The sequence below is a fragment of the Campylobacter insulaenigrae NCTC 12927 genome (assembly GCF_000816185.1).
GTDB lineage: Bacteria > Campylobacterota > Campylobacteria > Campylobacterales > Campylobacteraceae > Campylobacter_D > Campylobacter_D insulaenigrae.
Genome location: NZ_CP007770.1, coordinates 403701 through 519043, shown reverse-complemented (window position 1 = coordinate 519043; position 115343 = coordinate 403701). Strand labels below are relative to the sequence as shown.

Here is a 115343-nt window from a genome sequence, read left to right as displayed (position 1 = left end):
CATTTTTTTAGCTTTTTCAAGATATTTAATATGTCCAAAATGCAAAATATCAAAGCAGCCATTGCTAAAGACAACTTTTTTATCTTTAATCAGACTACATAATTCTTCTTTAGTTTTAATTTTTTCAAAAAATGACGCTTTTTCTAAATTCTTGATTTCATCAAAACTAACACTAACACTGCCTATTTTTGATACCACAACTGCTGCTGCTTTATTGGCAAATTCGCATGCTTGAAAAATATCTATCTTCAAAGCAAGAGCAAAAGCAAGCATAGCAATCACACTATCTCCTGCTCCAGTGACATCATAAACCTCTAGAGCCTTAGCAGGAATAATTCTTAATCTATCATCAAATAAAGCTATTCCTTCTTCTGACAAAGTAATTATTGAATACATAAGATTAAAATCATCTTTTATTTTTTTTATTGCTAATTCTAAATTATTTTTATTTAAAGTATCAATTTTTAATACTTCTAAAGCTTCTTTTTTATTTGGCGTAAGCAAAGTAGCATTTTTATATTTACTAAAGTCATTACCTTTTGGATCTATTAATATAGGAATATTTAAATTATTTGCACATTTTATTAATTCTTGGCAAATATTTTGACTCAAATTTCCTTTAGCATAATCACTCAAAACAACTGCATCAAAATCTTGCACAATACTTTTAAATTCTTGAATTACTTGTACTTCTAATGCAGTATCAAAATCATCTTCATCATCAATTCTTAATACTTGTTGAGAATGCGATAAAATTCTTGTTTTTAGAGGAGTTTTTCTATTTTTTTCTACAAAAAATTTACCATTTAATTTTTCTTTTAAAATTTTGCCATTTTCATCATCACCTATTACTCCAAGAGCAAAAACTTTGGCCCCTAAGCTTTGTAAATTAGTATACACATTTCCAGCACCGCCAAGCCTTTTATCTTCTTTAATATTTTTCATAACTAATACTGGAGCTTCAGGAGAAATTTTGGTACAATCACACCATACATAATGATCTATCATAAAATCTCCGGCAACTAAAATTCTTGGGCTTTTAGAACTTAAATAATCAAGCATTCACTTCCTTCTCAAAAATTCTCTTAATTTCTGGTAAATAATCTTCAATTCCATCTTCTAAGTTAAACTGAGGTCTATAAGCAAAAATTTCACTAAGTTGCGCTTGAGTGTGAAACTGATATGCTTTAACATAAGGATTTTTAATATACTCACATGTTAAATTTGCACAAAGTTTATGCTGTAAAATATCAACTATATCTTGAAAAGTTCTTGGCACTGCAGTAGCAACATTATAAACACCACTTTTAGCATCTAAAGAACATAGATTGGCGTTTATAACATCTTTTATATAAACAAAATCGCGATATATTCTATCACTTCCTTCAAATAAACGAGGATTTTTATTTGATAAAATTTGCAAACCAAATTGCAAAATCATTGATGCAGTAGTATTCTTATAATATTCACCCTTGCCATAAACATTAAAATATCTAAGTCCCACTATATGCATTTTATCAAAATATTTTTGCGCAAGATTATCCATCATTAATTTTGAAAAAGCATAAGGATTTTTAGGAGCTTCTCCCTTTCCAACTACTTGCGGACTTGGAGTATCACCATAAACAGAAGCCGAACTAGCATAAATTAGTTTTGCATTTAAAGATAAAGATAGTTGTATAAATTGTTTAAAAGTATTAAGATTAGTTGCTAAAACTTTAGTTTGATCATAAACTGTAGTGTCAGAAATTGCGGCTTTATGAAAAATAGCATCGGGTTTAAAATCTCTAATTACTTCAAATGTTTGATGATCGTTAATATCTCCCACATAAAGCTCGCCTTTAAAATCTAATAAATTTTTAAAATGTCCAAAACTTTCTAAATTTCCATTTTCGAATTTAGCATTAGAACGCATCTTATCAATAATTAAAATTTCATGATTTTCTTCTTGAAGCTTTAAGGCAAGTGCTGAACCTATAAAACCTGCACCACCTGTGATTACTATTTTCATTTTATGTCCTTTATGTATTCTAATAAAGTTTTTAAGTTATTAAAAGTTTTAAATTTATCATTACTTGTATAGTTATTATTTATTAAAAAAAGATTTTTTACATTTGCACTCATACCAGCTTCCATATCGCTCAAATTATCTCCAATAAAAAAAGACTCATTCATATCAACATTAAATTCTTTTTTGGCCTTTAATAACATTGCTGGTTTTGGCTTACGACATTCACAATCATTCAAATGTGGGCAATGATAAATTTTTTCTATCGTTATACCTTTTTTTAAGAATTCATCTATCATATAAGCACTTAAAATTTCAAAATCTTTCTCTGTATAATATCCTCTTGCTATACCTGATTGGTTAGTTATTACACAAATTAAATAACCTCTTTGCAAAAAATATTCACAAAGATCAAAAATTCCATCACAAAATTCAAAATCTTCAATTTTATGAACATATTTTTTATCTATATTAATAACACCATCTCTATCTAAAAATAATACTTTCTTTTTCATCAAAAAATTATAATGTATTTTTATTAAGATTTTGATAATTTAAAGATTATTAAATGAAAAAAGTTTATAATTAAAAGTTATTTTATTCAAGGAGTCTTAAATGAAAAAATTAATCGTTTTATCAGCGTTAGCATGTCTTGGGGTTTCTACTTATGCAGCAGATGGCGCAGCATTATATAAAAAATGTGCAGTCTGTCATGGTGCAAAAGCAGAAAAAATGTATCTTAACAAAGTTCCTGCATTAAATTCTTTAACAAGTGCTGAAAGATTGCAATACATGAAAGAATATTCAGAAGGTAAAAGAAATGCATATGGTCAAGGTGCTATTATGAAAATCAACCTTAAAGGCTTAACAGAAGATGACTTCAAAGCTATCGAAGCATACATTGAAACTTTAAAATAATTAAACAGCCTTATGGCTGTTTTGATTTTCTCTATCTTTTAAAATATTTTTTTTTCTATTCTCTAGTATTATGGCATCATTTAATGCTTCTTCGCTATCATTTAAAATTGTAAATTTGTAATCATCATCGAATTGTTTATTTTTTATACCCCATAACAAAGCACAGATTGCTAAAAATAAAGCAAATAATGACACACCTATCATCATCATCAAAACATTATTCATTTTTAATCCTTAAAGCATTTAAAATTACCACTAAACTACTAAAAGACATTGATAATGCTGCTATAAGTGGGTTAATCAAACCTAAAAAAGCAAGTGGTATAGTACAAGCATTATAACATAATGAAAATGCTAAATTTTGCTTAATAATTTTATAAGTTTTTTTTGCAATCACCATACTTTTTTTCAAACTTTGCAAATCATTTTTAAGTAGAATAATATCACTATTTTCAAGAGCTAAAGCAGATCCTTCTTTTAACGCAACTCCAACAGCAGCATGAGAAAGTGCTAAAGTATCATTCACCCCATCCCCAACCATCAAAACTTTATTTTTTAAATTCATATCTAAAATATATTTTAATTTATCTTCAGGCATACATGAGTGTTGAAATTGTTGTATGTCTAAAATAGAAGCAACTTTTTTAGCAGCAAATTCATTATCTCCTGTCAACATATAAATTTGTAGATTTTGCTCCTTTAAAAATTTCATAAGCTCTTTAGCGTCATTTCTTATATTATTTTCAAGTTCGAAGGTAGCTAAAATATTACCATTTTTAGCAAAGATAAAATGCGTACAGTTAAATGGTTGAACTTTTATATCATTCTCTTGTAAAAATTTTTCATTTCCACCTATAAACTCATCTTGATTAAAATAAGCTTTGTATCCCTTTGCTTGGATATTTTGAACTTTTTCAAATTCAATTCTTTGATAATTATCATTTTTTAAGAAATCCAAAATACTTTTTGCTACAGGATGATTAGTTAAATAGAGAAAATTTATCAACTCATTTTTGTTTAATTTATCATCATAAAAAGAATTTATAACTTCCAATTTTGCTTTTGTCAAAACTCCAGTTTTATCAAAAACAGCAATATTACATTTGCTAAGATCTTCTACAACTCCAGCTTCTTTAAATAATATTTTCTCCTTTAAAGCAGTGCTTATGGCCACTAAAGAACTAACAGGAGTTGCAAGAGCCAAAGCACATGGACAAGCAATAATTAGCACCGAAACCATCCTTACCATAGCTTCTTCAAAACCAATATTTAATATAAAAAAGGTATATAAAAAACACACTAATGCAAAAGACAAAATAATTGGGGAAAAATATTTACTAATTTGTCCTACAATTTTTTCTATTTTGGCCTTTTTTGCACTAGAATTTTCAAGTAAAGATATAATTTTTGCTAACTTTGAATCCTTATATAAGGTTTTACATTCATACAAAATACTTCCACTTAAAACTAAAGAAGCAGAATATATTTCATCATCTTTACAAACATCTTTTGGTAGACTTTCTCCGCTTAAACTCGAAATATCTAAACTTGCATTACCGCTAATACAAACACCATCAATTAAGATTCTATCTCCTTCCTTAACTTCAATAATATCACCAATATTTACATTCTCAACATCACAATTTTGGAATTTATCATCTTTTAAAACTCTAATTTGTGTTGATAAAAAAGATCTTAAATGATCTAAAGCATCAAATGCTCTTTTTTTACTTAAAAGTTCCAAATATTTTCCAACAAATACAAAACACATTATCATAGCAACAGAATCAAAATATACTTGTGCACTCCTTGAAAACATAGCCCATACGGAATAAATATAAGCCAAACTTGCGCCACTAATTACTAAAGTATCCATATTGACATTTTTAAATTTCAACGCATAATAAGCATTTTTATAAAAAATTGATCCTGTATAAAAAATAACTGGAGTACAAAGTAAAAATTCAGCAAAATGCAATATATCTTTAGTTTCTTTTTCCATTCCACTAAAAAATCCTGCATATTTAGCAACAGATATCCACATAATATTCATTACACAAGCAACTGCAACAATTAATTTTGCATAAAATTCCCGCTTAGTTTGCATAGCCCTTTTTTCAAATTTAGTAGGAGAATAAATATTGGCTTTATAACCTATACATTCTATGTTTTGAATAATTTTAACCAAGGAAATAATATTTTCATCAAATACAATTCTAGCTTTATGTGTGATTGAATTTATATCAACTTCTACCACACCATCGCTTTTAATTAAAATTTTTTCATTTAGCCAAACACAAGCAGCGCAATGAATATCTTCTATGAGTAAAAAAATCTCGCTTAAACCATCTTTTGTCTTTGTGATATATTTTTGATAATCTTTATATTCATATTTAAATTCAACAGGATTTAAAGTTTGATTACCAAGCTTATCATAAAATTCTTCTAAACCACTATCATGTAAAATTTCATAGACACTTTGACATCCATTACAACAAAAATAATTACCATTTTTTTCTATCATTTGCTCTTGTTTGAAATTTAATTGGCAATGCTTACACTTCATTTATATCTTTCATAAAAAATATTTTAAAAATATTCTATCATTTTTTATAAGTATCAAACTTTTAAAATATATTTAAAAACATAATATATAATTTCAAAAATTTGACAAAAAAGTATTTTTTTTAATAAAATCTCAGCATTACTTTTTAAATACTACATTTTCTACATTTTACGAGGATACATGGAAAAAGAAAAAAAACAACATCAAAGAACCCACATTCCAGTTGAAGGTTACAAAATAGAGGATCTAAAATTACTTGATCTAGAAAATCTTATCAAAATAGCTAATGAAGCCGAAATAGAAAATCCTAGAGAATTTCGTAGACAAGACTTAATATTTGAAATTTTAAAAGCTCAAACAAAAAAAGGTGGCTTTATACTTTTTACGGGAATATTAGAAATTTCTCCAGAAGGCTATGGTTTTTTAAGGGGAATGGATTCAAATTTAAGCGATAGTGTAAATGATGCTTATGTATCAAACTCACAAATTAGAAAATTTGCTCTCCGTGTTGGAGATATTGTCACAGGTCAAGTAAGAGAACCAAAAGATCAAGAAAAATATTATGCTTTACTTAAAATAGAAGCAATTAATTATCTCCCTTTAAAAGAAGCAAGAGAAAGGCCATTATTTGACAATCTTACTCCTATTTTTCCTACTGAAAAAATAAAATTAGAATATGATCCGTTAAAATTAACCGGAAGAATGCTTGATTTATTTTCTCCAATTGGAAAAGGTCAAAGAGGTTTAATAGTTGCTCCTCCAAGGACAGGAAAAACAGAACTCATGAAAGAATTAGCAGCAGCTATTGCAAAAAATCATCCAGAAGCTCATCTTATAGTGTTATTAGTAGATGAACGACCTGAAGAAGTAACTGATATGCAAAGATGTGTCAAAGGAGAAGTTTTTAGCTCCACTTTTGATTTGCCTGCTTATAATCATGTACGCGTAGCTGAACTTGTTATTGAAAAAGCCAAAAGGATGGTAGAAACAGGAAAAGATGTAATTATCTTATTAGATTCTATTACAAGACTTGCAAGAGCTTATAATACTGCAACGCCTAGTAGTGGTAAAGTTTTAAGTGGTGGTGTAGATGCAAATGCGCTTCACAAACCTAAAAGATTTTTTGGTGCAGCTAGAAATATAGAAAATGGAGGTTCTTTAACTATCATAGCAACTGCTTTAATTGAAACAGGTTCAAGAATGGATGAAGTAATTTTTGAAGAATTTAAAGGCACAGGTAATAGTGAAATTGTTTTAGATAGAAATATTTCAGATAGAAGAATTTATCCTGCAATTAATATTATTAAATCGGGAACAAGAAAAGAAGAATTGCTTCAAGGTGTAGAAAAACTTCAAAAAATTTGGGCTATAAGATCGGCTATATCTCAAATGGATGATATAGAAGCATTGAAATTTTTATACTCAAAAATGTTAAAAACTAAAAGCAATGAAGAATTATTATCTATTATGAATGAGTAATTATGCTTCAAGCCTTAGCGATAAAATATAGACCAAAAAATTTTAATGAACTAGTAGGACAAGATACTGTTTCTATTAGTTTAAAATATGCTTTAGAAAATAATCGCTTAGCGCATGCTTATTTATTTTCAGGACTTAGAGGTAGCGGAAAAACCTCAAGTGCTAGAATTTTTTCTCGAGCTTTAGTTTGTGAAAAAGGTCCTAGTTCAACCTCTTGTGGAGAATGTTCTCAATGTATTTCTTCGCTAAATAATACCAACATAGATATTATCGAAATGGATGCAGCTAGTCATAGAAGTTTGGAAGATATCCAAGAACTCATTGAGCAAGTAAAATATGCTCCATCTTTAGCAAGATTTAAAATTTTTATCATTGATGAAGTACACATGCTTACACCACAAGCTGCTAACGCTTTACTTAAAACCTTGGAAGAACCACCAAGTTATGTAAAATTTATTCTTGCAACAACAGATCCATTAAAATTACCTGCAACAGTTTTATCAAGGACACAGCATTTTAGGTTTAAACAGATTTCCCAGCATGCAATTTTAAATCATTTAGAATGGATATTAAAACAAGAACAAGTTAATTATGAGCAAGAAGCTTTAAAATTGATTGCTAGAAGTGGAAATGGTTCATTAAGAGATACTTTAACTTTACTTGATCAAGCTATTGTATACTGTCAAAATAACATACAAACCAATCAAATCACTACAATGCTTGGTTTTTTAAATCCAAGTAAAATTGAAGAATTTTATCAAGCTATCTTAACTAATGATAAAGATAAAGTTTTTGAATTTTTAAAAGAATTTGAAGATTATGAAGCAAGTAATATTATCGATGAAATGATATTTTTTCTAAAAGAAGCTTTTTTTGCTAAAAATAATCTTTTTTCTATTTTAATATATGAAAGATTTTTTAGAATACTTTCTCGTGCTAAAACTATGTTAAATTCAAGTGATAACGATAGTTTTGTACTTTGCGTAATGACTTTTATGCTAATGGAGGCGACTCATTTAAAAAGCATAGATGAAGCTATAAATATCAAAGAAAATAAAACTTTAAATACTTCAAATTTAAATATTGAAAATAAATTCATATCCTTATCTACTAAAGAAGAAAAATTAAACGCTTATGAACAATTGCTTCAAAGCATTTACAAAAGAGATTATGAGCTTGGAGAAATTTTTAAGAAAACTACACAATTTATTTCTTTTAAAAACAATACACTTAGCATAAGTTCTAACGCTCAAAATGAAGATAGAATTGTTTTAAATAATGGTTTTAAACTCATAAAAACACTAATTCATGAACTTTTTGGACAAGATGCACAAATTAAAATTCAGAAAATAGATACCATACAAACTGAAAAATTACAAGATATATTTAAAACTCATACCCAAGAAGAAAACAAAACTAACACAAATTTCAACGAGCATTTTGAACACTTAAAAAAAGATGCAAAAAAATATGATCAAAAAGATGAAACCAAAGAAGCTCTTAACAAGCTCTTTGGTTCCCCACAAATTTTAGATTAAAAAGTTCCGTTGATAGAGATATAAAGTCTTCTTCCTTCTTCTATACGATTATAAGTATTTACATAGTTTGTGTTTGCACCACTCTGATATGTTTCATAAGCATTAGTAAAGCTTTTATCAAAAAGATTATAAATAGCAGCGTTGATATTCCATTGTTTATTGATATCATAACGCACACCCATAGAAGCTAAGAATATATCTTTATAATACTCTCTATCAATATTTGTATTACCCATATAACGATCAATTTGCCATTCACCTTTTACCCAAGGATAGAATTTGTTGAAAATATTATATCCAGCTTTTAGCATAATATTATGTTTTAAGCTATTTTCTTCAGGTTTACCTATAACATCTTTATCACCTTCTTTTATCTCACTATCAAGATAGGTATAAGCTAAATCCAAATTTAAATTTTCTATAGGACTAACACCTGTACCAAGTTCAATGCCTTTATATTCAACTTTTCCATGGTTAATGGATTGATAACATATATCGGCACTACAATTACCAACTCCAGGAATTGAATTACCTTTGCTAAATGATCTACTTGAAATTTTGTCTTTAAAATTAGTTAGAAACCCTGTTGCTGAAACATAAAACAAATCAGTATTATATATAGCAGCTAATTCATAATTTAACGAAGTTTCTTCTTTTAAATCAGGATTTCCATATAAAGGAATTTTTCCTTGACCTCCATAATTATAAGTTCCTGCTATTAATCTATTTGCATAAGGGGTTCTAAAGCCCGTTGATACCCCTCCTTTTAAAGTAAGATCTTCTGTAGGATTGTAAACTAAATACGCTCTTGGTGAGATATTATTTCCAAAAATTTCATGATGATTATAACGCGCTCCAAAAGTAAATCTCAAATCATCTCTAATGCTATACTCATCTTCTGCAAAAATTGCTAGTAAATATTGATCAAAATTAGTTGGATTAGCTATTTTATCTTGCATTTTTTCAAGTCTATACTCACCACCCACACTTAATATATGACTTTGTCCTAAAGGTATAACTGCTTTAGTATCAAAGATAATATCTTCTGCAATTATATCTCTATTTTCTCCCAAATAAGCTTGACCTTTTTTTCCTACAACTTCACGTCCATCATTACTTACACGGTTATATTGTATAGTAGAAGTAGTAGAAAAATTCTCATAAACTCCCTCATGACTTAAATAAGTCACAAGCTTATCTACTTCCATAGTTTTAGTATATCCACCGGTTAATCCAGTATTTGGTGTAGAATTTGGTTTTGTAAGAGTTCCCATTTGGCCTTTTCTATTATCATAATGATTTTTAGAAAAATCAATATCAAAAATCAAAGTATTATAATCATCTACTAAAAAACTTAATCTTGTTCCTAAATTAAAATTATTAGCCTTAGTAGGATTTTGCGACATAGAAGCAGGTACTAAGTTCCCACTTTTATCTTTACTTTTTACTTCAGATAAAGATCTATAAAATTCTCTAAAACGCAAAGTCAAACCTAAACGATCATCCATTAAAGGACCGCTTGAATAAATACTCGTTCCATAAGAATTACCCCAGTCATGATTGGTATTAAAAACACCATCAAAACTTACTGAAGTTTCCCATTCTTTACTTATTTTTTTAGTGATGATATTTATAACCCCACCTAAAGCTTCAGAACCGTATAATGTACTCATAGGACCTTTGATAACTTCTATCCTTTCGATACTTGAAATCGGAGGCAAAAGAGAATTTGCTATTTCATTAAAACCATTAGGTCCTACTTCTCCTCCTATCCCTTGTCTACGTCCATCAATCAATACTAGAGTATATCCAGTAATCCCTCTCATAGTTATATTATATGATCCAGTTTTCCCTTTACTAGCATATAAATCAACACCTGGAACATCAGCTATAGCCTCTGCTATATCTCTATAAGGTTTACTTTGTAATTGCTTTTTATCAATTACATTAATAGTTGCTGGTGCTTCTTTGATATCTTGAGAAAACCCAGAAGCACTGACAATAGAGCTATCTAATAAAACGTTTTGGGAAAAAACATTGGAAATTGAAAGACCAGCAACACAAACTGATAATATTGTTTTTTTCATTATCTTCCTTCATCAACACAATATATAAAGAGGCGAATATTATAATAATGATTATTAATTTAATATTAAATTATATAAATAATTATGATAATTAATATTAATAATAATTTAATTTTTTATATGCTAAAATACCCAAAAAATTATCGCAAAAAATGTAAAAAAGAGTGATTGTATGGAATTTTTAAAAACTTATATTGACTTAATCATAGTGATTATTTTGGGTTTAATGGCTTTTATCGCGTTATGGTGCACCATTGAACGCATATTATTTTTTATGAAAATAAATTTATCACATTATAAAAATCAAGAAAACTTTGATAATGCAATAACAGAAAATCTAACCACAATTTATATTATATATACTAATGCCCCTTATGTGGGATTGTTAGGAACTGTCATAGGAATTATGATTACATTTTACGACATGGGACTTAGTGGCAATATCGATGTAAAATCCATAGTCGTTGGCTTATCTTTAGCTTTAAAAGCAACTGCATTAGGAATTTTAGTGGCAATACCATCTTTAATGGCATATAATGGCTTGCTTAGAAAAGTATCCCTTCTAAGTAATTCTTATCGTACTTTCAAGGAAAATAATGCTTAAACTTCCTAAAAATGAAGGGTTAAATATAGTACCTTTTATTGATATTATACTAGTTTTGTTAGCTATAGTATTAAGCATTTCTACTTTCATAGCACATGGAGAAATTAAAATCGAGCTCCCAAAAAGCCAAAATTCACAAGAATTAAGCAAAAACGAAAACAAATTAACAGTTTTAATTGACAAAGAAAATAATTTTTATATAGATGAGAAATTAACTTCTTTAAATGATTTAACCATGAAAATTAATTCAATTAATTCTAAAACATTAGTAGAATTAAAAAGTGATAAAGAAGCAAAATTTGAAAGTTTCATTCAAATCATTGATATTTTGAAAAATAAAAATCACGAAAACTTCCAAATTATAACAGAACAAAAGCAATGATGCCTTTCATAACAAATCATAAAAATCAATCATTTCTAATCACGTTATTTTTGTTTATTCCTATATTTTATATACTTATTTATTCCAAAAATTTTATAAATATCCAGCATAAAGATCTTAACAAAGAAGATAAAATTAATTTAGCAATAAAACATTTTATACAACAAACTCAAACGCCAATTAATAAACAAACTCCAAAAAATATACTAGAACAAAAAATTCCAACACCTAATAAAGTTATCAATAATCCAATTAAAAAACCTATTCCTAAAGCCAATCAACCCGTAAAATCTAAACCATTACCTAAACCCCAACAAACAATTCCTTTATCTCAACCTACTGTAAGTAACTCCACTATATCTTCTACCACCATAAGTAACAATGATTTTCTAAAAGAAATAAAATTAGCTATAGATAATACATTAGTATATCCAAGGCAAGCTCAAAAAATGAGAATGAGTGGTGAAGTTTTGGTAGAATTTACTTGGACAAATCAGCAAATATTAAAAAATTTAAAAGTAATTACGCCTTCTAAATACAAACTTTTAAATGAAAGCGCTTTACAAACTATACACTTAGCTTCTAAGTATTTTCCTAAATATGATCAAACATTTAATATAAGAATTCCTATAATATATAAAATAAACTAGTCTTCATAAAATAATCATTATAAAATTATGGTCAATTACTGCTTTTAACACACCTATATTTCAAGAAGAACTAATAGAATTAAACATAAAACTTAAAATAGAAGATTTAACACATCTTTATAAAACTATTGTAAAAAAAATATAATAAATAAATTTATACTATTCTAAGTTACTAATAAATCATAGCTTTTATACTCTAAAAACAAAAACCCACTTATATAAAAACAATTTCAATATATCTTGCTAATAAACTAATCTTAAAAAATACCTAGAATATAAACTTATAAATCATAAAAAAGCTTTACTCAATAAGAGATTAAATTCATTTCTTATTATAATATCATTTTGCTTTAATAAAAATATCAATAAGCTAAAATAAGTAGTAGAAGAATTAACAAGTCCGCAATGAGCTACTTTCCCCCTGCCAGTAAGGCGTAGTATCATCACCCACGATGTGCTTAGCTTCTTGGTTCGGGATGGGACAAGGCGTCTCCACATCTGTATAATCACGGACATTGTTATTTAAATATTCTAAACTAAGAATACTTAAAAAACAATGTTAAGAGCAAGTTTAAAAAAACATTTTCTTTTAAGATTATAAAAAACCTTAACAAGGAAGTGATGCTTTATAAGATAAGCCAAACGCTCTATTAGTACTGGTCAGCTAAAAGACTTTCATCCATTACACACCCAGCCTATCAAACTAGTAGTCTTCTAGAGAGCTTAGAGAAGATTCATCTTAGAGTTGGCTTCACGCTTAGATGCTTTCAGCGTTTATCCGTTCCAAACTTAGCTACGCTGCGATGCTCTTGGCAGAACAACAGCTACACCAGTGGTTTGTTCAACCCGGTCCTCTCGTACTAGGGTCAAATCTCTTCAATCTTCTTACGCCCACGGCAGATAGGGACCGAACTGTCTCACGACGTTCTGAACCCAGCTCGCGTACCGCTTTAAATGGCGAACAGCCATACCCTTGGGACCTGCTCCAGCCCCAGGATGCGATGAGCCGACATCGAGGTGCCAAACCTCCCCGTCGATGTGAGCTCTTGGGGGAGATCAGCCTGTTATCCCCGGGGTACCTTTTATCCTTTGAGCGATGGCCCTTCCACACAGAACCACCGGATCACTAAGACCGACTTTCGTCTCTGCTTGACTTGTATGTCTTGCAGTTAAGCTGGCTTATACCTTTATACTCTACGAACGATTTCCAACCGTTCTGAGCCAACCTTTGTAAGCCTCCGTTATTATTTGGGAGGCGACCGCCCCAGTCAAACTACCCACCAGACATTGTCCCACTTGAGGATAACTCAAGCTGGTTAGCTACCCAAATAAGAAAGAGTGGTATCTCAACAACGGCTCATAATAAACTGGCGTCTATTAATCAAAGCCTCCCACCTATCCTGCACATTCTTATCCAAATAGCAGTGTCAAGCTGTAGTAAAGGTCCACGGGGTCTTTCCGTCTTGCCGCGGGTAGGAGGAATTTTCACCTCCACTACAATTTCACTGGATCCCTCTTTGAGACAGCTCCCATCTCGTTACGCCATTCATGCAGGTCGGTATTTAACCGACAAGGAATTTCGCTACCTTAGGACCGTTATAGTTACGGCCGCCGTTTACTCGGGCTTCGATCAAGAGCTTCGCTAATGCTAACCCCATCAATTAACCTTCGAGCACCGGGCAGGCGTCACACCCTATACATCCTCTTGCGAGTTAGCAGAGTGCTGTGTTTTTGGTAAACAGTCGGGAGGGACTCTTTGTTGTAAGTTTCTTCGCTTTCGGAGTAAATCCTAGTACGAAGCGAACCACACCTTATACCGAAGATACGGTGCTATTTTGCAGAGTTCCTTAAAGAGAGTTCTTCCACGCGCCTTAGAATACTCATCCCACCCACCTGTGTCGGTTTACGGTACGGGCAACATTAGCTAAACTTAGAAACTTTTCTTGGCTCGACAGCATCAGCAATTCTCCTCGCTATCCGAAGATTTTGAAGAGCCTTTCAGTTCTCGGAGTATTCTTATACGGATTTGCCTATATAAGCTCCTACAACCTTAGACTAGCACTTCCATCCGCTAGCTTGCTTAGCTCTAAGCGTCCTTCCATCGCACACTAATGTTGGTATTGGAATATTAACCAATTTGCCATCGTCTACCCCTTTCGGACTTGACTTAGGACCCGACTAACCCTACGATGACGAGCATCGCGTAGGAAACCTTGGGTTTACGGCGTTAATGATTCTCACATTAATTATCGCTACTCATGCCTGCATGCTCACTTCTATTCGCTCCAGCACTCCTTACCGGTATACCTTCGACGCAAATAGAACGCTCTCCTACCACTTAGTAAAACTAAGTCTACAGCTTCGGTACTTACTTTAGCCCCGTTATATTTTCCGCGCAAAATCACTAGACCAGTGAGCTATTACGCTTTCTTTAAAGGATGGCTGCTTCTAAGCCAACCTCCTGGTTGTTTAAGTAACTTCACATCGTTTTCCACTTAAGTAAGATTTAGGGACCTTAGCTGGTAGTCTGGGTTGTTTCCCTCTTGACGACGGATTTTATCACTCGCCGCCTGACTGCTGTGATTACACATAAGGTATTCGGAGTTTGATAGGGTTTGGTACATTGGTGTATGCCCTAGCCCATTCAGTGCTCTACCCCCTTATGTTACGACACAACGCTATACCTAAATATATTTCGGAGAGAACCAGCTATCACGAAGTTTGATTGGCCTTTCACCCCTATCCACAAGTCATCCCGGGGCTTTTCAACGCCTATGGGTTCAGTCCTCCACTAGCTCTTACACTAGCTTCAACTTGCTCATGGATAGATCACTTCGTTTCGGGTCTGCAGCATCTGACTTAATCGCCCTATTCAGACTCGCTTTCGCTACGGCTTCGCGTGTGCTTAACCTTGCCAGACACCACAACTCGCAGGCTCATTATGCAAAAGGCAGTCCATCACACTGTATTGCTACATAGTGCTCTGAATGATTGTAAGCAAATGGTTTCAGGTTCTATTTCACTCTGATCACCTCAGTTCTTTTCACCTTTCCCTCACGGTACTTGTGCACTATCGGTCTGGTAGTAGTATTTAGGGTTGGATCGTGGTCGACCCAGATTCAGACAGGATTCCTCGTGTCCCGCCCTACTCAGGATACTGCTAGCTAAAGTTTGGTTTTCGTATACGGGACTATCACCCTCTATGGCTACACTTTCCAGAGTGTTCTACTAACCTCACTTATTGCACATTGCAGTCCTACAACCCCCAGTGCAAGCACTGGGTTTGCCCTCTTGCGCTTTCGCTCGCCGCTACTGACGCAATCTCTATTGATTTCTTTTCCTGTAGGTACTAAGATGTTTCAATTCCCTACGTTCGCTCCATTTATGGTAATATATATCTCTATATATTAGGTTGCCCCATTCGGAAATCTACGGATCAAAGCTTCTTGACAGCTCCCCGTAGCTTATCGCAGTCTAGTACGTCCTTCATCGCCTTTACCAGCCAAGGCATCCACCATTCGCTCTTAATAGCTTACCTTTTATTAGATTCATTCTAAAACGCATCACTTCCTTGTTAAAGCTTTTACAATAAAACTTTACTATCTTAAGACGGAAAGCATTTAAACACTTATAAATAAATATAAGTCGTGAGTTTAAAACTTATCTTTAATAATTTAAAGAAAAGATAGTTCAGCATTATTCTTTAACAAGTCCTGTAAAATTGTTTTTATTAAAACTTGCTTGTGACTCTTAACAATAATAATTTAAATAACGTTAAATAAAAACTCTATTGAATAAGTATTTATTTATTTTAGGTCTTAAAACCTAAAATAAGTGTATATTAGAATTAAAAATAATATTTAAATAATTAAACTTAATTTTTATAGGACAACTATTAAATAAAATTCAATATCTTAACTAGATAAATATATACTTATTTTAAGTTTTAAAACTTTTATCATCATTGATAAACAAATCTTTTTATGGTGGGCCTAACAAGACTTGAACTTGTGACCTCACCCTTATCAGGGGTGCACTCTAACCAGCTGAGCTATAGGCCCTTATCATGGTGGAGAATAGCGGGATCGAACCGCTGACCTCCTGCGTGCAAAGCAGGCGCTCTCCCAGCTGAGCTAATTCCCCAAAATTAGCTTTTCATCAATCTTTGAAATCTAAACAAGGATGATTGAGTTTATATGAACTGATAGTTGTGAGACTTATCAGTTTGTACTCTAGAAAGGAGGTGATCCAACCGCAGGTTCTCCTACGGTTACCTTGTTACGACTTCACCCCAGTCGCTGATTCCACTGTGGACGGTAACTAGTTTAGTATTCCGGCTTCGAGTGAAATCAACTCCCATGGTGTGACGGGCGGTGAGTACAAGACCCGGGAACGTATTCACCGTAGCATGGCTGATCTACGATTACTAGCGATTCCGGCTTCATGCTCTCGAGTTGCAGAGAACAATCCGAACTGGGACATATTTTATAGATTTGCTCCACCTTGCGATATTGCGTCTCATTGTATATGCCATTGTAGCACGTGTGTCGCCCTGGGCATAAGGGCCATGATGACTTGACGTCGTCCACACCTTCCTCCTCCTTACGAAGGCAGTCTATTTAGAGTGCTCGGCCTAACCGTTAGCAACTAAATACGTGGGTTGCGCTCGTTGCGGGACTTAACCCAACATCTCACGACACGAGCTGACGACAGCCGTGCAGCACCTGTCTCTAAGTTCTAGCAAGCTAGCACCCTCATATCTCTATAAGGTTCTTAGGATATCAAGCCCAGGTAAGGTTCTTCGCGTATCTTCGAATTAAACCACATGCTCCACCGCTTGTGCGGGTCCCCGTCTATTCCTTTGAGTTTTAATCTTGCGACCGTACTCCCCAGGCGGTACACTTAATGCGTTAGCTGCATTACTGAGATGACTAGCATCCCAACAACTAGTGTACATCGTTTAGGGCGTGGACTACCAGGGTATCTAATCCTGTTTGCTCCCCACGCTTTCGCGCCTTAGCGTCAGTTAAGTTCCAGCAGATCGCCTTCGCAATGGGTATTCTTGGTGATATCTACGGATTTTACCCCTACACCACCAATTCCATCTGCCTCTCCCTCACTCTAGATTATCAGTTTCCCAAGCAGTTTAATGGTTGAGCCATTAGATTTCACAAGAGACTTGATAATCCGCCTACGCGCCCTTTACGCCCAGTGATTCCGAGTAACGCTTGCACCCTCCGTATTACCGCGGCTGCTGGCACGGAGTTAGCCGGTGCTTATTCCTTAGGTACCGTCAGAATTCTTCCCTAAGAAAAGGAGTTTACGCTCCGAAAAGTGTCATCCTCCACGCGGCGTTGCTGCGTCAGGGTTTCCCCCATTGCGCAATATTCCCTACTGCTGCCTCCCGTAGGAGTCTGGACCGTGTCTCAGTTCCAGTGTGACTGATCATCCTCTCAGACCAGTTAAGCGTCATAGCCTTGGTGAGCCATTACCTCACCAACTAGCTGATACTATATAGTCTCATCCTACACCGAAAAACTTTCCCTACTCAACTTATGTTAAATAGGAGTATAGAGTATTAGCAGTCGTTTCCAACTGTTGTCCTCTTGTGTAGGGCAGATTAACTATACTTTACTCACCCGTGCGCCACTAATCCACAACTAGCAAGCTAGTTGCTTCATCGTTCGACTTGCATGTATTAGGCACGCCGCCAGCGTTCACTCTGAGCCAGGATCAAACTCTCCATAAAAATATAGATAAGTTTAATCTTTTTCTTCAAAGAAAAAGTAAAATTTAAAAATTACAAAATAATGAATATTCATGTAATTTATAATTTTAATTATTAGTGATAGATTTAATCTATCTCTGGCTCAATCGATCACTTATTTAGATTTCAAAGATTGACTATAAGATTTGATTAACAATAATTAATAATTTAAAGAACAAATATAAAAATTATGATGATTTTAAATCGTAATTTTTAGAACCCTTTTTTCAAAAAAGGAAATGAAATTATAGCTATAAAAGCTTAAAGTTTAATTAACTATGTGATAGATTAATTAAGTGATAAAAATAATATAATAAAGAAATTTGACATTATGGTGTAGTTAAAAAAGAAATGGGGGGGGGAGATAAATTTATCCAAGTTATTTTATTAAATCAATTTATTGTTTTTTTTGTTTTATAGTTTGATTTTACTTCAAAGAAGTAAGTGAATAATTAATATAAGGTATACTTAGATTTTATTTTAATTTTATAGTTTGTTTGGATAAATAATTTGTATCGTTAAGTTAAATGATTAATGTGATTAATTCGTTGAATGAGAATTGGAGAGATTTTTAAGGAACACAAATTGGTTGCGAAGGGGAGATTTGAACTCCCGACCTTCGGGTTATGAGCCCGACGAGCTAACCACTGCTCTACTTCGCGACAATATATGGATGGGGTAAAGGGATTCGAACCCCTGGATGACAGGACCAAAACCTGTTGCCTTACCGCTTGGCGATACCCCAACATCAAAAATGAAGCGACATTATATATCATTTTACATTATTTGTCAAGAAAAAGTGATATAATCTCTCATTATAATAAATAATTTTTTAAGGAAAAATAATATGAATTTTATAAGTATAAAACAAGCTATCAAAGAATTACAAGATGGTAAAATGCTTGTAGTAGTTGATGCAGAAGACAGAGAAAACGAAGGAGATTTAATTTTTCCTGCACAATTTAGCACTCAAGAAAAAATAAATTTTACTATTACACATGCTAAAGGTGTACTTTGTGTGGCTTTAAGTGAAAAACTTGCCAATAAATTTAATTTACCTCTAATGGTTCCTCATAATACTTCCAATCACGAAACTGCTTTTACAATCACAGTAGATGCAAAAGATGCAACTACTGGAGTAAGTGCTTTTGAAAGAAATATGACTGTACAAATTTTTGCAAAAGATGATGCAACAGCTGAGGATTTTGTTCGCCCTGGTCATATCAATCCCTTAATTGCCAAAAAAGGTGGAGTTTTAGAGAGAACAGGACATACAGAAGGCACTGTAGATTTATGTCGTTTAGCGGGATTAAAAGAAGCATGCGTAATTTGTGAGATAGTAAAAGATGATGGAAATATGGCTAGAAGATCTGATCTGGAGGAATTTTGTAAAAAACATAATATTAATATGATTACTATTGCTGATTTAATTGAATATCGCTTAAAAAATGAAAGTCTTATCACACTCATAAAAGAAGAACAAAGTTCATTAGCTGGATTTGACACAAAAAAATTAATTTTTAAAGATCATAGAGATAATGAACATATAGTTTTTGTATTTGGAAAATTAAAAGAATGTGAAAATGTAAAATTTTACCTTAGCGGGAGTGATTTTGAACTTTTAACTTCCAATAAATTTAACGAGCTCTTAAAGCAAATTGAATTTTTAAATCAAAAAAATGGAATTATTATTTTTATGAATAATGAAAAAAAAGAAAGTTATCAATTTAAAAACTATGGAATTGGAGCACAAATTTTAAGATATTTAAATATATCAAAAATAAAATTATTGAGCGAGAATAATGACAAAGAATTTATAGCTTTAAAAGGTTTTGGGTTAGACATCATTAATAATGATTTTAAAGCTTAAACTCTAAAAATTTAAATTTATCGCCAAAGTTAAAAATTAAATTTTGACTTTGGCTAATAAAATTTCTGTAAATATTTTCATTACGTTGTTTAGCTAAATTTAGAATTTCTTCTAATCCAAAATCAATTAAAGCTTTATTTTGATTCTTAAATTCTAATATGACAAACCCTTCCTCTTTTAAAACTTTAATAAGATGTTCAAAATTTACATTGTAAGTAATATCACTTTTACCAAAAAAATCTTGTAAATTTTCTTCTAAAACATTATAAACTTGCTGATTTTTATATATTCTAGCACTAATTTTTTCTTCTTTTTTTGCATAATCAAAACAATTAAAAACAATATTTTTACAAACGTTCTTGAGTTTTTGTAAAAAATAATGATATTCTATACATAATTCAGAATTTGTAATATTATATCGATTGCATTGTTCTAATATATTTTTATCAGCTTTTTTAAAACAAATTTTATAGTTTTCATCTACATAAGCCATAGTGTCTTCTATAATAAGCTCACAAGCAAAGCAATCAAATAATTCGTTGGCATAAAAAAAAGCATTATTAAAACAACAAGTGTCAAAACTTTTATGTATTTTAATATCAAGATTATATTTAGAAAATAGTAATTTTTGATTAGTTCGTAAGTTTTCATGAGGTTCTATAATATGAAATTGAATTTTGTTTAATATTGTGGGTCTTAATGTATATAAAGCCTGTAAAAAGTCAAACGCCAAATAGCCTTTATTGGCACCAATTTCAACAATATCAACAGGTAAAGATATAACTTTGCCATCAACAAGTTTTAAAAAATGGTTTGCAAGTAAAACACCAAATAAATTTCCTACACTTACTGCTGTATAAAAATCTCCTCGTTTTCCAATCTCTACAGATTGAGCATAATAAGTCTCACTCCAATTTTTAAAAAACTGACTAAAAGTAATCATTAAAGTTTATTAAATTTAATAATAAAATCAAGCGGATCAACCTGAATACCATTTACCACAACACCAAAATGCAAATGCGGGCCAGTCACTCGACCACTTGCCCCACTCAAACCTATAATTTCTCCTTTATTAATTTTCTGACCTTCTCGCACAAAAAGCTCAGATAAGTGGTAATATTGCGAATAAATGCCATAACCATGATCAACTACAACAGACCAACCAGCATAATATCTATTTGATGCAATTTTAACTATGCCACTGTTACTTGCTTGAATTTGAGTCCCAATATTTGCTCTAAAATCAGTCCCACTATGATAACTTTTTAAAGTATTATTAAAGATTCTTGCTTTACCAAAATCACTAGTAATTTTACTCGTTAAAGGATAAATAAATTTGCCATCAAAAAAAAATTTATCTGTATAAAAATTATAAATTTTCGTCGCTTCTTGATATTCTCTTTCTATACGATTTAATACCTCTTTTGGTGGATTCACTTTAGAAGCGTTAACTTTTAATGTTTCTTTTTTATAAAATCCATCAGTAGCTTTGATATAGAATTTCTCTTTATGATTATCTTTAAACTCTACTAATACTTCCATATCTTTTTGGTTTTTATAAGGCATAGCAATACTAACTACAACCTTATCATCGTAAACAAAATGCGAAATTGATTTATTTTTAGAATAAAATTTAAAAAAATCGCTCTTATTAAAATCTAAAAACAAAACTTGTCCTTTAACAAGCTCAATTTCTTTTGCATCAAGAACATAAATTAAAAAAAATAAAAATAAAAAAACTTTTTTCATAAACTAATTTCTTTTATGTCCGCTATATTAAGAAATTCTTTATATATTGCATATACCATAGCTTGACGATTTATTTTAATTTCGTCATTTTTATCATTAATCATAACATTATCAAAAAATGCGTCAATTTGAGGTTTTAAGGCAAAAAGACTTTTTAAATATATTTCAATTTCATTTTGATTTTGCTTGCAAAGAGTAAATGCTCGATAAAGATTTTTTTCTTCTTGAGTATTAAATAATTTCTCTTTTACTTCGGTATTGCTGATAATAACAATATTTGCAAGACGCTTAAAAGTAGAAAAATTCTTATCAAAATCACCACTATCAACAATATTCATCAAAGCCTTTACAGAAGAATCAATATGCAAAATGTCATAATTTTTAGAATTTAATACTGCTTTAATAAAAGATGCATTAATGTCATAAAATGTGTACAAACGCTCCAAAATAAATTCGAGTAAAATTTTACAATCAAAATTTTTATATTTAAAAGTAATATCTTTTAAAAATTCTTCAATATTAAATCTTTTTCCCAAATTTAAAATAATTTTTAACACACCATTTGCAGCCCTCCGCAAAGCATAAGGATCTTTATTCCCATTAGGAATTTTTCCCATGGCAAATAATCCTACCAATGTATCAAATTTATTTGCCAACGCAACTATAGATGAAAATTCATTACTTGGAAGATTAGAATTATCTCCATTAGGTAAATATTGTTCTTTAATAGCAAGGCAAACCTCATCGCTCATTCCCATCGCCTTTGCATAATATGAACCCATAATTCCTTGAAGATTGGTAAATTCATACACCATTTGAGTACTAAGATCTGCTTTAGAATATTCTATTGCTTGCATAATTTTATCTTTATTAGAATTACCTAGCATCTGGCATAACTTTATCGCTATATCTTTCTCACGCTCAATTTTATCTTTTAATGTTCCAAGACCATCTAAATATAGCATCTGACTAATTTTTTCATTATGTAATCCGTGAGTTAAGTCATTTTTCCAAAAAAACATTGCATCACTTAATCTAGCTTTTAAAACTTTTTCATTTCCATGAATAATTTTAGAATAGCTATCACAAACAGCATTTGACACTACAACAAAATTATTACTTAAAATCTTGTTTTTCAATACTGCAAAGTAGCGCTGATTTTCTCTCATTGAAGTAACAATTACTTCGCTTGGAATTTCTAAATATTCCTTGTCAAAATGTCCCAACAATGCTTTTGGATATTCTGTTATAGCAACAACTTCAGCTAACAATTCTTCATCTTCTACGATGCTTATATTATTTTCTTTCTCAAGATTTTGCAATTGCTCTATGATATTTTGTCTTCTTATATTTTGATCTAAAATCACATAATTTTTTTCTAAAGTCGTAAAATATTCATCAATATTGTTAAATGGAACTAAGTTATAAGTAATACTCCTATGAACAAAAGTGCTTTTATCACTTTTGACACCATACGCTTCAAAACTCACTAACCTATCATCTAAAATACAACACAATGAACGAATTGCTCTAATGAATTCAAATTCACCATTACCCCATCTCATAGTTTTACCAAAATTTAAACTCTTAAGAAATTCCTCTATCATCTTAGGTAAGACTTCTTCACTATTTAAACCTTGTACTTTTTTTTGACAATATAAAACCTCTTTGCCTTTTATTTCTTTAATTTCTATTTCGTTTTCTTTCAAATCTGATTTTTTTAAAAAACTTAATCCTGCCTGTGTCAATTTACCATCTTTGTAGGCTATGTGTTTTGGAGCGCCGATGAATTCTACAAAAAAATCATCTTGTTTTGCGTGAAAATATTCATGCAAAAAAACTAATCTTCTTGGAGTATAATAAAATTTAAAATTTGAATTTAAATGATATTTATCAAGGATAGTTTGCCATTTACTTTGAATACATGGCAACTCTTTCAACAAAGGTATTGCAGGTAGCTCTTCAACACCTATTTCAATTAACATTTTCATTATTTACTCTTTGATTTATAATTTTTGTAATTATTCTACCGATTTTTTCTGAATTTTTCTTTCTTTTTATTTTTTTCTTCTCTCATTTTTGATTTTTCTTGCATTTGTCTGTTAAAACCAAATACAAGAAAAATCATAAAAAACACAAAAAGAGTAATTATAATATAATCAATCATTAATCCCAACACTCTGCATTTTTAATTCCAAGCTTTGATGCACTAAAAACAGGATCTTTTCCTTGTTTTTTTTGCGTACTAAAATCTTCTAAAACTTTCTTTACTATCTTACCAAGTAATAAAATTGATACAATATTAATTGTTGCCATAAACGCCATAGTTGCATCAGCTAAATTCCAAGCAAATTGTAAGTCCATATTTGCTCCAATAAATATCATAAGAACTGCACTAAACTTAAATATATTAATTATAATAGGATTTTGAGTAAGATATTTAATATTTGCTTGTGCATAATAATAATTACCAATCAACGAAGTAACAGCAAATAAAACTATACTTATAGTAGTAAAATGCACTCCTAAATTTCCATAATATTCTCTCATAGTTTCTTGCACTAAAGGCAAAGCAGTTAAGATAGGCTTACCGTCAAGACCAATATTATTAGCATAAGCCAAGGAAAATAAAACCAAAAATCCTGAACTAGTACAAATAATTACATCGATTAAAACAGAAAAAGCCTGAATAGCACCTTGTTTTGCTGGATGTGTTGTAAATGCTGCTGCTGCTGCATTTGGAGCAGAACCCATACCAGCCTCATTTGAAAACAACCCTCTTTTTATACCAATAACCAAAGCTGAACCTGCAAAGCCACCAAAAATTGCCTCAAAATCAAATGCACTTTTGAAAATCATAGATATTACTTCAGGAATTTTCTCATAATGCATAATCATAGCAATAATAGCCAATCCTATATAAATCATAGCCATAACAGGTACTATAATTGAACTGGCTTTACCGATTTTTGTATGATCTCCAAAGAACATAAAAGCAGCAAATAAAGCTAAAATTCCGCCAATAATAATAGGCCACCAACTTTGTGCAAAACTTATTTCTGTGCTATTAATCATTGCTTTGTAATAAAATTCAAAAGCAGAAGTCATAGTTTGGCTTTGAAGTCCGTTAAAACCATAAGCATAAGTAATGATTAAAATCACTGCAAAAATTGCACCGAGCCATTTTAAATTTAAAGCTTTACTAATATAATATGCCGGACCTCCTTTAAAACCTTTTCCATCACGACTTTTATAAACTTGCGCTAAAGTACTTTCAGCAAAAGCAGACGCTCCGCCGAAAAATGCCATAACCCACATCCAAAACAAAGCTCCAGGACCACCTAAAACTATAGCCACAGCAATACCTGCTATATTTCCTATACCAACTCTTGAAGCTGTTGATATCATTAAAGCTTGAAAAGGGGAAATATGATGTTTTTCTCTTTCTTCTTGTTTTTCAGTTAAAAGATCAAATACATAAGGCAACATACGAAATTGCACAAAACCTGTTATATAACTATAATAAAATCCGGTAACAACAAGCAACAAAACCAAAATAGAATAATATCTATCATTAATAAGATCAACAATTAAGGATACAAAATCCATACTTTTCCTTTTTATAAATTACAACATAAATAAATTTAGCATAAAAAAATGAATTTCTTATAAAAAAATATAATTTTATTTTATTTTTATTTTTATTTTTATAGCTTTATAAATTTTTAATTGAAAATTTTACATATCATATTTTTTTAAGAAAAAAGAAAACTTTATTTGTATAAACTTGTAATTTTTTAAATTTTTAATACAAAAAAGAGGGTTGCAAATTGAAGCAAAATACAGCAAAACTATTTGTATTTTTCAGTATAGTTATATTTTGGGCTTATTTTTCTTTTCCTATTGAAATCTTACAAATTAAAGATCACAATGGTATTCCCACTGGAGAATTAGCTTATACAATAGAGGCAAAAGCTTATGTAAAAAGTTATTTTGTAACCTTAGGTTTGACATTAGGTGGAATTGTCATAGGCATAATACTTGGATTTTTTATAGCTTTTTTGAGATTTTTGGAAATTGAAAGTTTAAATTTTATTATAGATGAATATATAGATATCATACGTGGTACACCTATACTTTTACAACTACTTATATTTTCCGTAGTTATATTTGCAACATGGAGTGATAATTTTTACGTCGCCATTATAGCGCTTGGTCTAAACAGCTCTGCTTATGTTGCTGAAATCGTAAGAAGTGGAATTCAAAGTATTGACAAAGGCCAAATGGAAGCGGCAAGATCTATGGGACTTAGCTATTCAACTTCTATGAGAATGATAATTTTTCCACAAGCTATAAAAAATATTTTACCTTCTTTAATGAACGAATTTATTTCCCTATTTAAAGAAACTTCCATAGTAGGATACATAAGTGTTATGGATGTTACCATGCAAAGTAAAAGTCTACAAGCAGTTTATTATAATCCCAAACCCATTATTTTTACAGGCCTTGTATATTATATAAGCGTAAAAATTTTTACGCTTTTTGCAAGAATTATAGAAGAAAGACTTAATAAACATGATTAAAATAGAAAATTTAGTTAAAAAATATGGGAGTTTAGAGGTATTAAAAAATATAAGTACCACAGTAAATAAAGGAGACATTATAGCTATCATAGGACCAAGTGGTAGCGGTAAGAGCACCTTTTTACGCTGCTTAAATAAATTAGAAACTCCTGATAGCGGTAATATTTATATTAACAATATCAATATACTAGATAAAAAAGTAGATATTAATAAAATTCGTCAAAAAGTTAGCATGGTATTTCAACACTTTAATCTTTTTAATAATAAAAATATTTTAGAAAATCTATGTTTAGCTCCTATACAAACAAAGATATTAGATAAAGAAGAAGCGGTTACAAAAGCTAAAATTCTATTAAATAAAGTAGGATTAAGTGACAAAGAGAGTTATTTTCCTCATAATCTCTCAGGTGGCCAAAAACAACGCATTGCCATAGCGAGATCTTTAATGATGAATCCTGATATTATTTTATTTGATGAACCAACTTCAGCATTGGATCCTGAAATGATTGGTGAAGTTCTCAACATTATGAAAGAAGTGGCCAAAGAAGGTTTAACTATGCTTGTAGTAACACACGAAATGGGTTTTGCAAAAAATGTAGCTAATAGATTATTCTTTATGGATAAGGGCGTTATAGCAACGGATGAAAATCCCAAAATAGCATTTGAAAATCCAAAAAACGAGCGTTTAAAAGAATTTTTAAATAAAGTTTTAAATCATTGATTATTTTTTAAAAGAATTAAAATTCTGTCTTAAAGCCTCATAAGCGATAATACCTACACTTGTAGCCAAATTCAGACTTCTACCACAATCTTTCATAGGTATATTAATAGTATTTTGCCATTTTGTTTGCATAAGTTCCACTGGTAATCCAAAACTTTCACTGCCAAAAAATAGAAAGTCTCCTTTTTGAAATTTTACATCAAAATAAGCTTGGTTCGTTTTAGTAGTAGCAAAAAAAAATCTATCCTGAAATTTTTGATTTTCTTGCAAAAAACTATTCAAATTATGCCACAATATAGGATTTAGTTTTTTCCAATAATCAAGTCCTGCTCTTTTAACAGCCTTCTCATCTATATCAAATAGAGGATTAATAATGTGCAAACTAAATCCCGCGTTATAACACATTCTACCTATACTACCTGTATTTTGAGGAATACGAGGTTCAACTAAAACTATATGAAACATATTTTTCCTTAAATATGGTGTCCCTAGCAAGATTTGAACTTGCGGCCTCAGAATTAGGAATTCTGCGCTCTATCCAGCTGAGCTATAAGGACAAAAAGGAAAATTATATTTAGTTAAACTAAAATTTATCTTATTAATTTAAGCATTAAGCTCAATATAAAAACATTTAGGATTATCTTCAAATCCTAACACACCATTGTGTGCCTCTATAATTTGTTTAGATAAAGAAAGCCCTAATCCGTTACCTTTTAATTTTGTGGTTTTAAACGCCTCAAAAACCATTTTCTTATCTTTTATAGCTATACCATTATCATATACTTTTATAAAAATTTTATCTTCTCTTTTGATACAAATAATTTTAATTTCACCATTTTCTTCTTCAATTTCTTCAATCGCATCAATAGCATTATAGATTAAATTTTGCAAAACTAAAGCTAACAAAGCCTTATCAGCATAAATTACAAAATCAATAAAATCAAATATAAAATTAATATTTATCAAATAATTATAAGAATTAATAGCTTGCTCACATTCTTCTTGAAGTTCTTTAATGTTAAAGTGACTTAAATTAACATGGACTCCTTTAGTAAAAAGCAGTGTTGAATTAACGATACGCTCTACTCTAGAAATAGCCTTTTGAATTTCTAAAACAATATGTTTATTTTTAAGCTCACTTCTATCAAATAAAGTAGAACTTAAAAGAGAGATCGAGCCTATAGGATTTCTAATTTCATGTGCTAAATGCGCTGCAACTATCCCCATACTAGCAAGTCTTTCATTTCTTTTTTCATCACTAATATCTGTGGCACTAATTATAAGCTTATCAGCATGTGAAGTAACTTTAACAAGATAAAATTTATGTTCAAATTCTAATTCGTAATGTGATTTTTGAAAATCGATACATTCTAAAAGCTCAGGTTGTTGCTTTGCTAAATTATTTTGCAATGTAATATTTTTATTAGTGTCTAGAACCCATAAGGCCATAGGTAAAACTTCTATAATTTCGTTTATAGTATGTATAAGCGCACTATAATTTTCATTTAGTTGATTGTATGCATTTTCCACTACATAAGTTTGTTCGATTAAAAGCTTAAGTCCTCGTTGCAAATCTTCTTTTTCATTAGAGTCTAAGCTTTTTAAAATATTTTCGTCCATTATTAATCCTCAATTAAAAAAACAAAATCTTCTAATGTGTATAAAAGCAAATTACGCTCCTTATTTAAAATAATTTCTTTACTAAAGCCAATTTTTGAAAAAAGTACAAATAAGTTAGGATTAACATTCATTTTTTTTGCTTTATTCTTTAAAATATTTAAAACATTTTTGCAAATTTTTCTATCTTTAAATTTAGCTTCACCTATAACACAAAAATTGTTATCATTATAATAAATATCTATTTCGCAATAATAATTCCAAAAACTAAAAATTTGATTTAATTTTAATTTTTTTGCTAGAAATTCTTTACATAAAAGTTCAAAAGTAAAACTTTGATATTTTTCTAAATTTAACTTAATAATATCCATAAGTTCTTCATGTTTATTATTAGCTATGAGGTTTAAGTTAGGATAAATAAAATAAAAGAAAAATCTTACCCCTTGATTTTTAAAAAACACTTTGTCCTGAATACTATATCCTCTAAGTTCTTTTTTGATTTTTTGCCTTTTACTTTTAACTAATGGTTTTTCTTGACTTTTTTCTAAGATTAAGATCTTTTTGTCTAGAAGATTATTGACTATACCTAAAGCCTTAAAGTGAGGTATGAATTTATTTATAGAATACCTTTTTCTATCATTTCGACTTAATATATGAAGAGCTTTTAAAGAATTATCATTCAATCTTAGATTTTTTAAGAAACAATCACTTTTTTTGATATAAATTTCTAAAATATTACAGTATAAATCTTTTTCACAATCAAAGTCAACTTCATCAAAAACGCTATAAAAATCAAATTTTTGTTCAATATTAAAATGACAACATTTTTTTGCAAAATCATTAAATTTTATTATCATATCCTTAAGTTTTAAGTTATTACTATGTTATAATTTTAACAAATTTTTAGAGGAAAATTATTGGATATTGAAAAATTAAAAAAAGATATTATTTTAAAAAAAAATACATACTATTTTGATTTTACTGCAAGTGCATTAGCTTTAAAAAGTATAGAAAAGGAAATCAAAAAATATCTTAAAACCTATGCCAATACACATTCAGATAGTTCTTTAAATTCTTTCATTACACAGCAACATTATGAAAATGCAAGAGAAAATCTAAAAAAATACCTATTACTTGATGAAAGTTTTGCATTAATTAGTTGCGGTAGCGGTTCTTCAGCGGCTATAAAAAAATTTCAAGAATTATTAGGGCTATATATACCTCCTCGTGTAAAAGAAATCTATTTTCAAAATATAAATAAAAACACCTTACCCTTGGTTATAGTAGGTCCTTATGAGCATCATTCAAATGAATTATCTTTTAGGGAAGCCTTATGTGAATGCATTCGTGTTCCTCTAACCTCTAATGGAGAAATCGATTTTGTTTTTTTAGAAAATTTACTTAAAACTTCTAAAGGAAGGCAAATAATAGCAAGTTTCAATGCAGCTTCTAATGTGACTGGTGTTATTAGTGATTATAAAAAAATTTATACTTTAATAAAACACTATAAGGGAATTGTGGCATTTGATGTTTCAACTCTAGCTCCATATGCGAATTTAGATCCTAAATTTTATGATGCAATTTTCATTAGTGGACATAAGCTACTTGGGGGAGTTGGATCTTGTGGATTATTAGTGATTAAAAAAAATCTATGTGGACAGACGCCAAGTTTTGCTGCAGGTGGGACAGTTGGTTATGTTTCTAGAAGCTCACAAGAATATCTTTGTAAAATTGAAAATTTAGAAGAAGGTGGAACTCCTGGAATTATACAATTAATTAGAGCAAGCCTTGCATTTAAAGTGCGTCAAGACATTGGAATTGATTTTATCAAACAAAAAGAGAAACAACTATGTAATTATTTTTTTGAAAAAACAAAAGATTTTCCAGATATGATTTTATATGCTAAAAATCTTACAAATAGATTACCAATTTTTGCTTTTAATATTCAAGAAATTTCTCCATTTGATTTAGCTTATAAACTAAGCAAAACTTACAAGATAGAAACAAGAGCTGGTTGTGCATGCGCCGGACCTTATGGCCACGACCTACTAAATTTAAAAGATAATCAAGTATTAAAATATAAACCAGGTTGGTTAAGAGTTGGATTTCATTATGTACACGACAAGGAAGACATAGACTATTTTATCAAAGCCTTGAAACTAAGTATCAAGGCTTTAAAATAATTATTGCAAATCGTATTTTTCTACAATTTTTTGATAAGTACCATCAGATTTAATTTTTTCTAAAGCTGTGTTAATTTTTTGAATAAGTTCAGCATTTTGACCTTTATCAAAAGCTATACAAAATCCTGAACTTCCATCATCTTCTTCTAAAAAAGCCTCAAGTTCATCATTAGTTTTTAGATATCCTTTACCTATATCCTTATCTGTCAAAACTGCATCAACTTTTCCAGCCTTTAAAGCCAATATAGCAGCCAACATCTCTTCACTCGCTACTACCTGAGAATTAGGTATCATCTTAGCAGCATTTTCTTGAATTGTACCAAGCTGTACACCTATTTTTTTACCTTCTAAACTTTCTTTATTACTAAGGCTAGAATCTATTTTCAACTTTAAATATAAATTTTTAGTATTAAAATATGTATTGCTAAAATCCATACTACTAAGTCTTTGTGGTGTAGAGCTCATAGCAGAAGCTATCATATCAATTTTGCCAGATTTTAACGCAGGAATTAGACCATCAAAGCTCATATTTACCCATTCAAGTTTAAAGTTTTCTCTTTTTGCTATTTCTTCTAACAAATCAACATCAAAACCAGTTATTTGTGTATCTTTTACAAAATCAAAAGGAGGATAATTAGCCGCAATACCTACCTTATAAACCTTTTCACTAGCCATATTATTAGCTTGATTTTTATCATCTGAGCAAGCACCTAAAACCAAAATACCAAATAACGCTAACATAGCATATAAAATTTTTTTCATTTCTTATCCTTCAATTATTAAATTTAAATTAAAAAAATTATAATATACCACAACGCCTATATTTATCCATAATATCTCCCTTGTTCAATAAATTAAATTAATTATAGCAAAAAAACATCTTTTGTAAGTAAAAAATATTATTTAGAATAGTTTTTATAATTTATATTTTAAATTTTTACTTTTTTGCTAATCATCAAAACATAACCTATGCCAAGGCAAATTGACCACATAGAACTACCTCCATAGCTTAAAAGTGGAACAGCAACGCCTTTTAATGGAGTAAGAGAAATAATTCCAAAAGCATTCATAAAAAATGAAAATAATAGCAACAAAGCAACTCCTGAACAAAATAAAAAATGCATTTTATTTTCACATCTTCCAGCTATCCTAAATATTCTAAGTATAACAAGTAAATAAATAAAACAAATTATAGCCAGCCCCAATAGTCCAATTTCTTCTGTTATTCCAGATAAAACAAAATCTGTATGAACTTCACTTAAAAATCCTAATTTAAAAGTACCAAGCCCCAAACCTTCTCCAAAAATTCCACCATGTGCAATAGCGTTTAGGCTATGAGAAATTTGATAAGGTTCAGAACCATGAACCACTCTTAAATTGTTTGCTATCCAATCTGGAAATAAAGGTAAAAATGCATCTTGTATATTACCCCACCATGCTGTAATACGTTGAATTCTTCTTTGGTTATTTAAGATTACCAAAATTCCTATCATTCCAACTACTACAATACCAAAAGCAAAAAGTCTCTTACTAGCTCCTGCAAAAAATGCCAAAGCAAAAACTAAAAAAAACGAAATCGCACTTTGACCCAAATCGTTTTGTGTAATATAAATATAACCAATCACAATACTTGCTAATATCAAATATGGAGTTAAGATTAAAATTTCATGCTTAATAGCTTTTTTGCTATCATCAATTCTTCTAGTATAAGACCAAGCAAGAAAATATATCAAACCTATTTTAAAAAATTCAACAGGAGAAATAGACAAAGGTCCAAGCCTAATCCATCTTTTGGCACCTCCTGCTGCAGTAGCTAAGAAAGTAGGTAAGAAAGGCAAAATAATAATACATAAAAAAGAAATTATTAAAATCGTTGTCATTAAATATTTAGATTGTTTACTATCTGGATTAAGTCGCGAAACAAAATAAATTATACCAATACCACTAAGTCCAAAAAAAAGCTGTCTAATAAAAAAATGAAATTCATTATATTCTAAATAAAGGACAGTAAAGGCACTGAGAGAATAAGAAAAAAGTATTCCTATGGTAATTAAAATACAGCTTAAAAAAAATAATTTTCTATCGGCAATCAAAAACTTTATCCTATTTTTTTATAAGAGACTAATTGTAATCAATTACAACTTAAAAGGATGTTATTTTATATTAACTATTATTTTTATATAAAGACTTTAAACTTTCATAGGCAAGTTGAATTTTTTCAAATTCTTCTCTACAATAAGCTTGTTCTATTTTACTTTTTCCTTGATGGCGATCAGGATGATAAATTTTAACTAAATTTAAATAATTCTGTCTTATAGTCGCAAAATCATCGTTATTATTACAACCTAAAGTTTGAAAATAATTTTCAAAAAGTTTGGCAAGAGCATTAAATTTCCAGTTTGTATTAGTTTTATTTTTCATTTTATTTCTAAACTCTAAAAGTTGTGTTTCATTGATGGTAAAATCAACACAATATTTTAAATGCTCGTTAACACTAGCTAAAATTTCCAATAAATTTAGAGTCGTATCATCTTTATAATCGACAGAAAAAATACAATTTTTTTCATCATAAGAGCTCTTATGATTTTTAAAATACTGTTCTAAATACACAGCAAAAATCTTTTCATTAGAACTTAAAGTAATCAAAATACTTCTTTGAGCAAAACCAATTTTAGCAAAAATAACTGGTTTTAATGTATTTGCTTGAGCTAAATTTAATTTAAACGTTTTATAATGAGCAAATGCAAGATTATCTATATCATTTCCCGTATCTTTTTTGTATTTATGATTTACAAGTTTCAAAAAATATCTTCTTTGAGGAATTTCATTCTCTACAAAAAAAGATAAAGTTTTATTTTTATTTCCTATGACTTTTGAAAAATTTTTACGGATAAGATCTTGAAAATATCTAAACATTAAAAAATCATCAGTATTAAGACTAACTGATTCTAAAGTTTGAACAACTTGCATAAAATCCTCTCGATAAAAATTAACACCATAAAAACGCTTGTTCATTTAAAGCACTAGTGTATTCTAAAATTTCATTTGGACTATAATCGGCTTTATATGATAAAGATTGACACTTTTTTACAAAATATCCTAGATAGATATATTTTAAATTTTTAAGTTGAGCAAGTTTAATTTCTGTCAAAAGAGAATATTTTCCAAGACTTAAATGAGAAAAATCAGGATCATAAAAACAATAAATACTCGAAATTCCATCATTTAAAATATCTATCAAATCTACACAGACTAATTTATTATCAACATAAAAATCAAGCTCATATCCGAAATTTCTGGCATTATCTACATATAAATTATAATATTTTCTAAAATTTAAATTATAAATTTTCCATAATTTTTTATCTCTTTGGTGGTGATGATATTTTTCATAAAGTAATAAATGCTCATCACTCAAAGAAGGTTTTTGTAAAATAATTTTAGTAGCAATATTTTTTTTTAAAACCCTACGATAATTTCTACTAAAATGAAAATTTTGAGTTACTATTCTTAAATTTTGACATTCATTACAATCTTTACAAATAGGTCTTGAAAAATATGATCCAAAACGTCTCCATCCTCGTGAAACTAATTCTTGATTTTGTTCTTTTGTAATCAAAGGAACATAATTATATTCATTTCTACACATTTTTTCATTAAGATATGGACACTCTTCTTCTAAAGTGCAAAAGCCTATATTATTCATTTTATTTTTTTAATATCACTATTTTTTACAAAATCCATAAATTCATTTGCAAGACGCTCTTCTTTTAAAAAAATATCTTCAAATTCTTTTTTTTGTTTATTTTCTTCATTTTTTAAGGATAATTCTTTTTGCATCAAATTTAAATCAGATTTCTTTATACTAGCCCCATTAGCACTAAATTTATTTTTATTTTTCTTTATATTGATTTCTTTTTGCAACTCTTTTTTAATACCTTTTAATTCTTCCAAAAAATTCATCATTCCCTACTTTCTTTTAACTTTTGTAAAGTTGCAGCAATAGCGGCTATTATTTCTTCTTTATTTTCTTGATGTCTATCTTCAGTTTTTTCTAAAAGCTCTTCTATATGAGTTTCTATAAACGAAGTATCAAAATACCCTCTTCTAAATTCTCGAATTTTGGTAATAGCTATTAAAAATGGTACAGTAGTTCTAATGTCATCAATTACAAATTCTTTCAAAGCTCTTTCAAGTCTATTTAACGCACTATCATAACTTGAACCTTTTACAATTAATTTTGCTAATAAAGAATCATAATAAGGAGGAACAACATAACCTTTATATAAATGACTATCAACTCTTACTGAAGGACCTAAAGCTGGAAAATACTCAGTAATTTTACCTGGACTTGGAATAAAATTTTTCCATACATTTTCAGCTGTAATTCTAGCTTCAATAGCAAAACCTCTTGGTTTAATATCACTTTGTTCTAAATCTAAAATTTCACCATTTGCTATGCGAATTTGTCTTGTTACAAGATCAATTCCTGTAATTTCTTCTGTAATTGGATGCTCTACTTGAATTCTTGTGTTCATTTCCATAAAATAAAATTTATTATAATCATCAAGCAAAAACTCTACAGTCCCAACATTAGTGTATCCAACAGCCTTAGCTGCAGCAACAGCCGTTACACCTATGGTTTTTCTCAATTTTTCAGAAATACTTGGACAAGGAGCTATTTCTATAATTTTTTGATGTCTTCTTTGTATAGAACAATCTCTTTCACAAAGATGAATAATATTTCCATAATTATCAGCCAAAATCTGAAATTCAATATGCCTTGGATTAATAACATATTTTTCCATAAAAACTTCATCATTTTTAAAAAAACTAAGTGCTTCTCTTTTGCATGCATCAAAAGCTTTTTCTAAATCTTCTTCCCTGTGGACTACTCGAATACCTCTACCGCCACCTCCACCACTTGCTTTTAAAATAACAGGATAACCTATTTTTAAAGCTTGAAGTTTAATTTCTTCTAAAGTGCAATGATTTAATTTTTCAGTACCAGGAACTATAGGAATTCCATTTTTTTTCATTAAGTATCTTGCAATATTTTTATTTCCCATTTTACGAATTACATCAGATTTTGGTCCTATAAAAATAATACCCGCATCTTCACATTCTTTAGCAAATTCATAATTTTCACTCAAAAAACCATAGCCAGGATGGATAGCATCTGCACCACATGCTTTCGCAATCTCAACTATCCTTTGAGCATCTAAATATCCTCGTATAGGATCAGTGCCAATTCTATAAGCTTCATCCGCCACTTTAACATGTAAACATTCATAGTCAGGCTCAGTATAAACAGCTACGCTCTTTATATGTAAATCTCTACAAGCACGTATTACTCTAACCGCTATTTCACCTCTATTAGCTATTAAAATTTTATGAATCATATTTTTACCTTATAAAGTTAGCTATTTTTTGAAAAGATTAACATAAAAATATAAAATTTTCATAAAACATCTCATTTTTGCTAAGTTTAAGATTTTTTTGATAGAATTTTGGCTTAATTTTATGCGCCCATAGCTCAGCTGGATAGAGCATTTGATTGCGGTTCAAAAGGTCAGAGGTTCGAATCCTCTTGGGCGTACCATATTTTATGATACCTAATTATTTAAAAACAAGTCACTTTTTATTTTAAGTCATTCTTTGACTATAAAATTCTTTTTTAAATTTTTCGAATTCATCTTTTATAATAGCTTCTCTCATTTGTCTTGCTAAATCTAAATAATAATGTAAATTATGTAAACTTGCAAGTCGAAAAAAAGTTAATTCCTTGGCTTTAAATAAATGATTTAAGTAAGCTCTTGAAAAATTTTTACAAGTATAGCACGAACATTTAGGATCAATCGGCAAATAATCTGTAATAAAATCAGATTTTTTGATATTAAATTTACCAAAACTAGTAAAAAAAGTTCCATTTCTTGCATTTCTAGTTGGCATAACACAATCAAACATATCAACCCCACGAGAAACATTTTCAACCAAGTCTTCAGGTGTCCCAACCCCCATAAGATATCTTGGTCTATCTTCATCAACAAAAGGCATCATAGCCTCTATTGTATCATACATTACTTGATTTTCTTCTCCAACACTCAAGCCACCAATAGCCAAACCATCAAAATCCATTTCACAAAGCGATAAAGAGCATTGTTTTCTGGCTTCAAAATCTACTCCACCTTGAATGATCCCAAAAATATTTTGCCCTATGCCTATACCTTGATTTTGCTTCATTTTATGATATTTAATAGCTTCTTTTGCCCATTTAATAGTTCTTTTTAAAGAAAGATCGATACGCTCCTTAGTAGCTGGCAAAGCAACCAAATCATCTAAAATCATCATAATATCAGAATTAAAATCATATTGAGCATCTAAAACACTTTGAGGGGTAAAATAATGTAAACTACCATCAATATGACTTTTAAATTCTATTCCACCTTCATTTGGCTTTGAATTTTTATTTAAAGAAAAAGCTTGAAACCCTCCACTGTCTGTCAAAAATGATCCATTAAACTTACTAAAACCATGCAATCCACCCATTTTATTAATAATTTTTGAACCAGGTCTTAAATATAAATGATAAGTATTTGCTAAAATAATCTTTGCATTTAAAATTTCATTCATATCAACCGCATCTAAGCTTTTAACCGCAGCTAAAGTCCCAACAGGCATAAAAATTGGAGTTAAAATTTCACTATGAGAAGTTTTAATTCTGCAAGCTCTTGCATTTGCACTTTTATATTCTACTTTAAACTGCATTTAAATTCCTATAATTTTTACAAAAATTATATCAAAAGCTTGCTTATAAGTTGTTTGAAGAATCCACTTAACGCGGATTCTTTTAATATCTTTTCACAAAATCAACAATTTTTTGGCAACCCTCTTCTATATCTTTTTCATTGGTAGCATAAGAAAGTCTAAAATATCCTTCCATGCCAAATCCTATTCCGGGCACTAAAGCAACTTTCTCTTCTTCTAATAATCTTTTACAAAATCTCATTGAATCACCATCAACTTCTTTACAAGAAATAAATAAATAAAATGCTCCTTGAGGAATTTGTTCTAATTTTAATTTTGAACATTGAGATAAAATTTTACAAGCTAATCCTCGACGCTGCAAAAATGCTTGTCTCATTGATTCAATATCAGCGTTTGCTTTTCCTAATAAAGCTGGTAAAGCAGCATGCTGTATAATCGAACAAATATTAGAAGTGCTTTGTCCTTGAAGTTTTTTTACTGCATTATTAAAATCACTCATCTTGCTAGCCATATAACCAAAACGCCATCCTGGCATAGCTCCACATTTACTAAGTCCATTTATACTCACAGTTCTATTAAATGCATCTTCACTAGCTTGAGCAAATGCATAAAACTTTCCATCATACACCAACTTTTCATAAATTTCATCACTTAAAACTACGACCTTACTTCCTTCTAAAACTTTAGCTAAAGCAATAATTTCTTCTTTAGAATATATAGAACCTGTAGGATTTGAAGGAGAATTAAACATCAAAACCTTTGTTTTTGGTGTAAGTGCGTTTTTTAATTGTTCAGGAGTAATCTTAAAACCATTTTTAGCATCACCTTCTATAAATACTGGAGTTCCGCCTGCAAATTTAACCATTTCAGGGTAGCTCACCCAATAAGGACTAGGTATAATTACCTCATCACCTTCTTGCACTAAGCATTCAATTGCCATAAATAAAGAATGTTTAGCTCCTACATTGGTGATAATTTCATTTGCTTTATATTCAAGATTGTTATCATTTTTAAATTTGTATTGTATAGCTTCTATTACTTCTTTTATACCAACAACTGGCGTATATGCGCCACAACCTTTCTCTATAGCACTTATTGCCGCATCTTTGATAATTTTTGGAGTATCAAAATCAGGTTCTCCTGCTGAAAAACTAATAACCTTTTCTCCATTTGCTTTCAAATTTTTAGCAATATCAGTCATAACTAAAGTTAGAGATTCTCCAAGATTTTGAGATCTTTGACTTAGCATTTTTTATCCTTTTATTTATCTTTGAAAATTTTTTCCTAGTAATTCTTGCAGTTTGGAGCTTAAAAAAATATACTAATTGATTTATATATGATTATTTTTTAGAAAATGTGTAAAAACTATACATAAGCTTTACACATTTGTATTTTTTTGTTTCTTTAAGTAATTATTCTAAAGCTTCTATATCGCTTTCATTATGATGAATAAAACGTTTATCGTTTTCTATAGTTTCTACTAAACGCCCCACTCTTTCCCATCTAACCTTTTTATCTTCATCCCACGAAAAATAAATAAACCAAGGCTGTCCTACTATAAATTTATAATCTACACTTCCCCAAAATCTACTATCACTAGAATGATCACGATTATCACCCATCATAAAATACTCATTTTCAGGAACCTTAAAATAATAAGCGTTATAGCCATAAATATTATCAGATCCTAATTCATTAAAAGACATGGGTTTCATTGCAAACTGACCTAAATTTAAATATCTAAAAAATATACTTTCAATATCTACCCTCTCATCATAATGAATTCCTTTTTCAAGATAAGGCTCCTTAACATATATTTTTCCATCTATTATTTTTGTTTTGTTAGGATAAAAATCTTTCATATATTCATCACCTTCAATCATACGAATATATAAAGTTTTATTTGCAAAAATAACCTCATCGCCACCTTTTGCTACGCATCTTTTTACATAGTGGATTTTAGGCTCATGTGGATATCTAAAAACAACAATATCTCCTCTTTTTGGACCTTCACCGCTAACTAAATGACCATTTTTATTAAAATCAGGTAAAATGGGAATTTCCACCCAAGGTATATGTGGTGTAGGTATACCATATGAAAATTTTTTTACAAACAAAAAATCACCTACTAATAAAGTATTCTTCATAGAGCCACTTGGAATGGTAAAAGCTTGGATAAAGAAAAATATCACCAATAATACTATAACTAAAGTTCCAGTCCACGATTGTGTAAATTTATATATTTTTCTTAACAAATTCATACTTGTATCCTATTTTTAGCAGATTTTATAGTATTTTCTAAAAGCATAGCAATTGTCATTGGTCCAACTCCACCAGGAACAGGAGTAATAAAACTTGTCTTTTTACTAACATTATCAAAATCCACATCACCAACTATTTTACCATTCACCCTATTAATCCCTACATCAACTACCACTACACCGTCTTTTATCATATCTTCTTTTAAAAGATCAGGACACCCAGCAGCAACTATAATAATATCTGCATTTTTTGTATAAGCTTTTAAATCTTTAGTATATATATGACAAATACTCACACTAGCATTAGCGTTTAATAAAAGTGTAGCCATAGGACGTCCTACTATATTTGAAGCGCCTATTACAACTACATCAGCACCCTCTAATTTTATACTGTAATGTTTTAAAAGTTTCATTACCCCTAAAGGAGTACAAGGTAGAAAACCGCCTCTTAAATTTAAATTTAAATTCCCAACATTAAAAGGATGAAATCCGTCTACATCTTTGTTAAAACTTATACTTTCTAAAATCATATCTTTATTGATGTGCTTAGGAAGAGGAAGTTGAACCAAAATACCATCTACACTATCATCGTGATTTAGCGTATTTATAAGTGCAAATAATTCATTCTGTGTTGTGTTAACATCTAATTTGTATACCAAAGATTTAATTCCACATTGCTCACATGCTCTAGCTTTAGAATTTACATAAGTAGTGCTCGCATTATCCTCACCTACTAAAATCACAGCTAAGCAAGGTTCAATACCTTTATTTTTTAGTTCTATTACTTCGTTTTTTAATTTATCTTTTATTTGATTACTTAATTGCTTACCATCTAAAAGTACCATTCTTATCCTTAAGTTTTATAGCTTCATTTAACTTAAAAAATTGTATCATACCAAAACTTCTTTTTTTGTTAAAGGTGCATAATGAAATTTATATTTTTTTTGCTTTTTATTTTTATCAATGCTTTTGCAGAAGATTTTATGTCTCCAAAAGAATATCAAGAATCTCTTTATCAAAATCCAAGAGGTATAAGTTGTGCAAAATGTCATGGAAATGGCGAGGAAAAAATTTTAGGTTACTATATTCAAAAAAATGAAAAAATTCCTTTTGTAGTACCAAATATTAAAAATATTGATTATGCACGTTTTCAAAAGGTACTTAGCAAAGAACAAGGACTTAAAAGCATTATGCCTACTTATTCATTAACAGAAGAAGAAATACGATCTCTGTATATGTATATCAAAAAAAACAATAAAAAGGATAAATAATGAAAAACAATAAAAAAGCTTTTGAAGAAGCTTGTCAATTTATAGCAGGTGGTGTTGACTCACCTGTGCGTGCTTTTACTAGTGTGGAGGTAAATCCTTTATTTATAAAACAAGGCAAAGGTGCGTATATTACCGATATTGAAGATAAAACATACATAGACTATGTTCAAAGTTGGGGTCCTTTGCTCTTTGGTCATTGCGATAAAGATGTTGAAAAAGCTTGTAAAAAATCATTAGAACTTGGGTCTAGTTTTGGTGCTCCAACTTTAGCAGAAACTAAACTTGCTAAATTTATTTTACAAGATTGGGAACATTTAGACAAAATTCGTTTCGTAAGCAGCGGAACAGAAGCAACTATGAGCGCAATTCGTCTTGCAAGAGGATATACAAAAAAAGACAAAATCATTAAATTTGAAGGATGTTATCATGGGCATTCTGATTCTTTATTAGTTAGTGCTGGAAGTGGCGCAGCTACTTTTAACACCCCAAGTTCTCTAGGAGTTTTAGAAGATGTAGCTAAAAATACTTTAGTAGCTATCTATAATGATATAAATAGCGTTAAAACCTTAGTAGAAAAAGATTCTAACATAGCTTGCATCATCATAGAACCTATAGCAGGAAATATGGGATTAGTCCCTGGTAAAATTGAATTTTTACAAGAATTAAGAAAAATTTGTGATCAGTATAATATACTTTTGATATTTGATGAAGTAATGAGTGGTTTTAGAGCCTCATATCTTGGTTCATATGGAATTTATAATATCAAAGCCGATATAGTCACTTTTGGTAAAGTAATAGGAGGAGGTATGCCTGCTGCTGCTTTTGCTGCAAAAGCTGAAATTATGGATCTACTAAGTCCGCTAGGAGGTGTTTATCAAGCAGGTACGCTTAGTGGCAATCCTTTAGCTATGGCAGCTGGCTATGCAAATGTTAAAAAAGCAAGAGAAAATGAGGATCTATATAAAAATTTAGAAAAATTGGGTAAAAAATTAATTAAAGGTTTTAAAGAAGCAGCTAATGATTGTGGTATTGCTTTACAAGTAAATTGCATTGGCTCTATGTTTGGATTTTTCTTTAGCGAGAATCCTGTTTACAATTATAAAGATGCTTTAAAATCAGATACAAAACTTTTTTCTAAATTTCATGCTCAAATGCTAAACAAAGGAATTTATCTTGCGCCTTCTCAATTTGAAACAGCCTTTATTTGTAGTCGTATGAATAAAAAAATCATAGATACAACTATAGAAGCTGCTTATGAAAGTTTTAAAACCCTATGAATAACAAGAAAAAAATCATACGCAAGGGTATAGAAGCAGCCGATGGATTAAGTCTTGGAATTTCCATCGTTGTTGCTATTTTGATAGGCGTAGGTATTGGATTTTTTTTAAAAAAAACAACTGGTATTTTTTGGCTTTTTTGGATAGGTGTTTTTATAGGGATAGGCGCAGCCATTTTAAATGTATTTAAAGCTTATAAAGCACAAGTTAAAAGCTATGAAGAATTTAAAGAAGAAAATCGCTATAAAGATTTAAGAAATGATACTAAAGCCTAAAATTTTATTAAGTCTTTTACTGGGGTTAAATCCTATTTTTCTAATGGGTATTTTTGTTTATAAAGGATATAATATTCAAAGCTTCATAAGTTTTGAGTTTGGTTTTTGTGCACAAAATTTTATAATTTTAACTTCTTTTATAAATTACAAAAATTTTATATTGAAAAATACTAAAAATTATTATTTTATTGAAAGACCTTTGCAAATTTTTACAAAAAAAATTAATTCTTTTCCTAAAATAGTAAAATTTATTTTATTAGAAGACGATTTTAAACCTAAAGTGAAGAATATTTTTAAAAACGCTATAGTGTTTTTTTCTATATTCAAAATTTTTACTTATATATTTTTAGTTTTAGGATTTTTGGTGTTAGAATTTCAAGGTTTAATGGATATTTTTGCTTTGTTTGTTGCTATGTTTGTTACACCCTTAGCGGTATTAATTTACAATTTTTTAATAAGAAAATGTTAAGCTCAAAAAGAACGATACAATCACTTACTGCCTTGTTTTTTGGAATGGCTTTTATTTTTATAGGTAGCGCACTAACAGTGAATTCTATAGCAATCATTTTAAAACAAAATAATGTAAGTAATTTTTATATTGGACTTATAGGAAGTTGTTATTTTTTAGGCGCTATGGTGAGTACTATTTGCGCCCATAGAATAGTTTCTAAAGTAGGTCACATAAGATCATTTGGAATATTTGCCATTATTTTTGGTATAGCCACCATGCTTCATAGCCTAAATTCAAATTTATATTTTTGGATGTTTTTAAGATTTTTACTTGGTTTTTGTTATTATGCTCTTTTGATGGTTATAGAATCATGGTTAAATGAAAAAGCAAAAAATTCTATTCGCTCAAGAGTTATAGCATTTTACGAAGTTATATTTTATTCTTCTTCTGGATTTGGAATTTTATTAATGTCTTTCGATTTTACGGGTCATACATTATTCATACTAAGTGCGAGTTTTATTATGTTTGCCTCTATACCCTTATTTTTAATTCGCATTAAAGAACCAATTTTACCACAAAAAACAAAGATATCCATTCCAAAAGTTTTTGATGTAGTTCCTCTAGCTTTAGTTACAAGCTTTATTGCTGGTATGTTATTGAATGGTTTTTTTTCCATGGCTTCATTATTTATTTTAATACAAGGTTTTGGTGCCAAAGAAGCTTCATTTTTTATATTTTGTACCATGCTTGGAGGTTTTATTTCCCAACTTTTCATCGGAACATTATCAGATAAAATAAGCCGTAAATTTGCCATTATATTATGTGCTTTTACAGCCTTAATAGCTATGTTTTGTATATTATTATTCAACCAATCTCCATATCTTAAGTATTTATTTGGACTTTTACTAGGTATGGGTATGTGTTGTTTATATGCACTTTCACTTGCACGTGCTAATGACATGCTTGATGATTCTAGTAAAAGAGTAGAATTGGGTCGAGCTGTTTTGTTTACTTATTCTTGTGGAGCTTTGTTCGCTCCTGCGATATTAGGAACACTAATGTATTATTTTGAATCTTATGGTTTCATATATTTTTATATCTGTTTGCTAAGTGTTTTAGTGCTTTTTGCCATTGATAAACCTAAATTTAAAAATTTCACTAAATTCAAGAGAAAACCTGGCAATATGGTAATGCTTGATGATAACTAATATTTCAAATCAAAACCAAATCGCTAAAAATGAAGCGACAAAAGATATTAATAAAGAAAATATCAAAGAAAAACTTGATAAAAAAACTTCAATTAACGATACTTTAAAAACTCCTTTTTTTTCTAAAGATGAAGTTAAACTTCCAAAAGATTATGTTAGTAAGGTTGATCAAAAATTACAAGAGTTATTAAATAAACTTTTAGATCAAATTAGTACAGAAAAAGATCCTAATTTAGCAATATTAAAAAATAATAAAAATTTAAATTTTGCACCCAATATTGCCAATGATTTAAAAAAACTTCAAGGTGAACTTTCTAAAATTCCTGAATTTGAAAATTTCATTCAAACATTAGAAGAATTAATCAAACCTGCAAAAGAAGCAAATTTCAAAAATACTTCTGCACTGATAAAAAATTCTGGAATTTTTTTAGAAACAAAATTAAATTATGCATTAAAAGAACAAAATCTTCCACAAAGCTTCTTTAATCTCTTAAATAGTATCAAAGCAACTAGTAATCAGGATTTAAAAAAAGATATAGCGCAACTTGATCTTAAAAATTTAGATACCACAAACACTTTAAAAGAATTGATTTATATATTACAAAATCATAAGAAAGAAAATAAAGTATCTTTAGAAAATACAAGCTACAAAACACTTTTTAAACTTTTTGATAAATTAGAAAATTTTAAAAATTACATCAATAAAGACTCACAAAATATAAATAATAAAAAAATTCAAAATATGGCTAATCATTTTATTAAGGACTTAAACAAAAATCTAGCTCTTATTAATAAAGAATTATCTAAACCAGAAAATATAAAAATTCAAAATACTCATATTTTAAAAGATTTAAGTCAAAATATAAAAGAATTAATCAATTTTTTAAAAGATATTAAAAATACCCAAAATCATTCTCTAAAAGAACCAACAAATATTAATAATGAAAAAATTCAAAATAAGGAAAATTTAGAAAAAAACTTACACAAAGAACAAAATGAATTACCTAAGGATGAAAAAAATTCGAATACAATCAAAGATACAAAAGATTTTAAAAATGAATTACCTAAGGAAAAAATTCAAAATAAGGAAAATTTAGAAAAAAACTTACACAAAGAACAAAATGAATTACCTAAGGATGAAAAAAATTCGAATACAATCAAAGATACAAAAGATTTTAAAAATGAAAATTTAGCAAAAGAAGAAAATACTTTTATAAATAAATCCACAAACACAACATCAAATAAAAATAATTTTGATAATACTTTTGAGAATATTTTTAAAACTAATAAAAATTTAAATTTTTCTCAAAATTTACAAGAAGAATTATTAACAAATCTCAGTAAAGAACTAAACCAGACTAGCAAAAAACTTAATGAAGTTTTAAAAGCACTCGATTTGAAAAACTATGATGCAAAAAATTCCCTAGATGATATAAAAAATATAGAAAAAAAATTGGAACTTTCTATAAAAGATCTTTCTAAAATCACCCAAAAAAGCGCCAATGAAATTAATTCTGATTTACAAAAAGATATAAAATCTACACTATTACAAATTTCAAATCTAGCCAAAAATTTAGACAATGAAAATGTTTTAAATCAGACTAATCGTCTCATAACTCAATTAGAATTTAATCAGCTTCTTTCTTTGGCAGATAACAATATCCATACTTTTTTGCCATTTTTTTGGGATGATTTAGAAAAATCAAATGTTGTTTTTAAGCGTGGAAAGAAAGATAAATTCTATGCTCAAATAAATCTTGAGTTTGAAAGCCTTGGAAAAATTAATGTTTTTTTATCTTTAAATAATGACAAATATATTGATATAAATATGATGATAGAAAATATCGAATTTAGAAAAAAATTATACGAAAGAGCCCATGAGTTAAAAAAATCACTAGTAAAAGTGGGGCTTTTAAGTTCAAATTTTTTTATAAGCGACATAATAAAAAACAAATTTCAAAACCAAGAAGAATATAACGATTTTAACATGGGTTTTGATACAAAAGCATAAATATGACAAAAAAAATAAAAAAAGCAGTTGCATTAGGTTATAAAAAAGAAGAACAAAATGCTCCAAAAATCTTAGCTAATGCCAAAGGAGAAAATGCCACCAAAATCATTTCTTTAGCGAAAGAAAATGGCATACCCATAAAAGAAGATAAAGACTTAGTAGAAGTTTTAAGCAAACTTGATCTAGGCGATGAAATCCCGCCTAATATGTACAAAGCAGTAGCAGAAATTTTTGCCTTTTTATATAAAGTAGCTAATGAAGATTAAATAAAAGTAGCTAAATTTTTAGAAAATTTAACATCCTCATAAGCTTTTTTATTCCATTTTAAATATCCTTGTTCAGAAATTAAAACTATAGTAGAACCAAGCTCAAAATTGCCCAATTTTTGACCTTTCTTTATAAAAAGATTTTCATAAGTATGCGTAAAATCATAGCTTGATGCGTTTGTTTGTATGCTAGAATCAAATGTAAATTTCATTTTGCCTACATTTAAAGCACCCACAAAGACCATCCAAAGAATAAATTTATCATTTACTAAAGCTTTTACAACAACTCTTTCATTTTTAACATAAAGATTTGCTATTTTTGCTAGTTTTGATTCGCTAACACTAAACAAAGCCCCACTAACATAACTAGCACTTAAAATTTTCATATCACAAGGAGCATGATAATGATGATAATCTCTTGGAGAGAGATAAATATTTACATAATCTACTCCATTTTCTAGCTCTTCTTTTGTCGCCGCTTGTTTTAAAAGATCTTGTATATCATAACTTGATCCTTTGATACTAAGAGCGATATTGTATTTTAAATTATTTTGAAAACTATCTCCAAGTTCTAAAATTTTGCCATCACTCGGACTTATAAAACCATCATCTAGACTTCTTTCATTTTGTAATGTTCTAGTAAACAAAGCATTTAAACTATCATATTTTTCATAAGAATCAAATTCGCTCATATTTATATCAAAAGCTTTTATATAAGCCTTATTGATATTTCTTTGTATAAATTGTGGAAATTTAATTCCAGCTATAATTCCAAAAATTTTCGATATATTATTACTTAATGCCACTTATTCTCCTTTTAACCGCAAAAAAGCTATTTCACTAGGTGCTAAAAATCTTAACGCAGGACCCCAAAAACCAGCTCCACTACTTACATATAATAAAGTTTTTTTACTAAGTTGATACAATCCATACACATATCCTTGTTCTAGTAAAACTAGTAAAGAAAAAGGAAATATCTGACCAGCATGAGTATGACCTGACAAAATTAAGTCAAAATTTTCTACATTATTCATCTTCACATATTTTGGCTGATGCGTAATTAAGATATTAAATTTATCTTCATTTATTTGTTGTGTAATCTTTGAAATATCACTCTTTTTATATCCTAAATATTCAGCACTAAGATCTAAAGTACCACCCAAGACAAAATTCTCGAATTTAACAACCTCATCTTCTAAAATTGTAAAATTTTTCAACTTTCTTAATCTATCACTAATTTTATCAAAATCATTATAATATTCATGATTACCATATACATAATAAGTTCCATATTTTGATTTAAAATTTTCTAAAATATCAAGATAATCTATATTGTCAATATTAGTATCTATTAAATCACCTGCAATAATCACCATATCAGCATTCAAAGCATTAACTTTATCAATTAAACCTTGTAAAAATTCTTTTCCTAAATTTTTCCCCAAGTGCACATCAGAAATCAAAGCTATATTTATATTTTCTTTAAGCTTTGTATTTTTTATATCTATATGCTTTACTTTTGGCAAACTCACAGCATTAACAAAGCCTTTAAAAATCATACTCACACTAAGTATAACAAACCAAGAATCAAAAATAAGTTTTAAAAATTTTCTTCTTTGAATATTAAAAATTTGCTTTTTTTCATTGAAAAATATCCAATGTCCTACTTCAAACAATATAGCAAAAAGTAATAAAAAACAAGTAATAGTTGGAAAAATAGCTAAAATATAATAAAATCTTTCATTTAAAAATTCTGTACGCATACTGGCAAAAAAGATCATTTCCATACAAAAAATGAAAACTATAAGAATTTTCAAACTAGTTTTATAATTTGATAAAAAATCAACTCTACTTAAAAATCTTTTATAAACATATACATTAGCTAATATAAAAAAAAGTATTAACACACTAAAAAAAATTATTATTCTCATTACGTAATTGTATTTAAGCAAAATTAATATTTTTTTAAAGTAAAATTCCGAAAAAATATCAGGGAATAATTTTGGCTCTAATTGACTTAATAGATGCAAATAAAAAATTTAATACAAAAATCATCTTAGAAAATGCAAATTTTAGTGCAAATTTAGGCGAAAAAATAGCTATTATAGGTAAAAATGGAGAAGGAAAGTCAAGCTTTTTAAAAACACTCATAGGCACTTTAAAATTAGACGCTGGAAGAGTAATTAAACAAAATAATATAAGTATTGCCATGTTAAGCCAGCACGTTAGTTTTGAAAGTTCTTTAAGTGTGACTCAGGCAATAAAAAAAGAATTAGAAGAAATTTATCATGCTTTGAGTGAATTTGAAACCTACAATGAAAAATTATCTTTTGATCCTAATAATAAAGAATACCTAAAAAAAGTAGATGATTTAAGTTTATTAATTGATTCAAAAGATGCTTGGAATTTAGACCAAAAAATTCAAAGAATTTTAGAAGAATTTAGTTTAAAAGAATACGAAAATAGACCTCTTTGTTCTTTAAGTGGAGGGGAAATTAGACGTGTTGGACTTTGTACATTATTATTAAAAAACCCAGATATATTACTTTTAGATGAACCAACAAATCATTTAGATGTTTACATGAGTAGTTTTTTAGAGGAAAGATTAAAAGCTTCTAAAATGTGCGTTATTTTTATTTCTCATGATAGACATTTTATAGATGCTATAGCTCAAAAATGCGTAGAGATTGAAGCGGGAAAAATAAGTGTTTTTGAAGGTGGATATACTCAATATTTAGAAAAAAAAGCTGCTATTTTAGCGTCTTTATCTAAAAGTCACGAAACTTTATTAAAGCAATTAAAAAGTGAAGAAGAATGGCTAAAAAGAGGTGTAAAGGCAAGGCTCAAACGTAATGAAGGTCGTAAAGAACGTATATTAAAAATGCGCGAAGAAGCTAAAAAAAACCCTAGCGCAATTAAACGCTTACAGCTTGAAATTAAAAGAGCTAGTAAAAATTTTAATCAAACACAAAGTCAAAATCGTAAAAAAATGCTTTTTGAATTAAAAGATATCACAAAAACAATTTCCCAAAAAATACTATTTCAAAATTTTAGTACCAGAATATTACAAGGCGAACGTATCGCAATAGTAGGAAAAAATGGTTGTGGTAAATCCACTTTCTTAAAAATTTTATTAAATCAACTTCCTTTGGATAGTGGAGAAATCAAAATAGGAGATATAAAAATAGGTTATTTTGATCAAAGTAGAAGTTTGCTAAACACTGATAAAACACTTTTGGAAATTTTTTGTCCCAATGGTGGAGATCACATTCAAGTACGTGGTAAAAATATGCATGTTTATGGATATTTGAAACAATTTTTATTTCCTAAGGAATTTTTAGATCAAAGCGTGAGTGTATTAAGTGGTGGAGAGAAAAATAGAATTGCCTTGGCTTTGCTTTTTACAAAAGAATATGATGCTTTAATTTTAGATGAACCAACAAATGATCTTGATATTGCTACTATAAATATTTTAGAAGAATACCTGCTTTCTTTCGAAGGAGCTATTTTATTAGTATCTCATGATAGATATTTTGTTGATAAAATAGCTACAAAACTTTATGCTTTTGAAGACAACTCAACTATAAACATAGAAGTAATTTCATATAGTGAATACTTAGAAAATGAAAAAGAATTTAAAGAATTTAAAGAATTTTCTCAATATCTCACTACAAATGAAAATCAAGGTCAAAAAAATAAAGAAAAAACTACCAAAAAACTAAGCTACAAAGAAAATGAAATTTTAAATTCTCATCCTGATAAAATTCAAAAAATTGAAGAAGAAATCAAGCAAATAAAAAATGCTCTAAGCGATCCTAAAATTTATCAAGAACAAGGAGTTAATTCTTTATACAATCAACTCAATATACTTGAACAAGATCTAGAACATTTAGAAAAAGAATATTTTGAAATTTTAGAAAAAAGTGAAAATTTATAAAGATATTAACTCTTATTTTATTAGCTTGATTACAATTTGTAAAAATAAAAAAAGGAAAATTATGACACTAATACTTATTTTATGTACTTATACACTATTTACGCTTTATATTTCTTATAATCAAATTCAATTTATAAAAAAAGAGAGAAATAAACAAGCAGTAATTTTAAGTGAAAATGATTACATTAATGCAGCGAATATAGCTATAGAAAATGAAAAATACAAAATATTTTCAAATATTTACCATTTAATCGTCAATATAGCTTGGCTAAGTTTTGGATTTTTATATCTTAAAGATTTTTTTATAAAAGAAAATTCTACCTTTGAAAATACACTATTTTTACTTGCATTTTTGCTAATACTTAGTATTTTAAATTTACCTTTAGGGTATTATGAAAGTTTTATTAAAGATAAAAAACATGGTTTTTCAAATATGACTTTAACACTTTTCGTAAAAGATAGTTTAAAATCTTTGATTTTAATGCTTATTTTTGGTTTTTTAATAATATATTCTTTAGTCTTTTGTTTTGAATTTTTTGGTAATTATTGGTGGATAGTAGCTTTTGCCTTAAGTTTTAGCATAATTATCATTATTAACTTAATCTATCCTACTTTTATAGCACCTATATTTAATAAAATGACAAAATTAGATGATGAAAAATTATTAGAAAAAATCACTAATTTAATGCATAAATCTGGCTTTAGCGCCAATGGTGTTTATATCGTCGATGCAAGCAAAAGAGATAAAAGATTGAATGCTTATTTTGGAGGACTTTTTAAAAGCAAAAGAGTTGTACTTTTTGATACGCTTTTAAAAGCTTTAAAAGAAAATGAACTTATAGCTGTTTTAGGACACGAGCTTGGGCATTTTGTGCATAAAGATCTAGTAAAAATGTTATTTATGAGTGCTTTGATGCTTTTTGCTCTATTTTTTATTTTTGCACATTTACCAAAATCATTTTATATTCAAAGCCATCTTGATGAAGTTAATGCTGGAGTTTTTGCTTTATTAATAATTTTTGGAAATATTTTTACTTTTTTTGTTTCTCCTTTTATCAATAAAATGAGCCAAAAAAATGAATTTAACGCTGATTTACATGGGGCAGAATTAAGTTCAAAAAACGATATGAAAGATGCTCTAATAGCACTTGCAAAAGAAAATAAAGCTTTTATAAAATCAAGTCCAATGTATACGTTCTTTTATTCAAGTCATCCTTGCATTTATGATAGAATTAAAGCATTGCAATGATGCCTATAAAAAAAGCATTAGAATTAGCTTATACTAAAGATTTATCTCAAAAAGAGCATATAGTATTTATACTCTGTGAATTTTTAAACAAAGATAAATCTTGGATTTTTTTAAACCCAAATGTTTTAATCAATGAAAGAAAATTTTTTACACTTGTTGATCGTTTTTTAAATGGGGAACCTTTTGAGTATATCTTTCAAAAAACTAGTTTTTATGGCATGGATTTTTTTATTGAAAATGGAATTTTAATTCCTCGTTTTGATAGTGAAATTTTATTAGAAAAATGTCTAAATCTTTTAAATGAATATCATTTTAAAAATATTTTAGAAATAGGATTTGGAAGTGGAATTTTAAGTATTGCTTTGGCAAAAATAAAAAAAGTTTCACTTCAAGCTTGTGATATAAACCCTCTAGCACTTAATCTTGCCACAAAAAACGCAAAATATCATCAAGTGTTAGATCATATTGATTTTAAACTTTGTGATTTTAAAAATTTGAGTTCAAACTATGATTTTATATTTTCAAATCCTCCTTATATAAAAAATTCTTATCCTTTAGACAAATGGGTAAAAAACGAGCCACATAATGCCTTATATGGCGGTGAAAAAGGTTGGGAGATATTAGAAGATATAATCATTTTTGCTAAAAATAAAAAATGCAAAATTCTAGCTTGTGAATTTGGATATGACCAAAAAGAAATTCTAGCTCAAATTTTAAATGAATACAATTTTAAAGCTGAATTTTTTACTGACTATCATGGTTTTGATAGAGTTTTTGTTGCACATAATTTAAAGTATTAAATTATAATCACCATTAATTTATCTAAGGAGAATATTTTTATGAAAGCTGTATATTTATTTTTACTAGCAAGTTTAATTGGCATAGAAATTAGCATAGGTGTGCTTTTAGCTCCTACTATATTTTACCCTGAAAAATTTATTGGCGAAGGAGTTTTAACTCATTTTCAAAGCGGTCTTTTGATGACAAATATTTTTATTAAATTTAATTATGTTTTACTTGGAGTTAGTATCTTATCTATATTGGTAGAATTTTTTTCTTTTAAAAATAAACATTACTCTTTTAAAATAAATTTTTCTAAATTTATGCTTTCTTTAATTATTTTGGCACTAAGTTTGCTTTTTGTATTTTACTTTAGTGCTTATGTATTACAAGCACAAAATTTAGGAGAAGAAGCAACACAAACTCAAGAATTTATAAAAATTCATGGGGCAAGTGAAGTTGTGATGAAAATCATTATGTTTTCCCAACTTGCTTTATTTTTTCTAAATTTTAAAAAAAATGATATAATATAACAAGTCTTTAAAAAAGGAGCAAAGCGATGAAAATAAATGATGTAGGATCAACTCAAGCAAGTCAGTATGCTAATCAAGCACAAAAAAATCAAGAAAAAGCTTTGTCAAATATAGCTGCAATTCGTGCCATTGATGGTACTGATAGTGCAAATTTAGCTATAGCAGATTCACTAAGAAATCAATATAGCACTATAGATCAAGGTATTTTAAACGCTTATGATTCCATAGGTATTTTACAAATAGCAGATTCAACTTTAAATAACGTATCTTTAACAGCGGATAAACTTAATGAACTTTCAGTTCGTTCTAATAATGCTGCATTAAATGATAGACAAAGAGGTATATTAAATACTGAAGCAACTAGACTAGTAAATTCTATAAATGATGCTTTTGAAAATGCTAATTTTAATGGAAAGAATGTTTTTCAAAGTATGGATTTTGTAGTAGGTTCTGGAGTTGAAAATATCAATCTAAATCAACCTAATACAACAGATCTTAGTCTTGAAAATCAAGATAAGATTCATGAATTCCTTGACCAAGTAGGAACTTTACGTGCAGATATTGGCGCTGGTATTAATGGCATCAATGCAAATATTAATTCATCTTTGCAAACTAGCATTAACACTAAAGAGGCTGAAAGCAAACTGCAAAATAATGACTTAGCTAAAAATGTAAATGATTTTAACGCAAACTATTTAAAAGAAAATGCATTTTTGTTTGCTAATGCTCATTCAAATATAATGCTACAAACAAAATTAGCAAGCTTACTCCAATAAATACAAAACTCCCTTCTTTTAAAAGGGAGTTTTAACGAATAAATTCATGCAAAACAATGCTTTATTAAAACAAGCTCTAGATCATCCTCTTTATAAAGAAATTCAAGATTTAAACAAAGAAATTTCAAAATCACGAATAAAAATAAATGATAGTTTTGAAATCTTATGTGATAAAAATTTTGATGAAAAAATTAAAAGTATAGCTTTACAATTAAAACCATGGCGCAAAGGACCATTTAAGATTAACGAACTTTTTATCGATACAGAATGGCAAAGTTTCATTAAATTTAATACATTAAAAGATTATATACCTTGCATCAAAGATAAAATTGTAGCAGATATTGGATGTAATAATGGCTATTATATGTTTAAAATGCTAGAATTTAACCCAAAAAAAATCATAGGTTTTGATCCTTCAATAAAATATTATCTTCAGTTTTTATTATTAAATTCTCTAGCAAAAACTCACATAAAATACGAATTATTAGGTGTAGCTGATGTACCACATTATGCTTTTAAATTTGATGTTATTTTTTGTCTTGGGGTAATTTATCATCGAAGCGATCCTGTAATGATGTTGAAGCAACTTAAACAATCTCTCAATAAAGATGGTATAGTGTTTTTAGACACTATGTATATAGAAGATGAAAGAGAAATTGCACTTATTCCTCAAAAAACTTATTCAAAAATACCAAATATTTTTTTCATTCCGTCGATATTGGGTTTAAGAAATTGGTGTATCAAAGCTGGCTTTAGTGAATTTGAAGTTTTAGCTACAAAACAAACAGACTTTAAAGAACAAAGAAAAACAGAATGGATAGATTCTTATTCTTTAGAATGTTTTTTAGATAAAAATGATTTAAATTTCACTTGCGAGGGCTATCCTGCCCCAAGAAGAGTGTATGTAAAATTAAAGGTTTAAAATGGCAAAAAGTGCGAATGTAGTTAGCATAGAAGAACTAATAGATCCTGAAGAATTAAATCGCATCAAAACAGAGCTTATTACTTGTCCAAACATTAATAATAACTTAGCAGGAAGTATATCCCACATAGAAAAAAATTTTGCTAAAGGCATATTAATTACCACAGGAGATATGGCAGTAGATGATCTTGGATTAGTCCACAGTGGTTTTGTTTTTAATGCTGCAAATTATATCGCACAAGCTGCTATTAATAAGCAATTTAGCGTATTAATAGGTTCTAGAAGTTTTTTTTATGCACCTTTAAAAGTTGGTGATATTTTAAATCTTGAAGCTAATGCTTTGTTTAGTGATGATGCTAGAAAAAGAGAGGTGAAAGTAGTTGGCTTTGTAAATGAAATTAAAATTTTTGATGCTTCATTTCAAGTTATAACAACTGAAGAACATATTTTTAAACTCAAACAAACTCAAACAAATTTAAATAACAACAATCAGGAGAATCAAGAGAATTCTCAAAAAGATTCTTCTCAAGCTGAATTAAATGCTGCCCTCAAAAGTCTCGGGGGTTAAAGGCAAATCGATCCAATTTTGCGGGCATTCTTTATGGTATATTCCGCTTGCATCATAATATTCTTTACAATCATCATAAAAACGATTTGAAACTCCTCTTTCATTAACAAAACATCCACTGAAAAACAATATCAAAAATACTAAAATAATTTTTTTAAACATCTTATTTTAACCTTATCTGCTTTCGCCACTTATAAGGCTCTATAGGATTTTTATCTTCCCACAAGCCTTTTTTAGCACTTCTAGCTATATTTTGCATATTAAGATATAAATCACTATAATGTTCATAAGCCCATGCATAGCCATTTTTAACCATAATTTGATTAATATCTTTATCATTTAAATAAACAATAGCTAAAATTCTACCATATTTATCTTCATCTTTGATACTTAAAGTAACTTCTTTGTTTAGTACGATAGCATTTAAAAATTTCTTTGATATTTGTCCATAAGCTTGATTTTTTTCTGGAGCATCAATACCAAATAATCTTACTTTTTGCTCTTTATTATTTACCACAACCCTTATAGTATCCCCATCTATAACCTCAACTACCTTTGCTTGCACATATGAATTTACATCATAATTTAACACATAAGCAAAAGCTATCAAAAATCCCATAATTAAAATTTTTTTAGGATCTTTTAATAAATCCAATAAAAGCTTTATTTGTTTTTTAGAAAATTTCATTTCATACCTAGATAAAATATGTCATAATATTATAAAAAAGGAAAAATTATGGAAGAAATTATACAAAATTTTAAACAAATAGCTAAAATACCTCATTGTAGTTATGAAACCGATCAACTAAAAGATTTCTTAATCTCCTATGCAAAGGATCAAAACTGCATAGTAAATACTGACAAAGCTGGCAATATACAAGTTTATAAAGGAAATCCTAAAATTTGTTTGCAAAGTCATTATGATATGGTTTGCATGGGAGATGCACCCAAAATAGAAATTTACGAAGAACAAGGTTTTTTAAAAGCAAAAAATTCAAGTCTTGGGGCAGATAATGGCATAGGCGTTGCCTTAATGATGCAAGCTCTAAAAGATTATGACAATATAGAATGCCTTTTTACAAACAATGAAGAAGTTGGACTTGGTGGGGCAAATAATTTAGAATTAACCCTCATATCAAAAAAACTCTTAAACTTAGACCATGAAGATGATAAAGATATAGTTGTTTCGTGTGCTGGTGGTGTTGATGTTTTTGCAAATTTAGACTTAATCTTGGACGAAAAAGAAGAGCAATGTTATGAAATAGAAGCTGTCTCTTTTAAAGGTGGGCATTCTGGAGTTGATATTATTAAAAATATTAAAAGTTCAATCAAAGAAATGGCTAGATTTATCAGTCAAAACAACGGAGAAATTTGTGAATTTCGTGGAGGTGAAAGAATCAATTCTATACCTAAGCACGCAAATGCTATAGTATTTTTCAAAACCCCTCCTAAAGAAAATCAATATTTTAAAATCAAAGCTCTTGGAAAAATTAAAAGAACTTATTATAAAAATTCAAATGTTGTATTAGATCTTATTAATGCTTTTGCACAAGGTGTTAGAAGCTTTAATTCTCATTTAAATTTAGTACAAACTAGTATTAATCTTTCTTTAGCTTACGAAAAAGAAGGAAAATTTTATTTTGAACTTTTTGCTAGGTCAAATAATTTAGAAGAACTCCAAAATATAGAGTTTGAAACATTAACTTATTTTAAAATGTCAAATTGTCAAGTAAGTAGTGCTAATTTTTATCCACCTTGGGAAAACACAGATACTAAATTTGCAGAAGAAATTCTAAAATGTTTTGAAGAAGAAAATTTAGAAGCTAAGTTATATGCCATACATGCTGGATTAGAGTGTGGAGTTATAGGAAGCAAACAACCGCTTGAATGTTGTTCTATAGGTCCAAATATCTATCATCCTCATTCTACTGATGAAAAATGTGAATTAGCCTCTGTTGAAAAAATTAACAAAGTTTTAAAAAATATTCTCAAAAAATACCAATAAATCTATTTACTAACATTTTTTTTAATGTTAGTAAATATTTATTTAAAATTATAAATATTTTATTTACTATTAATATTCATTGCATTATACTTTGTTTAATTTTAAAAACAAGGAGATGGCGATGGAAATATTAACAAGCCTTAGCGAAGGCGTTCAATTTAGTATCCAATTAATAGTTGTGCTTATTTGTCTTTTTTATGGAGCAAAAAAAGGAGGTATTGCTCTAGGTTTATTAGGCGGTATAGGTTTATTAATTTTAAGCTTTGGTTTTGCTGTTGCACCAGGAAAGCCTGCTATTGATGTTATGCTTACTATTTTAGCAGTTGTCGTAGCAAGTGCAACCTTGCAAGCTAGCGGTGGCTTAGATGTAATGCTTCAAATTGCTGAAAAAATTTTGAGAAAAAATCCTAAATTCTTAACCATATTAGCACCTTTTGTTACTTGTTTTTTAACTATACTTTGCGGAACAGGGCATGTTGTTTATACTATGATGCCTATTATTTACGATATAGCTATAAAAAACGGAATTCGTCCTGAAAGACCTATGGCAGCTTCAAGTATATCAAGCCAACTTGGAGTTATTGCAAGTCCTGTTTCTGTTGCCGTTGTAAGCTTAACTGCACTACTTTTAAATCCTGATTTAAACAAACATCCACTAGCAGGATTTGATGGATATGTAGATTTATTAGCTATTACTATACCTTCTACTCTTATAGGTGTTTTAGCCATTGGAATTTTTTCATGGTTTAGAGGAAAAGATCTTGATAAAGATGAAGAATTTCAAGCAAGATTAAAAAATCCTGAACAAAAAGAATATATTTATGGAGATAGCAAAACTTTATTAGGAGAAAAATTACCTACTATTCAATGGATAGCTATGTGGATATTTTTAGGTGCTATTGCTATTGTTGCTATACTTGGAGCATTTCCAGAATTTAGACCTCAATTTACAAATGCAAAAGGAGCTGTAAAACCTATGAGTATGGTAGTGACTATACAAATGTTTATGCTTTTAGCAGGATCAGCTTTAATTATATTTACAAAACTAGATCCAAGCAAAATCGCTAAAAATGAAATTTTCAAATCAGGTATGATAGCACTCGTAGCAGTTTTTGGAATTTCTTGGATGGCAGATACTATGTTTGCAGTTCATACACCTATGATGAAAGAATCTTTAGGTAGTATTGTAAAAGAGCACCCTTGGACTTATGCTTTAATGCTTTTACTAATATCTAAATTCGTAAATTCTCAAGCAGCGGCAATAGCGGCTTTTGTGCCACTTGCTTTAGGCATAGGAGTTGAACCAGGTATTATTATAGCTTTTGCAGCAGCTTGCTATGGATATTATATTTTACCAACTTATCCAAGTGACTTAGCTACTATACAATTTGACAGATCAGGCACTACTAAAATAGGCAAATATGTCATTAATCATAGCTTTATCATTCCAGGTTTAATAGGAGTTATTACTTCTTGTATAGCAGGATATTTTTTAGCTTTAAGTGCAGGATACTTATAAAATAAGGGCTTTTGCCCTTATTAATTAAATGCTTTATTCAAATCAATAGGCATTGCTTGATACCCTATACCAGAACCAATCAAACGAATTTGCACTGAAGGTTCTTTTTTACCCCATTTAAATTCATCTATTTCAGGTTTTGGTTCGCCTAATGCTACACCTTTATTTAAATCAAAACTCATACCAGCACTAGCACTATAAACCAACAAAGAATCTTTATCTTTTTGATACTCTACTAAAGAAGTAATAGGTGAAAACCACTCATTAGCTCTTTGCTTTCCGTACTCCCAAATTTGTTCTACAGTTTGATTTTTATGATCTATTTTATATATTACAGCTCTAGAATATTTTAAATTTGCAAACACAGGCTGACTTAAACCCCTTGCATCACCATTATCAAAAACACTCAAATATGTGTATTTTTTATTAGATTTTTCATCTATCTTAAAAGCTGTATGTTGTGTCCATGGAAAATCAAAACCACCTTCTTGATTTTCATAACCTTCACATTTGCTATATTCATCTTTGCAAATTATTTTTTTACCATTTTTGTCTATAGGTTGTAAAAGTGTATTTTTGTATTTATCATTCCAACCCTTATGCGTTCCTAATATCCATTTTATTTTTTTATCACGCCCTATTTTAACAACAGCGCTTTGGTGGCGACTTGAAATAATAATACTATCATCACTAAAATCATAATCAACACTATTTACATGAGCCCAATTACGCCCTATTCCCGTGCCAGCTATATCTCCAAAAATATCACTAGTATCCATTTTTAAAAGCTCTTCTTCGCTTAAAGTTTTACCAGATTTTGATGCGTCAACATTCAAGCACACCGCACCTTGATCAAGTACCTTAATAACATTTGCTCGATAAGGATCTAAAATTTCAAAAAGCCTCCACTCATCTACTACATCGCCACTTTGATTTACTTCTATAATCACATCACGCACAGAACGCACATTCTTACCATCAGGGCGTTTAATATTTGCCATAGCCACTCTTAAAAGATAATTTCCATTTGGCATTTCACTCATAGAATGGGAAAAATCTATATAAGAAGCAGGCAAAATGCGGTTAAAAATTTCTCTTCCTAAAAGATCATATTTTACATATCTTTGCCCATAACCAAAACTCAAGGCTCCATCTTTATTTTGCCTAAAGCCCATCATAATACCGCGTTTATAAATATTGTCAAAATCCATTAGTTTGTTAGTATCTAAATACCATCTAAGTTCTCCTTTGGTATCTATAATAAAAGCATTTGAAGCCTCATCCCACTCTAAAGCTCCTCCGATTGGATTATTCCATACTGCTTGAGAACTCAAACCACTAAATTTACCAGGAGTATTGTTGATTAAATACAACCTATCTGAAAATTCTTTTTCTACTTTTAAAATTTCTACTTTTTCAAAAGGCACGCCTCTTTGCATTGTGTTAGCACTTGGCTTTATATTCACTCCAGAAGTGGCGACTTTATAGTATTCTTCTTCTATTCTTTGACTTTTACCAAAAATACTTTTAGTATAGCTTACTTTGATTGTATTCAAATACGAAGGATAAAGCCCAAATATAGGAATTCCGCCATAAGTTTTAAGCTTTTTATCATCAACTTTATAGCTTATTTCTTGTCCATTTTCTTTTGGCACAATACTAACTTTAACATCACTTAAAATATATCCCCCATCTAAAATAACAGCAGTTAGTGGTGCTAATCCATAAGGATTTAATTTAATAGCTCCAATTTGCCCTTGCACTTGCCAATTCACCTTTGCACCACTTGCTCCGCCCACTGCTAAAGAAAAATTTGGAATCATCACCATACTAGCTAACAGGCTAATTACTTTTAAAAATTTCATATTATTTCTCTTTAAAATTAAAAAGTTATTTACTTGAAAGTTCTTTTACTATGCGAATTAGCTCTTCTAAAGAAGTCACGTATTCAGGATTTATTTGATATTTTCCATTTACCACAAAAGCTGGTGTCCCATATGTTTTAGCAATTTCATTAGCTAGTTTATAATTATTTAAAAATTCTTTTGCTTCTTTAGTATCTAAAAATTGTTTTAATTCATTCTTAGAAGCTCCAATAGCATTTAAGCCTATTTTATAAAATAATTCTTCATCACTTAATTGCATTTTATTTTCAAAATGACTCACAAAATACACATCAGCTAATTTATGCGTCAAGCTATCCTTACTCCCTCCATCTAACCCATTAGCTTTTTCTTTAAAAGAAGCCAAAGCAAACATCTCATTTAAAGCTTTTCCATTTTCACTCATAGCACTAACAGAAAAAAGATCATATTTTAAATTTGGCAAAGCTTCTTTTACTTTAGCAAGAGTATTGAATTTATGATGATTATAACAATGTATGCAACGATATGAAAAAACTTCTATTAAAGAATTTTGTGCATTTTGCACTGGATTTTTTAAAACTATATATTCTTTACCTTCGCTCAAAGCATTTGCATTTATGCTAAAAACTAATGTCATAGCAGCTACTAATTTTAAACAAAATTTAGATATCTTCATACTTTTTCCTTATTTATTGATCAAAGCCACAATCTTAGCATATTAAGTAAAACTAAAATCACAATTAAAATTACAAAACCTCATTTGACTTTATGCTTTTCTTAATAGGCTTTTAGCTACAATTTTTATTAAAATCGTCTTAGGAAAAAATATGCACTTTCATTTACTTACACCTTGCGAATTTGTTAAAAAATACAGCACAAAAGCTCCCACAAAAGAATCAATCACAAATTTTAAAAGTCAAGTCAATCAATTTTTAGAAAAAATTACTAAAGTCAATGAAGAAGAATTTCAAAAAAATGAAATCGCAAAACTCTTGCAAAATACTTACCATTATGATTTAAACACTAAAGGCAAAATAGATCTTGCCATTTATAATGATGAGAAAATCAATGTCATCTTTGAAGTAAAATCTATCACAAACAAAAGTGAATTTCCAAAAACAAAAGAAAATTTACTTTCTAAAGCATTTTGCGAGAGCATATTGTATTTTTTAAGAGAAAAACAAAATAAAAATAACGCCATAAAGCACATCATACTTTGCACCGCAAAAGAATTTTTTATCATAGATGCTAAAGAATACGAAAGCCTTTTTGCTAATGACAAAACTATAAAAACATTTTATAAAAATTGTGATTTCAAAGAAGGCACCGACAAAAGCACAAACAAATTTTACGAAGATACTTTTTCTTATCTAGAAAAATTAAACAAGAGTTTAAATTATACTTATTTTGAATTAAGCTCTAATTTAGATGATGAAAACTTTGCTTATATTTATCAAATTTTCTCTCCTTATGTTTTATTACGCCAAAAGCACCATTATGATGCTAATGCTTTAAATAAAAAATTTTACGATGAATTACTTTATATTTTAGGACTACAAGAAAACAAACAAAAAAATATCATCTTATCATCTACGCCAAATACCTTAAGTTACGCTATCAAAAGTGCTTTTAAAGATATAAGCTTTGATGATATTTTCGCACTTTTAATCACTTGGAACAATCGCATTTTATTTTTAAGACTTTTTGAATCCATGCTTTTATCTTTTAAACACATACAAAAGCCTTTTTTACAAAGCGAGCTTATACCAAATTTTGCCAAACTTTCAGAACTTTTCTTTGAAGTTTTAGCTAAAAAAGAAGATCAAAGAAGTATAAAAACTTTTGATTTTATCCCTTATTTAAATTCTTCTTTATTTGACAAAAACACTTTAGAATTACAAGGCAAAGAAATCAAATTTTTAGATTCTTATCCTTTAAAAATTTATGAAAATTCTATACTCAAAAATGACACTCTTTACAAAGACAAAGAAGAATGTGAGCTTTTAGAATATCTCCTTAGTTTTTTAGGAGCTTATAATTTTACCACCACAAACAAAGACATACAAGCAAATCAAAAAATCAATCACGACAAGCTTATAAACTCAAGCGTCTTAGGTAATGTCTTTGAAAAGCTAAATGGCTACAAAGAAGGAAGCTTTTATACTCCAAGTTTTATCACTTCTTATATGTGTAAAGAAAGCATTACTAAAATAGTGCTTGATAAATTTGAACAAAAGCATCGTTTAAAAGCAAATTCTATCCAAGAGCTAAGAATGCTAATTGATAGAAATTTTTCTCTAGAAAAACAACAAGAGTATTTAAACACTCTTTTTAAGCTAAAAATTTGCGATCCAGCCGTAGGAAGTGGGCATTTTTTAGTTTCAGCCTTAAACAAACTTGTCTTTATAGCGTGTGAGCTAGGGCTTATTAATTCTTTATTAAGATCAAAAGTAGAGCTTATAAATGATGAAATAATCATCTTCCTTAATCAAAATGAAATTTTTAATTATCACAAACCAGACTTTCAAAACGATAATATACATTTAATACAAAAAGAACTCTTTGAGTGCAAAAAGCAAATCATAGAAAATTGTCTTTTTGGAGTAGATATCAACCCAAATTCGTGTGAGATTACTAAACTACGCCTTTGGATAGAGCTTTTAAAATACAGCTATTATATCTTTGAAAATGATAAAAACTCAAACACCCTACAAACCCTGCCAAACATCGATATCAACATAAAATGCGGGAATTCTCTCATAAATTATTTTGAAATTCATAAAAGTTTAAATCACTACCCTAATATAAAAGAACGCATGGATAAATACAAACGCATAGTAAAAGACTACAAAGAAGGCTTTTACACAGATAAAACTCTTATAGCAAAAGAAATCAAAAATTTAAAAGAATCTTTTAAAAACTTTTGCCTTAAAGACAAATTCACTAAAGAAATCAAACAACTCACCAACGAAGCTAATGAGTATTCTAAAAAATACGGCGATTTTTTAGCCCAAGAGCACCCAGATGAAAAATTTAAAAGCTTTTTTTCTAAAAATATGTTTGAATTTGATTTTGATAAAGAACAAGCACAAAAAGAATTTAAAAAGCTTGAAAAGCTTTATGAGAGTATATTTGACTTAGAAAGTGCAAATCCTTTTGAATGGCGTTTTGAATTTAGCGAAGTGCTTGATGATAATGGCGATTTTAAAGGCTTTGATTTAGTAATTGGCAATCCACCTTACATAAGGCAAGAGCAAATCAAAGAATTAAAACCAAAATTATCAAAATCTTACAAAGTTTATAAAGGCACAAGTGATATTTACACCTATTTTTACGAACTAGGCTTTAATGTGCTAAAACAAAATGGTATTTTATCTTTCATCACTTCAAATAAATACACAAGGGCAGGATATGGCGAGTCTTTGCGTGAATTTTTGCTTAAAAATACTACGCTTTTAGAGTATTTAGACTTAAATGGTATCAAAGTTTTTGATAGTGCCACCGTGGATACTTCTATACTAAGCTTTAAAAAAGCCAAAAGTAAAGATGATAAATTTAATTACCTAGCTTTAAATAACGAACTTTTAAAAGAAAACAATTTTACCATATCAAACATTACAGCTTTTATGCAAATTACGCAAAACTCTTTAAGCAAAGAAAGCTTTACTTTTAGCGATGAAAGCATTTCTTCTTTAAAAGCAAAGATACAAAAGTACGGCACGGCACTTAAAGATTGGCACGGACTTAATATAAATTATGGCATAAAAACAGGATACAATGAAGCTTTTATCATAAGCACTGAAAAAAAAGATGAAATTTTAGCTAATTGCAAAGATGAAGCCGAAAAAGAACGCACCGCCAAACTCATACGCAAAATGCTACGCGGTAGAGATATCAAAAGATACAGCTATGAATGGGCGGGATTGTGAGTGATAGGCACTCACAATGGCTATAAAAGCAAAAGTGGAGAAAAGGTGGAAGCGATAAATATAGATGAATATCCTAGTTTAAAACAACATTTAGATGAATTTTATCCGCAATTAGAAAAAAGGGCAGATAAAGGCTTCACTCCCTATAATCTTAGAAATTGCGCATACTTAGAGGAATTTGAGAGGGAAAAAATTGTGTATCCAGAAACTACACAAGGGGCATATTTTATCTATGATGATAGAGGAATTTTCTTAGAAAAAACAGCTTTTTTTATAGTCTGTGAAAATTTAAAATATTTATTAGGTTTATTATCATCAAATTTAATTACATACTATTATAAAAATTTTTCTCAAGGTTGTAAATTAGGAATAAAAGGTTATCAATACAACAAACATGCCTTAGAAAATTTACCATTACCAAAAATAAATTCTAAAAATGAAAAATTAGCAAATAAGCTTGTAAGCTTAGTCGATGAGATTTTAAATTTAAAAGAACAAGACAAAAACGCCAACACACAAGAACTAGAATCTCAAATCGACAAAATAGTTTATAAATTATATAATCTCACTACCGATGAAATAAAAATCATTGAAGGAAAATAATGGAATATAATAGATTTAATATAGGATTAGAAATAGAAAATAGTGGAATTTTTATAATAGGTTTAGATAATGATATATTAACTGTTTCTTTAGATTTGGCAAAATTTTTAGAAATTAACGCAAATAAGATAGAATCTTTAAGTGATAAGTTAGATGTTAGAGATATAGCTAAGCCATTAAATCCATATGACATTTTCAACACTTTAGAAAATAAAGGAAAAAATACTTATAACAATACCAAGATTATAGAGAAAATTGAAACCCCTGACTTCATAGAATACCACTTTCATTATGGGTTAATACTAAATGTTTTTGCGAATAAAGAAAATAAAGTTATTTTAGAACATATAAAAAAGAAAATACCAAAAAAGGCATTTATAAATCCTATCTACTTTTCGTATGACATTATAGGTGATAGTAATGCTATTCCACAAGATGAAATATCAGATCTTACAAAGAATTATGGCTATGAAAGAAAAAATTATAAAAGTATTTTTAAAAAAGAAGTTTATATTAATTACAGCTGTCTTGAAAGATTATATTTTGCTAATTGTGAATTTAAATCCAAAGTGTCTCTACATCATATTGATGGCAGCGATAATTTGGTTACTTTCTTTAATGGTATAGATTTTGCTAATTGTATTTTTGAAGATGAAATAAATTTTAAACGATTTACATCAGGATCACCATTACCTGATGGTAAATATTATAATAATGAACAAAACACTTTATTTGAAAATTGTATTTTTAAAAAAAGAGTTGATTTTCATAATTCTAAATTTGTTAATAGTGTGTATTTTACTAATTCTCATTTTAAAGACTACGCAGATTTTCACGCATGTGAATTTGAAAAGACAGCTTGTTTTTATGGGGTAACTTTTGAAAAAACTCCAAATTTTTCTCAAGTAGTTTTCAAAGATAGTGTCAATTTAGTAAATATAAAAACTAATTTTAATTTTGAAATTTTAAATACTACTATAAATAATATAGACAAACCAAAAGATGAATCAGCAAATGATTTTAGAGATTCTTTTAGAACTTTTAAAAGTGCATTGATAAAAGAAAATAATCCTCTAGAGGCTTCAAATTTTCATAAATACGAGCTTTATTGTAAAGAGATAGAACTAAGAGAAAATTGGAACAAAAGAGGCAAAAAAGCACAAAATATGCTCGAACTACAAAGAAATACTTGGATATTTAGGGATTTTATAGATTCTTTACTTTTAGGATTTTATAGAAAATTATGCGAACATCATACTGATTTTTTGAGAGTTTTTAATAATCTTATATTATTAATTGCCCTATATGCTTTATTTGTTTCAGTTTTTGCATGGCGCCATGATGATAAATCACAAGACAAAAGAAAGATTTCGTCTTTATTTGATTTTTTGTATAGTTTTGAACATAATATTCATATTGTAGTTTTTGTTTGTTTTTTGTTGGGAAGTATCTTGATTTTATACAAATTAAAACTAAAACCTTTCACGCTATATAAATGTTTGTATATAAAGAAGTGGATACGAAAAACATTTGTAAATAAAAGAGCATTATTATTGATATTGCAAGATTTATGCAATCTAACACAAAACTTAATTTTTGCATTATTCTTTGTTTCTGCTTCTTTTTATTTAGGACAAGCACTAGGAGAATTTTTAGGTTTAGATAAGTATTTCGCATATTCATTACTAATAAATACATTATTTATTGGTTTATATATTTGTTTTGTTTATACCGAATCATTATTTTTTGGTAGATATATAATACTTATTTCATCTTATATAGTATTTCTTGTTCAGCTAATCCAAAACCCCAGTATAATACATCCTATAATAGATAAAATTGTAAATGATAATATTGGGAAAAATAATTATCAGGATATTATGGTATTAAATATTTGTTATACGGTATTAATGTTTTTAGTCCTTTTCTCCCTGCAAAAAACCGCAAGGAAAAATTCCATAATCCCAACTTAGTGTAAAATACACAAATTCAAAAGAAAGGATAAAAATGAAATTACGAGTTTATTATGAAGATACCGACGCAGGTGGAGTGGTGTATCACGCTAATTATTTAAAATTTTGCGAAAGAGCTAGAAGTGAGATATTTTTTCAAAAAAATGCAGCTATTTTTGACAAAGACACGGGACATTTTTTACTCACAAAAGCAGAATGCAACTTCTTAAAGCCAGCAAAATTAGGCGATATTTTAGAAGTAAAAACACATATTTTAAAGCTAAAAAAGGCTTCAGTGATTATAAAACAAGAAATTTATAAAGACACAGAAAAACTTTTTGAAGCTAATTTCACTTTAGCCTTTGTCAAAGCAGAAAAAATAGCTCTCATAGATGATGATATTTTAAAGGTTTTTGCTACTCTTGAAAAGGAGTAAAGCCTAAACCTTTAGAACTAATGATTTTAACCTTATAATCAAACTGATTTTCATTTAATTTTTCATCAAAAATTCTTTGAGAATTAGTATCTAAAAACTGCGTGTAAAAATAATCAATCCCCACACTAGTCGCATACGCTATCCAGTTGTAATTAATATCTTGTGAAAAAATTTCATTCAGATAACTTAAGGTTTGATCTTCATTAGATATAGAATTTGCGATAAGTAATTTTTTTCTATCGTTAATTTGAGTCAAGCTTAATAAAACAGGATTATAATTTATTTGAGTAGATAAAAGCACAAAAGGCTCTAAATCATATGCACGAATTTGAGAACTAATAAGAGCTGTTTTAATCAAAGAAGTATTTAAAAATACACTCGCATTTTGAAAGCTTCTATTTCTATTTAATATACTTCTAAAGTCAAATTTAGAGCTATTAATAGTATAAATTTTCTCACTTCCATCGCCAAATTTAATAAGCTCTTCATTAAGACGATTTGAAAGACTTGTCTCATCTGAAAAGATGATATTTCTACCATTAGAATATTCTAAAAGTTTTTTGATTTGTTTTTGATAATCTATGCTTCCATAATAAATATTTTCTTTTTGTGTGTCAAAATACCTCTTATGCACCGTAGGTATGAAAATCTTTACATTTGAACTAATATCTTTTTTAAGTAATTGCTTTACGCCCTCTTCTGTAAAACCTGCGATAACATAATTAAATTTTTCACTTTGAATTTCATTAAAAGCTTTAGAAATTTTACTTTCTTCTTCATCGCCTATTAAAAAAACTTTTACTCTAATTTGCGCTCTTTGTCTTAAAAGATAAGCTATGCTAGAATTTATTATAGTATTAGAATAGCTTTTTATAGTTTGCTCAGGTATAACAATAGCAAGTTTTACGCTAGCACTTTTTTGAACACTCTTTTCAAAATCAATGATAGAATTTAAAAGTTTAGTATAGACATTAACTAAAAATTCATTATTAATTGCTTCATTAAATTTAGACAAAAAATTAAAATACAATCCATTTTCTAACAAACCAAACAAACATTCATTATCACAGCTTTGAATTTCTACACTTGGATAAAATGCTTCACTTGGTTCTACAAAAGAAAGTTGTTGTTCTTTTGCAAAAGCATTACAAATCAACACAAAACTTACCATCGCACAAAGAAAAATTCTTTTCATAAATAACCTTTTATTTTCTTAATATCTTCTATAAAATTCGCATACAAACTAGGATTTTTACTAAGATAATCTAAATCATAATTTGGCATAATCAAACTTTCATTAAATCTCAACCATTGCCCAACATATACTTTAAAATTCTCAAATCCCAAACTCAAAAAAGCCTCTTCACCTAAACAAAGTATAATTTTAGGCTTTATAAATTCAAGTTCACTATAAAAATACGGCAAGCAAAATTCTACCGAATTTTTATCAAATTTAAAATTACTAAAACACTTTAGCACATAAGAAAAATAAATTTCATCTTCACTTAAGTCTAATAATTCTTTAAATTTCAATAAAAAATCTTGTTTTAACTTAGAAGCAAAAAACTCTCCACTTTCATTTTCGTCTTTATCAATATAAGTTTGAAAAATCAAAATTTTAGCTTTTTTCACTTCCTTTTCTATTAAAGATTTTTTTCTCAATTTAGAAAAATTACAAAGTGTGCATTTTCTAACCGAATTTTGCAATTCTTCAAAGCTAATATTTGCACCTTTGTTTCTTTTAACTTCTTCTAGATACTCAAATCCAAAAGCTTTAAGATAATACAAACGTCTTTTATCCATCAAAATAATGCTTCTAAATTTTCACCATCTAAACGATAAGTTCTCCATTGACTCATATGCTTAGCATTTATAGCACTATAAAATTTTATACCCAAATCATTATCATTTAAGCATACCCATTCTAAACGCTTAAGATTTTTTTCTTTACAAATCCTCGCTAAATACTTAAAAACTTCTTTTGCATATCCATTTCTACGGTATTTTTCTTGTATATAGATATCTTCTAGATACATACCGCCCAACCCTACAAAAGAAGAAAAAGTATAATAATACATCACATAACCTATAATCTCCCCATCAACTTTTAAACTTAAGGCTTTTGCATAGTTGTTTTTAAAAAAAGACTCTTCTAAATCTTTAGTTGTACATTTTACATCTTCGAGCATATTTTCATGGACAGCAAGCTCTTTGAGTAATTCTAAAATTCTACCCAAATCTTCTTTTTTACTCTCACAAATTTCAAATCCCATTATATCCTCCCAAAATAGAACTAAAAATTTAGCAAAAACTTTTAAAAATAACTCTTAATTAAAAGCAGATTTAAGTAAGAATTTGATAGAATGTCAGCTTTATTATTTTGTTTTAATTTAAGTTAAGGAAAAACTATGAAAAGAACATATCAACCACACAAAACTCCTAAAAAAAGAACTCACGGATTCCGTGTGCGTATGAAAACTAAAAATGGTCGCAAAGTGATCAGTGCAAGACGTGCTAAAGGTAGAAAAAGATTAGCTGCATAAAAGATTTTCTAAACATTAGCAATGTAAGAGAATTTGCAGCAATCTACAAAGAAGGTAAAAAATGGCACTGCGAAGGTATGATCATCTTTTATTTTCCAAGTCAAGAAAAAAAGTTTGCTGTGGTAGCTAGTAAAAAGGTTGGAAAGGCTGTTGAAAGAAATAGAGCCAAAAGGCTTCTAAGATCAGCTTTTTTTCAGCTTAGAAATCAAGTTGAAAACGGAAAATATATACTTGTTGCTAAAACAGGTATTATTGAAATTCCCTTTTTAAAATTAGAAAAAAACTTAAAGTGGGGTTTTAAAAAAATAGGATGTATAAAGCAATCTGCGTGCAACTCATAAGATTTTACCAACTTTGCATTAGCCCTATGAAACCAAAGTGTTGTAGATACTATCCAAGTTGTTCTGAGTATGCTTTGTGGCATTTCAAAAAAAACAATATTCTAAAAGCTTTCTTTGCAGTTTTTTTAAGAATTTTAAAGTGCAATCCGTTTTTTAAAGGCGGTATTGATTATCCAAAAATCAGTAAGAAAAATTTAAATTCTGGTATATGTTTTAAACCTAAAATTAATGCTTTAAAAAGACTAAAATATCTATACATTCCTTGCAAGGATAATCAATTTTTTTTAATTAAGATTATATTTTCAAAGGACAATCCGTGTCAAATAACTTATCTCAACAAAAACGCATATTAATTGCTGTTGTTTTATCATTTTTATTTTTTGTAGTTTATGATTATTTTTTTATACCAAAAGCTCCAATAACAGAGCAAAATATCACAAAAAATGAACAAAACAATTCAGCTCCACAAACAAATCACGCAAAACAAGCACCAAAAGTTGAACTTAGCGTTAATCAAAAAGATGAAATAGCATTAATTAAAAGCGAACATTTTCAAGCTCATATCGATTCTTTAGGTAGAATTTCTAAATTTTATCTTAGCGATGAAAAATTTAAAGATGAAAATGGTAAAAGTATTAATTTAGTAGATACTTCATTATCACCTTTACCTCTAGAAATAAGATTTAGCGATAATACAATCAATCAAGAAGCTTTCAACACCCCATATACCGCAAATCAAAAAAATATCGAAGTAAATGATACAAACAATACTCTTATTTTAACTCAACATTTAAATAATCTTATCGTTACTAAAAAAATTACCTTTTATAAATATGGAAATTATGATATAGAGGTAAATCTAAGTAAAGACATACCATATTTTATTACTCCTGGATACCGCCCAAATATAGCAGTAGATAGTTATACGCTTCATGGTGTTTTAACATTAAATAAAGATGATAAAATCAACATCTTAGAAGATGGCGATGTAAAAAATGATGAAAATTTTGCAAATGTTACTTTAATGTCGGCATTTGATCGCTACTATAGCGTTTTATTTTATAATTTTGAAAACCCAATCAATGCAGTAGTAACTAAAGACACAAATGAAAATTCTGTTATTTTTGCTAGTGCTAATGGAAATTTTAAAGCAAATGGTTACATAGGTTCAAAAGAACATGAAATTTTAAGAAGTATTGATCCAAGGTTAGATGAAGTTGTCGAATATGGTTGGTTCACTTTTATAGCAAAACCTATGTTTGAATTTTTAAATTTCTTACATGGCTATATGGGAAATTGGGGCTGGGCTATAGTTATTATGACTTTAATTGTGCGTATTATATTATTCCCATTAACTTATAAATCAATGATTTCTATGAATAAACTAAAAGATTTAGCTCCTAAAATGAAAGAAATTAGAGATCGTTACAAGGGTGATCCACAAAAAATGAACATTCATATGATGGAATTATATAAAAAACATGGTGCAAATCCTATGAGTGGATGTTTACCTATACTTATACAAATTCCAATTTTCTTTGCTATTTATAGAGTTTTACTCAATGCCATAGAATTAAAAGCTGCTCCATGGGCTTTTTGGATCACAGACTTATCAGTAATGGATCCTTGGTTTGTGTTGCCTATTTTTATGGGTATTACAATGTTTATTCAGCAACTTATCACACCGATGACCATACAAGATCCTATGCAAGCAAAAATAATGAAATTCTTACCTTTGATTTTTACATTTTTCTTTTTAACATTCCCAGCTGGTTTGACTCTTTATTGGTGTGTAAACAATATTTGTTCTTTAATCCAACAAGTAATTGTCAATAAGCTTTTTAAAAATCACAAACAAGAGGAAATAGCTAAGCATGAACATAGAAGCTAAAGATTTACAAACAGCACTCATCGAAGCATCAAAGCATTTTGAGTGCTCAGTTATTGACTTGGAATATGAGGTAATCCAACACGCCAAAACTGGATTCTTGGGTTTATTTAGAAAAAATGCAATTATTTTTGTTAAAGGTCATAAAAAAGTTATTTTACAAGAATCTAGTGCAAAAAAAATCTCCAACAAACAAACTCATAAAAATTACGAAAAACAAGAAACAAAAAAAGAAAAAACAATAACACAAACTAAATCATATAACAAAACAAACTCATCAAAAGAACATTATAAAGTCAAAGATGATGCTATTTTTAATTCTTTTCACAAAGAATCTTACGAAGAAAAAGAAAACAAAATAAATTACATTGATGAAATTAAAAACTCACTCGATACACTACTTGCAACTTTTGATTTTGATATCAAAATAGTAGAAATAAAAATGTGGGATGAAAATTGTGTTTTAATTAAACTAGATGGTGAAGATGCTGCTTTACTCATAGGCAAAGAAGCACATAGATATAAAGCTTTTTCGTATTTACTTTATAATTGGCTTAACTCTAAATATAAAATTCAATTAAGACTTGAAATAGCTCAATTCTTAGAAAACCAAATTCAAGCCATAGAAAATTATCTTAAAATACTTATAGAAAAAGTTGAAACCACAGGCAGGGTTCAAACAAAACAATTAGAAGGAATTTGGTTAAAACATATATTAGAAAAATTAAGAGAGCACTTCCCTAATAAATATGTAGCCATAAAAAATAATGATGGTCAAAAAGTTATCATTGTGAATGATTTTTTGAAGAAAAGTGAATGAATGACACTATAGCTGCTATAGCTACAGCACATGGCGTAGGATCTATCAGTATTGTCAGAATAAGTGGCAAAAAAGCTCTAGAAATCGCCCTTAAGCTTACGCGCAAAAAGGAGTTAATCCCACGTTATGCTCACTTGTGCAAAATTTACAAAGATAATGATGATTTTTTAGATGAGGCTTTAGTGCTTTACTTCAAAGCCCCATATTCTTTCACAGGCGAAGATATAGTTGAATTTCATCTACATGGAGGTTTTGCTTTAAGCGAAATTTTACTTGATGAATTGATAAATTCTAATATCCGCTTAGCTCAACCTGGAGAATTTAGCAAAAGAGCTTGTTTAAATGGAAAAATGGATATTTTAAAAGCTATAAGTATCCAAGAACTTATTATGTCAAAATCATCAAGCGCAGCAAGCATTATTGCAAAAAATTTAAAAGGCGATTTAAGCGTATTTTTAAACACCATAAGAATTGAACTAGTTAAAACCTTAGCTTTTGTAGAAACTAGCATTGATTATGCTGATGATGATTTACCACAAGATTTATTAGAACAAATTATCCAAATGTGTGAAAAGAATTCAAAACTTTTAAGTGATATTGTTGATATATCTTTGAGAAAAAAAGGGCTAATAGAAGGTTTTAAAGTTACCATTATCGGTAAGCCAAATGCTGGAAAAAGTTCTTTGTTAAATTCGCTTTTAGCTTATGATAGAGCTATAGTTTCAAATATGGCAGGCACAACAAGAGATCGCATTGAAGAAAATTTAAAAATAGGTTCACATCTTATTAAAATCATCGATACAGCAGGTATTAGAAATGCTCAAGATGAAATAGAAAAAATTGGTATAAATTTAAGTTACAAAAGCATTAATGAAGCAGATATTATCCTAGTAGTTTTTGATGGTTCAAAAGAATTTGATAGCGAAGATAAGCAAATCTTAGATACACTACAAAATATTGACAAGAAAATTATTTATGTTTTAAACAAAAGTGACCTAGAAGACAAATTTTATCATGCAATAAAAGATTCTTGTATAAAAATTTGTGCTAAAAATTCAAGCAATGAGGTAAAAAATGTACTAAATAAATATTTAAATACTTTAGATGGAGATCATATGCTAGTTAGCAATGCTTTGATTTTAAATAGTTGCAAAGAAGCTAGCGAAGCAATCTGTCGTGCAAAAGATTTATTACAAGAAAATTCTTTGGAGCTTTTTGCTTTTGAACTAAACATAGCCATAGAAGCAATATCACAATTTACAAAAAAATTTGAAAGAGATGAGATTTTAGAAGAAATGTTTAGTAGTTTTTGTTTAGGTAAATAATAAAGGAGATAAATATGGATAAAGAAATTATAAAACAACATAAAATTAGCGATGAAGAATATCAAGAAATTTTAAATATATTAGGTAAGGAGCCAAATTTATTAGAACTTGGGATTATTTCAGCAATGTGGAGCGAACACTGCTCTTATAAATCAAGCAAAAAATATCTTAATGGATTTCCTACTAAAGCTCCATGGGTAATACAAGGTCCTGGTGAAAATGCCGGAGTTATCGACATAGGCAAAGGTATGGCTGCTGTATTTAAAGTAGAAAGCCATAATCACCCAAGTTTTATCGAACCTTTTGCTGGTGCTGCTACTGGAGTTGGTGGTATTTTACGTGATATTTTCACCATGGGTGCAAGAGTGGTAGCGAGTTTAAATTCTTTAAAATTTGGTAATATCCACGATAAAAAATTAGGAAAACATCAAAAGTATTTAGTAAAGGGTGTAGTAAATGGAATTTCACATTATGGCAATTGTATGGGAGTACCTACAATAGGCGGAGAATGTGCTTTTGATGAATGTTTTAATGGAAATATTTTAGTTAACGCTTTTGCACTTGGTACTTGTAAAATTGAAGATATTTTTTATGCAAAAGCAGAAGGCGTAGGAAATCCTGTAATTTATGTAGGATCAAAAACAGGTCGAGATGGACTTGGTGGAGCTGTTATGGCTAGTGATAGCTTCAATGAATCAAGCAAAAGTTTAAGACCAACAGTTCAAATTGGAGATCCTTTTGCTGAAAAACTTTTAATGGAAGCTTGCCTTGAGCTTTTTAAAACCGATTATATTGTTGGGATACAAGATATGGGTGCTGCAGGACTCACTTCAAGTTCCTTTGAAATGGCTGGACGCAGTGGTAGCGGAATGAAACTTTTTCTTGATAAAACTCCTATGAGAGAAGAAGGTATGACGCCTTATGAATTAATGCTTAGTGAATCTCAAGAAAGAATGTTAATTTGCGCAAAACAAGGCTGTGAAGATAAGATTATTGAAATTTTTAACAAATGGGGACTTGATGCAGCAATTATAGGTGAAGTAACAAATACAGGAAAAATGGAACTTTTCTGGCATGATGAATTAGTAGGGTTAATACCTATTGAACCATTAAGTGAAAAAGCACCTATATTAAATAGACCAACTAGTCAACCAAAATATTTAGATGAGATAAAAGATTATAAATTTACACTCCAAATTTCCACTCAAGAAGCTTTTGAAAAATTACTTGTAAATGAAAATATTAGCAACAAAGCTTATATTTATGAGCAATTTGACTCTAGTGTTCAAACTAATACACTAAAAAGTGATGGAAATCTTGGAGCAAGCAGTATTAGAGTAAAAGAAAACAATTGTTTACTTTCTATGGCTATTGAATGTAACTCAAGATTAAACTATGTCAATCCTAAAATTGGAGCTGCTGCTGCTGTAGCAAGTGCTGGTAGAAAAATAGCTTGTTCTGGTGCAAAACCCTTAGCTATTAGCGATTGTTTAAATTATGGCAATCCTCAAAACCCTGAAGTAATGTGGCAATTTGCCCAAGGATGTGAAGGCATTAAGCAAGCTTGCAAAGAACTAAATACTCCTGTAGTAAGTGGCAATGTTTCATTATACAATGAAACAGATGGTGTAAGTATTTTTCCTAGCCCTACTATAGCTTGTGTTGGAGTCAATGAGAATGTAAATAGAATTTTAAAATCTTTCTTCAGTAAAGAAACTCAGGCTATTTATTTAATAGGCAATACCAAAGGTAATTTTGGTGGTTCATTAATTTCAAAAATTTTAGATCAAAAAGTCGCAGGAATACTCGAAGAAATAAACTTCAAAGAAGAATTGGAACTTTGGGATTTTTTACTTAAAGCAAATGAATGTAATTTGCTAGATTGTGCAAATAGTGTTGGTATAGGTGGTATAGCTATGACTTTAGCTAAAATGAGTGCTAAGTCATCCTTAGGTATCCAAACAAAAAGTAATTTTAGTGAAAAAAGTTATATTTTTGAAGAAAGCCCTACTAGAGTCATAATAGGAGTCAAAAATGAAGAAGAATTCACCAAATTTGCTCAAAATTTTAAACTTCAGTTCTCAAAACTTGGGGTAATTAATGAAAATGATTTTATTTTAGATGATATAAAAATTTCATTAGAAAAATTACAAAACCTTTATTTTAAAAAATTTGAAGAATACTTAGGATAAAAATGATTTTTGTTATTTTAATACTCGCTATCATAGTATTTTATTGGTATTACAAAACTTGGGGTAAGCAAGACTTTTTAACCTCTGCAAGTCGTGGAGCTAAAGGATTTGCTAAAGGATTTGCTAAAGGAGTAATGGAAGAAAAAATAAACGAACTAAAAAGAAAGATGAATTATTACACCATAGCTCTTTTAGCAAAGATAGCTAAAAGCGATGGCAGGGTTAGTCAAGATGAAGCTGACATGATAAGTCAAATTTTAGATGTAAATGCTAAAGATGACAAAGAAAGATCATTTTTAAAAGCGAGTTTTAATGAACATAAAGAAAATTTAAATGATGCATATTATGTCGCAAAAGAATTTTTAAAAGAAATACCTTTACCAAAAAATGAACGTTTTAATATTTTGAGAGTTTTGGTATTTATGGCGCTAATTGATGGAAAATTAAACACCGAAAAGCAAGAAATTTTAGAACAAATAGCTAAAGCTTTTGGTATTGCAAAAGTCGAACTTGATACCTTTATAAATAATTTATCAAATTTAAAAGAATCTAAACAAGAAATGAACTTAGAAGAAGCTTTTAATACTTTAGATCTTCCAAATACAGCAGATTTGAATATGGTAAAAAAACAATATAGAATATTAGCCAAAAAATATCATCCTGATATTTTAAATGCCAACAACGTTAGCGAAAATGAATTAAAACTTGGTATAGCTAAATTTCAAAAAATTAACGAAGCATATGAAAAAATCAAAAAATATTTAGATAAAGGATAAATTTATGAGAGCATTAGTCAGTGTAAGTGATAAAGATGGTGTAATCGAATTTGCAAAAGAACTTAAAAAATTAAATTTTGAAATTCTTTCAACCGGAGGAACATTTAAACTTTTAAAAGAAAATAATATTGAAGCTATCGAAGTAAGTGATTTTACTCAAAGTCCTGAATTATTTGAAGGTCGTGTAAAAACCTTGCATCCTAAAATTCATGGAGCCATTTTACATAAAAGAAATGACAAAAATCATATTCAACAAGCTCAAGATAATAATATCTTAGGTATTGATTTGGTGTGTGTTAATTTGTATCCTTTTAAGAAAACTACCATTATGAGTGATGATTTTGATGAGATTATAGAAAATATTGATATTGGTGGTCCTGCTATGATAAGAAGTGCAGCAAAAAATTATAAAGATGTGATGGTAGTATGTGATCCTTTAGATTATGAACACATAATTACAACTTTAAAAACAAACAAAAATAATGAACAATTTCGCTTAAAATTAATGATAAAAGCTTATGAGCATACGGCAAACTACGATGCTTATATAGCAAATTATATGAATGAACGCTTTAATGATGGCTTTGGAGCAAGCAAATTTATAGTAGGACATAAAGTTTTTGATACTAAATATGGAGAAAATCCTCACCAAAAAGGCACTTTATATGAATTTGATGATTTCTTTACTAATAATTTCATCACATTAAAAGGCGAAGCAAGTTTTAATAATTTAACCGATATTAATGCAGCTTTAAATTTAGCAAGTGCTTTTGACAAAGCTCCAGCAGTAGCTATTGTTAAACATGCTAATGCTTGTGGTTTTGCCATAAAAGAAAATTTATTGCAAAGCTATATTCATGCTTTAAAATGTGACAATGTAAGTGCTTATGGTGGAGTTGTAGCTATTAATGGGAAATTAGATAAAGAATTGGCATTAAAAATCAATGAAATTTACATAGAAGTTATCATAGCTGCAAATGTAGATGAAGAAGCCCTAGAAGTTTTTAAAGATAAAAAGCGTATTAAAATTTTTACTCAAAAAACACCTTTTTTAACGCGAGCTTACGATAAATATGATTTTAAACATATCGATGGAGGTTTTGTTTATCAAAATAGTGATGAAATATCTAATGATGAAATAAATAATGCTCAACTTAAAAGCGATAGAAAAGCTAGCGAACAAGAATTTAAGGATCTAGAAATAGCTTTAAAAATTGCCACTTTTACCAAATCAAACAATGTTGTTTATGTCAAAGATGGAGCCATGGTCGCTATTGGCATGGGTATGACTAGTCGTATTGATGCTGCAAAAGCAGCCATTAACAAAGCTAAAGAAATGGGGCTTGATTTAAATGGATGTGTCTTAGCTAGTGAAGCATTTTTCCCTTTCAGAGATAGTATAGACGAAGCAAGCAAAATCGGCGTAAAAGCAATTATAGAACCTGGTGGAAGCATAAGAGATGATGAAGTTATCAAAGCTGCAAATGAATATGGTATAGCGCTCTATTTTAGTGGAATAAGACATTTTTTACATTAAAAAAAGGCTTACTTAACATAAGTTAAACATATTATGTAAAAATAAAATATAAATATTAAAAAGGATAAAAAATGAAAAAAATACATTTTATAGGATTAACAGCTTTAACATTTAGTGCTTGTTCAATAACAACTTTAAGTGTTAATGATATACAAAACAAAGAATTTAATATTACTCATTTTGAGAGCAATAACAAAACTTTTATTCTTCCTAAAAATGCTCAAGCAAATATTAGCTTTGATGATAAAGATAAGAGAGTATTTGGAATATCTGCTTGCAATAGATTTTTTGGAACTTACACAGATGAGGAAAATACAATAAAAATAGACAGCAATCTTGCCTCTACAAAAATGCTTTGTGATAATGATACTATGGATTTTGAAGATAATTTTCTTAAAAATTTCAATGGAGAATTTAAAATAAGCAGTGATGATACTAGCATTATCTTAGATAATAAAAAAATAAAGGTTTATCTAAAATAAGCTCTTAAGCTTATTTTAGATACAAGTTAAAATTTCTTGACAAATTGCTCTAGGCTCTGATGCCTTATAAATAGGCCTTCCTATCACTATAAAATCGGATAAATTTTCTTTCGCACATTGGACATTAGCAACTCTTTTTTGATCGTTTGCTTCTTCTTTGAAAGGACGGATACCAGGAGTCAAAGTAATAAAATTTTTATTAGTAGATTCTTTTACCAATAAACTTTCATAAACCGAACATACCATACCATCTAAACCACTTTCATAGCTAATTTTAGAAAAATTTTTTACAGCATTTGTAATATCTTGATGATACAAATTTTGAAATTCATCATTATCAAAACTAGTAAGAGCTGAAACAGCAAGCACTAAAGGTCTTTTATTTAAAGCATTTAAGCGATCCATAATAGTAACCATAGCAGTTTTTCCTGCACTTGCATGAATATTAATCATATCTACATCAATTTTTGCAAGTTCTTCGCAAGCATCAGCCATTGTATTTGGAATATCATAAAGTTTTAAATCTAAAAATATTTTAAATTCATCAATGCTTTTTATGCTTTCTATTAGCTTAATCCCATCTCTTAAATAAGATCTAAGACCAATTTTAATCCAAAGATCTAAACCTTTTAATTCTTTAGCTAAATTAACACATTCATCAAAACTAGCAAGATCAAAGGCTACACAAAGTTTCATTTGGTCTCCTTATCAATTTTATCTAAAACTCCATTTATAAACTTAGGTGCATTATCTCCTGCCATTTCTTTTGCAAGTTCAATTGCTTCATTTATAATAATAGCTTTTTGTGTTGAAGTAAATAAAATTTCATAAGCGCCCAAACGTAAAATTGCCTTTTCAATATTTGCTACACCATCAAGCTTATGCTCTTTTAGACAATCATTGATTTTCTCATCTAAATTTTCTAATTTTTCTTTAACTCCTTGATACAACTCAAGAGTAAATTTTCTTTGATCGTTACGAATTTTTTTCTCATTCAAAAATTCATCAATAAAATCTTGATTTTCCTGATTTAATTCAGCAGCATACAAAAGCGAAACTATACTTTGTCTTACTTGATGTCTTGTAGCCATTATCAAACCTTGATTTTATTAATCAAATTTAACATTTCTATTATTGTAAGCATTGCTTCAAAACCTTTATTTCCTGCTTTACTTCCCGCTCTTTCAATAGCTTGCTCAATAGTATCTGTGGTCAAAACTCCAAAACTAACCGGTATATTTGCATTTAAACTTACATTTGCAATACCTTTAGTAGTTTCAGCTGCTACATAATCAAAATGTGGTGTACTTCCTCTTATAACCGCACCCAAGCAACACACGCCATCAAATTTTTTACTTTCTAAAATTTGCTTTAAAGCAAAAGGTATTTCAAAAGCTCCAGGAACTAATACTAAATTCAAATTTTCTTCTTTTCCTCCGTGTCGAATAAAAGCGTCTTTTGCACCTTCGACTAAACGATCTGTTATAATATGATTAAATCTAGCATTAATAATTGCTATATTTTCATCACCTCTTAAATTCAAATTTCCTTCTATGATTTTCATTTTTTTCCTTTTTAAATAAGTTCTTGAATTTTTAAAAGCGTATCCACACACTTTTTAAGTCTTGATATATCAAGCATATTTGGTCCATCACATAAAGCTTCGCAAGGATTTAAATGAGTTTCAAAGAAAAAGCCATCCACTCCAACTGCAGCTGCAGCTCTTGCTAAAGGTTCGACAAATTCACTTTTTCCACCACTACTCCCGCCATTTGCTCCAGGCATTTGCACACTATGAGTTGCATCGAAAATTACAGGAGCATATTTTTTCATTATAACTAAACTTCTCATATCTACAACTAAATTTCCATAACCAAAACTTGAACCACGCTCAGCCACAAAAATTCCATTATGTTTAGCTACATCATATCCTTCTTCATTTATACCTCTAGTTTGTAAAACCTTACTAACGCTATATTTAATGTCATCAGGATTTAAAAATTGTCCTTTTTTTATATTAATCTTAGCTTTAGTCTTTGCTGCAGCAACTAATAAATCTGTCTGTCTACACAAAAATGCAGGTATTTGCAAAGCATCAACAACCTCAGTTGCAACACTAGCTTGAAAACTTTCATGAATATCAGTTAAAATTTGCATACCAAATTTATCTTTAACTTTTTGCAAGATCTCCAAACCTTTATCTATACCAGGACCTCTAAAACTATTTATACTAGTTCTATTTGCCTTATCAAAACTTGATTTAAAATAAAAATCGATCCTATCATCTTTTAAAAAATATTCTAGCTCTTGTGCTACTTTAAAAACAAGCTCTTCACTCTCTATCACACAAGGGCCAGCAAGTAATATCATTTTTTGCATTTTATATCCTTATTTTTTCATATTTTACTTCATTTTCCTTTGATTTTCTTCAAGCGGGAAAACAAAATTTAAAATCATGGCCGTAATTGCACCAGTAGCTATCCCAGAAGAAAACAAAGTTTTAAACCACATAGGGGTAAAATTTAAAATATCAGGATTATTAGAAACCCCTAATCCCATTCCTAAACTCATTGCAATTATAATAATAGAACGCCGATTTAAATTCTCCTTAGAAATAATTCTCACTCCAGTTGCAGCTATAGTTCCAAACATCACTAAAGTGGCTCCTCCTAAGATGGGTTCTGGAATTTGCAAAGTAACATCTGCCACAATTGGAAACAAACCTAATAACATCAACATAAAAGCGACAATAAAACCAACATAGCGGCTTGCAACTCCAGTTAAAGCTATAACTCCATTGTTTTGTCCAAAACATGAATTTGGAAAAGTATTAAAAAAAGCAGAAATAAAAGAATTTACACCATTAGCTAAAACACCGCCCTTAAGTCTTTTTGCGTACATTTCACCTTTAATAGGCTGATTTGATACCTCGCTTGTAGCACTAATATCCCCAATTGTTTCTAATGAAGTTACCATAAAAACTAAAATTAGAGGCAAAATTAAGTTATAATCAACACTTAAGCCATAGTGAATAGGATTTGGTAAAAATATTATAGGTAAATTTTCATTTAAATTAAAACTAAAATTTTCAAAAGTCATCGCTACCAAAAGTCCAATAATCATAGCTATAAATAGAGATGAAATTCTAATATAAGCATTATTAAAACGATTTAAAATAATAATACACAAAATAACAATTCCAGCTAATAATAAATTATGCAGTGATCCAAATTCTCCATTTGCTTTAGCACCAAAACCACCACCTGCACTAATTAAACCTACATTAATTAAAGTTAATCCTATAATCATTACCACTATGCCAGAAACCAAAGGTGATACAATTTTCCTTACAAAAGGTAAAATTTGTGAAATAATCATCTCAGTAATTGAGCAAAGCATTAAAGTGCCAAATATAGCAGCCAACATTGCTTCTTGACTTAGTCCATTATTTTTCAACACAAGTCCACCTAAAATAAGAGGTGAAACAAAATTAAAACTTGTTCCTTGTATAGACAAAAGACCACTACCTATAGGCCCCCAAGTTTTAATTTGCAAAAGAGAAGCAATGCCTGAAGCAAACAAAGACATACAGATAATTCTTGCCGTATTTTCACTATCAACACCAAGTCCTTTACAAATTAACAAAGCAGGGGTAATTACCGCAACAAACATAGCCATCAAATGCACTAAGGCAGTAAAAAAAGCTTTAAAAAAAGGAGGTTTATCTTCTAAACCATAAATTAATTCTATTTTATTTTCCACTTTTATTTCCTTGAGTTTGCTTACTCACTAAAATTATGCCGCCCATAACTATACCAATAATTCCAACAAACACTAAAGCACTAGGAAAATCATCTCCTAATAAAATTCCTAAAAATAATGTAAAAACTACATCTATATAGCCAATACCAGCGATAATTCCTACTTTTTTTGCTACACCATAAGCTTTTGTAATATGAATTTGATACAAAGCTCCAAAAACTCCCATCAATATAATAAAAAACCACGCTTTAAAACTAGGCATAATAAAAGGGGCGATTAAAAAATCTAATTCTTTATTTTCATAAAAAGAACCCACAATCATCGAAGATAAAGGCATCAAGGTGCCAATAAGCACAAAAGATAATGCTATAAATGGCGCGGGATAAAATTTTTTAAGCTCTCTAACACTAGTTAATGCTAATGCTGCGCAAAATCCGCTTAAAATTCCCAAAACGCTATTTTTTAAGTCAAATCCAGAATGATTTATTTCATCAGCAAAAGGTTGACATACAAAAAGTACTCCTATAAAAGCTATTAAAATTCCAGCACACATTCTAATACTTAATTCTTCTTTGAAAAAGAAAAAAGCGATTAACGCTATAAAAATAGGTGCAGTTTTTTGAAATGCAAAAGCTCCACCTAAAGAAATATTAGAAACATTGTAAAAGAAAAGATATAAAGATATCGTGCCTATAACTCCTCTAAAAACCAACAAGCCAAAATGCCCACCGCTTTTATGAAATTTTATTTTTTTCAATATATAAATCATAAAAAAAGTTCCAATAATATTTCTAAAAAACATTATTTCAATAGATGACATTTCTTCACTTAAAATTTTTGCACTAGCTCCAACGAAAGAAAATTCAATTGAAGCAATAATCATAAAATAAATACCTAAATTTTTTTTAATTATTCTTAACATATAAAATCCATAAAAAATTTAACTATTTTAGTCTTTTTTTGCTTAATTTTAAGGCAATTTTTATATAATTAAATAAAAATTTTATATGGATATAAATGCAAAGTATTATTTTGATTGGCAAGCCAAATGTAGGCAAATCAAGTCTTTTTAATAGATTAGCAAAAAAGCGTATAGCTATTACAAGCGATATTAGTGGCACCACAAGAGATACTAATAAAATAGAAGTACAAATTGATGGCAAAAAAGCCTTGCTTATAGATAGCGGTGGCCTTGATGAAAGCAATGAATTATTTAAAAATGTTAAAGCTAATTCGTTAAAAGTAGCTAAAAATAGCGACATTATATTTTATATGGTAGATGGAAAATTTTTACCTGATGATGAGGATAAAACCTTTTTTTACGAAATGAAAAAACTAAATAAACCTGTAGCTTTAGTCATCAACAAAATAGATAATAAAAAGGATGAAGAAAGATCTTGGGAATTTTCTAGTTTTGGTGTTAAAGAGATTTTTAACATTTCAGTAACTCATAATATAGGCATAGATGAGCTTTGCACATGGGCTGGAAAATTTTTAAATGAAAAAATTTTAACCCAAGATGAAGAAGAAGATTTTGAAAGTTATTTGGAGAATTTTGACGAAAATAGTGGAGATTTTAAACTAAAAACCATAAATGAAAATCATATCAAAATCGGTATAATTGGTAGAGTTAATGTAGGAAAATCTAGTCTTTTAAATGCTTTAGTAAAAGAAGAACGAAGTGTAGTTAGCGATATCGCAGGAACTACCATTGACCCAGTAAATGAAAGCATTGTATATAAAGATAAAATTATAGAATTTATAGATACAGCTGGAATTAGAAAAAGAGGTAAAATACAAGGTTTAGAACGCTATGCTTTAAATAAAACCGAATATGCGCTTGCTAATGCTCAAATAGCTCTTTTAGTACTTGATAGCGCAGAAGGATTTAATGAATTAGATGAACGTATAGCAGGACTTGCAGCAAAACATTACTTAGGAGTAATTATAGTTTTAAATAAATGGGATAAAAGCGAATTAGATTTTGACAAAACTTTAAAAGAGTTAAGGTTAGATAGGTTTAAATTTTTAGCTTATGCTCCAGTAATTAGTGTATCTGCATTAAGCGGTAAAAGAATTCATGTGCTTTTAGATAAAATTTTAGAAGTTTTTGAAAATTTCACTCAAAAAATTCCAACTGCAAAATTAAATACCTTAGTAGAGGAAGCTACAAAAGCTCATCCTCTACCGCATGATTATGGTAAATTAGTTAAAATTTATTATGCGGTTCAATATGACATCGCACCACCAAAAATAGCTTTAATTATGAATCGCCCAAAAGCCTTACACTTTTCTTACAAACGTTATTTGCAAAATCAAATAAGAAAGAAATTTAATTTCGAAGGTGTACCTTTAATTTTAGCTTCAAGAAAAAAAGGCAGCAAAAATGAACAAGAAGGATAATTTCCTTTTTGTAGGTTTCATGGGTTGTGGAAAAACTACAATTGCACGAGCTTATGCACAACGATATGATAAATTTTTTATTGATACAGATGAATTGATAAAAAATAAATTTAACCTTGAAGTGCATGAAATATTTTCCACATATGGGGAATCTTTTTTTAGAAATGAAGAAAAAAAAATACTTCATTTTTTACAACATATTAAAAATTCCTCTATTGCAAGTGGTGGTGGATTTATAAAACAGAAAAAAATCAACGAAATTGGAGTTGTTATTTATCTGAAATCTACTTTTGAATTTATTATAAAAAGACTTGATAAAACACAAATTCATACAAGACCTCTGCTTTCAAATTTAGCAAACGCAAAAATACTTTTCGATCAACGAATACAAAAATATGAAAAAAAAGCAGATTTAATTATTGATATTGAAAACAAAGAAGTTGAAGATATCATTTCACAAATACACAAAGAGGTAAAATGAAAGTTATAACAGGATTGCAGCCTAGTGGAGATTTACACATAGGAAATTATTTTGGCTCTATAAAGCAGATGTTAAACATGCAAGAAGAAAATCAAATGTATATGTTTATAGCAAATTATCACGCAATGACTTCAAATCAAAATGGAGAAGTGCTTCAGCAAAATTCACTAAAAGCAGCAGCAGCCTTTTTAAGCCTAGGAATTGATCCACAAAAAAGTATTTTTTGGTTGCAAAGTGACATTAAAGAAGTACTAGAACTTTATTGGATTTTATCTCAATTTACCCCTATGGGACTTTTAGAAAGAGCACATTCATATAAAGACAAGATCGCAAAAGGTTTAAATTCAAACCATGGTCTTTTTTCTTACCCTGTTTTAATGGCTGCTGATATCTTACTCTTTGATGCACAAATTGTTCCAGTAGGTAAAGATCAAATTCAACATGTTGAAATTGCAAGAGATATAGCCTTAAAGGTAAACAATGAATGGGGTGAAGTTTTTACTCTTCCAAAAGCTAAAATCAATGAAGAAGTGGCTGTAGTACCTGGAACAGATGGTTCTAAAATGAGCAAATCTTATAAAAATACTATAGATATTTTTACTTCTCAGAAAGTTTTAAAAAAACAAATTTCTTCCATTGTAACCGATAGCATAGCTTTAGAAGACCCTAAAGAATTTAGCACTTGTAATATCTACAACATAGCAAAACTTTTTTTAGATAAAACACAACAAGAGAATTTGCAAGAAAGATACAAAAAAGGTGGCGAAGGATACGGGCACTTTAAATTATATCTAAACGATCTTATTAATGATCATTTTGCTTACGCAAAAAACGAATATGAAAATTTAATCGAAAATCCTTCTAAAATTAAAGAAATTTTAGAATTTGGTGCACAAAAAGCTAGGAAAACAGCGCAAAAAACAATGGAAAAAATTTATGCTAAAATTGGTTTATAATTAAGGAGTCAAAATGCTAGATCTTAAACTTTTACAAAATAACTTTGAAGAAATTTCACAAAAATTAAAAGCAAAAAAAATAGATGAAAACTTATTAAAACAACTAAGTGAATTATTTATTACTTTAAAAAAAGAAAAAGCAATTTTGGAAGAGTTTCAAGCTTTTCAAAATAAATTTAGCAAAGAATTAGCAAATACCGATGACAAGGAAGCTTTAAAAAATCAATTAAGCAAAAATAAAGAAAAAATCAACAATCAATCAAAAATAGTTTTGCAACTAGAAGAAAATTTAGAGAAAATCTCTTCGGCAATTCCAAATATACCTGATGAATGTGTGCCTTATGGAAAAGATGAAGATAAAAATATTGAATTAAAGAAAGTTTTAACACCTCCTCAATTTGACTTCGAAATCAAAGAGCATCATGAATTAGGAGAAAAATTAGATTGGCTTGATTTTGTAAGAGGCGTTAAAATCTCCCAAAGTCGCTTTTGTGTATTAAAAAACGAAGGAGCTCTATTAAACAGGGCTTTAATAAATTATATGATAGATTTTAATAGAAGTAAAGGGTTTGAACTTGTAAATGTTCCATTTTTAGTTAATAGCAACACAATGTATGGCACCGGACAACTTCCTAAATTTAAAGATGATATGTACAAGGTTGAAAATGATGATTTATATCTTATATCAACCTCTGAAATTCCTGTAACAAACCTTTATTCAAATGAAATCTTAACTAGTGAATCTCTACCTTTAAAGATGACTTGCTACAGTGCTTGTTTTAGACAAGAAGCTGGTAGCGCAGGTCGCGACACAAGAGGTATAATACGACAACATCAATTTGAAAAAGTGGAGCTTGTGTGTATTGCAAAACCTGAACAAAGTGATATGATATTTGAAGAAATGGTAAATTGTGCTAGTGATTTATTGAGTTCTTTAGGACTTGCTCATAGACATTTAATGCTTTGCACTGGAGATTTGGGATTTAGCGCAGCAAAAACTATTGATTTAGAAGTTTGGATACCTTCGCAAAATAAATATAGAGAAATTTCATCTGTATCAAATTGTAGAGATTTTCAAGCAAGAAGAGCTAAGATCCGTTATAAAAATGACAAAGGCAAAAATGAGCTAGTTCATACTCTTAATGGCTCATCACTCGCAGTAGGAAGAACTTTGGTTGCAATAATGGAAAATTATCAAGAAAAAGATGGCAAAATAATCATACCTGATGTATTAAGAAAATATTTTTAAGAATGAAAAATGGCTGAAGAAGTAACACTAAAAGAACAAGATGAACAAGAAAATCTTGATAAAGAAGAAAATTTAGAACTTACCATTCCACCAGGTACCATTCCACCAGAACTAGAAGAAGAAAATACATTCCAAAAAGTGGAAGAGCAACCACAAGAAGCTCAAAAAGAAGAGAAAGTAAAATTTTTTGATAAAAAATTTCTTATTATAATTTCAGCTCTTGGCACACTTGTATTGATATTGTTAATAGTGTTGATTCTGCTTATGGTATTTAAAAAAGATAAAACTGAAATTTCCATGAATGAAACATTACAAGAAGATAATTCATCTATGGAAATTACAAAAATAAAACAAACTACACTTGATGCAATTATACAAAAAGCTAATGTATTGTATGAAAAAGGTGATGTCAAAAAAGCTTTAGAGCTCTATGATAATATTAATATTTTTAATGAATCTTTATCAAGCTACAATCTTGGAGTGGTTCAAATGAAACAACAAGATTATGCAAAAGCTATAATGAATTTCAAACAATCTTTAGAATTAGAAGAGCATAAAGTTGCTGCGGCAATTAATATTGCAGTATGTTATTTTTATCTCAAAGACAAAGAAAAATTCAATTATTATTTAGATTTAGCCAAAGTTCATTTGCCACAAAATTCAAATTCAATACTATATAATTATTATCTAGGATTAATAAATTATTATCAAAGTCTTTATCCTGAGGCTTTGCAAATGTTTGTTCATTCTAATAATCTAGCTGATTACACAGATGAATCACTATATCTTGGAGCAAAAATTTATTCTGTTTTGGAAGCAAATAGAGATGCTATTAATTTTTTACACAAGCAAGAAAATTATGAAGCGAGTTTACCATTAGGTCTTTTATATGCTAAAATTGGAGAATACACCAAAGCTAAAGAATATCTCAATAAAGCTACAAAAATTGACTCTCAATATTTAAGAAGTACTATAGCCTTAGCTTTAGTAGAACTCAAAACAGGACAATATGATAAAAGTGCTCAAATTTTTAAAAGATTATTTGCAAAAGATAAAGATGTGGGCTCTAAGTACTACGGAATTAAAACTAGATTGAAAAAAAATCTTTATAGCATTGATATTGCACAACAAAATTTTGCAAAAAAACTCATTAGCGGAAAACAACAAATTTATGATTTACTTTTTTACTTTGCTCCTTATAGAGTATTTGATGTTAAGCAAAGCATGGAATTAATAACTAAAGCAGATTTAGGTAATTTCATACAAGCTTATCAATATGAAGATAATTTGCTTACTCAAAGTAAAACTTTATCTGGAATAAATATGCAGCTTTCACAAGCAATTAATTTAGCTTTTAATTTTCATTTAAGAGAAGCAAACCAAAAACTTCAAAAATTAAGTCAGAATTATCATTCACACGATGTAATACATTATAATCTTGCACTAACTTATGCTCAATTGCAAGATTATAATAATGCAGCTAATCATTTTTCAACGGCCTATCATTTAAACCCAAAAAATCATTTAGCTGGGATTTTTGCTATTTTTTGCATGGATTTAATAAAAAAAGATTATAGTAAATTTCAAAATGAAGTCATAGAGAATTTACAAGCAGATAATAATATTGATCAAAATACTAATATCTATAAATATTTACTCCATATTCCGTATAATGATTATGCAACTATGCTACCTTATCTTGATAATTTTGAAATAAATAAAAAAAGTCCATTGGAATTGATGTTTGTTATTATCGCTTCTAATGCAAATAACTTAATCAATCTAAGAAATCAATCTGTTGTAGCATTAAAAGACCTGCTGAATAAAGATATTATCAGTAATATATTATTTTTCAATGCTAAAAATATAGATCTTGATATCAAAACTTATGCAAAGCAGGCACAAATTTATTTTCAAAACACAAAACTTGATTATAATTCTTTGTTTGGTGGCTCAGGTATAGTCAAAGATACTTTCATAAGTTTAATGCAAATTACTGGTTTAATCAACCATGTACGAAATGATATTAAGAAAAAACTAGCAACGAGTGATAAAAACTCTATGGGATTAATCTTTGCATTAGCTTATGTTGATATATTTGCAAAAGAATATCAAGAAGCTTACACACTTTATAATATACTTATTGATGATTATAAAATAAAAGATTCTCAAACCTTATTTTTGGCTGCAGTTTCCGCCATAGGATCAAATAATCCAAATTCAGCTATAGCACTCTTAGAACTTGCAAAACTAGAAAATGAGGAGACTTTAGAGGCTCGATTGGCGCTAGGTTTATTGTATCATGAAATGAAAAATTTAGAACCTGCTATATTCCAATATGAAAAAGTTAGAGATGATTTTGAAAGTAAATTCTTTACATTCGACATAAAAAACTAAACAAAGACCGCTATATAGTAGGGAACATAAAATAGAAGTGGCTCCGGATGTAGGATTCGAACCTACGACCAATCGGTTAACAGCCGACTACTCTACCGCTGAGCTAATCCGGAATATTTAAAAAAGAAATGGTATTTTATAGAAAAAAAATATATTTGTCAAGTATTTTTATAAAATTTTATTCCAGCTAAATCTATCAACTCAATTTTTTGTTTTTTAATTAAATCTTCTAGATTATTCTTGCTATATTGACTAAATCTATTTTCTATATCAAATTCACTTTGAGCGCGCAATTTTAACATCTTCAAAAGCTCATCTTTAGTAAAATCAATTTTATTATTATTGTAAGTATGCTTTGCCAAAACAACAGGAACGCTATGAATTAACAAACTAAGCTCATATAATCTTTCAAACGTTATGGGCTTTACAGGATACGCAGGTGGACGATCTATAGTACTAAAATCAACTCTTAATGGTTTAATTTGAGAAAAGACTTCATCTAATGCTATCATTTCATATTCTTTATCGTTTAAACCTTCAACGATCAAAGTTTCCATAATTAAATCACCCTTAAAATCTTTACTAAATTTTATCATATGCTTAATCATATTATCTAAAGAAATTTCTTTTAACGCTCTATCTATTTTATAAAATGTTTTTTCTATAGCACTATCAAGACTAAATTTAACTATGTCAATATTAAGTAAAGCATTATAACTTTTTAAATTCAAAACAGCACTTCCATTACTAAGTATCAGAAGTTTTTTATTTTTTTTAATTTTGTTAAGCTCATTTGTAAGTTCATATAAAAAAGGATATAAGCTGGGTTCACCATTTGCAGTCAAAGTCAAAAATTCAAATTGCATTTGACCAGCTAAAGCTTTTTGTACCTCATTTACAACTTCATCAACACTAGGGTATATCAAAGATTCTTTTTGAGGTTTAGAAGCTTTTAATTCACAATACACACAATCAAAATTACATTGTTTTTTGTCTGGACTTAAATCAATACCCAAAGAAGAGCCAAATCTTCTTGAATTTATCGGACCAAAAACAATATTACTCACCTCTTTGAACTCTCCTGAACCAACCTAATGAAATATTTAGCATTTTCAACCGGAATATCAGGCAAAATTCCATGACCAAGATTAACAATATAAGGTGTATTTTGCATAATATCCAACATATTCTCTATTCCAGTTTTTATAGAACTTTTATCATACAGTCTACATGGTTCCATATTTCCTTGCAATGTATATTTATAAGATAATTTTTCCTTTGCTAATTTTAAAGGTGTACTCCAATCTACCCCAAAAACATCAAAATTACCATCAATTTCATCTAAAAATCCACTAATACCTTTAGGAAATATGATGATAGGTATTTGAGGATATTTATTTTTAATATAATCTGAAATTTCTAACATATATTTAAAAGAAAATTTAAAAAAAGCATCTTTTTCTAAAGCACTTGCCCAACTATCAAAAATTTGTATAGCATTAGCCCCAGATTTAATCTGTTCTTCTAAATATAATTTTAAAACTTGAGTTAGTTTAGATAAAATTCTATGTAAAAATTCTGGATCTTGATAAAGAATTTTTTTGCTTTTTGCATAATTTTTACTTCCGCCACCTTCTATCATATAAGTAGCTATGGTCCATGGGCTTCCACAAAAACCTATCAAAGCTTTATCAGTAGAAAGTTGCTCTCTAGTTAATTTTAAAGCATCATAAACATAATTAAGATTTTTCACACCTTTATCTATATCTAAAGCGTCTAAATCTCTATCATCTTTAATGGGATTTAAAAAGACAGGCCCCTCTCCTTTTTCAAATTTAAGTTCCATACCCATTTCCAAAGGAACAACTAATATATCAGAAAAAATAATAGCTGCATCCACTCCTAAAATATCAACCGGCTGCAAGCTTACTTCGCTTGCTTTTTTATAATCTTTACATAAAGATAAAAAATCACCAGCTTGAGATCTAACTTTCATATATTCAGGTAAATATCTTCCCGCTTGTCTCATCATCCAAACTGGAGTGTAAGGAGTTTGTTTTTTAAAACATGCATCAATAAAAATCATTTACTTTTCCTTAGTAATTAACTTTTATGTAAAAAATACAATCCGACACAAAGTGCTAAAATAGATCCCGCAAGATAAGACATGTCTAAAACCGTATTAAACTGCATTTGTAAAATTCTTTGAAAAAAATTCACTATTAAAACCATAATGATAACTTTTGCAAGTTTATCTTTTAGTTGATCTAAACTATGCACCTCTAAAACTTTAGATTGCTTGGTTTGTTTAAAATCTTCTATCTCGCTGATAAAAAGTTCATAAATTCCAAAAGAAAAAATAAATAAAACCAAAGCCATCAAGTATAAATCTACAGCTCCGATAATTAATCCTACAATATCTTCATGTAAATCAACCGATGAATTAGAAAACATAAAATAACCAAATACATATCTTAAAACTTTTATCACATCATAACTTGCAATAAAAAATAAAACAAAAGCTCCAATAAGTCCAAAAATAACAGGTAAAATAGTAACTAAACGACTTTTAACTAATAAATTTTCAAAAAATTTTTCCAACATTTATTTCCTTTTAAACCAATTCCAACCATTTTTTTGCAATACGCACTGCATTAGTTGCAGCACCTACACGAATTTGATCAGCAACACACCATAAATGTAAAATATTTTTACGATTAATGTCACCTCTAATTCTCCCAACATAAGTTTCATTAGTATCACTAGCAAAAAGAGGCATAGGATATTTTTTATTCTCTATATCATCAACCACTACAACACTTGGAGCTTTTGATAAAATTTCCTTAACCTTAAGAATATCCACATCTTTTTCAAATTGCATAGTAATAGCTTCGCTGTGACTTCTAAGTACTGGAACTCTCACACAAGTTGCTGAAATTTCAATATTTTTATGTAATATTTTTTGAGTTTCATTAACCATTTTTAATTCCTCTTTTGTATAACCATTTTCAGTAAATACATCAATTTGAGGAATCAAATTCAAAGCCAAAGTATAGGGAAAAATTTTAGCTTCAAAATCTTCAAGCTTAAAAGCAAAAAAACTTTGCATACCTTCAACTAACTCTTCCATGCCTTCTTTTCCCGCTCCGCTAGCGGCCTGATATGTACTAACATCTACTCTTTGTAAATTAAAAATATCATCAAGTGGCTTTAAAATATGAACCATCTGAATGGTTGAACAATTTGGATTTGCTATAATTCCTGTTTTTTCCCAATCTTTAATATCTTCACTATTACATTCTGGCACAACTAAAGGAACATCTTTATCCATCCTAAAGTGACTTGTATTATCTATAACAACAGCACCGCACTCAACTGCATATTTAGCATATTTTTCACTAATATTTCCACCTGCACTAAAAAAAGCTATATCTACAGGATTTTCTTTAAAAACTTTTTCTGTTAATTCTTGAATTTTATAGGTTTTTCCCCTAAATTCTATACTCATGCCTACACTTTTAGCACTAGCCAATGGCAAAATACTTTCAACAGGAAAATCCAACTCATCTAAAACATTTAAAATTTCCTCACCAACTGCACCAGTTGCGCCAACTATTGCTATTTTTTTCATGTAACCTTCCTCAAGTAATATTGTATTGTTTCATTTTTTCATGAAATTTTTTTTCACTCATTCCTATTGATTCTGCTGCATCGCTAATAATATTATTTGAATTTCTTAAAGCTTCTAAAAGTAAATCTTTTTCAAGATTGCTAATATTTTTAACTTTTCTGCTTTCTAAAAATAAATCACAAGAACTAATTTCATCACCTTCACTTAAAATACAAGCTCTTTGTATGATAGAAATTAATTCTCTTATATTTCCAGGAAAATCATAAGCAAGTAATGCATTTTGCGCTTCTATACTTAATCTTTTTTCTGAAAAATTATATTCTTTGCAAGTATCATTTAAAACTTTTTCTGCTATTTGCAAAATTTCATCTTGTCTATGTCTAAGTGGCGGAATATTAATTGGAATAGTGTTTAACCTATAATACAAATCCTGTCTAAATTCATTATTCTTAATTTTTTCTTCTATATTTGCATTTGTTGCGCTAATGATTCTAATATCTATTTTTACACTTTTTGTTCCACCTAATCTAGTGATTTCTTTTTCTTGAATTGCTCTTAATAATTTTGCTTGTATTTCATAAGGCATTTCACCAATTTCATCTAAAAATAAAGTTCCTTCGTTAGCTAATTCAAAAAGTCCGATCTTTGTATTATTAGCGTCTGTAAAAGCACCTTTTTCAAAACCAAACAACTCACTTTCTATTAAATTTGATGGAATAGCTGCCATATTAATAGCCACAAAAGGCTTCGAGGCTCTTAATGAATTTTTATGAATATAATTAGCAAAAACTTCTTTGCCGACGCCACTTTCTCCAAATAAAATCATACTAGCATCTGTCTTAGCTGCTTTATTAACCAAATTTAAGCACTGGTTTAATGCTTTAGAATTTCCAAAAAAATTACCATTTATTTCTTTTTTTTCATTCTTTTTTATATTTTTTTTTGATGTCTTCTCTTGAATAATTTTAGCTCTTTTAATAGCTGTTACTAAGGTATTAACATCAAAAGGTTTCACTAAAAAATCTTTAACTCCAAGTCTTACTGCCTCTATAGCACGATTGAGTGTTGCATTACCCGTAATAATAATAAAATCATATTTATTTTCACAAGCTTGAACAAACTCAATCCCATCAATTCCTGGCATATTAATGTCTGTAATAATCAAATCAACATCATCATCTAATTTCTTTAAAGCCTCTGTTGCAGACTTATAAGATTTTATCTTAAATTCTTCATATTCGCTCAAAGCTATTTCAAGCGATTTTCTCATATTTATATCATCTTCAACTATTACTATATTCATAAAAAAACCTTAAGCTAAAATCCCTTTTTTAGGACCACTTTTACCATGACAATCTTTATATTTTTTACCACTACCGCACGGACAAGGAGAATTTCTAGGTACTTTATGAATTTGCGCCTTCCCTTCTTCATCTACACCATTTTCTGTAGTATTGGCTATTAATTTTTCATTAGCATCATGAGCTTTTTCTTCTAATTCTTGAGCATTGTGTTGGGTAAATACTACATTAAATAGTAATTTTAAGCTATCAAATTTTATACGCTCAACAAGCTCCATAAAGAGATTGTAGCTTTCTTTTTTATATTCAACCAATGGATCTTTTTGATTATAACTTCTAAGCCCTATACCAGTTTTTAAGATATCCATTTGATATAAATGCTCTCTCCAAAGATTATCTAAAATTTGAAGATATAAAATTCTTTCTATTTTTCTAGCTTCTTGTTCATTTATAAAACTCATTTTTTCTTGATATCTTTTTTCTAAAATTTCAATAAGCTTACTTTCACTTTCAATTTCATTTAAATCTTTAAAATCATTTTCGCTTAACTCTATATTACACTCATATATAATTTTTTGTTTTAGAGAATCAAAAAATGAAAAATTTTCAGATTCTATATTTGCATGAATTTGACTTATAATATAACCACAATATTCACTAATATTTTTAAGAATTTTACTCTGAATATTGAAATTTTCATCTAATAACTCATTCCTATAATTATATATAGTTTTTCTTTGTTCGTTTGCTACATCATCATATTCAAGCAAATGCTTTCGACTTTCAAAATGTAAACTTTCAACTTTTTTTTGAGCATTTTCAACAGCTCTTGTGACGATACGACTTTCTATATGTTCGCCTTCTTCTATACCTAATCGATCCATAATGTTTTTAATACGATCACCACCAAATATCCTTAATAAGTTATCTTCCAAACTCAAATAAAATCTACTAATACCAGGATCGCCCTGACGACCCGAACGACCACGTAATTGATTATCTATTCTTCTGCTTTCGTGACGCTCTGTTCCTATAATATAAAGCCCTCCTAAAGCTCTTACTTCATCGTTAATTTTTATATCAACCCCACGTCCAGCCATATTTGTAGCTATAGTTACAGCACCTTTTTTTCCTGCATCTTGTATAATCAAAGCCTCTTGTTCATGATTTTTAGCATTAAGTACATGATGGGCTATGCGTTCTTTTACAAGCATATCGTGAAATACCTCACTTCTTTCAATACTTGCTGTACCTACCAATACAGGCTGTCCTTTAGCATTAGCTTTTTTTATTTCCTCTATCACTGCTTTAAATTTTTCATTTTGAGTTTTATAAATTAAATCATCTTTATCTACTCTTGCAACTGGTATATTTGTAGGAATAGAAACTACATCCAAATTGTAAATTTGAGAAAATTCTGTCGCTTCAGTTTGTGCTGTACCAGTCATACCAGCTAATTTTTTATACATTCTAAAATAATTTTGAAACGTAATATCAGCTAAAGTTTGGCTTTCTTCTTGAATTTTAACCCCTTCTTTTGCCTCAAGTGCTTGATGCAATCCGTCGCTAAAACGCCTTCCTTCACTTAAACGACCTGTAAATTCATCAACAATTACGATTTCTTTATTTCTCAAAACATAATGAACATCTTTTTCAAACAAATTATGTGCTTTTAAAGCTTGATCTAATTGATGAGCCAAAATAGCATTATCTAAACTGTATAAATTTTCAACTCCAAATAACTTTTCAGCTTTTGAAATTCCAGATTCAGTTATTATTATAGTTCGATTTTTTTCATCTACTACAAAATCACCTGTTGGTGATTCTTGTGGGGCAAGTCCTGCCTTGCCTTTTTGCATTCGTCGAGCAACCTCATTTGCTTTTATATATCCATCCAAAGTTCTATTGGTGGGTCCACTAATAATCAATGGAGTTCTTGCTTCATCTATTAAAATACTATCAACTTCATCAACTATAACAAAATTATGCTCCCTTTGAACTTTATCTGAAATTGAAAATTTCATATTATCTCGCAAATAATCAAAGCCAAATTCATTATTTGTGCCATAAGTAATATCACATTCATATGCTTTTTTATGCGCCTCATCACTGTGATCTTCTGACAAAATTACTCCCACACTAAAACCTAAAAAGTTATAAATAGCACTCATTTGTTCTGCGTCTCTTTTAGCTAAATAATCATTCACAGTAACTACATGCACACCTTTTTTATTCATAGCATTTAATACTACAGGTAAAGTTGCTACTAAGGTTTTACCTTCTCCTGTTTTCATTTCTGCAATTTTACCTTCATGCAATACCATACCACCGATTAGTTGTACATCAAAATGTCTCATATTTAAAGTTCTTTTACCTACCTCTCGAACAATAGCAAATACATCATTTAAAACTTGCTCTAAAGTTTGTTCTTTATTTTGAACTTTAATTTGAAAATCTGCAAAACTTTTTTTTATTTCTTCATCGTTTAATTGTTGATATTTTGCTTCTAAAGCATTAATCTGAGATACTCTTTTTAGGTATTTTTTTATTTCTCTATCATTTTTTGTCCCAAATATTGCTTTAAATACATTAAAAAACATTTCTTGCCTTTGCTTAAAATTATGAGCTAAGATTATATCTTATTTTATTTTAGAACTATATAAAAATCCTTTGTTTGTATAAATTTTGTACAATTAAAAAAATATAAAAGGTCTATATATGAAATATTTATTCGTACTTATTTTTATCTTCTCACAACTTTTAGCTTTTGATATTAATTTCAAAAATTTTAGCAGTGATTTCATACAAAAAGTATACAATAACAATTCTTCTATAGAATACAAAGGAAATTTTATTATTTCTCAAAATAAAGCATTTTGGAATTATATTTATCCTAATTCCAAACAAATTTATATTAATCAACATGAAATAACAATTATTGAGCCTCAATTAGAACAAGTAATTTTCACAAAAATTCAAAATTTACCAAATCTTCAACAAATTTTTAAAAAAGCCAAAAAAATCACTGAAGAAACATACGAAGCAAATTATGAAAATGTAAAATATAAGATTAATTTTAAGAATAATAAAATTTCAAATATTTCTTATACAGACGAACTGCAAAATTCTGTTGCAATCTATCTCTTTAATCAAAAAATAGATGAAAAAATAGATGAAAAAAAATTTATACCAAAAATTCCAAACCACTACGATATAGTAAATAATTAAAATAATTCCTCATTTTTATGTGGCAAGAGCATTTGTTTTTGTGCATCTTCCATAGTTTTTAAAATCATATCCATAGCTTCTTTGCTTACATTTGCTTCTTTGTTAACACTAGTATTCTTATCATTGCTTAAATTGATATCATTCATCTTAGTTTCATTTACATCTTGCCTTATATTTTTTTGCTGAAGCGGTAATTCTTGAAAATCACTAGCTTCTTCATCTAATTTAAGATTATCTTTTAGAATTTTTTTTAATTCTTCCATATCAAATTCTTTTATAGAATTAACTCTGATAATATAAATATATTCTATTTGTGTTTTATACTTTTTGTTGCTAAATTTTAATAAAGTTTCTTTGAAATTATTCTTTCCAACCTCTGTAAACAAATCTTCATAAAAGTAACTTGAAATAATAGTATTTAAAGCATCTTTGATTTTATTTTCCTCTAGTTTATTACCTTCAAATTCCAAATCTAATTCTATTTTTTTTAAAATATTACTTCCTGTTTTTGAATATAAATCTGTCTTAAATTTCTCAATGCTTATAGTATCTGCTACAGAATACAACACGGCAAAAATACACAAAATAAATATTTTCATTTTATAATCCTTTTTCTAAATCAACAAATTTTTGCTCTTGATAAAACCTTTTTACATTTTTATCATATTTTAAAGCCTTTAAAAAATAATCTTCAAAAGGAAGTTGATGATTGTAAGTAATCTTTAAATTTTTAGGATTAATTGCTCTTGATAAACACACATACAATTGTCCTTTTTCAAAAATTCCATCAATATCACATATCAATTTATCTATACTCATTCCTTGAGACTTATGTATAGTTATAGCATAAGCTAATTTTATAGGATATTGTATAAATTTGGCCTTTATACTCACTTCAATTTTTTCATTATCTTTTATAATATAATCTTCAAAAGTGTACTCATAAGGTCTTAATTTAATAATATCTTCATTATTTTTTTCTATAAGAATTAAACATTCATTATCTTCATATATAAAATCTATAATTTTTCCTTGTTCTCCATTAAAGTATCCTTCTTCTTTATTATTTACACAAAAAATAATTTTAGCACCTATTTTAACCTTCAAATGAAACATTGAATTTAATCCTTCAATCCATTGATTTAAAGTTTTATCATCTAAACTTAAATCAATTTTTTCATATTTTGCATCAAATATTATTTCACTTGTATTTAAAATTTTTAATTTTCTTTCATTTATATAATTTGTTTTTTTATTTGTTGCACACAGTAATGTATACTCATCTTCATAAGACATTAGCTTATTTTTATTTATTAACATCATTTTAAAATAATTTATTGTTTCAAAATCTATCTCCCCAATTCTTATATGAAATAAATATTCATAAAATTTTTTATCATCAGTTCTTTTTGGAAATGATAATTTTGCATATTGCAATTTAAATTCTTGCCATATATGAGATGAAAAAGCGTAATAGCTATCTTGAAATAAAGATTGAGAATAATTTTTGTTTATCACTGGAGGAAGTTGAAAAAAATCTCCAACTAATAATAATTTACCATTAAATTCAAAATAATTTAATCTATAATAAATCATTTCCATATGCCAAGAACTTACCATAGAGATTTCATCAATGATTAATAAATCACATTGTTTTAAAATTCGTCTCAATTTATCTAATTTATCTTTTTGTTTTCTATCTTCATAATAAAGTTCGTTGTAATTTTGACATCTTTTAAATGCAAAAAAACTATGTAGAGTAATACCTCCCAATGCATAAGCACTAATAGCAGTTGATCCTAAAACTATTACTACTTTTCCCTTAGATCTATAAAACTTTATCAATTCTAAAACAAGATGCGTTTTACCAACACCAGCACCTCCACTTAAAAAAACATTACCAGTATCAAGACATGCAATTAATCTTTCTAAAACCATTTAAAATTATAGTAAATTTACACAAATTCTAATTTTAAACTGTATTAATAAGAATATAGTTTAATTTTTAAAAGAAATAAAGGTAAAAATGTTAAATATAATCTTTTGTTGTGATGACAATTATATAAAATATTTATCTGTTTTAATTCATAGTATAGTAAAAAACATAAGTAAAGAAAAAATACTAAATAATAAAATTATTTTTCATATAACAAGTGATTTTATATCCAAAAAATGATTTAAATAAAATTAACTATTTTGTGAGCAAGAATTAAATAAAATTATCCCATGTAAAATTAGTATACATAAAGTAAAAAATAACGAATTTCAAAATGCTAGAGCTTGGGGTTTTGAAAACAATAAAAATCATCCAACATATTTAAGATTTTATATAGATAAATTCATTAATGCTGATGTATGCTTATATCTTGATGTTGATATGTTGGTTGTTGACGATATTAGCGAACTTTTTTCACTTGATCTAAAAGATAAATTTGGTGCTTGTGTTCTTGATTCTATATATATGCTAAACCATATAATTCAAGCTAAAAATAATGAAGAAAATATAAAATTAAATCCAAATTATCATTTTAACACTGGTTTTTTATTACTTAACCTAAAAGAATGGAAAAAAGCAAATATAAAAAAACAAGCTTTAGAATTTTTAAAATTATACGATCCTATCTTTTGCGATCAAGATATATTAAACATTATATTTAAAGATAAAATTTATTTATTACCATTAGAATGGAATTTTGTAAGATTTTCCCTAATGCAAAATGTAACCTTCAAATGTGAAGATGAAAATTATATGATTAGATACACAAGAAAACAACATGAATATGCATTATCAAATTTAAAAATAATACATTATAATACTGATATAAAACCTTGGAAATTTTCTCATGATTTCAAAGATAATAGTCTTGTACAAAGTTTTCATAAAACTTGGTGGGATTACTGCTTTTAACACACCTATATTTCAAGAAGAACTAATAGAATTAAACATAAAACTTAAAATAGAAGATTTAACACATCTTTATAAAACTATTGTAAAAAAAATATAATAAATAAATTTATACTATTCTAAGTTACTAATAAATCATAGCTTTTATACTCTAAAAACAAAAACCCACTTATATAAAAACAATTTCAATATATCTTGCTAATAAACTAATCTTAAAAAATACCTAGAATATAAACTTATAAATCATAAAAAAGCTTTACTCAATAAGAGATTAAATTCATTTCTTATTATAATATCATTTTGCTTTAATAAAAATATCAATAAGCTAAAATAAGTAGTAGAAGAATTAACAAGTCCGCAATGAGCTACTTTCCCCCTGCCAGTAAGGCGTAGTATCATCACCCACGATGTGCTTAGCTTCTTGGTTCGGGATGGGACAAGGCGTCTCCACATCTGTATAATCACGGACATTGTTATTTAAATATTCTAAACTAAGAATACTTAAAAAACAATGTTAAGAGCAAGTTTAAAAAAACATTTTCTTTTAAGATTATAAAAAACCTTAACAAGGAAGTGATGCTTTATAAGATAAGCCAAACGCTCTATTAGTACTGGTCAGCTAAAAGACTTTCATCCATTACACACCCAGCCTATCAAACTAGTAGTCTTCTAGAGAGCTTAGAGAAGATTCATCTTAGAGTTGGCTTCACGCTTAGATGCTTTCAGCGTTTATCCGTTCCAAACTTAGCTACGCTGCGATGCTCTTGGCAGAACAACAGCTACACCAGTGGTTTGTTCAACCCGGTCCTCTCGTACTAGGGTCAAATCTCTTCAATCTTCTTACGCCCACGGCAGATAGGGACCGAACTGTCTCACGACGTTCTGAACCCAGCTCGCGTACCGCTTTAAATGGCGAACAGCCATACCCTTGGGACCTGCTCCAGCCCCAGGATGCGATGAGCCGACATCGAGGTGCCAAACCTCCCCGTCGATGTGAGCTCTTGGGGGAGATCAGCCTGTTATCCCCGGGGTACCTTTTATCCTTTGAGCGATGGCCCTTCCACACAGAACCACCGGATCACTAAGACCGACTTTCGTCTCTGCTTGACTTGTATGTCTTGCAGTTAAGCTGGCTTATACCTTTATACTCTACGAACGATTTCCAACCGTTCTGAGCCAACCTTTGTAAGCCTCCGTTATTATTTGGGAGGCGACCGCCCCAGTCAAACTACCCACCAGACATTGTCCCACTTGAGGATAACTCAAGCTGGTTAGCTACCCAAATAAGAAAGAGTGGTATCTCAACAACGGCTCATAATAAACTGGCGTCTATTAATCAAAGCCTCCCACCTATCCTGCACATTCTTATCCAAATAGCAGTGTCAAGCTGTAGTAAAGGTCCACGGGGTCTTTCCGTCTTGCCGCGGGTAGGAGGAATTTTCACCTCCACTACAATTTCACTGGATCCCTCTTTGAGACAGCTCCCATCTCGTTACGCCATTCATGCAGGTCGGTATTTAACCGACAAGGAATTTCGCTACCTTAGGACCGTTATAGTTACGGCCGCCGTTTACTCGGGCTTCGATCAAGAGCTTCGCTAATGCTAACCCCATCAATTAACCTTCGAGCACCGGGCAGGCGTCACACCCTATACATCCTCTTGCGAGTTAGCAGAGTGCTGTGTTTTTGGTAAACAGTCGGGAGGGACTCTTTGTTGTAAGTTTCTTCGCTTTCGGAGTAAATCCTAGTACGAAGCGAACCACACCTTATACCGAAGATACGGTGCTATTTTGCAGAGTTCCTTAAAGAGAGTTCTTCCACGCGCCTTAGAATACTCATCCCACCCACCTGTGTCGGTTTACGGTACGGGCAACATTAGCTAAACTTAGAAACTTTTCTTGGCTCGACAGCATCAGCAATTCTCCTCGCTATCCGAAGATTTTGAAGAGCCTTTCAGTTCTCGGAGTATTCTTATACGGATTTGCCTATATAAGCTCCTACAACCTTAGACTAGCACTTCCATCCGCTAGCTTGCTTAGCTCTAAGCGTCCTTCCATCGCACACTAATGTTGGTATTGGAATATTAACCAATTTGCCATCGTCTACCCCTTTCGGACTTGACTTAGGACCCGACTAACCCTACGATGACGAGCATCGCGTAGGAAACCTTGGGTTTACGGCGTTAATGATTCTCACATTAATTATCGCTACTCATGCCTGCATGCTCACTTCTATTCGCTCCAGCACTCCTTACCGGTATACCTTCGACGCAAATAGAACGCTCTCCTACCACTTAGTAAAACTAAGTCTACAGCTTCGGTACTTACTTTAGCCCCGTTATATTTTCCGCGCAAAATCACTAGACCAGTGAGCTATTACGCTTTCTTTAAAGGATGGCTGCTTCTAAGCCAACCTCCTGGTTGTTTAAGTAACTTCACATCGTTTTCCACTTAAGTAAGATTTAGGGACCTTAGCTGGTAGTCTGGGTTGTTTCCCTCTTGACGACGGATTTTATCACTCGCCGCCTGACTGCTGTGATTACACATAAGGTATTCGGAGTTTGATAGGGTTTGGTACATTGGTGTATGCCCTAGCCCATTCAGTGCTCTACCCCCTTATGTTACGACACAACGCTATACCTAAATATATTTCGGAGAGAACCAGCTATCACGAAGTTTGATTGGCCTTTCACCCCTATCCACAAGTCATCCCGGGGCTTTTCAACGCCTATGGGTTCAGTCCTCCACTAGCTCTTACACTAGCTTCAACTTGCTCATGGATAGATCACTTCGTTTCGGGTCTGCAGCATCTGACTTAATCGCCCTATTCAGACTCGCTTTCGCTACGGCTTCGCGTGTGCTTAACCTTGCCAGACACCACAACTCGCAGGCTCATTATGCAAAAGGCAGTCCATCACACTGTATTGCTACATAGTGCTCTGAATGATTGTAAGCAAATGGTTTCAGGTTCTATTTCACTCTGATCACCTCAGTTCTTTTCACCTTTCCCTCACGGTACTTGTGCACTATCGGTCTGGTAGTAGTATTTAGGGTTGGATCGTGGTCGACCCAGATTCAGACAGGATTCCTCGTGTCCCGCCCTACTCAGGATACTGCTAGCTAAAGTTTGGTTTTCGTATACGGGACTATCACCCTCTATGGCTACACTTTCCAGAGTGTTCTACTAACCTCACTTATTGCACATTGCAGTCCTACAACCCCCAGTGCAAGCACTGGGTTTGCCCTCTTGCGCTTTCGCTCGCCGCTACTGACGCAATCTCTATTGATTTCTTTTCCTGTAGGTACTAAGATGTTTCAATTCCCTACGTTCGCTCCATTTATGGTAATATATATCTCTATATATTAGGTTGCCCCATTCGGAAATCTACGGATCAAAGCTTCTTGACAGCTCCCCGTAGCTTATCGCAGTCTAGTACGTCCTTCATCGCCTTTACCAGCCAAGGCATCCACCATTCGCTCTTAATAGCTTACCTTTTATTAGATTCATTCTAAAACGCATCACTTCCTTGTTAAAGCTTTTACAATAAAACTTTACTATCTTAAGACGGAAAGCATTTAAACACTTATAAATAAATATAAGTCGTGAGTTTAAAACTTATCTTTAATAATTTAAAGAAAAGATAGTTCAGCATTATTCTTTAACAAGTCCTGTAAAATTGTTTTTATTAAAACTTGCTTGTGACTCTTAACAATAATAATTTAAATAACGTTAAATAAAAACTCTATTGAATAAGTATTTATTTATTTTAGGTCTTAAAACCTAAAATAAGTGTATATTAGAATTAAAAATAATATTTAAATAATTAAACTTAATTTTTATAGGACAACTATTAAATAAAATTCAATATCTTAACTAGATAAATATATACTTATTTTAAGTTTTAAAACTTTTATCATCATTGATAAACAAATCTTTTTATGGTGGGCCTAACAAGACTTGAACTTGTGACCTCACCCTTATCAGGGGTGCACTCTAACCAGCTGAGCTATAGGCCCTTATCATGGTGGAGAATAGCGGGATCGAACCGCTGACCTCCTGCGTGCAAAGCAGGCGCTCTCCCAGCTGAGCTAATTCCCCAAAATTAGCTTTTCATCAATCTTTGAAATCTAAACAAGGATGATTGAGTTTATATGAACTGATAGTTGTGAGACTTATCAGTTTGTACTCTAGAAAGGAGGTGATCCAACCGCAGGTTCTCCTACGGTTACCTTGTTACGACTTCACCCCAGTCGCTGATTCCACTGTGGACGGTAACTAGTTTAGTATTCCGGCTTCGAGTGAAATCAACTCCCATGGTGTGACGGGCGGTGAGTACAAGACCCGGGAACGTATTCACCGTAGCATGGCTGATCTACGATTACTAGCGATTCCGGCTTCATGCTCTCGAGTTGCAGAGAACAATCCGAACTGGGACATATTTTATAGATTTGCTCCACCTTGCGATATTGCGTCTCATTGTATATGCCATTGTAGCACGTGTGTCGCCCTGGGCATAAGGGCCATGATGACTTGACGTCGTCCACACCTTCCTCCTCCTTACGAAGGCAGTCTATTTAGAGTGCTCGGCCTAACCGTTAGCAACTAAATACGTGGGTTGCGCTCGTTGCGGGACTTAACCCAACATCTCACGACACGAGCTGACGACAGCCGTGCAGCACCTGTCTCTAAGTTCTAGCAAGCTAGCACCCTCATATCTCTATAAGGTTCTTAGGATATCAAGCCCAGGTAAGGTTCTTCGCGTATCTTCGAATTAAACCACATGCTCCACCGCTTGTGCGGGTCCCCGTCTATTCCTTTGAGTTTTAATCTTGCGACCGTACTCCCCAGGCGGTACACTTAATGCGTTAGCTGCATTACTGAGATGACTAGCATCCCAACAACTAGTGTACATCGTTTAGGGCGTGGACTACCAGGGTATCTAATCCTGTTTGCTCCCCACGCTTTCGCGCCTTAGCGTCAGTTAAGTTCCAGCAGATCGCCTTCGCAATGGGTATTCTTGGTGATATCTACGGATTTTACCCCTACACCACCAATTCCATCTGCCTCTCCCTCACTCTAGATTATCAGTTTCCCAAGCAGTTTAATGGTTGAGCCATTAGATTTCACAAGAGACTTGATAATCCGCCTACGCGCCCTTTACGCCCAGTGATTCCGAGTAACGCTTGCACCCTCCGTATTACCGCGGCTGCTGGCACGGAGTTAGCCGGTGCTTATTCCTTAGGTACCGTCAGAATTCTTCCCTAAGAAAAGGAGTTTACGCTCCGAAAAGTGTCATCCTCCACGCGGCGTTGCTGCGTCAGGGTTTCCCCCATTGCGCAATATTCCCTACTGCTGCCTCCCGTAGGAGTCTGGACCGTGTCTCAGTTCCAGTGTGACTGATCATCCTCTCAGACCAGTTAAGCGTCATAGCCTTGGTGAGCCATTACCTCACCAACTAGCTGATACTATATAGTCTCATCCTACACCGAAAAACTTTCCCTACTCAACTTATGTTAAATAGGAGTATAGAGTATTAGCAGTCGTTTCCAACTGTTGTCCTCTTGTGTAGGGCAGATTAACTATACTTTACTCACCCGTGCGCCACTAATCCACAACTAGCAAGCTAGTTGCTTCATCGTTCGACTTGCATGTATTAGGCACGCCGCCAGCGTTCACTCTGAGCCAGGATCAAACTCTCCATAAAAATATAGATAAGTTTAATCTTTTTCTTCAAAGAAAAAGTAAAATTTAAAAATTACAAAATAATGAATATTCATGTAATTTATAATTTTAATTATTAGTGATAGATTTAATCTATCTCTGGCTCAATCGATCACTTATTTAGATTTCAAAGATTGACTATAAGATTTGATTAACAATAATTAATAATTTAAAGAACAAATATAAAAATTATGATGATTTTAAATCGTAATTTTTAGAACCCTTTTTTCAAAAAAGGAAATGAAATTATAGCTATAAAAGCTTAAAGTTTAATTAACTATGTGATAGATTAATTAAGTGATAAAAATAATATAATAAAGAAATTTGACATTATGGTGTAGTTAAAAAAGAAATGGGGGGGGAGATAAATTTATCCAAGTTATTTTATTAAATCAATTTATTGTTTTTTTTGTTTTATAGTTTGATTTTACTTCAAAGAAGTAAGTGAATAATTAATATAAGGTATACTTAGATTTTATTTTAATTTTATAGTTTGTTTGGATAAATAATTTGTATCGTTAAGTTAAATGATTAATGTGATTAATTCGTTGAATGAGAATTGGAGAGATTTTTAAGGAAGGAGGTGAGAAAAAGAATGATGAAAGTAAAAAATAATAAAATTGCACTATAAATATGCGCTGTGAAAAAATCTAAATTTTCCATACTTTCATAAATTGCAATGCTCGCAACTTTTGTTTCTCCACTCAATGAACCTCCTATCATTAATACTATCCCAAATTCTCCCATAGTGTGAGCAAATGTAATAATTAACGCACTTAAAATCGCCAATTTGATATTTGGCAAAATAATTTTTATTAATGTGACATAAGGACTCTTTCCTAAAGAATAGCTAGCTTCTATAATATTTTTTGGAACTGCAAGCATAGCAGAATATAGAGGATTAAACATAAAAGGTAATGAATAAATACAGCTAGCTAAAACTAATCCTTCAAAAGTAAAAACTAATGAAATATTAAAATATTTTTCTAAAAATTTTCCAATTGTGGAATATTTTGAAAATAAAACTAATAAATAAAATCCCATGACAGATGGTGGTAACACCAATGGTAAGGTTATTAATGTTTCTAAAAAATTTTTAGCCTTAAATTTTTTAAAAGTAAAAATATATGCAAGCAAAATGCATAATAAAAACAAAATAATACAAGTTATAAAAGACAACTTTATGGAAACCAAAAAAGGCTCCCAATCAATATTATTTAGTATTTCTAGCATTATTTAAAATAATCAACTACCCAAACTAGGCGTCATTTCAAGAATTTTCCACGGCAGACCTTGAATATTTAATTCATCCATGAAATATTTAGCATCGAATTCTTCCATATTAAATACCCCTTGTCCTTTCCAAATTTTCTTTGCAACTAATTTTGCTCCTATCATAGCAGGTACGCCAGTTGTATAGCTCACAGCTTGAGCACCAGTTTCTTTGAAGCATTCCTCGTGATTACAAACATTATAAATATAAATTTGTTTATCTTTTCCATCTTTAATACCTCTTATAACACAGCCTATATTAGTATAACCTTTGGTTCTAGGTCCTAAACTAGCAGGATCTGGTAACAAGGTTTTTAAAAATTCTATAGGTATTATTTCTACACCTTTATGCATTATAGGTTTAATTCCTAGCATCCCAACATTTTCTAAACATTTCATATGAGTTAAATAGCTTTGTCCAAAAGTCATAAAAAACCTTATTCTTTTCAAGCCTTTAATATTTTTAACCAAACTTTCTAGTTCTTCATGATAAAGTAGATAACTATCTTTTACTCCAACTTCAGGATAATTCCACTCCATTTTTATTTGCATAGGATCTGTTTCTATCCATTTTCCATTTTCCCAATAACGCCCTTTTGCTGACACTTCTCTTAAATTTATTTCAGGATTAAAATTTGTAGCAAAAGCATAACCATGATCTCCTGCATTACAATCAAGTATATCAATATAATGAATTTCATCAAATAAATTTTGTTGTGCATATGCGCAAAATACATTAGTAACTCCTGGATCAAAACCACTTCCTAAAAGTCCTAAAATTCCAGCTTCTTTAAATTTTTCATTTCTTTTCCATTGTTCTTTATATTCAAATTTAGCTAAATCAGGATGTTCATAATTAGCAGTATCAATATAATGAATTTTAGTCTTTATGCATGCATCCATTAAAGAAAGATCTTGATAAGGCAAAGCCACATTAAGCAAAATTTGTGCTTTTGTTTTTTCAATCAGTTTTACAACTGCATCAACATCATCAGCATCAATTTGTTCAGTCTGAATTTCAACACCTAGACGTTCCTTAATAAATTTTGCTATTTCATCACATTTGCTTTTAGTTCTACTTGCCAAAGTAATTTTACTAAAAGTATCACTATTCATAGCGCACTTAATTGTCGCCACACGGCTAACACCACCTGCTCCTATGATTAAAAGATTGCTCATTATTAAATCCTTTTCGGTTTAAAAATTACAAAAAACTTATTTTGTAATAATGTTTTTTGAAACAAGAATTTGTATTATAGTATATTATTAATACAAAATCAGTAAAATAATTATCCTATAATTTTTATTTTTCCAAAAATATTATTAGAATCAACATTAGTATTGATATATTTTACAATGTTCTTTAAAAATACGTTCAAATACTATAGAAAGAGTTAATATGTTCAAATCGTTTTTTTTGTCAAAACAATGGGCTTTGTGGGCTTATTTAGGTTTATTTTTTTTACTTGGTTCTTTGTTAGTTCAAACATCTATAAATGTTGCAATTAATGAATGGTATAAAGATTTTTATGATGTTTTACAAAATGTCAAAGATCATAATATCAATGATTTTTATTATTTTATACAGCAATTTTTGTACCTTGCATTACCCTATGTGTTAATCGCTACTATCACTAAATATTTTGGCAGTATATATGCATTTAAATGGAGAGAGGCGATGACATTTGACTATATTAAATTTTGGCAAAAAAAGGATAATAATATAGAAGGAAGTTCTCAAAGAATTCAAGAAGATATTTACAATTTTTCAAAAATCATAGAAAGTCTAGGGCTTGCTTTCGTAAGAGCCTTAATGACTTTAATTGCCTTCATACCAATATTATGGATGCTCAGCGAGCATGTAAATTTACCTATATTAAAAGATATTAAAGGTTCTTTAGTATGGGCGGCATTTTTAGTATCTTTAGGAGGACTTGTGATATCATGGTTTGTAGGTATCAAATTGCCAGGTCTTGAATATAATAATCAAAAAGCTGAAGCTGCTTTTAGAAAAGAGCTAGTTTTTGCAGAAGATGATAGAAAAAATTATGCAAGTGATGAAAGTATTTTAAATTTATTTACAGGACTTAAAATAAACTATAAAAGATTATTTTTACATTATGGGTATTTTAATATATGGCTTTACTTATTTGAACAAATTATGGTTATAGTTCCTTTTTTAATAATGGCCCCAAGTTTATTTGTAGGCTTAATTCAACTTGGCATTATTATACAAGTTGGAAACGCATTTGATCAAGTTCGTTCCTCTTTTAGTATTTTTATAACAAATTGGACAACTATAACTCAACTAAGAAGTATTTATAAACGTTTAGATGAATTTGAAAAGAGCATTGATTATAGAAAAAATTAAATCAGTTGTTTGATTTAACTTAAGCTAGTTTTATAGTTATGATTTGATATAATCTTCAAACAAAAATTTATTTTAAGGAGTTTTTTTGGACCCCAGTCAATATTTAGACTTAAATCAAACCTTACCTATGGCCTCATCTATTGATGTTGGTTATTCTACTTTTATGATTATTGTTGCTCTACTCTTAGTGCTTTTAAATGGATTTTTTGTTCTTTCTGAATTTAGTATTGTCAAAGTAAGAAGATCTAAATTAGAAGAAATGATTAAAGAAAAAAAACCAAATGCAAAAAAAGCATTGGAAGTCACTTCTAATCTTGATACTTATCTTAGCGCATGTCAACTAGGGATTACATTAAGCTCACTTGCTCTTGGTTGGATAGGAGAGCCTGCTATTGCAAAAGTTCTTGAAAAAGCGTTAATAAATTTAGGATTTAGTCCTACTTTAATTCATACTATTGCTTTTATCATAGCGTTTGCAATAATAACCTTATTACACGTAGTTTTGGGAGAATTAGTTCCAAAAAGTATTGCTATTACCATAGCTGATAAAGTTGTATTGTGGATTGCTAGACCTTTACATTTATTCTGGCTAATGTTTTTACCTTTTATAAAAACTTTCGATTTTTTAGCCGCAATTTCTTTAAAATTTATAGGTATTAAGCCCGCCAAAGAACATGAATTAACTCACTCAGAAGAAGAAATTAAATTCATAGCAACAGAAAGTCAAAAAGGCGGAATTTTAGATGAATTTGAAACAGAAATCATCCGCAATGCTGTTGATTTTTCAGATATAGTTGCTAAAGAAATCATGACTCCAAGAAAAGATATGATTTGTCTTAATAAGCAAAAAAGCTATGATGAAAACATGCAAATAGTTTCTTTACATAAACATACGCGCTTTCCATATATAGATGGTTCTAAGGATATTATTTTAGGTATGGTTCACATTAGAGATATTATGCAAAATGAATTCAACGATCGTAAAAAAAATCTTGATGACTTTTTAATTAAAATGATACTGATTCCAGAAAACATAAGTATTTCTAAAGTTTTATTCATGATGAACAAAGAACAAGTTCATACTGCTTTAGTTGTAGATGAATATGGAGGCACTGCTGGACTTTTAACTATGGAAGATATCATGGAAGAAATCATTGGAGATATCAATGATGAACATGATGACTCAAGTCCACACTACAAAAAAATAGCAGAAAATATTTTTGAATTTCAAGGTCGATATGAAATTAGCGGCGTTGAAGAATTACTAAATATTACCTACAATGAAGAATTAGAACAAGTAACAATAGGAGGCTATGTGTTTAATCTTCTTGGACGTTTACCTATTGTAGGAGATCGTATAGAAGATGAATATTGTTATTATGAAGTTAAAAAAATGGATGGCAATAGCATAGAACGTGTCAAAGTTGTTCGAAAAAACGAAGAGAATGAAAATTAATTTTTAAAAAAACCAAGATGAAATCTCATCTTGGTTAGATTCAGAAATTATCCATTTCTTTTCTTGATAATCTCATCAGAAACATTTTTTGGAACTTCATTATAATGATCAAATTCCATAGAGTAAGTTGCACGACCTTGAGTTTGACTTCTAAGATCTGTGGAATATCCAAACATTTCAGCCAATGGACAAAATGCTGTAACAATCTTATTACCGCCTCTCTCATCCATAGAGTTCACTTGACCACGACGCTTATTTAAATCTCCAATTACATCACCCATATATTCTTCTGGAGTTTCAACTTCAACCTTCATCATAGGCTCTAGAATTACAGCTCCAGCTTTTCTTGCACCTTCTTTAAAACCCATAGAAGCAGCAAGTTTAAATGCCATCTCTGAAGAGTCCACCTCATGATAACTTCCATCATATACGGTAACTTTTACATCTTCAACCGGATATCCTGCCAAAACACCATTTTGTAATGCTTCTTGAATTCCCTTATCAACAGCCGGAATATATTCTTTTGGAATAACCCCACCTTTAATATCATTCACAAATTCATAACCACTTCCTGGCTCAAGTGGCTCAAGTCTTAAAAATACATGACCATATTGTCCACGACCACCTGATTGTTTAGCATATTTATATTCTTGCTCAACCATTTTTCTAATAGTTTCACGATAAGCAACTTGGGGTTGCCCCACTTCAGCTTCAACTTTAAATTCTCTAAGCATACGATCAACAATAATTTCTAGATGAAGCTCACCCATACCTGAAATAATAGTTTGACCGCTTTCTTCATCAGTAGATACTCTAAAACTTGGATCTTCTTGAGCCAATTTATTTAAAGCGATAGACATTTTTTCTTGATCTGCTTTTGTTTTAGGTTCTACCGCAACAGAAATAACAGGATCTGGAAAATCCATTCTTTCTAAAATAACTTTATCTTTTTCACTTGCTAAAGTATCACCAGTTAAAGTATCTTTAAGACCAACAACTGCTCCAATTTCTCCCGCATATAAAGTCTTGATTTCTTCTCTTTTATTTGAGTGCATTTTTAAAAGACGGCCAATTCTTTCTTTTTTGTCTTTTGTAGAATTATATGCATAAGAACCACTCTCTAAACATCCTCTATATACACGAACAAAAGTTAATTGTCCAACAAAAGGATCTGTCATAATTTTAAACGCAAGACCTGCAAATTCACCATCATCTGTTGATTTTACAGATACTTCACTACCATCTTCATATTCGCCTTTAATATTAGCAACTTCATCTGGAGCTGGGAGATATGCAACTACAGCATCAAGTAAAGGTTGAACACCTTTATTTTTAAAAGCTGTTCCACAAAGCATAGGAACCATAGAAAGACTTAGACATCCAGCTTTAATTCCAGCTTTAATTTCTTCTTGAGTTAATTCTTCACCACCTAAATATTTTTCCATCAATTCATCAGAAGTTTCAGAAACAGCTTCTATCATTTTTACACGATATTCTTCAGCTTTTTCTTTTAATTCAGATGGAATTTCTTTTTCAACATAATCAGTTGGTTTACTTTCATCTTCCCATACCAAAGCTTTCATAGTAATAAGATCTACAACACCTTTAAAATTATCTTCAGCACCAATAGGAATTTGTAAAGGAACTGGATTACCTTTTAAACGATTTTTAATTTGTTCTTCTACATTAAAGAAATTGGCTCCAATCCTATCCATTTTATTGACAAAAACAATTCTTGGAACACCATATTTATTTGCTTGTCTCCAAACAGTTTCAGATTGAGGTTGTACACCACCTACAGAACAAAATACAGCAACAGCACCATCTAAAACACGCATAGATCTTTCAACCTCAATGGTGAAATCAACGTGGCCTGGAGTGTCTATAAGATTAATTTGATGATTGTTCCAAAAACAAGTCGTTGCAGCAGAAGTAATTGTAATACCTCTTTCTTTTTCTTGCTCCATCCAGTCCATTGTTGCAGCACCATCATGTACTTCGCCAATTTTATGACTCATACCAGTAAAAAAGAGAATTCTTTCACTAGTAGTTGTTTTACCAGCATCAATATGTGCTGCAATACCAATATTTCTAACTTTTTTTAAAGGAGTATTTCTTGACATTTATTCTCCTTAAATTACCAACGATAATGAGCAAATGCTTTATTAGCTTCTGCCATTTTATAAGTATCTTCTTTCTTCTTAAATGAAGCACCTTTACTATTTGCAGCATCTAACAACTCAGCTGCTAATTTATCTATCATAGTTCTTTCACTTCTTTTTCTTGCAAAAGAAATAATCCAACGAATCGCTAAAGCTTGTTGTCTAGCTGGACGTACTTCAACTGGAACCTGATAAGTAGCACCACCTACACGACGTGATTTAACTTCTAATAAAGGCTTAATATTTTCAATAGCATCATTAAAAATTTCTATACCTTTTTTTTCTCCACCTTTTTTATCGATAGCTTCTAAAGCACCATACATTATAGTAGTAGCTGTACTTTTTTTACCATCATACATTAAAGAATTAATGAATTTTGTGATTACTTTATTTCCATAAATCGGATCAGGCAAGACTTCTTTCACCGGAGCTTTTCTTCTTCTCATAATTTTCCTTCAAACTTTATAATTTTACTCAAACAAAATCAAATCTAACGGATTTGTCTGTAATCTTGTTATTTAGCAGCTGCTTTAGGACGTTTCGCACCATATTTAGAACGA

General features: G+C 29.5%; 98 protein-coding genes, 9 tRNA genes, 6 rRNA genes and 1 pseudogene (2 of these 114 cut by a window edge). 49 read left to right on the top strand and 65 right to left on the bottom strand.

Going from position 1 to position 115343, the window contains the following annotated elements:
- The 3 genes in view from rfaE1 to CINS_RS02710 are tightly spaced (each overlapping or abutting the next) and all read right to left on the bottom strand, a layout consistent with a single transcriptional unit that may run on beyond the window.
- Positions 1–1062, bottom strand: partial view of a D-glycero-beta-D-manno-heptose-7-phosphate kinase gene (rfaE1, locus tag CINS_RS02720; protein ID WP_039649627.1) — the 5' portion only. 312 nt of this gene lie to the left of the window's left edge; 1062 of the gene's 1374 nt are visible here — the first part of the coding sequence; the start codon lies at positions 1060–1062; its stop codon lies beyond the left edge, outside the window.
- The gene (rfaD, locus tag CINS_RS02715; protein ID WP_039649625.1) at positions 1055–2011 is read right to left on the bottom strand and encodes an ADP-glyceromanno-heptose 6-epimerase; all 957 of its coding nucleotides are present in this window, start codon (positions 2009–2011) and stop codon (positions 1055–1057) included. The genes rfaE1 and rfaD overlap by 8 nt, the downstream gene beginning before the upstream one ends.
- Positions 2008–2523, bottom strand: a complete 516-nt coding sequence (locus tag CINS_RS02710; RefSeq protein ID WP_039649623.1) for a D-glycero-alpha-D-manno-heptose-1,7-bisphosphate 7-phosphatase — start codon at positions 2521–2523, stop codon at positions 2008–2010. The genes rfaD and CINS_RS02710 overlap by 4 nt, the downstream gene beginning before the upstream one ends.
- A gap of 100 nt (positions 2524–2623) precedes the next feature.
- Between CINS_RS02710 and CINS_RS02705 the strand changes: the two genes are divergently transcribed.
- Positions 2624–2926, top strand: a complete 303-nt coding sequence (locus CINS_RS02705; RefSeq protein ID WP_039649621.1) for a cytochrome c553 — start codon at positions 2624–2626, stop codon at positions 2924–2926.
- Here the strand turns inward: CINS_RS02705 and ccoS are convergent, their stop codons facing one another.
- Both ccoS and CINS_RS02695 read right to left on the bottom strand, forming a co-directional pair.
- The gene (gene ccoS, locus CINS_RS02700) at positions 2927–3151 is read right to left on the bottom strand and encodes a cbb3-type cytochrome oxidase assembly protein CcoS (RefSeq protein WP_039649618.1); all 225 of its coding nucleotides are present in this window, start codon (positions 3149–3151) and stop codon (positions 2927–2929) included.
- Positions 3144–5492, bottom strand: coding sequence for a heavy metal translocating P-type ATPase (locus CINS_RS02695; RefSeq protein WP_039649616.1), 2349 nt, complete (start codon positions 5490–5492; stop codon positions 3144–3146). The genes ccoS and CINS_RS02695 overlap by 8 nt, the downstream gene beginning before the upstream one ends.
- A 180-nt stretch (positions 5493–5672) precedes the next feature.
- Between CINS_RS02695 and rho the strand changes: the two genes are divergently transcribed.
- Positions 5673–6971 (top strand): transcription termination factor Rho, encoded by a 1299-nt coding sequence (rho, locus tag CINS_RS02690; protein WP_039649614.1) that lies wholly within the window; start codon positions 5673–5675, stop codon positions 6969–6971.
- 2 nt (positions 6972–6973) lie between these two features.
- Positions 6974–8509, top strand: coding sequence for a DNA polymerase III subunit gamma/tau (locus CINS_RS02685; RefSeq protein ID WP_039649612.1), 1536 nt, complete (start codon positions 6974–6976; stop codon positions 8507–8509).
- Here the strand turns inward: CINS_RS02685 and cfrA are convergent.
- Entirely contained in the window at positions 8506–10596 is a 2091-nt protein-coding gene (gene cfrA, locus CINS_RS02680; protein ID WP_039649610.1) for a TonB-dependent ferric enterobactin receptor CfrA, read from the bottom strand. The genes CINS_RS02685 and cfrA overlap by 4 nt on opposite strands.
- A 172-nt stretch (positions 10597–10768) precedes the next feature.
- Here cfrA and exbB point away from each other — a divergent pair, with 172 nt between their 5' ends.
- The 3 genes from exbB to CINS_RS02665 are packed head-to-tail and all read left to right on the top strand — an operon-like array spanning position 10769 to position 12232.
- A complete protein-coding gene (gene exbB, locus CINS_RS02675; protein ID WP_039649609.1) occupies positions 10769–11200 on the top strand; it encodes a TonB-system energizer ExbB in 432 nt (143 codons plus the stop codon).
- A complete protein-coding gene (gene exbD / locus CINS_RS02670; RefSeq protein WP_039649607.1) occupies positions 11193–11582 on the top strand; it encodes a TonB system transport protein ExbD in 390 nt (129 codons plus the stop codon). Before exbB ends, exbD begins: the two co-directional genes overlap by 8 nt.
- The gene (locus CINS_RS02665; protein WP_039649606.1) at positions 11579–12232 is read left to right on the top strand and encodes an energy transducer TonB; all 654 of its coding nucleotides are present in this window, start codon (positions 11579–11581) and stop codon (positions 12230–12232) included. The genes exbD and CINS_RS02665 overlap by 4 nt, the downstream gene beginning before the upstream one ends.
- Before the next feature lie 397 nt (positions 12233–12629).
- On the opposite strand, the gene rrf (CINS_RS02660) is transcribed toward CINS_RS02665, so the two are convergent.
- The 7 genes from rrf (CINS_RS02660) to CINS_RS02630 form a co-directional block, all read right to left on the bottom strand.
- Positions 12630–12746, bottom strand: a 5S ribosomal RNA gene (gene rrf / locus CINS_RS02660).
- Positions 12747–12861: 115 nt separating this feature from the next.
- Positions 12862–15770: ribosomal RNA gene (locus CINS_RS02655) — 23S ribosomal RNA — on the bottom strand.
- A gap of 446 nt (positions 15771–16216) precedes the next feature.
- Positions 16217–16293: transfer RNA gene (locus CINS_RS02650), tRNA-Ile, on the bottom strand.
- Between the two features lie 6 nt (positions 16294–16299).
- Positions 16300–16375: transfer RNA gene (locus CINS_RS02645), tRNA-Ala, on the bottom strand.
- 93 nt (positions 16376–16468) lie between these two features.
- Positions 16469–17981, bottom strand: a 16S ribosomal RNA gene (locus tag CINS_RS02640).
- The 16S, 23S and 5S rRNA genes sit together here with 2 tRNA genes alongside, the layout of an rRNA operon.
- 604 nt (positions 17982–18585) lie before the next feature.
- Positions 18586–18661 (bottom strand) — tRNA-Met (locus CINS_RS02635).
- Between the two features lie 8 nt (positions 18662–18669).
- A tRNA-Gln gene (locus tag CINS_RS02630) sits at positions 18670–18744 on the bottom strand.
- Positions 18745–18846: 102 nt separating this feature from the next.
- Between CINS_RS02630 and CINS_RS02625 the strand changes: the two genes are divergently transcribed.
- Complete coding sequence (locus tag CINS_RS02625; RefSeq protein ID WP_039649604.1) at positions 18847–19869, top strand: bifunctional 3,4-dihydroxy-2-butanone 4-phosphate synthase/GTP cyclohydrolase II; 1023 nt, start codon at positions 18847–18849, stop codon at positions 19867–19869.
- Here CINS_RS02625 and CINS_RS02620 read toward each other — a convergent pair.
- The 4 genes from CINS_RS02620 to CINS_RS02605 form a co-directional block, all read right to left on the bottom strand.
- A complete protein-coding gene (locus CINS_RS02620) occupies positions 19859–20812 on the bottom strand; it encodes an SAM-dependent methyltransferase (RefSeq protein ID WP_126418815.1) in 954 nt (317 codons plus the stop codon). The two genes, CINS_RS02625 and CINS_RS02620, sit on opposite strands and share 11 nt — an antisense overlap.
- Positions 20812–21618 (bottom strand): peptidoglycan metallopeptidase Pgp3, encoded by an 807-nt coding sequence (pgp3, locus tag CINS_RS02615; protein ID WP_039649602.1) that lies wholly within the window; start codon positions 21616–21618, stop codon positions 20812–20814. The genes CINS_RS02620 and pgp3 overlap by 1 nt, the downstream gene beginning before the upstream one ends.
- Positions 21615–23612, bottom strand: a complete 1998-nt coding sequence (gene glyS / locus CINS_RS02610) for a glycine--tRNA ligase subunit beta (RefSeq protein WP_084593981.1) — start codon at positions 23610–23612, stop codon at positions 21615–21617. Before glyS ends, pgp3 begins: the two co-directional genes overlap by 4 nt.
- A gap of 172 nt (positions 23613–23784) precedes the next feature.
- The gene (locus tag CINS_RS02605) at positions 23785–25227 is read right to left on the bottom strand and encodes an alanine/glycine:cation symporter family protein (protein WP_039649598.1); all 1443 of its coding nucleotides are present in this window, start codon (positions 25225–25227) and stop codon (positions 23785–23787) included.
- 221 nt (positions 25228–25448) lie between these two features.
- Between CINS_RS02605 and CINS_RS02600 the strand changes: the two genes are divergently transcribed.
- Both CINS_RS02600 and CINS_RS02595 read left to right on the top strand, forming a co-directional pair.
- Positions 25449–26201: an amino acid ABC transporter permease gene (locus CINS_RS02600; RefSeq protein ID WP_039649596.1), complete on the top strand. Its 753-nt coding sequence runs from the start codon at positions 25449–25451 to the stop codon at positions 26199–26201.
- Positions 26194–26922 carry an amino acid ABC transporter ATP-binding protein gene (locus CINS_RS02595; RefSeq protein ID WP_039649595.1) on the top strand — a complete coding sequence of 243 codons (729 nt, stop codon included), beginning with the start codon at positions 26194–26196 and terminating at the stop codon, positions 26920–26922. Before CINS_RS02600 ends, CINS_RS02595 begins: the two co-directional genes overlap by 8 nt.
- Here CINS_RS02595 and CINS_RS02590 read toward each other — a convergent pair whose 3' ends face one another.
- The 4 genes from CINS_RS02590 to CINS_RS02575 all read right to left on the bottom strand — a co-directional run bounded on the left by CINS_RS02590 (position 26923) and on the right by CINS_RS02575 (position 29396).
- The gene (locus CINS_RS02590; RefSeq protein ID WP_039649592.1) at positions 26923–27387 is read right to left on the bottom strand and encodes a tRNA (cytidine(34)-2'-O)-methyltransferase; all 465 of its coding nucleotides are present in this window, start codon (positions 27385–27387) and stop codon (positions 26923–26925) included.
- A 15-nt stretch (positions 27388–27402) separates the two neighbouring features.
- Positions 27403–27479: transfer RNA gene (locus CINS_RS02585), tRNA-Arg, on the bottom strand.
- A gap of 46 nt (positions 27480–27525) precedes the next feature.
- Complete coding sequence (locus tag CINS_RS02580; RefSeq protein WP_039649590.1) at positions 27526–28542, bottom strand: fla regulon two-component system sensor histidine kinase FlgS; 1017 nt, start codon at positions 28540–28542, stop codon at positions 27526–27528.
- 2 nt (positions 28543–28544) lie between these two features.
- Complete coding sequence (locus CINS_RS02575; protein ID WP_052251953.1) at positions 28545–29396, bottom strand: DUF234 domain-containing protein; 852 nt, start codon at positions 29394–29396, stop codon at positions 28545–28547.
- A gap of 60 nt (positions 29397–29456) precedes the next feature.
- Between CINS_RS02575 and CINS_RS02570 the strand changes: the two genes are divergently transcribed.
- The gene (locus tag CINS_RS02570; protein ID WP_039649588.1) at positions 29457–30722 is read left to right on the top strand and encodes a cysteine sulfinate desulfinase; all 1266 of its coding nucleotides are present in this window, start codon (positions 29457–29459) and stop codon (positions 30720–30722) included.
- Here CINS_RS02570 and CINS_RS02565 read toward each other — a convergent pair whose 3' ends face one another.
- From CINS_RS02565 to CINS_RS02540, 6 genes are all read right to left on the bottom strand, one after another.
- Positions 30723–31484, bottom strand: coding sequence for an amino acid ABC transporter, permease/substrate-binding lipoprotein (locus CINS_RS02565; protein ID WP_039649586.1), 762 nt, complete (start codon positions 31482–31484; stop codon positions 30723–30725).
- A 167-nt stretch (positions 31485–31651) separates the two neighbouring features.
- Positions 31652–32815 carry a putative lipid II flippase FtsW gene (ftsW, locus tag CINS_RS02560; RefSeq protein ID WP_039649584.1) on the bottom strand — a complete coding sequence of 388 codons (1164 nt, stop codon included), beginning with the start codon at positions 32813–32815 and terminating at the stop codon, positions 31652–31654.
- A gap of 70 nt (positions 32816–32885) precedes the next feature.
- The gene (locus CINS_RS02555) at positions 32886–33692 is read right to left on the bottom strand and encodes an adenylosuccinate lyase (RefSeq protein ID WP_039649582.1); all 807 of its coding nucleotides are present in this window, start codon (positions 33690–33692) and stop codon (positions 32886–32888) included.
- Positions 33693–33711: 19 nt separating this feature from the next.
- The gene (locus CINS_RS02550; RefSeq protein ID WP_039649580.1) at positions 33712–34428 is read right to left on the bottom strand and encodes an arginyltransferase; all 717 of its coding nucleotides are present in this window, start codon (positions 34426–34428) and stop codon (positions 33712–33714) included.
- Positions 34425–34688 carry a hypothetical protein gene (locus CINS_RS02545; protein ID WP_052251952.1) on the bottom strand — a complete coding sequence of 88 codons (264 nt, stop codon included), beginning with the start codon at positions 34686–34688 and terminating at the stop codon, positions 34425–34427. Before CINS_RS02545 ends, CINS_RS02550 begins: the two co-directional genes overlap by 4 nt.
- The gene (locus CINS_RS02540; protein ID WP_039649578.1) at positions 34685–36124 is read right to left on the bottom strand and encodes an acetyl-CoA carboxylase subunit A; all 1440 of its coding nucleotides are present in this window, start codon (positions 36122–36124) and stop codon (positions 34685–34687) included. Before CINS_RS02540 ends, CINS_RS02545 begins: the two co-directional genes overlap by 4 nt.
- Before the next feature lie 123 nt (positions 36125–36247).
- Between CINS_RS02540 and CINS_RS02535 the strand changes: the two genes are divergently transcribed.
- Positions 36248–36324, top strand: a tRNA-Arg gene (locus CINS_RS02535).
- A 44-nt stretch (positions 36325–36368) separates the two neighbouring features.
- Here CINS_RS02535 and tgt read toward each other — a convergent pair.
- The 4 genes from tgt to folD all read right to left on the bottom strand — a co-directional run bounded on the left by tgt (position 36369) and on the right by folD (position 40596).
- Entirely contained in the window at positions 36369–37490 is a 1122-nt protein-coding gene (gene tgt / locus CINS_RS02530) for a tRNA guanosine(34) transglycosylase Tgt (RefSeq protein WP_039649576.1), read from the bottom strand.
- Positions 37491–37572: 82 nt separating this feature from the next.
- Entirely contained in the window at positions 37573–38739 is a 1167-nt protein-coding gene (locus CINS_RS02525; protein ID WP_039649574.1) for a pyridoxal phosphate-dependent aminotransferase, read from the bottom strand.
- Between the two features lie 163 nt (positions 38740–38902).
- Positions 38903–39751 carry a signal peptidase I gene (gene lepB, locus CINS_RS02520; protein ID WP_039649572.1) on the bottom strand — a complete coding sequence of 283 codons (849 nt, stop codon included), beginning with the start codon at positions 39749–39751 and terminating at the stop codon, positions 38903–38905.
- Complete coding sequence (gene folD / locus CINS_RS02515) at positions 39748–40596, bottom strand: bifunctional methylenetetrahydrofolate dehydrogenase/methenyltetrahydrofolate cyclohydrolase FolD (RefSeq protein WP_039649570.1); 849 nt, start codon at positions 40594–40596, stop codon at positions 39748–39750. The genes lepB and folD overlap by 4 nt, the downstream gene beginning before the upstream one ends.
- An 81-nt stretch (positions 40597–40677) precedes the next feature.
- Between folD and CINS_RS02510 the strand changes: the two genes are divergently transcribed.
- The 7 genes from CINS_RS02510 to CINS_RS02480 are packed head-to-tail and all read left to right on the top strand — an operon-like array spanning position 40678 to position 46510.
- Positions 40678–41022 carry a hypothetical protein gene (locus CINS_RS02510; protein ID WP_039649569.1) on the top strand — a complete coding sequence of 115 codons (345 nt, stop codon included), beginning with the start codon at positions 40678–40680 and terminating at the stop codon, positions 41020–41022.
- Positions 41022–42299 carry a glutamate-1-semialdehyde 2,1-aminomutase gene (gene hemL / locus CINS_RS02505; RefSeq protein WP_039649567.1) on the top strand — a complete coding sequence of 426 codons (1278 nt, stop codon included), beginning with the start codon at positions 41022–41024 and terminating at the stop codon, positions 42297–42299. The genes CINS_RS02510 and hemL overlap by 1 nt, the downstream gene beginning before the upstream one ends.
- Positions 42296–42574: an AtpZ/AtpI family protein gene (locus tag CINS_RS02500; protein ID WP_039649564.1), complete on the top strand. Its 279-nt coding sequence runs from the start codon at positions 42296–42298 to the stop codon at positions 42572–42574. The genes hemL and CINS_RS02500 overlap by 4 nt, the downstream gene beginning before the upstream one ends.
- The gene (locus CINS_RS02495; protein ID WP_052251951.1) at positions 42558–43043 is read left to right on the top strand and encodes a hypothetical protein; all 486 of its coding nucleotides are present in this window, start codon (positions 42558–42560) and stop codon (positions 43041–43043) included. The genes CINS_RS02500 and CINS_RS02495 overlap by 17 nt, the downstream gene beginning before the upstream one ends.
- Positions 43037–44233, top strand: coding sequence for an MFS transporter (locus CINS_RS02490; protein WP_039649562.1), 1197 nt, complete (start codon positions 43037–43039; stop codon positions 44231–44233). The genes CINS_RS02495 and CINS_RS02490 overlap by 7 nt, the downstream gene beginning before the upstream one ends.
- Positions 44223–46244, top strand: coding sequence for a flagellar hook-length control protein FliK (locus CINS_RS02485; RefSeq protein WP_039649560.1), 2022 nt, complete (start codon positions 44223–44225; stop codon positions 46242–46244). Before CINS_RS02490 ends, CINS_RS02485 begins: the two co-directional genes overlap by 11 nt.
- A gap of 2 nt (positions 46245–46246) precedes the next feature.
- Entirely contained in the window at positions 46247–46510 is a 264-nt protein-coding gene (locus CINS_RS02480) for a FlhB-like flagellar biosynthesis protein (protein ID WP_039649558.1), read from the top strand.
- Here the strand turns inward: CINS_RS02480 and CINS_RS02475 are convergent.
- Positions 46507–47316: a phosphatidylserine decarboxylase gene (locus CINS_RS02475; RefSeq protein ID WP_039649556.1), complete on the bottom strand. Its 810-nt coding sequence runs from the start codon at positions 47314–47316 to the stop codon at positions 46507–46509. The genes CINS_RS02480 and CINS_RS02475 overlap by 4 nt on opposite strands.
- Entirely contained in the window at positions 47317–48441 is a 1125-nt protein-coding gene (locus CINS_RS02470; RefSeq protein WP_039649554.1) for a metallophosphoesterase, read from the bottom strand.
- 71 nt (positions 48442–48512) lie between these two features.
- Between CINS_RS02470 and abc-f the strand changes: the two genes are divergently transcribed.
- The 7 genes from abc-f (at position 48513) to CINS_RS02435 (ending at position 55275) form a co-directional block, all read left to right on the top strand.
- Complete coding sequence (abc-f, locus tag CINS_RS02465) at positions 48513–50447, top strand: ribosomal protection-like ABC-F family protein (protein ID WP_039649553.1); 1935 nt, start codon at positions 48513–48515, stop codon at positions 50445–50447.
- Positions 50448–50508: 61 nt separating this feature from the next.
- Positions 50509–51696, top strand: a complete 1188-nt coding sequence (locus tag CINS_RS02460) for a M48 family metallopeptidase (RefSeq protein ID WP_039649551.1) — start codon at positions 50509–50511, stop codon at positions 51694–51696.
- Entirely contained in the window at positions 51696–52496 is an 801-nt protein-coding gene (locus CINS_RS02455; protein WP_039651318.1) for a HemK/PrmC family methyltransferase, read from the top strand. The genes CINS_RS02460 and CINS_RS02455 overlap by 1 nt, the downstream gene beginning before the upstream one ends.
- A 39-nt stretch (positions 52497–52535) precedes the next feature.
- Positions 52536–53009, top strand: a complete 474-nt coding sequence (locus CINS_RS02450) for a DUF4149 domain-containing protein (RefSeq protein ID WP_039649549.1) — start codon at positions 52536–52538, stop codon at positions 53007–53009.
- 26 nt (positions 53010–53035) lie between these two features.
- Positions 53036–53785 (top strand): flagellin, encoded by a 750-nt coding sequence (locus tag CINS_RS02445; protein ID WP_039649548.1) that lies wholly within the window; start codon positions 53036–53038, stop codon positions 53783–53785.
- 46 nt (positions 53786–53831) lie between these two features.
- A complete protein-coding gene (cmoB, locus tag CINS_RS02440) occupies positions 53832–54707 on the top strand; it encodes a tRNA 5-methoxyuridine(34)/uridine 5-oxyacetic acid(34) synthase CmoB (RefSeq protein ID WP_039649546.1) in 876 nt (291 codons plus the stop codon).
- Between the two features lies 1 nt (position 54708).
- Positions 54709–55275: a hypothetical protein gene (locus CINS_RS02435; protein WP_039649544.1), complete on the top strand. Its 567-nt coding sequence runs from the start codon at positions 54709–54711 to the stop codon at positions 55273–55275.
- Here CINS_RS02435 and CINS_RS02430 read toward each other — a convergent pair.
- Positions 55243–55437, bottom strand: coding sequence for a hypothetical protein (locus CINS_RS02430; RefSeq protein WP_039649543.1), 195 nt, complete (start codon positions 55435–55437; stop codon positions 55243–55245). The two genes, CINS_RS02435 and CINS_RS02430, sit on opposite strands and share 33 nt — an antisense overlap.
- 1 nt (position 55438) lies before the next feature.
- Positions 55439–55963, bottom strand: a complete 525-nt coding sequence (locus CINS_RS02425; protein ID WP_039649542.1) for a thermonuclease family protein — start codon at positions 55961–55963, stop codon at positions 55439–55441.
- A 48-nt stretch (positions 55964–56011) separates the two neighbouring features.
- Here CINS_RS02425 and CINS_RS02420 point away from each other — a divergent pair, with 48 nt between their 5' ends.
- Entirely contained in the window at positions 56012–57280 is a 1269-nt protein-coding gene (locus tag CINS_RS02420) for a M20/M25/M40 family metallo-hydrolase (protein ID WP_039649540.1), read from the top strand.
- A gap of 121 nt (positions 57281–57401) precedes the next feature.
- A complete protein-coding gene (locus CINS_RS02415) occupies positions 57402–58799 on the top strand; it encodes an anaerobic C4-dicarboxylate transporter (RefSeq protein WP_039649537.1) in 1398 nt (465 codons plus the stop codon).
- A 20-nt stretch (positions 58800–58819) separates the two neighbouring features.
- On the opposite strand, the gene CINS_RS02410 is transcribed toward CINS_RS02415, so the two are convergent.
- Positions 58820–60664, bottom strand: coding sequence for an aryl-sulfate sulfotransferase (locus tag CINS_RS02410; RefSeq protein ID WP_039649535.1), 1845 nt, complete (start codon positions 60662–60664; stop codon positions 58820–58822).
- Between the two features lie 25 nt (positions 60665–60689).
- Positions 60690–61334, bottom strand: coding sequence for a thiol:disulfide interchange protein DsbA/DsbL (locus tag CINS_RS02405; protein ID WP_373274105.1), 645 nt, complete (start codon positions 61332–61334; stop codon positions 60690–60692).
- 157 nt (positions 61335–61491) lie between these two features.
- On the opposite strand from CINS_RS02405, the pseudogene CINS_RS02400 reads away from it, so the two are divergent.
- The 3 genes and pseudogenes from CINS_RS02400 to CINS_RS02390 all read left to right on the top strand — a co-directional run bounded on the left by CINS_RS02400 (position 61492) and on the right by CINS_RS02390 (position 67584).
- Positions 61492–65196, top strand: a pseudogene (locus CINS_RS02400) (DUF7149 domain-containing protein).
- Complete coding sequence (locus CINS_RS02395) at positions 65196–67169, top strand: pentapeptide repeat-containing protein (RefSeq protein ID WP_039649531.1); 1974 nt, start codon at positions 65196–65198, stop codon at positions 67167–67169. The pseudogene CINS_RS02400 and the gene CINS_RS02395 overlap by 1 nt, the downstream one beginning before the upstream one ends.
- Before the next feature lie 34 nt (positions 67170–67203).
- Positions 67204–67584, top strand: a complete 381-nt coding sequence (locus tag CINS_RS02390) for a YbgC/FadM family acyl-CoA thioesterase (protein ID WP_039649528.1) — start codon at positions 67204–67206, stop codon at positions 67582–67584.
- On the opposite strand, the gene CINS_RS02385 is transcribed toward CINS_RS02390, so the two are convergent.
- From CINS_RS02385 to CINS_RS02375, 3 genes are read right to left on the bottom strand one after another with little or no spacing between them, the layout of a single operon-like run.
- Positions 67565–68779: a hypothetical protein gene (locus CINS_RS02385; protein WP_039649527.1), complete on the bottom strand. Its 1215-nt coding sequence runs from the start codon at positions 68777–68779 to the stop codon at positions 67565–67567. The two genes, CINS_RS02390 and CINS_RS02385, sit on opposite strands and share 20 nt — an antisense overlap.
- A complete protein-coding gene (locus CINS_RS02380; protein WP_039649524.1) occupies positions 68776–69387 on the bottom strand; it encodes a uracil-DNA glycosylase family protein in 612 nt (203 codons plus the stop codon). The genes CINS_RS02385 and CINS_RS02380 overlap by 4 nt, the downstream gene beginning before the upstream one ends.
- The gene (locus CINS_RS02375; RefSeq protein ID WP_232012955.1) at positions 69387–69860 is read right to left on the bottom strand and encodes a GNAT family N-acetyltransferase; all 474 of its coding nucleotides are present in this window, start codon (positions 69858–69860) and stop codon (positions 69387–69389) included. The genes CINS_RS02380 and CINS_RS02375 overlap by 1 nt, the downstream gene beginning before the upstream one ends.
- A gap of 132 nt (positions 69861–69992) precedes the next feature.
- Here CINS_RS02375 and rpmH point away from each other — a divergent pair, with 132 nt between their 5' ends.
- From rpmH to CINS_RS02330, 10 genes are all read left to right on the top strand, one after another.
- Positions 69993–70127 (top strand): 50S ribosomal protein L34, encoded by a 135-nt coding sequence (gene rpmH / locus CINS_RS02370; RefSeq protein WP_039649520.1) that lies wholly within the window; start codon positions 69993–69995, stop codon positions 70125–70127.
- Positions 70124–70468, top strand: coding sequence for a ribonuclease P protein component (gene rnpA, locus CINS_RS02365; protein ID WP_039649517.1), 345 nt, complete (start codon positions 70124–70126; stop codon positions 70466–70468). The genes rpmH and rnpA overlap by 4 nt, the downstream gene beginning before the upstream one ends.
- Positions 70438–70821, top strand: coding sequence for a membrane protein insertion efficiency factor YidD (yidD, locus tag CINS_RS07735; RefSeq protein ID WP_084593980.1), 384 nt, complete (start codon positions 70438–70440; stop codon positions 70819–70821). The genes rnpA and yidD overlap by 31 nt, the downstream gene beginning before the upstream one ends.
- Positions 70767–72359, top strand: coding sequence for a membrane protein insertase YidC (gene yidC, locus CINS_RS02360; protein ID WP_039649516.1), 1593 nt, complete (start codon positions 70767–70769; stop codon positions 72357–72359). The genes yidD and yidC overlap by 55 nt, the downstream gene beginning before the upstream one ends.
- Positions 72343–73176 (top strand): Jag N-terminal domain-containing protein, encoded by an 834-nt coding sequence (locus tag CINS_RS02355; RefSeq protein ID WP_039649514.1) that lies wholly within the window; start codon positions 72343–72345, stop codon positions 73174–73176. The genes yidC and CINS_RS02355 overlap by 17 nt, the downstream gene beginning before the upstream one ends.
- Positions 73173–74501 carry a tRNA uridine-5-carboxymethylaminomethyl(34) synthesis GTPase MnmE gene (gene mnmE, locus CINS_RS02350; protein WP_039649512.1) on the top strand — a complete coding sequence of 443 codons (1329 nt, stop codon included), beginning with the start codon at positions 73173–73175 and terminating at the stop codon, positions 74499–74501. The genes CINS_RS02355 and mnmE overlap by 4 nt, the downstream gene beginning before the upstream one ends.
- A 14-nt stretch (positions 74502–74515) precedes the next feature.
- Positions 74516–76693: a phosphoribosylformylglycinamidine synthase subunit PurL gene (gene purL / locus CINS_RS02345; protein WP_039649510.1), complete on the top strand. Its 2178-nt coding sequence runs from the start codon at positions 74516–74518 to the stop codon at positions 76691–76693.
- A gap of 2 nt (positions 76694–76695) precedes the next feature.
- Positions 76696–77469, top strand: coding sequence for a molecular chaperone DjiA (locus CINS_RS02340; protein WP_039649509.1), 774 nt, complete (start codon positions 76696–76698; stop codon positions 77467–77469).
- Positions 77470–77473: 4 nt separating this feature from the next.
- Entirely contained in the window at positions 77474–79006 is a 1533-nt protein-coding gene (gene purH, locus CINS_RS02335; RefSeq protein WP_039649508.1) for a bifunctional phosphoribosylaminoimidazolecarboxamide formyltransferase/IMP cyclohydrolase, read from the top strand.
- A 71-nt stretch (positions 79007–79077) separates the two neighbouring features.
- Complete coding sequence (locus CINS_RS02330) at positions 79078–79488, top strand: META domain-containing protein (protein WP_039649506.1); 411 nt, start codon at positions 79078–79080, stop codon at positions 79486–79488.
- A gap of 15 nt (positions 79489–79503) precedes the next feature.
- Here CINS_RS02330 and pyrF read toward each other — a convergent pair whose 3' ends face one another.
- Genes pyrF through CINS_RS02300 form a run of 6 tightly spaced genes read right to left on the bottom strand, consistent with a single transcriptional unit; the run spans position 79504 to position 84172 of the window.
- Positions 79504–80184: an orotidine-5'-phosphate decarboxylase gene (gene pyrF / locus CINS_RS02325; protein ID WP_039649504.1), complete on the bottom strand. Its 681-nt coding sequence runs from the start codon at positions 80182–80184 to the stop codon at positions 79504–79506.
- Positions 80181–80579, bottom strand: coding sequence for a transcription antitermination factor NusB (gene nusB / locus CINS_RS02320; RefSeq protein ID WP_039649502.1), 399 nt, complete (start codon positions 80577–80579; stop codon positions 80181–80183). The genes pyrF and nusB overlap by 4 nt, the downstream gene beginning before the upstream one ends.
- 2 nt (positions 80580–80581) lie before the next feature.
- On the bottom strand, positions 80582–81052 hold the full coding sequence (gene ribH, locus CINS_RS02315; protein ID WP_039649500.1) for a 6,7-dimethyl-8-ribityllumazine synthase: 471 nt from the start codon (positions 81050–81052) through the stop codon (positions 80582–80584).
- 11 nt (positions 81053–81063) lie between these two features.
- On the bottom strand, positions 81064–81867 hold the full coding sequence (gene kdsA / locus CINS_RS02310) for a 3-deoxy-8-phosphooctulonate synthase (protein WP_039649499.1): 804 nt from the start codon (positions 81865–81867) through the stop codon (positions 81064–81066).
- Between the two features lie 24 nt (positions 81868–81891).
- On the bottom strand, positions 81892–83250 hold the full coding sequence (locus CINS_RS02305) for a uracil-xanthine permease family protein (protein ID WP_126437484.1): 1359 nt from the start codon (positions 83248–83250) through the stop codon (positions 81892–81894).
- On the bottom strand, positions 83240–84172 hold the full coding sequence (locus CINS_RS02300) for a DMT family transporter (protein WP_039649494.1): 933 nt from the start codon (positions 84170–84172) through the stop codon (positions 83240–83242). The genes CINS_RS02305 and CINS_RS02300 overlap by 11 nt, the downstream gene beginning before the upstream one ends.
- A gap of 95 nt (positions 84173–84267) precedes the next feature.
- Here CINS_RS02300 and der point away from each other — a divergent pair, with 95 nt between their 5' ends.
- From der to CINS_RS02275, 5 genes are read left to right on the top strand one after another with little or no spacing between them, the layout of a single operon-like run.
- Positions 84268–85653: a ribosome biogenesis GTPase Der gene (der, locus tag CINS_RS02295; RefSeq protein ID WP_039649492.1), complete on the top strand. Its 1386-nt coding sequence runs from the start codon at positions 84268–84270 to the stop codon at positions 85651–85653.
- Entirely contained in the window at positions 85637–86134 is a 498-nt protein-coding gene (locus tag CINS_RS02290) for a shikimate kinase (protein WP_039649490.1), read from the top strand. The genes der and CINS_RS02290 overlap by 17 nt, the downstream gene beginning before the upstream one ends.
- A complete protein-coding gene (trpS, locus tag CINS_RS02285; RefSeq protein WP_039649488.1) occupies positions 86131–87090 on the top strand; it encodes a tryptophan--tRNA ligase in 960 nt (319 codons plus the stop codon). Before CINS_RS02290 ends, trpS begins: the two co-directional genes overlap by 4 nt.
- Positions 87091–87103: 13 nt before the next feature.
- Positions 87104–88339 carry a serine--tRNA ligase gene (gene serS, locus CINS_RS02280; protein WP_039649486.1) on the top strand — a complete coding sequence of 412 codons (1236 nt, stop codon included), beginning with the start codon at positions 87104–87106 and terminating at the stop codon, positions 88337–88339.
- A gap of 9 nt (positions 88340–88348) precedes the next feature.
- A complete protein-coding gene (locus CINS_RS02275; protein ID WP_039649485.1) occupies positions 88349–90736 on the top strand; it encodes a tetratricopeptide repeat protein in 2388 nt (795 codons plus the stop codon).
- Between the two features lie 38 nt (positions 90737–90774).
- On the opposite strand, the gene CINS_RS02270 is transcribed toward CINS_RS02275, so the two are convergent.
- The 7 genes from CINS_RS02270 to secA form a co-directional block, all read right to left on the bottom strand.
- Positions 90775–90849, bottom strand: a tRNA-Asn gene (locus CINS_RS02270).
- A gap of 45 nt (positions 90850–90894) precedes the next feature.
- Positions 90895–91803: a radical SAM protein gene (locus CINS_RS02265; RefSeq protein WP_052251949.1), complete on the bottom strand. Its 909-nt coding sequence runs from the start codon at positions 91801–91803 to the stop codon at positions 90895–90897.
- Complete coding sequence (gene hemE, locus CINS_RS02260) at positions 91800–92822, bottom strand: uroporphyrinogen decarboxylase (protein ID WP_039649483.1); 1023 nt, start codon at positions 92820–92822, stop codon at positions 91800–91802. The genes CINS_RS02265 and hemE overlap by 4 nt, the downstream gene beginning before the upstream one ends.
- A 17-nt stretch (positions 92823–92839) precedes the next feature.
- Entirely contained in the window at positions 92840–93340 is a 501-nt protein-coding gene (locus CINS_RS02255) for a YqhA family protein (RefSeq protein WP_039649481.1), read from the bottom strand.
- Positions 93341–93350: 10 nt separating this feature from the next.
- Positions 93351–94367 carry an aspartate-semialdehyde dehydrogenase gene (locus tag CINS_RS02250; RefSeq protein ID WP_039649479.1) on the bottom strand — a complete coding sequence of 339 codons (1017 nt, stop codon included), beginning with the start codon at positions 94365–94367 and terminating at the stop codon, positions 93351–93353.
- A gap of 10 nt (positions 94368–94377) precedes the next feature.
- On the bottom strand, positions 94378–95670 hold the full coding sequence (locus CINS_RS02245; protein WP_039649478.1) for a sigma-54-dependent transcriptional regulator: 1293 nt from the start codon (positions 95668–95670) through the stop codon (positions 94378–94380).
- Positions 95671–95679: 9 nt separating this feature from the next.
- The gene (gene secA / locus CINS_RS02240; RefSeq protein ID WP_039649476.1) at positions 95680–98268 is read right to left on the bottom strand and encodes a preprotein translocase subunit SecA; all 2589 of its coding nucleotides are present in this window, start codon (positions 98266–98268) and stop codon (positions 95680–95682) included.
- Between the two features lie 118 nt (positions 98269–98386).
- Between secA and lolA the strand changes: the two genes are divergently transcribed.
- A complete protein-coding gene (lolA, locus tag CINS_RS02235; protein ID WP_039649474.1) occupies positions 98387–98896 on the top strand; it encodes a LolA-like outer membrane lipoprotein chaperone in 510 nt (169 codons plus the stop codon).
- Here lolA and CINS_RS07595 read toward each other — a convergent pair.
- Complete coding sequence (locus tag CINS_RS07595; protein ID WP_052251948.1) at positions 98893–99495, bottom strand: flagellar basal body-associated FliL family protein; 603 nt, start codon at positions 99493–99495, stop codon at positions 98893–98895. The genes lolA and CINS_RS07595 overlap by 4 nt on opposite strands.
- A 1-nt stretch (position 99496) precedes the next feature.
- Entirely contained in the window at positions 99497–100834 is a 1338-nt protein-coding gene (locus tag CINS_RS02225) for an ATP-dependent DNA helicase (protein ID WP_039649472.1), read from the bottom strand.
- Positions 100835–101114: 280 nt separating this feature from the next.
- Between CINS_RS02225 and CINS_RS07590 the strand changes: the two genes are divergently transcribed.
- Positions 101115–101804 (top strand): glycosyltransferase, encoded by a 690-nt coding sequence (locus tag CINS_RS07590; protein ID WP_084593978.1) that lies wholly within the window; start codon positions 101115–101117, stop codon positions 101802–101804.
- Between the two features lie 349 nt (positions 101805–102153).
- Here the strand turns inward: CINS_RS07590 and rrf (CINS_RS02215) are convergent.
- The 7 genes from rrf (CINS_RS02215) to CINS_RS02185 all read right to left on the bottom strand — a co-directional run bounded on the left by rrf (CINS_RS02215) (position 102154) and on the right by CINS_RS02185 (position 109973).
- Positions 102154–102270: ribosomal RNA gene (rrf, locus tag CINS_RS02215) — 5S ribosomal RNA — on the bottom strand.
- 115 nt (positions 102271–102385) lie between these two features.
- A 23S ribosomal RNA gene (locus CINS_RS02210) occupies positions 102386–105294 on the bottom strand.
- A gap of 446 nt (positions 105295–105740) precedes the next feature.
- Positions 105741–105817: transfer RNA gene (locus tag CINS_RS02205), tRNA-Ile, on the bottom strand.
- Between the two features lie 6 nt (positions 105818–105823).
- Positions 105824–105899 (bottom strand) — tRNA-Ala (locus CINS_RS02200).
- A gap of 93 nt (positions 105900–105992) precedes the next feature.
- A 16S ribosomal RNA gene (locus tag CINS_RS02195) occupies positions 105993–107505 on the bottom strand.
- Between the two features lie 557 nt (positions 107506–108062).
- Positions 108063–108755 (bottom strand): molybdate ABC transporter permease subunit, encoded by a 693-nt coding sequence (gene modB / locus CINS_RS02190; protein WP_039649470.1) that lies wholly within the window; start codon positions 108753–108755, stop codon positions 108063–108065.
- A gap of 12 nt (positions 108756–108767) precedes the next feature.
- Entirely contained in the window at positions 108768–109973 is a 1206-nt protein-coding gene (locus CINS_RS02185; protein WP_039649468.1) for a saccharopine dehydrogenase family protein, read from the bottom strand.
- Positions 109974–110193: 220 nt separating this feature from the next.
- Here CINS_RS02185 and CINS_RS02180 point away from each other — a divergent pair, with 220 nt between their 5' ends.
- Positions 110194–111165: a putative transporter gene (locus CINS_RS02180; RefSeq protein ID WP_039649467.1), complete on the top strand. Its 972-nt coding sequence runs from the start codon at positions 110194–110196 to the stop codon at positions 111163–111165.
- 85 nt (positions 111166–111250) lie between these two features.
- Positions 111251–112621, top strand: coding sequence for a hemolysin family protein (locus CINS_RS02175; protein ID WP_039649465.1), 1371 nt, complete (start codon positions 111251–111253; stop codon positions 112619–112621).
- Positions 112622–112668: 47 nt separating this feature from the next.
- Here CINS_RS02175 and fusA read toward each other — a convergent pair whose 3' ends face one another.
- The 3 genes from fusA to rpsL all read right to left on the bottom strand — a co-directional run.
- A complete protein-coding gene (fusA, locus tag CINS_RS02170) occupies positions 112669–114744 on the bottom strand; it encodes an elongation factor G (protein ID WP_039649463.1) in 2076 nt (691 codons plus the stop codon).
- Between the two features lie 14 nt (positions 114745–114758).
- Positions 114759–115229, bottom strand: a complete 471-nt coding sequence (rpsG, locus tag CINS_RS02165; protein ID WP_052251946.1) for a 30S ribosomal protein S7 — start codon at positions 115227–115229, stop codon at positions 114759–114761.
- Between the two features lie 68 nt (positions 115230–115297).
- Positions 115298–115343 carry the 3' portion of a 30S ribosomal protein S12 gene (gene rpsL / locus CINS_RS02160; RefSeq protein WP_012661187.1) on the bottom strand. Its footprint extends 338 nt past the window's final position, so only the last 46 of its 384 coding nucleotides appear in the window; its start codon lies beyond the right edge, outside the window; the stop codon is at positions 115298–115300.

Excerpts from the sequence above, each read along its gene's own strand:
- rfaD (WP_039649625.1), bottom strand. The coding sequence starts at position 2,011 with ATGAAAATAGTAATCACAGGTGGTGCAGGTTTTATAGGTTCAGCACTT.
- CINS_RS02710 (WP_039649623.1), bottom strand. The coding sequence starts at position 2,523 with ATGAAAAAGAAAGTATTATTTTTAGATAGAGATGGTGTTATTAATATA.
- CINS_RS02705 (WP_039649621.1), top strand. The coding sequence starts at position 2,624 with ATGAAAAAATTAATCGTTTTATCAGCGTTAGCATGTCTTGGGGTTTCT.
- ccoS (WP_039649618.1), bottom strand. The coding sequence starts at position 3,151 with ATGAATAATGTTTTGATGATGATGATAGGTGTGTCATTATTTGCTTTA.
- CINS_RS02695 (WP_039649616.1), bottom strand. The coding sequence starts at position 5,492 with ATGAAGTGTAAGCATTGCCAATTAAATTTCAAACAAGAGCAAATGATA.
- rho (WP_039649614.1), top strand. The coding sequence starts at position 5,673 with ATGGAAAAAGAAAAAAAACAACATCAAAGAACCCACATTCCAGTTGAA.
- CINS_RS02685 (WP_039649612.1), top strand. The coding sequence starts at position 6,974 with ATGCTTCAAGCCTTAGCGATAAAATATAGACCAAAAAATTTTAATGAA.
- cfrA (WP_039649610.1), bottom strand. The coding sequence starts at position 10,596 with ATGAAAAAAACAATATTATCAGTTTGTGTTGCTGGTCTTTCAATTTCC.
- exbB (WP_039649609.1), top strand. The coding sequence starts at position 10,769 with ATGGAATTTTTAAAAACTTATATTGACTTAATCATAGTGATTATTTTG.
- exbD (WP_039649607.1), top strand. The coding sequence starts at position 11,193 with ATGCTTAAACTTCCTAAAAATGAAGGGTTAAATATAGTACCTTTTATT.
- CINS_RS02665 (WP_039649606.1), top strand. The coding sequence starts at position 11,579 with ATGATGCCTTTCATAACAAATCATAAAAATCAATCATTTCTAATCACG.
- CINS_RS02625 (WP_039649604.1), top strand. The coding sequence starts at position 18,847 with ATGAATTTTATAAGTATAAAACAAGCTATCAAAGAATTACAAGATGGT.
- CINS_RS02620 (WP_126418815.1), bottom strand. The coding sequence starts at position 20,812 with ATGATTACTTTTAGTCAGTTTTTTAAAAATTGGAGTGAGACTTATTAT.
- pgp3 (WP_039649602.1), bottom strand. The coding sequence starts at position 21,618 with ATGAAAAAAGTTTTTTTATTTTTATTTTTTTTAATTTATGTTCTTGAT.
- CINS_RS02605 (WP_039649598.1), bottom strand. The coding sequence starts at position 25,227 with ATGGATTTTGTATCCTTAATTGTTGATCTTATTAATGATAGATATTAT.
- CINS_RS02595 (WP_039649595.1), top strand. The coding sequence starts at position 26,194 with ATGATTAAAATAGAAAATTTAGTTAAAAAATATGGGAGTTTAGAGGTA.
- CINS_RS02590 (WP_039649592.1), bottom strand. The coding sequence starts at position 27,387 with ATGTTTCATATAGTTTTAGTTGAACCTCGTATTCCTCAAAATACAGGT.
- CINS_RS02580 (WP_039649590.1), bottom strand. The coding sequence starts at position 28,542 with ATGGACGAAAATATTTTAAAAAGCTTAGACTCTAATGAAAAAGAAGAT.
- CINS_RS02575 (WP_052251953.1), bottom strand. The coding sequence starts at position 29,396 with ATGATAATAAAATTTAATGATTTTGCAAAAAAATGTTGTCATTTTAAT.
- CINS_RS02565 (WP_039649586.1), bottom strand. The coding sequence starts at position 31,484 with ATGAAAAAAATTTTATATGCTATGTTAGCGTTATTTGGTATTTTGGTT.
- CINS_RS02555 (WP_039649582.1), bottom strand. The coding sequence starts at position 33,692 with ATGCAAGTTGTTCAAACTTTAGAATCAGTTAGTCTTAATACTGATGAT.
- CINS_RS02550 (WP_039649580.1), bottom strand. The coding sequence starts at position 34,428 with ATGAATAATATAGGCTTTTGCACTTTAGAAGAAGAGTGTCCATATCTT.
- CINS_RS02545 (WP_052251952.1), bottom strand. The coding sequence starts at position 34,688 with ATGATGAATTTTTTGGAAGAATTAAAAGGTATTAAAAAAGAGTTGCAA.
- CINS_RS02540 (WP_039649578.1), bottom strand. The coding sequence starts at position 36,124 with ATGATTCATAAAATTTTAATAGCTAATAGAGGTGAAATAGCGGTTAGA.
- tgt (WP_039649576.1), bottom strand. The coding sequence starts at position 37,490 with ATGCAGTTTAAAGTAGAATATAAAAGTGCAAATGCAAGAGCTTGCAGA.
- CINS_RS02525 (WP_039649574.1), bottom strand. The coding sequence starts at position 38,739 with ATGCTAAGTCAAAGATCTCAAAATCTTGGAGAATCTCTAACTTTAGTT.
- lepB (WP_039649572.1), bottom strand. The coding sequence starts at position 39,751 with ATGAATTTGTTAAGAAAAATATATAAATTTACACAATCGTGGACTGGA.
- folD (WP_039649570.1), bottom strand. The coding sequence starts at position 40,596 with ATGGTACTTTTAGATGGTAAGCAATTAAGTAATCAAATAAAAGATAAA.
- CINS_RS02510 (WP_039649569.1), top strand. The coding sequence starts at position 40,678 with ATGAAATTTATATTTTTTTTGCTTTTTATTTTTATCAATGCTTTTGCA.
- hemL (WP_039649567.1), top strand. The coding sequence starts at position 41,022 with ATGAAAAACAATAAAAAAGCTTTTGAAGAAGCTTGTCAATTTATAGCA.
- CINS_RS02500 (WP_039649564.1), top strand. The coding sequence starts at position 42,296 with ATGAATAACAAGAAAAAAATCATACGCAAGGGTATAGAAGCAGCCGAT.
- CINS_RS02495 (WP_052251951.1), top strand. The coding sequence starts at position 42,558 with ATGATACTAAAGCCTAAAATTTTATTAAGTCTTTTACTGGGGTTAAAT.
- CINS_RS02490 (WP_039649562.1), top strand. The coding sequence starts at position 43,037 with ATGTTAAGCTCAAAAAGAACGATACAATCACTTACTGCCTTGTTTTTT.
- CINS_RS02485 (WP_039649560.1), top strand. The coding sequence starts at position 44,223 with ATGATAACTAATATTTCAAATCAAAACCAAATCGCTAAAAATGAAGCG.
- CINS_RS02480 (WP_039649558.1), top strand. The coding sequence starts at position 46,247 with ATGACAAAAAAAATAAAAAAAGCAGTTGCATTAGGTTATAAAAAAGAA.
- CINS_RS02470 (WP_039649554.1), bottom strand. The coding sequence starts at position 48,441 with ATGAGAATAATAATTTTTTTTAGTGTGTTAATACTTTTTTTTATATTA.
- CINS_RS02460 (WP_039649551.1), top strand. The coding sequence starts at position 50,509 with ATGACACTAATACTTATTTTATGTACTTATACACTATTTACGCTTTAT.
- CINS_RS02455 (WP_039651318.1), top strand. The coding sequence starts at position 51,696 with ATGCCTATAAAAAAAGCATTAGAATTAGCTTATACTAAAGATTTATCT.
- CINS_RS02450 (WP_039649549.1), top strand. The coding sequence starts at position 52,536 with ATGAAAGCTGTATATTTATTTTTACTAGCAAGTTTAATTGGCATAGAA.
- CINS_RS02445 (WP_039649548.1), top strand. The coding sequence starts at position 53,036 with ATGAAAATAAATGATGTAGGATCAACTCAAGCAAGTCAGTATGCTAAT.
- cmoB (WP_039649546.1), top strand. The coding sequence starts at position 53,832 with ATGCAAAACAATGCTTTATTAAAACAAGCTCTAGATCATCCTCTTTAT.
- CINS_RS02435 (WP_039649544.1), top strand. The coding sequence starts at position 54,709 with ATGGCAAAAAGTGCGAATGTAGTTAGCATAGAAGAACTAATAGATCCT.
- CINS_RS02430 (WP_039649543.1), bottom strand. The coding sequence starts at position 55,437 with ATGTTTAAAAAAATTATTTTAGTATTTTTGATATTGTTTTTCAGTGGA.
- CINS_RS02425 (WP_039649542.1), bottom strand. The coding sequence starts at position 55,963 with ATGAAATTTTCTAAAAAACAAATAAAGCTTTTATTGGATTTATTAAAA.
- CINS_RS02420 (WP_039649540.1), top strand. The coding sequence starts at position 56,012 with ATGGAAGAAATTATACAAAATTTTAAACAAATAGCTAAAATACCTCAT.
- CINS_RS02415 (WP_039649537.1), top strand. The coding sequence starts at position 57,402 with ATGGAAATATTAACAAGCCTTAGCGAAGGCGTTCAATTTAGTATCCAA.
- CINS_RS02410 (WP_039649535.1), bottom strand. The coding sequence starts at position 60,664 with ATGAAATTTTTAAAAGTAATTAGCCTGTTAGCTAGTATGGTGATGATT.
- CINS_RS02395 (WP_039649531.1), top strand. The coding sequence starts at position 65,196 with ATGGAATATAATAGATTTAATATAGGATTAGAAATAGAAAATAGTGGA.
- CINS_RS02390 (WP_039649528.1), top strand. The coding sequence starts at position 67,204 with ATGAAATTACGAGTTTATTATGAAGATACCGACGCAGGTGGAGTGGTG.
- CINS_RS02385 (WP_039649527.1), bottom strand. The coding sequence starts at position 68,779 with ATGAAAAGAATTTTTCTTTGTGCGATGGTAAGTTTTGTGTTGATTTGT.
- CINS_RS02380 (WP_039649524.1), bottom strand. The coding sequence starts at position 69,387 with ATGGATAAAAGACGTTTGTATTATCTTAAAGCTTTTGGATTTGAGTAT.
- rpmH (WP_039649520.1), top strand. The coding sequence starts at position 69,993 with ATGAAAAGAACATATCAACCACACAAAACTCCTAAAAAAAGAACTCAC.
- yidD (WP_084593980.1), top strand. The coding sequence starts at position 70,438 with ATGTATAAAGCAATCTGCGTGCAACTCATAAGATTTTACCAACTTTGC.
- CINS_RS02355 (WP_039649514.1), top strand. The coding sequence starts at position 72,343 with ATGAACATAGAAGCTAAAGATTTACAAACAGCACTCATCGAAGCATCA.
- mnmE (WP_039649512.1), top strand. The coding sequence starts at position 73,173 with ATGAATGACACTATAGCTGCTATAGCTACAGCACATGGCGTAGGATCT.
- purL (WP_039649510.1), top strand. The coding sequence starts at position 74,516 with ATGGATAAAGAAATTATAAAACAACATAAAATTAGCGATGAAGAATAT.
- CINS_RS02340 (WP_039649509.1), top strand. The coding sequence starts at position 76,696 with ATGATTTTTGTTATTTTAATACTCGCTATCATAGTATTTTATTGGTAT.
- purH (WP_039649508.1), top strand. The coding sequence starts at position 77,474 with ATGAGAGCATTAGTCAGTGTAAGTGATAAAGATGGTGTAATCGAATTT.
- CINS_RS02330 (WP_039649506.1), top strand. The coding sequence starts at position 79,078 with ATGAAAAAAATACATTTTATAGGATTAACAGCTTTAACATTTAGTGCT.
- pyrF (WP_039649504.1), bottom strand. The coding sequence starts at position 80,184 with ATGAAACTTTGTGTAGCCTTTGATCTTGCTAGTTTTGATGAATGTGTT.
- nusB (WP_039649502.1), bottom strand. The coding sequence starts at position 80,579 with ATGGCTACAAGACATCAAGTAAGACAAAGTATAGTTTCGCTTTTGTAT.
- ribH (WP_039649500.1), bottom strand. The coding sequence starts at position 81,052 with ATGAAAATCATAGAAGGAAATTTGAATTTAAGAGGTGATGAAAATATA.
- kdsA (WP_039649499.1), bottom strand. The coding sequence starts at position 81,867 with ATGCAAAAAATGATATTACTTGCTGGCCCTTGTGTGATAGAGAGTGAA.
- CINS_RS02300 (WP_039649494.1), bottom strand. The coding sequence starts at position 84,172 with ATGTTAAGAATAATTAAAAAAAATTTAGGTATTTATTTTATGATTATT.
- der (WP_039649492.1), top strand. The coding sequence starts at position 84,268 with ATGCAAAGTATTATTTTGATTGGCAAGCCAAATGTAGGCAAATCAAGT.
- CINS_RS02290 (WP_039649490.1), top strand. The coding sequence starts at position 85,637 with ATGAACAAGAAGGATAATTTCCTTTTTGTAGGTTTCATGGGTTGTGGA.
- trpS (WP_039649488.1), top strand. The coding sequence starts at position 86,131 with ATGAAAGTTATAACAGGATTGCAGCCTAGTGGAGATTTACACATAGGA.
- serS (WP_039649486.1), top strand. The coding sequence starts at position 87,104 with ATGCTAGATCTTAAACTTTTACAAAATAACTTTGAAGAAATTTCACAA.
- CINS_RS02275 (WP_039649485.1), top strand. The coding sequence starts at position 88,349 with ATGGCTGAAGAAGTAACACTAAAAGAACAAGATGAACAAGAAAATCTT.
- hemE (WP_039649483.1), bottom strand. The coding sequence starts at position 92,822 with ATGATTTTTATTGATGCATGTTTTAAAAAACAAACTCCTTACACTCCA.
- CINS_RS02255 (WP_039649481.1), bottom strand. The coding sequence starts at position 93,340 with ATGTTGGAAAAATTTTTTGAAAATTTATTAGTTAAAAGTCGTTTAGTT.
- CINS_RS02250 (WP_039649479.1), bottom strand. The coding sequence starts at position 94,367 with ATGAAAAAAATAGCAATAGTTGGCGCAACTGGTGCAGTTGGTGAGGAA.
- CINS_RS02245 (WP_039649478.1), bottom strand. The coding sequence starts at position 95,670 with ATGAATATAGTAATAGTTGAAGATGATATAAATATGAGAAAATCGCTT.
- secA (WP_039649476.1), bottom strand. The coding sequence starts at position 98,268 with ATGTTTTTTAATGTATTTAAAGCAATATTTGGGACAAAAAATGATAGA.
- lolA (WP_039649474.1), top strand. The coding sequence starts at position 98,387 with ATGAAATATTTATTCGTACTTATTTTTATCTTCTCACAACTTTTAGCT.
- CINS_RS07595 (WP_052251948.1), bottom strand. The coding sequence starts at position 99,495 with ATGAAAATATTTATTTTGTGTATTTTTGCCGTGTTGTATTCTGTAGCA.
- CINS_RS02225 (WP_039649472.1), bottom strand. The coding sequence starts at position 100,834 with ATGGTTTTAGAAAGATTAATTGCATGTCTTGATACTGGTAATGTTTTT.
- modB (WP_039649470.1), bottom strand. The coding sequence starts at position 108,755 with ATGCTAGAAATACTAAATAATATTGATTGGGAGCCTTTTTTGGTTTCC.
- CINS_RS02185 (WP_039649468.1), bottom strand. The coding sequence starts at position 109,973 with ATGAGCAATCTTTTAATCATAGGAGCAGGTGGTGTTAGCCGTGTGGCG.
- CINS_RS02180 (WP_039649467.1), top strand. The coding sequence starts at position 110,194 with ATGTTCAAATCGTTTTTTTTGTCAAAACAATGGGCTTTGTGGGCTTAT.
- fusA (WP_039649463.1), bottom strand. The coding sequence starts at position 114,744 with ATGTCAAGAAATACTCCTTTAAAAAAAGTTAGAAATATTGGTATTGCA.
- rpsG (WP_052251946.1), bottom strand. The coding sequence starts at position 115,229 with ATGAGAAGAAGAAAAGCTCCGGTGAAAGAAGTCTTGCCTGATCCGATT.